Source organism: Gynurincola endophyticus, assembly GCF_003991195.1.
In the GTDB taxonomy this organism is placed as follows: domain Bacteria; phylum Bacteroidota; class Bacteroidia; order Chitinophagales; family Chitinophagaceae; genus Gynurincola; species Gynurincola endophyticus.
This window is the reverse complement of sequence record NZ_RCWL01000001.1, coordinates 173,015-288,357: the sequence shown is the minus strand read 5'-3', so window position 1 is coordinate 288,357 and position 115,343 is coordinate 173,015. Positions and strand designations below refer to the sequence as shown.

Sequence of the window (115,343 nt, the reverse complement as noted above, 5' to 3'; positions counted from 1 at the left end):
AATACTTCTATAGCTTTATCGGTATGTCTTTCGTATTTAAAGCCGTTCAGTTCATTACTCCAGCTCGACAGTTTAAAAAGCGGATAGCTGTGAAAACTCAACACATCAAAATATGCACCGCCTTTGTTAGGGTATTCACTGGTGACAGATCCGTCTACCGGATTATCCGTATTCCTCAGCACAGCATCCAGAAAACTGGGTAACCCTAATCCTCCGGTACAGATATAAGCAGTTGGGTCAATACTTTTAATCACCTCATAGCTGATTCTCAACATGCGGATATAAGTAAAAATAGGTGCTTTCATATTGAGCAATGAGCAAGGTGAAGGATTATTATCCCACCAGTTACCGGGCTGATCACGTTCCAACCATCCAGATGAACTGATATCATAATCAGGTTCATTCATAATTTCCCAAAACTTTGCATATCCTTTATAGCGTGTAACTACATTGTATACATATAAAGCATAGTAATTATTTTCATTGATCGGAGTACCGTTCTCGCCATTATCCCAAATGGGTTCATACATATTGGCAAACATTCTTGACTCATCTCCGCAACCACCATATCTTGTTCGCTCACGTTGTGCTTCTACAGGCCAACCTAAAATAATTGCATTGTCCCTTACACCAATCGATTGATAATGCTGAAACTCTGCAAGTCTTATATCATATCCCCAGTAATCAAGAAAATAACCTGGTAATGGCGGACGAAAAGTTTTTGCACCCACCCCTGCCACATTTTTCGAAGGATTTCCGGCAGCAAGATCAGCCAGCGATTTATCATCCCAGGTATTATCAAAACTTCCTGAATTGATGCCATATAAATAGGGATAAGGATAAGGATGAATACTTCCTTTATCTAAAGCAGTAAAATTTATTTGAGCAGTAGATTGTAAACCACACAAGAGTAGTGTTAGGGCAAAGAGACCTGTTTTCATTGCAATTGATTAATTCATTCAACACTTATCAATTACATTGCCAATTATGATCATCTGATCTAAAAACAAAAAATAAAAGTGAGAAAGCAAAAACACTTTTTTTAGCAACAACTACGCTTTATAAAAAATGCTCTATCCTTATTTTTATTCGGATAGAGCATCATACGAACAACAGACAATATGAATAAACTATTGTTTTACAAAAGAAAACACTTTATACTTCTTGTCAGTAACAATTCTTATAAAATACATTCCCTTTGATAATGCAGCCACATTGATTACTTCTATATTTTTACCTGCTGGCTTCACTACATTACTAATCACTGTATTAAGAATAGAACCATTCTGATGAATGATCTGCAAACTCACCCGCTCATTTTCTTTCAGTGTATATTCAAACTGTAGTTGATCAACAACAGGATTGGGGTAAAGCTTATATCCCCACACCCTGTCATCTTCTATATTATTTTTTGAAGGATAATGTGGCAATAGCCCTCCTGGAGACTTTATAATTACTGGTGTGGCATTCAATGCTATCTGACTGAGGTTTAATAATTTTTCATTCCCCTGCCAGTCAATACTGACCAACGACTGTGTTTGGTCAAAACTTGCCGGAAGTTTATATAAATAGGAGGCATCCTCAGAAAAGTCAGTAGTTGTTTTTGCCCAAAGTACATATTTTATTGTTCCTTCCAGATCTCTAAAAGCCGCACCATCAATGTATTCATTTAATTCAAGTTGAGTAGTAAGAAGTGAATCGTAAAAAAATCCGAGTAATTCCGTAGACATTGTTCTTAATCCTACTCCAGACTCTGTATAGGTTACACGGTATTGCTGGCTATTCGAAAGCGGACCGGTATTTTCTAATTGTTTATACAACCCCATGAAATCAAACGGATCTGAAGAATTTGCCTCTGATTTCGGCTCGCCTAATACAAACAAATAGTGTTGCATGATTTTATTCTTCTGAGAAAGCACCTGCGCTTTTAATACATAATTCAATTGGGCTCTTTCTGAACCAATATAGCTTTCAGACCGGATGCGGGAAATATTACTTTCGGTACAAATCCATATTTTCTCCGGGTAAGAGATTCCATCAAACCCATGTTTTATCAGCACTTCATCGAGATCGTCTTTATCTCTTATAAAAACGGCTGCTGCTTCATCCGAATGCCGTTTATAAACAAATCCGTTAGCGGCATTGCTCCATACCCCAAGTTTGTACATGGGATAACTATGAAAACTCAATACATCAAAATAAGCCCCACCTTTTAACGGAAAGTCTGCCGTAACAGCTCCGGAACCCGGATTGTCGGTATTTCTCAGTACTGCATCCAGAAAACTGGGATAACCGATTCCTCCGATACAAACATAGGCGTCGGGGTCAAGGGTTTTAATAATTTCATATGAAATACGTAGCATTCTGATATAAGAATGAATAGGTGCTTTCATGTTTAGTAGTGCACAGGGAGACGGATTATTCGTCCACCAGTTATTCGGCTGATCATCATTTAACCAGGCCTGAGAAGCTATATCAAAATCCGGCTCGTTCATTACTTCCCAGAATTTGGTATATCCTTTATAGCGCGTAACAATTTCATAAACATAAGCGGCGTAATGATTATCATCATTATAAGGTGTTCCATTTTCGCCGTTATCCCATATGGGCAGATACATGTTTCCGAACATCTTTGAGTTTTCTCCACAACCATAATCGTAAGTTTCCCTCACCCGGTCAGACGGCCATCCTAACATAATAGTATTATGTTCAACGCCCAGTGTTTTAAAATATTCAAACTCTTGCAAACGAACATCATAACCATAAAAGTCAACAAAATAACCTGGCAGAGGTGGTCTAAACGACCGGATGCCTGCACCATCTACGTTTTTTGCCGTATTTCCTGCGGCGATGTCGGCAAGTGCTTTATCATCCCAGCTTTGCCCGTAATACCCGAGGTTTACGCCATATAAAAAACGATGCTGATAAGGTTTGTAAGAAGAAAAATCAAGTGCAGAATAATTAATCTGGGCACACGTAGCTGTACTGATTACAACTGTAATTAGAAGTAATAAAATATTTCTCATAGTTGGACTTTATATCGAATTGGTTCAAGTAACTAAATAAAATTTATTCGTACTGCTTTTTAGGCTGTAGCAGACGAGGAAATGTCATTTCTCATGAAACATCATTTCATGAACTGAAAAGCAAATAATCGTTGATGATAATGGAGAATGGGAATAGCAAGCTGTAACACCTCTGAAAGAGGTATTTCGTAAGAAGATTTGTTTTCATAAAATTTGCAATTGAACTTAAAAAACCACTTATCACTATATATACGTAACAGTTCTATTGCAGCATCAGAGGGAAACGGATTGAATACATGTATATATGCATTTTACATCAAAATCCATTCCCGAATTGCCGGATAAGCCAATTTAAACCAATAAGTATATTTTTCTGGGTATGCTTCAAGTGCTGTATCGATTGCAGAAACTGACATCCATTGAACTCCGGCTACTTCCTCAGGGTTAACGGTGCAGACTCCATTATAGTAACCTGTTAATACATGATCATATTCATGTTCAATTAAACCGTTTTCAAATTCATGACGATATACAAATTCATAAAATGGGGAAACTGTAGCTATTATATTTAACTCCTCCAGTAATCGGCGCTCAGCAGCTTCCTTAATGGTTTCATGGGGTTGTGGATGCGAGCAACAGGTATTTGTCCATAACCCACCACTATGATATTTATCAAAAGCTCTTTGTTGCATTAAAATCTGGTGCTGGTCATTCATCAGAAAAACACTGAAAGCCCGATGAAGCAATCCCTGCTCATGGGCAGCCATTTTTTCAATTTCTCCAATGGCCTGATCGTGTTCGTTTACCAAAACAACTTTCATGAAAGCTTAAAATGAGTGATTAAATAGAATTATTTTTCTAAGGCTGTGCGGTAACGATGGGGAATACTAAGATAAGACTTGTCAGCAGTAAACAAAAATGCCTCCTTTAAGAGGGAGGCATTTTATTAATGGCGTTGTATATGAGCCTTTAGCAACTTTCGTGCAAAGTGTATTCTGCTTTTTATGGTACCCAAAGGCTCACCAAGCATTTCAGCTATCTCATGGTATTTAAAACCATCAAAATAAAGTAGAAACGGATTTCGAAAAATCTCAGGAAGTTTATAAATAGCTTCTTGAATATCTTTCAATCTCAAGTTTGCTTCCGCAGCATTTGCGGTGATTGCTTGATTTTGATTTAACAGAAAATCATTCGGTGTACTGTCAAAAATCGTTTGATGCTTAGACTTTCTGCGATAATTGTTGATGAAAATATTACGCATGATTGTGTACAACCAGGCCTTGATATTTGTACCAACATTGTATTTATCTTTATTCGCTAATGCACGATAAAGAGTTTCCTGATAAAGATCTTTTGCCGCTTCAGAATCTCGTGTTAAAGTGATTGCAAAGGGTTTTAAAAACTCTGCATTATTCACCAACATTTTATTGAATTCTACCGTCGACATTTCACTGTTGTTTTAGTTATACAAAAGTACTAAAATATGGGCAGATTTATTGTTAAAACAACCATATGGAATGTTAAATTTAAGCGTATTTTAAACCTTTCCATAGAGGGTTTCCGGTAAGAATGTTTACTGAAAGATCTTTACAGCGTCTGATATGCTTTTTTTGATGATTATATTCTTCGGTACTCGTCCCTGATAAGTTTCCGTGCTGGTTCCCAATACGATAAGTGGTACATCTGGTATATTCTGGTGAAAGAAATACATAAACTTCTCCAGGCTGAATTTCTTCTGATACGAAAGCATTGTTACAAATGCTGCGATATTCTTCTCTTCTTTTAGCTGCTTCAAAACATTAAAATTTGCCACAACACCTACGCTGTATACTGTCAGCCCCTTCGTGTAAAGGCTATAATAGGCGTAATTTAAGCCTACCTCGTCATTATTTTCTTCCGGTGTAAAAATGACCACTATTTTCCTCAACCGATTGATAACCCTGTGTGCTGTAATTGCACTAAGAAAGAAGTTCTTTACGACATTTTTAATAACAATATCAAACAAACGATGCCCTTCAAAACTATATAATATTTTAGACCGCTCTATAAAAGGAATTACAAGATGGTTAATGGCTTTCTCTATACCGCTTCTTTGAATATATTCCTGTACAAACAACTCAAACAATGGAACATTCAGATCAAGATAAGCGATAATCATATCCAGCACACGTTTATCATTCTTTTGAATATCTGTAGAAAAACTTCTCGCTTTTTTTTCGAGATCTTCTATTGACAATGACTTTAACTTTGAAAGTTTATAGCCGTTTTTTTGCAGGTATGCAATCACTAAGACAATCTTCAGGTGATCTTGATTGTACTTTCTGAAATTATGAGTAGATCGTTCAGGAGATATAAAACCGTAGCGCATTTCCCATATCCGTAGCGTATGTGCTTTAATGCCAGACAGTAGTTCTAAATCTTTGATACTATACTCAACCATACAGATAGCTTTCTTAGTTATAACTAAGAACTACTGTATCTTGACTATTTAATTCAAAACAATTTTAGTGCAATAACAATTCACAAGGTTTAATTCCCGTGTGCTTTTTGAAAGCAGTGCTAAAGTGAGAAATCGAGGAGTAACCCAGCATAATGGAAACTTCGGTTACACTCAGTCCTTTTTCATAAAGAAGATAACGTGCATGCTCCATTCTTTGTGTTTGATAAAAATCAAATACAGTAGAACCGAACAGCTCTTTAAAACCTTTCTTCAGGTAACATTCGTTAATGGCAACCTTTCTGCTAAGCTCTTTAATCGTAATTGGCTCACCGATATGCTGTAATAGTACATCACGTGCTTTATAAATCTTTTCACGATCTACCTCATTCGCAAGAAACTTACAGGTAAAGGTCTCAACTTTAGTGTTGGCGGGCTCCGTTTCAGCAATACACTCAAGGCTATACAACAATAGCATTTGAGATTGAGCATTCACATAGATATTCTCCATCATTCCGTCGTATTCATTTGCCAGAATTGACTCAAGAATAGTACGCGTTTTATGACAAAGTTGTAATACTTTATAAAAAGAAGTGGGATGTTTAAAATTCAAAACAGCATCCGTACGCTCATTTTCACTCAATTTTGACAGTGCAAACTGTTGCAAATGAGTAGGCATAAAGCGGAAACTCAATACATCTACCGAGCTGATACGCGATTCACACTGCTGGTGTAAACCAACTTTACACTGGTTGCACTCAGTCGCCTTCTCAGCGCAATACACATTACCTAATAAACAGAATTTTAACTCTATAAAGTTTAAATCAGGATTACTGGGATGATAGTAATAACAAAACATCCCGGTATCTTCAATATTCCAGTTAGCTTTTTTTCTAAATCTGGAAATATTATATTGAATTGATTGAGGAATTTGCTTGTCTTTCACCAACAAAGGATCCAGCTCATGATACATGATCGGATACTTGTACGCCAATGTTAATATGTCGGGTATGATTTCCATTTCTAAAAGCATTTAACAACTCTATAAAACAAAAGTTCGATTTGTTTTATAATTCTCTCGATGTAACCACATCCATTGCAGTGCAAGTTAGTTACAAACCTACGGCTTTATGTCACTGAATTGTAAATCCCCTAGTCGAAACTTTGATTCGATGAAGCGGCTAATTTCAATAACTGATCGAATTGTTCAGGTGTTAAATCATTGTAGAAGAAATATACCGGATCCAGCGGTCTTCCGTTCTTATGTACTTCGTAGTGACAGTGTGGGCCGGTAGATTTTCCGGTACTTCCTACCCAACCGATAATCTCCCCTCTTTTTACCTTTTGCCCCTTGGATACTTTTATGCGGAACATGTGTCCATATAGTGTTTCATATCCATATCCATGATTGATTATCACATGATTACCATACCCATTGCCCAGGTTTCCGGATACTTTTACAGTTCCGTTTGCCGTTGCATAAATCGGAGTACCCTGCGGTGCGGTAAAGTCTAGCCCCGCGTGGAACTTCACCGTTTTATATACAGGATCGATACGATAACCATATCCGCTGGCAACTCTCTTTAAATCGCTGTTACTCACCGGCTGAATAGCAGGAGTTGCCGCCAGTAACAGTTCTTTATCTCTGATAAAATCAGCAATTTCAGTGTATGATTTCTCCTGGGCAGTAATCCGCACCTTTAAATTATTAATAGTATTCACAATTGACTTTTCTAATTGAAAATTAGCCATTTGTGCCACTATCGCCTGTTCCTTCTTTATTTCCATCTCTTTTAAACGTACAGAATCCGGAATCGGGTCGGCCTCAAAAATAGTACGGTATACCTCATTATCCCGTTTTTCTAATTCATGTAAACGAACCTGGAGATCCTGCGTCTGGTCTTCTAACGAGTAAAACTGCTGTTGAAGTGTCAGATTGTCCTGGATCAACCTTTTCTCATTCATAGACGGAAAGTAACGATAGGCAATCGTTAATATGATAAAAGCAGTTACACCCGCCGCCGATATAAACCCCAATACACGCAGCACTTTTACCCTGAGCGGAGTCTCTAACTTCTCGTAGCGTAACGTATTTGTATTATAGTAGTATTTAATTTTTTTCATGAAACCTGCACAGTCTTCTTCTTTTTTCCAAAAAACAGTCTTTTATTTCGATTACCTTTGCACTGGTTAATATTGACCTTCTTACAAACCTACAGGAAAATGATCATTTTTTGCATAAAAACTAGTGTATAAGGCTGTCGCTTAGCAGTTTTCAACGGGTTTTTTTTCGAAATATTATCAATTTCCACTTAGATATTTTTTATAGAACGTTTTTTATGAGCACAGCTGGTATAATTCGTCAACAATTTTTAGATTTTTTTTCGTCTAAAGGACACCAAATCGTTCCGTCTGCCCCAATTGTAGTGAAAAATGACCCTACACTACTTTTCACCAACGCGGGTATGAACCAGTTCAAAGACTATTTTCTTGGAAATAAAAAAGCTCCTTTTACCCGCGTCGCCGATACCCAAAAATGTTTGCGGGTAAGCGGTAAACACAACGACCTCGAAGAAGTGGGGGTAGATACCTATCACCATACCATGTTCGAAATGCTCGGAAACTGGAGCTTTGGCGATTACTTCAAAACCGAAGCAATTGCCTGGAGCTGGGAATTACTGACAGAAGTTTATAAACTACCCAAAGACAGATTGTACGTTACGGTGTTCGGAGGTGATACAAAAGAAAATCTTCCTGTAGACGAAGAAGCCAAACAGGAATGGTTGAAATGGATTGATGCCGACAGAATTTTACTCGGTAGTAAAAAAGATAATTTCTGGGAAATGGGAGATACAGGGCCATGCGGACCTTGTACAGAAATTCACGTCGACTGCCGCCCCGATAACGAAAGAAAGCTGGTGGATGGAAAAACACTTGTCAACAACGATCACCCACAGGTCATTGAAATCTGGAATAACGTATTTATTCAGTTCAACAGATTAAAAGATGGCAACCTTGAACCTCTTCCTAACAAACATGTGGATACAGGAATGGGATTCGAACGCCTTGTAAGAGTATTACAGGCTAAAACATCTAACTACGATACCGATGTATTTTCTCATACCATTCAGTTGATTGAGAAAATTACCGGAATTCCTTATAAAGCAACCGAAGCAAACCCCGCTGCAAATAAAAGATCTGAACAGGAAAATATTGATGTGGCTATACGTGTATTGTCAGACCATATCAGAGCTATTTGTTTCACAATCGCCGACGGACAATTACCTTCTAACACAGGAGCAGGTTACGTTGTAAGAAGAATATTAAGAAGAGCCGTTCGCTACTATTACTCTACTCTACAATATAAACAACCTTTGCTGTTTCAGTTGGTACCTGAATTAGCTGCACAGTTTGTAACCGTTTTTCCTGAATTAAAACAACAGGAAAGCTTTGTAGAAAAAGTAATTAAAGAAGAGGAAGAAGCCTTTCTGAGAACACTCGATAAAGGCTTGAAAAAGATTGATGACCTGATTCAAAACTCTACCAACACAATCGAAGGTAAAGCGGCTTTTGAATTATACGACACGTTCGGTTTCCCGCTCGATCTCACGAAACTGATTGCTCAGGAAAAAGGACTGTCAGTAGACGAAAAAGGATTTGAAGTAGAAATGCAGGCTCAAAAAGACCGTAGCAGAGCGGCGACTACCCTCGATACGGAAGACTGGGCAATTGTGGGAGAAGAAACACCTGTAAAATTCATCGGTTATACCGATACTTCAGTAAATACACATGTAATAAAATACAGAAAAGTTACTGCTAAAAACAAAACCTCCTATCAACTGGTTCTGGCAACCACTCCTTTTTATGCAGAAAGTGGCGGCCAGGTAGGAGATACCGGTACTTTGAACTTCGATGGAGAACTGATTGAAGTAACGAATACTAAAAAAGAGAATGACCTGATCATTCATTTTACCGATAAACTACCTCAAAATCCGGCAGCAAAAGTATTTGCTGAAATTGATACTCACCGCAGGTTAAAAACTACTTTGCACCACTCTGCCACCCACTTAATGCATGCTGCATTAAGGAAGGTTCTTGGTGAGCATGTAGCCCAGAAAGGGTCATTGGTCAACGACGAATACCTGCGCTTTGACTTCTCCCATTTCTCAAAAGTGAGTGATGAAGAATTATTACAGGTAGAACAAATTGTAAACGAAGCGGTGCGTGCAAACTATCCGGTGGTAATAAAAGAAATGCCGAAAGATGAAGCAATTGCTTTGGGTGCAATGGCATTATTTGGTGAAAAATATGGTGACCTCGTACGCGTAGTAGTAATGAACCCCGCATTTTCTATCGAGCTCTGTGGTGGTACTCACGTAGCATCAACCGGCGAAATCGGTTTGTTTAAAATTAAATCTGAAGGGGCTGTGGCTGCAGGCGTAAGGAGAATCGAAGCATTCACCGGAGTAGCTGCTGAACAATTTGTGCAACAACAACTTGAAGAATTAAAGCAGGTAAAAGCTGCTTTAAAACAACCGAAAGAATTATTAAAAGCCGTTGAACAGATTCAACAGGAACTCTCTGCTGCAAAAAAACAACTGGAAGCAGCCGAGAATAAACTGTTAGACAGTGAAAGAGTAACACTCGCTCAAAAAGCTGTAACAATAAATGGTATTGCATTTATCGGTGAGCAATTATCTGTCAACAACCCCGATGCATTAAAGAAACTGGCACACGACCTGAAACAGGACCATGCTCAGTTAGTAGCTGTATTGGTAGCTAATATCGGTGGAAAAGCTGCCGTAGCAATCAGTATCGATGAAAAAACAGCTGCAGAAAAAGGATTAGATGCAGGCCAATTGATTAAACAGGTTGTAGCTCCGTTGATTAAAGGTGGTGGAGGCGGACAAAAAACGCTGGCAACCGCCGGAGGGCAAAATGCAGATCAATTACAGGACGTAATTAATAATATCAGAGAAAAGATATAAATAGGCAAGAACTGTCTCTTTTCAGAGACAGTTCTTTTTTTAACTAACAACCATACAGTTTATTGACTCCTGGAAATTAAATTCGTCAATGAGATGATCTTCCACTCGGAATCCGCTTCGTCTAACATCTGATATAATTCGTTCACTTCCCGCTCACTCAGGTATAAATTCAACCCTTCGCAAGGCGTAGGAATTGCAATTGATTTAAAAGTTGATAACTGCTCTTTCTTATCAAAATCACTCATATAACTTCTGATTTTCTGATAAAAAACCTGAAAATCTTCCGTTACCAGATTCATAATCACTGTGCCATAACCTATTTGAAAATAGTTACAATGCGTACATCTGATTACATAACCGATACGATTATCATAATAGAGGGATTGATATTGACACATACTTATACTTTTATGAATATTTTTGTTTCAGAACTTTCATAATAAAATTAATTTCAAGCGCTTGATTAGTGTTTGCATTTTAAGAAAAACCATTTTCGCAAAGAGAAACTTGATTTTTTCCTTTAGAACAATTAATATGAAAAGCTTTATCCATACGCTGTTTGCGGGCATTCTGGTACTTTTTACCTTTTGCGTAAATGCCCAAACCACAAATGATCAATTGGCCATCAACTGGTTACAGTACCTTAGTGATGATAGTCAGAAGGGGCGTTTCACCGGCTCACCCGAACATCTGAAACTGGGAGATTCCATTGCTCATTATTTTCAGCAAACCGGATTAAAACCTTATCCGTTGATCAATGGTTACCAACAACCCATTGAAATCAACTACGGGAAAAATAAAATTTTGAGCAATAATATAATAGGCTGGATTCCAGGAACTTCGATGCCTGACGAGTTTATATTGATTACTGCACACTATGATCATTTGGGTACTGCTTCCACAAATCCCAATCTGGCATTTAACCAGGGGCAACAGGTGATCTTAAAAGATACTATCTATAATGGAGCGAATGATAATGCCACCGGAACCGCGGCAGTATTAACCCTTGCTGACTACTTTGTCAAACATCCTCCAAAAAAAAGTCTCCTTTTTGTATGTTTTACCGGAGAAGAGCTGGGCCTGATGGGCTCCTGGCCATTGGTTTATCTGCTTAAAGATGTTTCTGTTCAGGCAGTTGTCAATATAGAGATGATCGGCAGAAGTATCAGCAAAAAAATTAAAGCTCCGGTACTCACCGGTTATGAATACTCCGACCTCGGAGCCATTCTTAATCGTAGCCTTGAAAAACAAAATCCGGCATTATACGGACATAAATATATTGCTCCGGATCCTTATTATACACACAAATTATTCTACCGTTCAGATAATTATTCTTTTGCACGTGTTGGCATTCCGGCTCATACGATATTAACAACACCGCCTAATGATAAGTATTATCACCATGTAAAAGATGATTTCAAATCGATTGATCTCCCCCATTTCACTCAAACAATTGAAACCATAAAAAATAGTTTGCTATACCTGGTCAATGAAGCCATCGTTCCCAAAAAGATTAATACATTATTACTTCCTGAAAAATAACCTGTCGCAAGTACCAGAACCGGTAGTTTAGGCGTTATAATAGAATGAAAGTAAAGTCTGTATCTATTATATTTAACACGTATAAGAAATCGACACTTTCAGCAAATTGATAATGATCAAATCGCTTCCAAAAACAAAAGGAAGCACACATGAAAAGATCATTTAAAATGATTATTGAATTTTTATTAAAAATGCCCAGAAACCATTGATGCTTTTTTAATAAATCTTACTGATTTCATCATTTTTTTAAGGTACTTTTGCACCACAAATGTTTTTATATCGAGTAATATCTTAGCGCATGTCGATAGACTATGGAAAATATGAGTTAGTAATAGGATTGGAAGTTCACGCTCAACTACTTACAAAATCAAAACTGTTCTCGGGAGATGCAACAAGTTTTGGTGCAGATCCTAACACACATATTAGTCCTATCACACTTGCCCATCCGGGAACATTACCAAAATTAAATGAGCAGGCCATCAGTCATGCAATCAAAATGGGCTTAGCCTGTAACTGTGAAATTACCCGCCTGAATTACTTTGCCCGTAAAAATTATTTTTATCCCGATTTACCGAAAGGATACCAATTATCGCAACATACTACTCCTATTTGTGTAGGAGGCTGGGTAAACATTCAGGTACCGGGTGAAAATGCCAGAAATATTCAACTCAACCGCATTCATCTGGAAGAAGATGCAGGAAAGAGTATTCACGATATCGAAGAAGATTATACCTGTATTGACTACAACCGTGCCGGAGTACCATTGATAGAGATCGTAACGGAGCCTGATTTACATTCCGGAGAGGAGGCTTACGCCTACCTGACAGAATTGAGAAAACGTCTCAGATATCTCGACGTATGCGACGGCAATATGGAAGAAGGAAGTATGCGTTGCGATGCGAATGTGAGTGTTCGCTTAAAAGGAGCTACACAACTGGGAACAAAAGTTGAAGTAAAAAACCTGAACTCTATCCGAAATGTAAAAAAGGCGATAGAGTTTGAAGCTAAAAGATTAATAGAAATTATTGAATCGGGCAATACCGTAATACAACAAACCAGAAGCTTTGATGCCAATAACGGAACAACATTCGAGTTACGCACCAAAGAAGACGCCAATGACTACCGTTATTTCGCTGACCCCGATCTCACCCCATTTATAGTAAAAGATGAGTTGCTGGAAGAAATCCGTAAGAATTTACCCGAACTCTCCATGCAACGTTCACTCAGGTACGTGAATCAATTAGGTTTGAATGAGTATGATGCCAACCTGTTAACCGAGGAAAAGGAAATTGCTCATTTCTTTGAACAAAGTATTCAGTTTACCAATCAATACAAAGGCATTGCAAACTGGATTGCCGGACCGATTAAATCCTATTTAAACGAACAAAACAGTTCGATTCAGAATTTTCCAATTGCACCACAAAAAATTGCAGAAATCGTAGAGTGGATTGAAAAAGGAAAGATTAATTTTTCAATCGCATCAACCAAACTGTTTTCTGCTTTGTTGAATGAACCAAATGCAACTGTTGAAAACCTGATATCCAGTTTAAACCTCGAACAAAATTCTGACTCATCCAGCATTGAACAATGGGTTGATCAGGTTTTAACTCAATTGCCGGAAAAAGTGAAAGAGTATCAAAAAGGGAAAAAAGGACTGATTGGTTTGTTTATGGGTGAAGTGAAAAAAATCTCGAAAGGAAAAGCAGATCCTAAAATAACCAATGAAATCCTTCTTAGAAAATTACAATCATAATGTATGAATAAACTTACCGCATTCGTTTGCCTCCTATGGATCACCTTTGCAGGTTGTCAGAACGACCTCTCCAAGCCATTTGAAGTGAACGTAACAATCAATAACCTGGAAGAATTAAGACCTTTTAATAACAGCGATCAGTATAAAGCATTTTTATATAGCATTCCTACGAATGCAAACGCAGAACCTGTACAACTGGATTCCATTTCCTTTAACGAACAAACAAAAACCTTCACGCTCAAAGGAAGTACTACAGAAGAAGGTATTTATGATATCGTGATTGAAAACGGACCGGTTATTCCGTTAATCAACGACGTAGAAAAGCTAAGTATTAATATTGACTTAAAAGCAGACGTATTTTACTCGATAGAAGGGTCACCTTTATCACAACAGCTTTGTAATTTTCTGGTATCTTATTCCCAGCACGATATTGCATTAGAAAATAGTCTGATTACACTTGACAGTCTGAAGCAATTTGGAGCAAGCGATGCAGTACAAATAGCTGCAACTGAAAAGAAAAATCTTCAGTTAGCTTCTTTTTCTCAATTTTTAGAGAAATCAATTAACGAAAGTAATAACCCTATTATCAGCATTTTTATATTAGGAAGAGCTGCACGTCTTTTTGAGCAATCGAAATTTGAAGAAACGCTGGCCAAAATAGATCAGAAGTTTCCGAACAATGCACAAATTGATCAATTAAAAAGATCTTATTTCCAGTTCAAAGAGCAAAATGAAAACATGCAGCAACAACTGAATGCCCAGCAAGGCGCATGGGTAGGAGTAAAAGTGCCCAACCTGACAATGCTCGATCCGAACAACAACAAAATGTCTATCGAACAATTCAGAGGCAAATGGGTATTGATTGATTTCTGGGCCAGCTGGTGTTATCCCTGCAGAATGGAGAATCCCAATATAGTAAAAGCTTATTCCACCTACAGAGATAAAAACTTTACTGTACTCGGTGTTTCACTCGACAAATCAAAAGAAGAATGGATTAAAGCAATTCAGGATGATAAGTTAAACTGGCCTCAAATGAGTGATCTGGCATTCTGGAATAGCGAAGCAGTAAGAGTTTTCAGATTTCAGGCAATTCCTTACAACGTTTTGATTAATCCGGAAGGAACAGTAGTAGCAGAAAACTTAACCGGCGACTTATTACAAAGAAAACTAAAAGAATTATTAAACTAACTCATCCTATAATAAGCAGGATACCCGTAAACCGGTTATTGTAACACTATTATTCTGCTTAATAAAGACACTTATATAAGAAAAGCCCTCCCTGATAGTATCAGGGAGGGCTTTTCTTATGATGAATATATTGTACTATTTTCCTTTTTTTCTAACTAACATCAGTAACAAAGTTGGTAAGAATATCAGATTCGTTAAAGTAGCCAACACTAATGTGAGCGAGGTTAACCATCCTAAAGACTTGATACCACCGAAATCGCTGAAGCAGAAGATAACAAACCCTGCAATTAACACTAAAGAAGTATAAATAATACTTATTCCTGTATTATGAATGGTTGCCACCACAATATCTACCGCTGAAGCATTTTTATTGGATAATTCCTGTTTATAATTGACAAGGAACCGGATTGTTATATCAATGGCTATTCCAAGTGCTACAGAAAAGACAATGACGGTAGACGGTTTTAACGCAACACCAACCCATCCCATCACTCCTGCTGTAATTAATAAAGGAACAACGTTCGGAAGTAAAGAACAAATCAATATTTTAAACGATTTGAACAAATACAGCATACATAAAGTAATCAATAGAAAAGCCCAGAATATAGATTCCTTTAAACCATTGATGATAAAAGTAGATCCTTCCAGAAACGTGACTGTTGAACCCGTATAAGTAATATCATACTTTGCTGTATCGAATAACTGATCACTTTTCGTTTTGATTTCATCAATCAGAATCGGCAAGCGTACACTACCCACATCGGCCGTATTCACACTTATTCTTGCTCTTTGCCTGGTACTATCCATGAAAGTTGCCACAATCTTATTGAAACTGTTATCTCCGGCTCCATCTCCTTTCATATTTAAATACCTCGCCAAAAAGGCTACATCAAAGCTATTCGGAATTGCATAAAAGTTTTCATCTCCTTCGTAATAAGCCTGACGCACAAACTTTAATCCTTCAACAATTGATAAAGGACGGGCAAATTCTGGTTTTGCAGCAATAAAAGCCGACAAAGAATCAATACGCTCAAAAGTTTGCAGCGGGTTTATTCTCAATCCATTTTTCCGTTTGGTATCTACCACGATTTCTAAAGGCATTACACCTTTAAAGTTCGATTCAAAGAATTTCAAGTCCGTATAAATCTTATCCGTTTTAGGTAAATCGTCTACAATAAAACCTTCTGCTTTTAACCTGAACATACCTATAATTGACGCGATCACCACAACTCCTGTAACTGTATAAATCAAAGCCTGTTTATTCAATGCCCAGCGTTCCAAACTATTTAAAAAAGCATTGATCGGTTTATTCTGTAAGTATTTGGTGTGTTTTGGCTTGGGCGCTGCCAATAAACTTAATACAGCCGGGATGAAGATGATAGAGATGAAAAACAATCCCATAATATTAATTCCTGCCACCAATCCGAATTCATTCAGAATTTCACTTTTCGTTAGTGCAAATACAGCAAAACCAATGGCAGCGGCAATATTACAAAATAAGGTTACTACGCCCATTTTGCTGATCATATTATGCAAAGCCAGTTCCTTTCTAGCCTGATCAGGCATATCCGAAGGAGTAGCATTAAAAGCCGTATGATATTTATTTAAAAAATATATACAATTAGGAATACCAATTACAACCACTAAAGGAGGAATCAGTGCCGTCAATAGTGATATCTTGTATCCCATCAATACCAGTGTTCCCAAACTCCATATTACTCCGATAATCACCACTGCCAATGACATTAACATTGCACTGATGCTTCTGAAAGAAAACATCAGCAAAATAGCACTAAGGATGATAGACCCTATCAGAAACCATTTCATTTCCGATTGAATCTTTAAGGCCATACTCGTTCTGATATGTGGCATCCCGCTATAATAAACTTCTAGTCCTGTAGCTTTGCCAAACTTGTCAGCTGTTTGCAAAATCGCAGGAATGATCGTATCTCTTGACTTTGAGTTGAGAACATTCTTATTTACAGTAACACCCATCAGATAGGCATTAGTATTCTGATTATAAAGAAGCCCCTGATAAAAAGGAAGTGTTTTAAAAATTTCAGCCGCACTGTCAATTGCAGCCTGCGTCATTGATTCCTTAGAGAATATCTGCTGTGGCACTATCTGGTCAGAGGCAGAATCCTTTACCAGATTAATTGCCATTCCAACTTGTAACACATCTTCAACACCCTTTATTTCTTTCATCTCACCGGCCAGCTTCAAATATTCATTGAAAACTTTTTCATTGAAGAAGTCTTCTGTTTGAACACCCACCACCATCATGGTTCCGTCTTGTCCGAATTGCTTCAGAAATTCCTGATAGGCGATATATTTAGGATTATCTGTCGGTACAGCTCTGGTATATTCATAACTCAATTCTACCTTTGCCGCATAAAAACCTAACACAGCTGTAACGGCAATAAGAATGGTCACTAAAACCCATCTAAACTTTAAAATAAACCTTGCAACGCTTTCCCACATATTGCTGAATAATTATTGCGAATGATAAAATATTAGCGCAAAGAAACTTAATTTGAAACTATTTTGGTACTTTTTTCAATGGTTTTCCACTGAACTGTCAAATTTTGTAAATTCAATCTATGATAAAATTTCACCATCTATTCTTCGTTTGTGCCCTGTTTTTCTACTCTTTTAGTAGTTGGGCACAATCAATAGCCATAGACCAGTGGATGCAATTATCACACCCCTATGCTGCGGCACAACTCCAAAATTCTGCTAATAATATCTGGTGGAGCAGCCCTTCTTCATTGGTAAATTTCACTCCGGAAACAAAGACATTTAACTACATTAACAAAACAAATTTTTTATCGGATGCCGGAATCCAATACTTTGCACTGCATCCTACACTGAACAAAATCGTAGTTGTTTATAATAGCGGGCGAATTGATATTATTGATGACAATCAAACGAAAACCGTCTATGATTGGGAAGTAAATACTCAATTTGATAACAAAAAGGTAAACCATATTCACTTTTCAGCACAACTCGCTTATATTACCACCGATCAACAACTGATTGTTCTGGATATTCGGAACGGCGTGTTTACTGAAACCATTCCACTTCCCGATGTTTATCAATCAAGCTTCTTCTTCAATAACAAACTATTTGTTTCAACACCTTATCGTCTGATGTCAATACCTCTGTCTACTGCAGAGACTTATATCCACCCATACGAAAAAGCTATCTTTACCAATCAGCGGTTATTCTTATACGACTCAAACAGCATTGCCCTTTTCAATTGGGGATCAATTGACACAATTTACCAGGTTTCCACCGGAAATATCATACAGCCCCATCGGCAATCCGATATTGTTTATTTTTTGGTTAAAGACCACAACGATTACCGGATTCATCAAATCGACCAGTCTGGTCAGGTAACAGAGATAGTTTTTCAGTTTACAACCACTGACGATATAATCGATTTTTTATTTTTCCAACAAACATGGTATTTCTTAAGTAAACAAAGTTTATTAGCCGGTAACCAGCAAGGCATCGAACGTTTTCCATTCAATTACCCTATCGCTTATCCGGCAAAAGACATTGCACTTCAGCAATCTTCTATATTAGTCAACGCGCAGCATGAGCTTTTCCAAACCAATTTCAATAATGAATGGAAAATCTTGTTAACGAACCCATTAAGTCGTTTATTATCTGCTTACAACCAGGCAGTGAGTTTATTTCAGAAAGACTCTTTGCGTATACAAACCGGCAACCAATCAAAAATAGTTGTCTATCCGTTCACGAATGAAATAATAACTGCTGCTATCAGCCCTGATAAGGGCATTCATATCATCACAAAAGGTATTACTAATAATTTATGGACACTGACCGCCAGTCACGAATGGAAATCATATACACTTCCGATAAGTGATATTAATAACATTCAGGCTTTTTATGTAGACCAGTATTTCAATCAATGGATTGCTACAGCCAACAATGGCTTATGGATGTATAATCACCGGAATACTACTGCAACAGAAGACGATGTTATCAAACACTTTACCTCCGGTTCCGGAAGTTATTCCATTTATAATAATAATATTCGCTCGGTTACTGCGGATAATTCAGGAATTATATGGGTAGGCACCGACGATGGTTTAGCTTATCTTCCCTGTAGCCATGAAATACTCAATAGTTCCACCTCCTGTTCGTTTACACCGCCGCTGATCGCATCAAACAGTGCAGGTTACCGCTTGCTGGCCGGAGAAACTGTAAACGATATAGCTATAGATGCAGCTAACAGAAAGTGGGTGGCCACCAACAACGGATTATTTCTAATAGATGCTGCTGTAACCGCTATTGCACAATACTATAATAAAAACAATAGCGGTATTTTAAGTAACCGGATCAACCAGATTAAAATTGACCATTCAAACGGATTACTTATTTGCAATACGGAATATGGACTTTCAATGCTCAGACAAGCTGCTGAAAACCTATCTCCTTCCGGTGTATCTCCTTTGGTTTATCCAAATCCGGTTTCATTCAATACACAACGAAACGTAGCGATCAGAAATATTCCGGAAAATGCCACTGTAAAAATATTATCCGTTAATGGGCAACTGATAAAAACGCTTAAAGCAACCGGCAGTCAGTTAGTATGGTATTTTAACAATGAAAAAATCACCACCGGAGTGTATATTGCAGTAATAATTGATGAAAGAACGGGCAAATCGTACCAAACAAAAATATTTTTTACCCCCTGATGAGTTTGTTTAAAACAAAAGGAATCGTTTTGCGCTCCACCAAATATGGCGAAACCAGTGTAATTACATCTATATACACGGAACTATTCGGTGTGCAATCATATCTCATTAACGGAGTAAGAGTGGAACAAAAAAAAGCAAGTTCAAAGGCAAATCTATTACAACCAGCAGCCATACTTGATCTGGTGGTATATCATCAGGAACAAAAAAACTTACAGAGAGTAAAAGACCTTAAATGGGATCACCTCTACCAGAATATCTATTTTAATATTATCAAAAATGCAGCAGCCTTATTCGCCATTGAGCTTTTGCAAAAAACTTTAAAACAACCCGAAGCCAATCCTGAATTATTCTACTTTATAGAAAACTCATTTATTTCGCTCGATGAAGGTGATGAATGGATCACTGCAAATTTTCCTATTTTTTTTGCATTGCACCTGATGCATCACTATGGCTTCAGTCTTTTACATCAGGAGGGAAATCCTCAACAATATTTTGATCTTGCAGAAGCACAATTCGTAGAAGAGCATCCTATTCACCCACAATTTATTGCACCACCTATTACTCAATATCTTTTACAAATATTAGATACTGACGCGGTGGAGAAGATCGGAGCTGTTAAAATGTCGAAAGAAGTGAGAGGTTATCTGCTTCAATCTATACAGCAGTTTTACCAGATTCATTTTTCTGATTTCGGCACGCTCAAAACATTACCGATTTTAAAAGAAGTACTTTCTTAAATAATTCGTTCCGATCTCATCTGATCAAAATTTACATATACTATTCCGGGTTTTTTACCGGTTTCGAAACTACCGAATTGTTGATCATAGTTCAACGCTTTGGCACCTTGAATCGTAATAGTTTTTAACCACTGCAGGTCAGTGATAGCCGGATATAATTTCTTTAATAAAATTAATTCGTGCATTAAGTTTACATCTTCATTCGATGCCAGGCTATCGGTTCCGATGGTGATTCTGTCGGGGTAGTACCTGAATAAAAGTTCTATATCCGGAAAGCCGTTTCCAATGTATTCATTGGCGCGGATACAAATAGCGAAATACACTTCCAGGTTATTTTCTTTTTCGAGTTCCCGGATATAAATCAGGTCGGCTTCGCTAATAGTTACATTATGAACCAGTAATATCTTTTTATTAGTAAAACGGGATAAAAAACTTCTTACACTGGAAGCATTTTCTGCAACAATATGCTGACTAAGATCTGTTTTAATGAACTGATGTAAGCGATCGAAGTCACTTTCGCGTTTTCTGAAAAAATCCTGCTCAGCTTTACTCTCAGCATGATGAATACTTAAAACGCTGCTATCTATCTGCTGATTGATCAGCTGATAAAGTGTTGGTGAAACGGAGTAAGGAGCATGTGGCACAACTGAACTCGGCGAAAAAGTACTGTACCCGTCGGCAATATTGCGGCAGAAGTTGAAGCGGTTTTCAGCTACTGAAGGATCAAAACCAATCACTTCCACAAAGTGATAGAACCTTAAAGGGCTTTTTCGGGCAATTGTCTGAATAATACCTGTATTACAAATATCTCCCACCACACTGATACCCTGATCAAACATAATTTGAGCGGCATCACCTGCGGCTTTGAGGATATCCGCCTGCTCAGCTACCCGTTGCTGTACAATAGTGAGTAAAAAATTTACCATTCCTGTATTTCGGGGAACCACACCTTTCATATGACTCAACTCAAGATGGCAATGGGTATTCACCATTCCCGGAACGAGTATTCCGGGCCATTTTTCAATATTTTGATCCTCGTTTTTAGCTGGCCGGAGGTCTGAAATTTCACCATTTTCGTTTACAACCAGCACAAAATCACCTGGTAAGAGGTTTTTTCCATCAAAAATAGCTTCACCTTGTAATAGTCGTACGCTCATTTCAATCACTTAAATGAATTAACTTTGCAAACACTTTCTTTCTAAAGGGATAGAAAGGTATAAAAATACATTAAAGTATGTTAGATAAATTAGAAGCGATAAAAGCTCGTTTTGATGATCTTGGGGTGGCGCTGACCAACCCGGAGATTGTTGCGGATAATAAAAAATTTAGTGCCCTTAGTAAAGAATATAGAAGCCTTGAAAAAGTGGTTCAGGCTCAACAGCAATACCTGTCGCTGATAAACGATATTAAAAGCTATAAAGAAGCTTTAAACAGCAACGATGAAGAGCTCAGAGAACTGGCGAAAGAAGAATTACCATCACTCGAAGAAAATAAAGACAAAGTGGAGAATGAAATCAAGCAAATGCTGATTCCTAAAGATCCACAGGATGATAAAAACTGTATTCTGGAGATCCGTGCCGGTACTGGTGGCGATGAAGCCAGTCTTTTCGCCGGTGATTTATTAAGAATGTACTTACGCTACTGTGAAAGAAAAGGCTGGAAAACAGCTGTATTATCTGAAACAGAAGGTTCTGTAGGTGGATTTAAAGAAGTTCAGTTAGAGGTAGTGGGAGATGATGTATATGGGATTTTAAAATTTGAGAGTGGGGTACATCGCGTACAACGCGTTCCTAATACAGAAGCATCCGGAAGAGTACATACCTCCGCTGCAACAGTAGCTGTAATGCCTGAAGCTGAAGATGTAGACGTAGAAGTAAGAGACGCTGATGTGAAGATGGAAACTGCCAGATCGGGTGGTGCTGGTGGACAGAACGTAAATAAGGTAGAAACCAAAGTGATTTTAACCCACCTTCCTACCGGAACTGTAGTAATGTGTCAGACTGAGCGTACACAGTTAGGTAACCGTGAAAAGGCTATGCAGATGTTGAGAACCAAACTATACGAAGAGCAGGTAAGAAAGCAGGAAGATGAAATTGCCCGCCATCGTAAAAGTCTGGTTAGCACAGGCGACAGAAGTGCAAAGATCAGAACGTATAACTATCCTCAAGGACGTGTAACAGACCACCGTATTGGCTTAACAGTGTATAACCTGGATGATGTTATGAATGGTAACATCCAGGAATTCCTTGAAGCCTTACAGTTCGCGGAAAATGCTGAGAAGCTAGCAAATCAAACGAATTAATATCTTTTTAATCATTGATAGAGACTGATCCGACTACCGTGGATCAGTTTTTTTATGTAGACAAAATTATCCACTTATTCTTTACGCTAAATTTAGCTACATTCGGATAGATAAAAACTTATAATATGATCGAGAACTTAATCAATTTAATTAAAGAGCAGGTTAACAGCTCAGTACAACAAAATGCAGAGATTCCTAATGAGAAAGCCGATCAGATTGTACAGGCAACAAGTACATCATTGGTAGGCGGACTCCAATCAGCCATGCAAGGCGGTGGGATACAAGATATTATGGGCCTCTTCTCTGGCAATGGTACAGACAAGGGAAATCCTGTAATTCAGAACATTGTAAACCAGTTAATCAATACATTAACCTCAAAAGTCGGGTTGTCAGAAAATACTGCGAATAATTTTTCAAATAACCTGATTCCATCCATCTTAGGCACGTTATTTTCTAAACTAAAGGATCCGAACGATAATAGTTTTAACATTCAGGACATATTGAGTCAGTTCTCCGGAGGCGGTGGAAACTTGTTAAACGGCTTACTGGATAAGGATAAAGATGGTGATGTTGACCTGAATGATATAACTAAGATGATTGGTGGAAGTTCGAACGGTGGAGATAACCTTTTAGACAAAATGAAAGGTCTTTTTGGCAAATAAAAAAGCGTTTTTTGTTGAGAAAGAACAATCATTATATAAAACTTAACATTAATGTTAAGTTTTATTAAAACTTTCAAAAAGGCTTTTTTCAGGTTTGAAGTTGCCTTACCTTTGTATTACAAAAGCAGTAGAAACCAACTTTAGTAGTAAAAAACGGATTTTGTGTGATTGGTTACAACATCTTAAATACTTTTACGTTTTTAAGATATCTACGGCTAATAAATTTGAACAGTCAATTTTCTCATAAGCAGTTAGTTTTGGTTACAGCCTCTGTTTCTACAGAGGCTATTTTTTTTATCTGTGGGGTGCTCTCCACCAATAGATAATTGCTCCAGCCAGTAATGCACCAAGTGCATCTGCATAAATATCATTTACATCAAAACTGCGGAAAGGAATATAATATTTCTGAACAAACTCAAGTATAATACCTAAGAGGATAGAGAGGATAGTAAAAATCACCACTAAGCGTTTCCATAAAACAGGCATTGATAGCCGAAATCTCTCATAGTGAAAAGCCCACACTACAACAAAACTCCCGAATAACAATAAGTGTACAACCTTATCATATCCGGGAAATTTCCACCATTTAGGAAAACTCGACAAACTGGTACCCGGTATGCATAGCAACCAGATAATAATGGCCGTCCATAAAAGTGGAAACCACAATTGTCTACATATTCTAATAGCTAAATTCGTCATAAGGAAATCAGGGATTAGTCATTACGTTTTCATAATTTTCTTCAACAGTCTCATACCTTTCAATATTTTGGATTTAACAGTTCCCAAAGGCAAATTATATTTATCGGCGATTTCATGGTGTTTAAGGCCATTGAAATAATTTTCGATAATATATATTCTTAAATCAACGGGTAAAAGACTGAGTGCTTTACGGAGATCAATCAGTTCATGGTGTAAAGAAATATAATTATCAGCATATTGATGATCATTTTCTGACAATAATTGAATAGAAAATGTACTTTGTTCGTTTTTATATTTTTTAGAACGTTTATAATCAAAACAGTGATTACGTGCAATTCGAAGAATCCAGGTAGTAAACTTGCCCTTATCCTTATTATAATAGTGAATGTGATGATGAATTTTCAGAATTGTTTCCTGTAAAAGATCTTCTGTATTATGCTCATCTCTGATAATTGACAGAATCAATAATCTCAGCGATGCAGCATACCATTTGTATAGCAGTTCAATCCCTTTTTTAGAATTAGTTTTTAATGCCTCTATAATAATTCGCTCTTGAAGGGCAGTTACTTTTGGTATAAAAAACTTCATAAAAAAAGAGTGACGTTTTAGGGTCACTCTCTTATACATACGTAATTCTAGATATTTTAGATTAGCCTACTAAAGCAGCATAAGCAGCTGCATCCATTAAGGCGTCAACATCAGCAGTATTATTCACTGTCATTTTAACCATCCAACCTTCTCCATAAGGATCGGTATTTACTAACTCAGGGGCTCCTTCTAAAGCAGGATTCACTTCATTGATAGTACCGGCGATTGGTAAGAATAAGTCGGAAACTGTTTTTACAGCTTCAACGGTACCAAATACATCTTCGGCATTTAAAGCGCTACCTACAGTATTAATATCTACATAAACGATATCACCCAGCTCTCTTTGTGCGAAGTCTGTAATACCGATTGTGGCAACATTGCCCTCAATGCGAACCCATTCGTGATCTTTTGTGTAACGTAAAGTTTCCGGAATATTCATAATTCGAAATTTAATGCTGCAATATTATAAAAAAAGAAATACTAAAAATCTGTCAAACGTCATTTCGCGCATATTTTTTTACATTTCCTGCTGCTGGAAGTATAATAAAACATGGTCCTTGATAAAATTTTCCTGTTCAATCAGGGTCATTACGGGTAGCGGCTTCACCTGTTCAAAGTGGGGCCATCCGTCTTTATCTACACCGGCAATTCGGTAATATCCACTGGGGCTCAATACCGTACAAAGCGCTACATGCATTAAATCCTGCTTTTGCTCCTTTGAGTATTTTTTGACATTTCCCCCCATTTCCTGAATGCCGATCAGAAACAAGATAGACTCTAAATCCGGCTTTTTACCGAATTTCTCCACCAAACTGGCTTCAAGCGTCCACCACCGGGTCTGTAAATCGTCATTTATATGCATTTCACAAAGATAGGCATTCTATTCTGTGGTTTTACGTTGTTCGTTTCAAGCGCTTATTTTAAATTTGCTAAAATTATTCACATGTTACAGGTAGCGTTTATTAAACAAAACACAGATTTTGTAAAAGAAAGGCTGGCAGTGAAGCATTTCACTGAGCTGTCTTTGATCGACGAGATTATTGTATTAGATGATCAGCGTAAGCAAACTCAATCGCAGTTTGACAATAACCAGTCGCAAGTGAATAGTTTATCCAAAGAAATTGGTCAATTAATGGCAAAAGGTGAGAAAGCTTTGGCTGAAGAGAAAAAAGGCCAGGTTGCCCAACTAAAAGCCACACTGCAACCTATCAGCCAGCAACTTGGTACAATTGAAGAAACCCTTCAACAATATCTGACCAGAATTCCCAATTTACCGGCGAATATCGTTCCGGCGGGTAAAACGCCTGAAGATAATATAATAGCCAAAGAAGGCGGAAAACAGGTTCAACTGGGTGAAGGAGCAGTTCCACACTGGGAGCTGACTAAAAAATACAAATTGATTGACTTTGAACTGGGTAATAAAATTACCGGTTCCGGCTTTCCTGTATATACCGGCGTAGGCGCCAAATTTCAAAGATCATTGATTCAATATTTTCTCGATTATAATACCGGGGCGGGCTATACCGAAATGACTCCTCCGTTGATGGTAAATGAGGATTCAGCATTCGGAACAGGTCAGCTTCCTGACAAAGAAGGACAGATGTATCACATAACGGAAGATAAGTTTTACCTGATTCCGACGTCTGAAGTTCCTTTAACTAATATTTATCGCGATGAATTAGTAAAAGAAACCGATTTACCGATAAAAATGACCGCCTATACACCATGCTTCAGAAGAGAAGCAGGAAGCTACGGTAAGGATGTAAGAGGTTTAAACAGATTGCATCAATTTGACAAGGTAGAAATCGTTCAGCTCACCCAACCGGCGTTAAGTTATCAAACACTGGATGATATGGTGGCACATGTAGAGAAGCTGATTCAGTCATTAGAATTACCTTATCGCATTTTACGTTTATGCGGTGGTGATATGAGTTTTACTTCTGCATTAACTTACGACTTTGAAGTATATAGTGCAGCGCAGGAAAAATGGCTGGAGGTAAGTTCTGTTTCTAACTTTGAAACTTATCAGGCTAACAGAATGAAGGTTCGTTATAAAGATAGTAATGGTAAAAACCAGCTGGTTCATACATTAAACGGAAGTTCACTGGCATTACCGAGAATTATGGCTTGTTTATTAGAAAACAACCAAACACCGGAAGGAATTAAAATACCTGCGGCGTTACAGAAATATTTCGGGAAAGAAATGATTACGTTATAGTCAAATACATTTGAAGTATATCAATAAAAAAGTGCCTCTTTAAGGAGGCACTTTTTTTATTAGTTGAGTTTCTTAGTTGACTTATTCGAAACCTTTTTTTGCAATACCAGCTTCAATTGCAGCTAAGGCTTTTTGTTCACCTAACAAAGTGGTTAATTTATTACCTTTTCCGTCGTGGCCTTGCGCCATATAAGCACCTTTTGCAGTTTTAGTGATCACCGCATCTTGAATAGGCACTCCTTTTTCTTTTGTCTTCACATTGTATGCAGTGAGTTGAATGTCTGCCATAGTTATAAAATTTTTTGTTAGAAAATTTAACTTAATAGTTAAAAAATTTTAATGATTGTAATTCAAGATATAACTTTTAGTCTTACAAACCCAAATTCCCATCAAAATATGGACCTTTTTTGGTAAGAAGTTAACAGATATTAATGGATATTAACAAAAAAACAATTGAAACCGAATCATTTTGATTTGTAATCAATGTATATGTTCAAATTTGTTAATTTGTTTACAAACAAAATATCAGTAAAAAGGCCACTTTTCAGTGGCCTTTTTATTAAATATCCAGTGATGCATAAGTTGCATTTGCTTCGATAAATTGTCGTCGTGGCGCTACTTCATCACCCATCAGCATAGAGAAAACTTCATCTGCTTCACGGGCATTTTCTAAAGTAACCTGCTTTAAAGTTCTCGATTCAGGATTCATGGTGGTATCCCATAATTGTTGTGAGTTCATCTCTCCCAAGCCTTTGTATCGTTGAACGGTTACACTATCATCTTTACCTCCACCCATTCTTGTTACAAGTGCTTTCCGTTGTTCTTCGTTCCATGCATATTCCTGTTCTTTACCTTTCTTTACCAGATATAAAGGTGGTTGGGCAAGATATACATATCCCTGCAAAATCATCTCGCGCATGTAACGGAAAAGGAAGGTAAGAATTAAAGTAGCGATGTGTGAACCATCCACATCGGCATCGGTCATGATAATCAGTTTATGATAACGTAGCTTTTCAATGTTTAGCGCTTTCGGATCTTCCGGTGTACCCACACGAACTCCTAAAGCAGTATACATATTGCGAATCTCTTCGTTTTCATAAATTTTATGTTCCATCGCTTTTTCAACGTTCAGAATCTTACCTCTCAACGGTAATATCGCCTGGTAACGACGATCACGGCCTTGTTTTGCCGTACCACCTGCCGAATCACCCTCCACCAGGAATAGCTCACATTTTTCTGCATCTCTTTCTGAACAGTCAGCCAGTTTACCTGGTAAACCACCACCGCTCAATACTGTTTTACGTTGAACCAATTCTCTGGCTTTTTTAGCAGCGGCGCGGGCTTGTGCTGCTAAAATTACTTTTTGAATAATATTTTTTGCTTCTTTCGGATTCTCTTCAAGAAAAGCTTCCAATACCTTGGAAACGGTAGAATCAACAACACCCATTACCTCACTGTTACCCAGTTTGGTTTTGGTTTGACCTTCAAATTGAGGTTCAGGTACTTTTACAGAAATAATTGCACTTAAGCCTTCTCTGAAGTCGTCGCCTTCGATAGAAACTTTTGCTTTTTCAAAAAGGCCCTGACGATCACCGTAAGCTTTGAACACACGTGTCAATGAGCGGCGGAAACCGGATACGTGCGTACCCCCTTCGATAGTATTAATGTTGTTCACATAAGAGTAAATATGCTCATTATATGAATCATTGTAAGTCAGCGCTACTTCTACTGCTACCCAGCTTGATTCATCTCTGCCTTCAACATAAATAACAGTTGGAATCAACGGAGTTCTGCCGGCCTGTTTATCTAACATTTCAACAAACTCAACGATACCACCCTCTGAATAATACTCTTTAGAAAAAGTATTGCCTTCTTCGTCTTTTTCACGCAGGTCGTTCAGAATAATACGGATACCTTTATTCAGGTAAGCCAGTTCTCTTAAACGACTTTCTAAAATTTCTTTTTTATAAACAGTAGTGGTAAAAATGCTGTGATCGGGCCAGAAATGAACGTTTGTACCGGTTTCAGTAGCGGTTCCGATTTCTCTAACGGCATACTGCGGAGCTCCGATTGAATACTCCTGTTCAAAAACTTTTCCTTCTCTTCTTACCGTTACTAATAATTTTGAACTTAAAGCGTTCACACAACTCACCCCCACACCGTGTAAACCACCGGAAACTTTATAGGTATTTTTATCGAATTTACCACCGGCATGTAAAACGGTCATTACAACTTCCAACGCACTTCTGTTCTCTTTCTGGTGCATTCCGGTAGGAATACCTCGCCCATCATCCTGAACAGAAATACTGTTATCTTCATGTATATTAACGATAATATTCTTACAATAACCGGCTAAAGCTTCATCGATTGAGTTATCTACCACCTCATATACCAGGTGATGTAACCCCTTCTCACCAATATCACCGATATACATCGCCGGACGTTTACGTACCGCCTCTAAACCTTCTAAAACCTGAATACTATCGGCGCCGTAACCGTTGTTGTTAACTTCCTTAATTTCTGTATCCATAAAATCGAGAGAAAAATGAATCTGGTGTTAAAAAAATATATCATACAAATGTACGAAAATCAAGGCGTTTTACCGCTTTTAAGCGCATTTTTTGGCATCTTTTTAAGGCTTATTTATACACATTTTCACAACTGATTTTCAATTACTTAGATTTTTTAATTAACATTGTACCTGCTATTCTTTCAATAAAGGTTCTTACCTTTATATTGATCGTACAATTTTTGTTGATACAAGTTTATTTTTACAGGAATTATGGAAAATAACTTCAACCTTTTAAGTGAAGACAACGCTTTGCCTAATCAGCAAATTAAAGTTAGAATCAAGGCCCTTAAACAGCCCTTGAACACTAATGAACAATTGTCGTTACCTGTATTGGTTGAAGAAACCGGTACCATTCCGGTAACGGCTGATGAAAAAAAATCTACCAGAGGGAGAAAATCCTTAAAGACTATTGAAACAGAATCAGACCTGATCGATATTCCGCCAGACGAGCTGCTTTTCTCCAAGCAATATTATTCTATTCGGGAAGTATCACAGATGTTCAGGGAGAACACTTCTGTTTTCCGTTACTGGGAAAAAGAATTCGACATTTTACAACCGAAGAAAAACAGGAAAGGAGACCGTTTTTACCGTCCTGCCGACATTAAAAACCTGGAATTGATTTATGACCTTTTAAGAAGGAGAAAGCTAACGATTGATGGTGCTAAATCAGTTTTAAAAGATGGGGATAAAACAAAGAGGAAATTTGAAATAATTCAATCTTTACAGGAAATTAAAAGTTATTTACTCGAAATAAAAGCGAACTTATAAGATCGCTTTTATTTCGAGTAATCTATACAGTCAGAATTAATAAATAGATTTTTTAGCTTGTAGTTATTTTTACAATACAATATCAACAGTTAATCTTACGGTTTTTTTCTTCTCCAGAATTTAATTCTAACCAATAACAAGGCAGGTGCTATATTAAACCTTCATATTTTCACTAACCTTCACCTCAATCATCCCTCTTTTCGCTGCTGAATACCTTGCACTTCGCGCATCAATCGTATATTAATCCGGTTCTTTAAATCATTAAATTCTCCTCCGGGAATTACTTTAGTAAAATACTCCACATGTATTTTTACTTTATATTCAACTATATCCGTTACAAATACATTTGAATTGATCACTATAGATTCTTCATTAACTATATAGTCGCGTATACTCTTTACCAAAGCCTCCAGCTGCTCTGCAGGTAATATATATGGTACATCCAATATCACCAATCCTCTTATTTGATTCCGTACTGTAACATTATCCATAATACTATCAACCATCACTTTATTCGGAACCGTTACCAGTGTTTTCTGATCAGTACGGATACGTGTGCTTCTCAAACCAATACGTTCCACTGCTCCGCTTACATTTTGCACCCGCACATAATCCCCTACTTCAAAAGGATCATCCATGAAAATGATAAAAGAGGCTATGATGTTCTCCAGACTCTCTTTCGCGGCCAATGACAATGCGGCACCTACAATACTGATAGCAGTAACCAGGTTGGAAATCGGATAATTAAATACAAATTTAAACACCAGAAAAATTCCGATAATTATAACAATCGCTTTTACAAAATCTTTAAAAAAAGTAATCAATTGATCATCTTTGGTAGAAGGAGTGAGCTTAGCCCTGCGCATCAATATCTCTGCAACAAACTCAATGATACTTAATATCAATTTTATAAAAGCATACACCAGCACCAGCTGAGAAACCGAGTGCAGCAGTGATTTAAAGTCCGTTCTGTATATCGTAAAATTCAGAACACCCGGAAATTTCAATGAACCGATTGCGATGATACTGGCTACAATAACCAGATAAGTTTTAATCGGGTTTACCAGTAAATTCACGAAAGAATCTCTATCCAGCTTTGAAAAGAGTAATTTCAATAAGCGATATAAAAAAAGTGCAATATATTTTGAGATAAGTTTTTGCAAAAAGAATATCACCAGAATGGTGATACCCACAGAAATATAACTTCCTATCGTATTATCCCAAAATACATCATTCCAGATTTCTATCATAATTCAGCTTTTGAAGGTCTAATATGCAATTGATCATCGAGCAGGATATAAGTTGCCTGAGGGAGAAAATAAATTTTTTTCGCTCTGAGCAAATCCTTTTCTAATGAAATAGCCTGTTGATCATGTGTTTTCAAGTTGTATCGAATCACCTGTTCACCTACTCTACCATACAAAATATCATTCCAAACAAACAGGTCTTTCCATCCGATCAATGTCAACATGCCTTTATATCCACCAAAGTAATCAAACTGATATACCCCTTTCTGCGGATCATACAAATAAACCACCCGCTGCTGATCAAATAATTGAACAGGATTGGGAAGCCCGTCCAGAACATCTGTTAAGCTATAAGAACTGGCTATTTTATTCCCCGCCTCATCCACACGTAACAATTCCGCATTCATCTCATCATATAGCCAGATGTTATTATCATATGAAGTTCCGATAGCAGTTACCTGATATCTTCCAATTTTTCTCAAATCTAATGTGGCATTTACATTAAGCAATCTGTCAAGTATAACTACAGTATTAAAGCTCTTGTAAAACAATAATACTTTCAAAGGGTTACTTACATCAATATGCGATAAGTTTCCATGTTTTTTAACCTGATTAAAAACAGCTACAGAATCGCCGGTGGCTGTTATTTTTTTTAGTTGTCCTGACTTGGAAATGATATATATATACCCTAATTGATCCACAGTAAAATCATCTACCTGCTCATAAACCGTATTGGTTTGAGCAAACATATTGGATGCTTTCAGCAAGATATAGATCAGTAGAATAGATAATCTCATATTGTTTAATTCTGATCTCTGATTATTTTATCAGTGGCTTTGTTCAGATAAGAATGTAACGTTAGATTTTTACCATCAAAAACAGCGTATGTATCATACCTGATCCAGTCACCTAAGTTGATATAAGTTGCATTCTTACCGGTAAACTTAAACTCGATCGGCAGATGGCGATGACCAAACACCAGATAGTCATAGTGTTGCTTCTCCAGTTGTTCTTTACAATAAGTAATCAGCCATTCTCCTTCTTCACCAAAATATTTTTCATCGACCTGTCCGGTTGCGGCGCGACTCCGACGGCTCGACCAATTAGCCAGACCTATTCCGAAATAGGGAGGCAGGATACCGAAAAGCCATTGACAAACAGGGTTTCTAAAAACTTTTTTCAAAAATTTATACCCGTAATCTCCAGGCCCTAATCCATCACCATGCCCTACTAAAAACTTTTTATCATTAAACTGATATTCCTGTGGCTCAAAAAAGACAGGTACGTTCAATTCTTTCTGAAAATAATCCTTCATCCACATATCATGATTACCTACAAAAAAATGAACGGGAATACCTTTATCAGTAAGGTCTGCGATTTTACCTAAAATGCGTGTATAACCTCTCGGTACTACAGTACGGTATTCATACCAGAAGTCGAACATGTCGCCCACAATGAAAATCATTGCGGCCGACGATTCTACTTCATTCAGAAACTTTATAATATGCTTTTCTCTTTTTAAACTATCTCCTGCACCAGGTGTTCCCAGGTGAAAATCCGAGATAAAATATATCTTCTTATCCTGTTCTAATTGCATCATTCCTTTAAAACCTTTCTTATTGCTGTGTAAATGTCAGATAGTCGCCCGACTCAATCAACGGTAAATGTTCGTAAGGTAAATTATACCAATACACCCAGGCTTTAATGGTTGCATATTCGCCGGTCAAAACTTCTAACTTTCTTTGAAACAAGGCTGTTTCTCCTTTTTCAACGGTCAACCCTTCATAATCGTCTAATTGCGCAATGGCCCATTTAAAAGCTGAGGCCGAATGCGCCTGATACAACTCTCCTTTTATAAAACGGTCTTCTTCGCAAGGGATTGCTCCGGGATATTCTCCCACATTATACAATTTTCCTTTCACCGAAGCTTCTCCTATCAGCGAAAAGTTATCGCGGATATATTGATAAGCTTCATGTTGAAACCCTTTTCTTAATGAGCCGTACACAAAAAGGTATAATGACTGGTCTGGCATATACAATCGTTTTACTGGAAACGGTCAACCAAAAATACATATACTTCTTTGGGACCATGTATTCCAACTACTAATGTTTTTTCAATATCTGCAGTTCTGCTGGGGCCGGTAGCTAATGTAACCAGTGAAGGAAAGTGTTGATCATATTTTTTTCTGGTAAGTTCAATCGCATCGCGAATGTCATACACGAGCTGATGCGTATAAGCAATACAAATATGAACAGGCGCATACACACTGGTAGTTCTGCCGCTTTCCTGAGCCGAGCTCATCCAGATAGAACCGGTGCGTGCCACTAAACACTCACAGCCGGTAATAGCCACGTCACAATCGTTCAGCGAAACCTGTTTATCCGACTGTATTCCTGCAGTTGATAATTGCTGATCTATTTGCTGTTCTATACAAAATATTTTACTCCAACCTTTTTCCTGAATCAGGGCATTGAGCTGAGCCGCCAGATCGCTTTGGTTTAAACAGTAAGCAAATTTCCCCATCAGATTAGTGAAGGTTTGCGCAAACTGTACCTCGAGCTCTTCTTTACTTCTTACAAATACATCAGAATTTCCTTCACTGTGTGAAAAAGGAATAGGCGTTGAGTTCGTCAACGCCTTCCTGATTTTTTTTAATATTTTTTCTTTTGGTGTAGTGCTATTCATTACTCTGATTTTGAAGCAGGGTGTACATTGCTGTCAAATGGAGGAACTCCTTCACTGATAGAACCTGTTTCATGATGTTCATCATCAATGATTTTCTTTTCACCGTAAGGACGTTTTCCGATCAATGCTTCCACATCACTTTGAAAAAGAACCTCTTTATCTAACAATTCTTCTGCTAATTTAGCCACCTGTTCTTTCTTCTCTGTCAGTAGATTTTTTGTTCTTTCGTAAGCAGCATCAATCAGTTTGCGAACTTCTTCATCAATCAACTTAGAAGTTTCTTCAGAATAAGGCTTCGTAAATGAACTTTCCTGAGAAGGGTCATAGAAGCTAACATTACCGACTTTATTATTCATACCATAAATCGTTACCATTGAGTAAGCCATTCTGGTAATTTGCTGAAGGTCATTCTGAGCACCGGTTGAAATTTTTCCGAAGAATATTTCCTCACTGGCCCGGCCTCCTAAAGTCATACAAATCTGATCGATGAGCTGATCGGTATCATACAAATATTGCTCTTTCGGCGTGTATTGTGCATATCCTAATGCAGCCACACCGCGCGGAACAATTGTAACTTTTAAAAGCGGATAAGCATGTTCAAGATACCATCCGCAAATAGCGTGTCCGGCCTCGTGATAAGCAATAATTTTCTTTTCTTCCGGAGATATGATTTTATTTTTCTTTTCCAGCCCTCCGATTACTCTGTCTACCGCATCCTGGAAGTCACTCATTTCAACAGAAGACTTTCCTTTTCTTGCAGCAATCAAAGCAGCTTCGTTACAAATATTAGCGATGTCTGCACCGGCAAAACCAGGTGTTTGTTCAGCTAATTTATGAACGTCTACTTTTTCTGAGATTTTAATATTTTTCAAATGCACATTGAAGATGCTTTCTCTTCCCTTTACATCTGGTTTATCAATTGAAATCTGACGATCGAAACGTCCCGGTCTTAATAAAGCCGAATCCAGTACATCCGGGCGGTTAGTAGCAGCAAGAACAATAATACCGCTATCTCCACCAAACCCATCCATTTCCACCAACATCTGGTTCAGCGTACTTTCTCTTTCGTCGTTACTCATCATTGAGTTTTTACCTCTCGCTCTACCGATCGCATCAATTTCGTCAATGAAAATAATACAAGGAGCTTTCTCACGCGCCTGCTTAAACAGGTCTCTTACTCTGCTGGCACCTACTCCTACGAATAATTCAACGAAGTCAGATCCGCTCATGCTAAAGAAAGGAACCTGTGCTTCACCCGCCATTGCTTTTGCCAGTAAAGTTTTACCGGTACCGGGAGGTCCTACTAATAATGCACCTTTAGGAATTTTACCCCCGAGGGCAGTATATTTTTTGGGATTCTTTAAAAAGTCAACAATTTCCATCACTTCGATCTTCGCTTCATCCAGGCCGGCTACATCAGCGAAAGTGATATTTACTTTTGTTCCTTTATCAAATAAGGTTGCTTTTGATTTTCCGATATTGAAGATACCACCAGGGCCATTACCACCGCCGGCACCACCACTCATTTTACGCATCAACAGAACCCATATAAAGACGATAATCACTAAAGGAAGAATAAACTGAAGAATTGACCCGAACCATTCACCTTCCTGAATAGGATCATTAGGAACTGCTGTTACAGTTGGGTGTTCAGTAAAAAATGTTTTTAGCTGCTTATCAAACTCCTCTGACTTAAACACTTTAAATTCAAATTGCGGGGCTCTTCCTCCGGAAGCTTCAACTGATTTTAAATCTATTTTATCAGAATAAGATTGAAGTGCATCTTTCTTAATATATACTCTAACTAAATTCTTGTTGGTTACAGTCACCAGTTTTTCAACATGCCCTTTTTCTAACATTGAGTAGAATTCCAACTCATTGATTGTTTTGGCATCGGCATTAAACGGACTGATAAATCGAATACCCACCAGGATGATGAAAATGATTGCCCAAATCCAATATATATTGAACTTAGGGGACTTCTTATCACTATTCCCATCTACCGGGCGTCTGGGAGCTTGTTGTCTTGATTCGTCTTGTGACATCTTTAGCTTTTTGTCTTATTAATAATTTGAACCTGCTACCGTTTATTATTGAACCTTTCTAATATACAATAAAATATTGATTTAGAAATTAATCCTCAGCATCGCTCCACATTTCTTCTAAGCGGTAGAATTTACGGGTTTCAGGCTGCATGATATGAATTACAATGTTTACATAATCTACAATTATCCATTGAGCTGATTGATGACCTTCATGTCTGTAAGGAACTTCATCTAGTTCTTCTTTTACATGATATTCAATAAAGTCTCCAATAGCTTTCACTTGCGTAGTGCTTGTAGCCTCGCAAACTATAAAAAAATCAGCAACAGCTTCAGGAATTTTGCGTAAGTCTAAACTAACAATTTTCTCCGCTTTTTTTTCATCAAGGGCATGCAGAATTGCCTTGTAAATTTTAGAGCTTTTTGTTAACCTTTTCACACTCGGTCTCTTAGTCGACACAGTTATTTGTTCCAATAACGAAATATTTTAAAACTTGATAATAAAAAACAGGGTTCTATGAATAACATTATTTTCTTCAGTTCGTTCACTCAAACCCTTAATTTAGCTCTTTCAAAAATACTAAATCTTTAACTATTACTTACAATGAAACCAATAGGCCACCTATTGCAAGTTTTACCCACCATCGACAGCACCAACAACTATGCCATGGGTCTGATTCAACAAGGCTTGGCAGCGCATGGAACTGCCATTTTCGCGCTGGAACAATCAGCAGGGAAAGGCCAACGCGGTAAAGAATGGAAATCTACCCCCGGTGAAAACATCATGATCTCCATTATTTATGAAAATATCCCCTTATCTATTGATCAACAGTTCCTTTTTGCAGCTTCAATAGCTTTGGGGACTTATGATTTTTTTAACAGTTTTGCCGGCGAACCCACTTTCATCAAATGGCCTAACGACATCTTATGGCGTGACAGAAAGTCAGTAGGCATTCTCATTGAGAACAAAATTTCTGCTGATACACAGAAATGGAATTGGTCGGTAGTGGGTATCGGTATTAATATCAACCAAACTCAATTTCCCCCCACTTCTACAAAAGCCGTTTCTTTAAAACAAATTACAGGTAAGAACTGGGACGTTATCGAACTGTCCAGAATCCTGTGTCAACATTTACAGAACCGTTGGCAATGGATGCAAAAATCAAGTGCCGAAACAATTATGACAGCCTACAATACCGAATTATTTAAAAGAGGGCAAATGGCAAAGTTTCTGCACCAGGGCAAATTCATTGAATCACTGGTTGTACAAGTGAATGCAGACGGATTACTGGAAACTGAAAATAACGGGCAAATACAGCAATTTCAGGTAGGTGAAATTACATGGCAATACGATTAATCACTCAGCCTGACGGGCCTCTATTTCATATTTATTATTTTGATAGCCGTTTTTAATCGATTCAATCGTATACTTAAACAGGAAAGGGAAAAAACCATGTTGTTCAAACTGTTCAATATGCTTTAATTCATGATTGAACCATCTTTTATCAGCCAGAAATTCTTCCATGCTGGTATTATGCAAATGAATGGTTTTTCCTAAAACCATTGCCATTTGATCGGCGTTTAATACTTTAGCAGCCACCCATGCAATAAATGATTTTTCTTTGATTCTGATCTTTTTCAATGAAACAACTGATTATATCTTAAAAGATACTATTTTTTTCCCATTTTACCAAGTTACGTGCCGCTTATGCACCAACAAAAAACACTTTACTTATTAAGCCCGAAAGCAGTTAGTATTTCATTTCCGTGATCTTTTGTTTTAGGACGGCCGATTACTTTCACTACGATCCCTTTCTCATCAATCAGAAAAGTAGTTCTGATTAAGCCCATATATTCTTTTCCATACAATTTCTTCTCTCCCCAAACGCCAAAAGCATCAATAATATTTTTCTCAGGATCACTTATCAACGAAAATGGCAGCTGATACTTACTTTCAAATTTTTTATGTTTTTCAATCGTATCAGGGCTGATACCGATTACAACAATCCCTGCTTTTAACAAATCCTGATGCAGATCTCTCAAACTACAGGCTTGTGCAGTACAGGCCGGTGTATCGTCTTTCGGATAAAAATAAACAGCTATTTTTTTTCCTTTATAATCTTTTAATCTGATTTTTTCTCCATTCTGATCCGTTCCTGTAAACGCAGGAGCTTTCATTCCTTCTTGTATCATTATCTAACAAATTTTATCGTTGCAGTAGTGGTATTTCCTACCAGATCTGTAGCGATTACTTTTAATTCGTGCTCGCCCGGTAAACAATGCTCATCAAATTTGTACACAAACGCACGGTATTTATCATTCGTAAAACATATCCATTGATTATCGATTGTGGCAACCACTTTAGCATAACCATATTTATCCGACACGTTAAAGCTGATTGATTTACGCCCCGCCTGGCTACTTCCCTCTGCAAAATTAAATTTAACAACAGGAGCAACCGTATCCAATACCAATTGATAATTGCCAAAATCCCTGAATTGCGCCGAAGCCCAGTCCTGATTCCAGTTTACTTTTTCTGCAGCTTTTTTTGTACCACTGGTCCATAACATTAACGTTTTAGACCTTAAACTGTTCTCTACCCCACGGGTTGGTTTTACGCGAACCAGAAATTTTGTTTGGAGCGGGATATATGACTGGCCTATTTTGTGCATCGCTGATACCGCATTTGAATCTGTCGCCTTCAATTCTGCATAGTCGATAGGAGTAGCTTCATATAAACATTTTTCTCCAATGAAAAACTCACAATTCGGTGCTTCAAAACCGTCTAACATATCCGGATAAAACATTTTTCCGGATGCAGTTGCGGCTCTCTTTTCAACCCCGCTGAATTGTAGCCTGGTTTCTATTACCGATTTATTTTTGTAGGCATCACTAATTTCAATTTTTACTGCATGTTCTTTACCATCACTTAAATCAATCGTACCGGTTCCGTTATCTGTACGATAAATTGAATTCGGATAATATCCAGGTAACTGAAAAAGCTGATGAATCCAGTTTGACCGGGTAGTAGCCGTTTTATAATCAATATGTGCGTTCATATAGCGTGTATCCTCATAATGAATACTGTCCATCAAAAATGAAATATCCGGTAATCCATTCAAAAATAACTGCGCTCTGTAAATACCATTTTTATTGTGCGAGTTATTATGTGTATCGTAAGCAGAAAAACCCAGTACGATTTTTTTCGCATTCACTTTCACCACTCCAGGCTGTGTGATATATCTGTTGCTACCTGCATTTTTCACCGCAATAATGACTGGCTGTTGTTCATAAGTAGACAATGATTTGTCGTATATCGCCAACCTTGTTACCATCGGCGCAATTTTGTCTTCAACCGGAAACTGATATAATAAAGGGTTCAGATTAAAACCATCCTTTGTATCTCTGATTTCAAAATGCAGGTGCGGTGCAAGCGAGCCGCCGGTATTACCGCTATAGGCAATAAAGTTGCCTTTCTTTAAGGGAAACATATTTTCATCGGGATACAGGTCAATCGCCCAGGACTGTTGCTGGTATTGCTGTTCTTTAACCCATTTTTCCAAAGAAGGATTAAAATCATTCAAATGCGCATAAAGTGTAGTGGTTCCGTTGGGATGCTGAATGTAAATTGCTCTACCATAGCCACCGGGCTCCACCTTTATTCTCGAAACAAAGCCGTCTGCTGCTGCATAAATCGGCTTATTTTCAACAGCTGCCGTTTTAATATCTAAACCCATGTGATAATGATTGGGGCGCAATTCCCCGAAATTACCACTCAGCAACATCGGCAAATCTGTCGGATTTCTATAATACCCCTGAGCAAATGACTCGGCAACCAGACCAAACAACAGGCAAAAACTGAAGATTCTTCTCACAACGATTCTTTTATGATTAGAGCAAAACTAATTACTAATCAGTAATGAGCGAGTTTCTTTTATAAAAGTTATCTTTTTTGCCCGTTTTCGGTCACAAAGCCACTGATTAGGCTCTTATAAATAATTGTTTTAACTATAAATTAATACCGCCACTAAATTTTAGGCATGTAAATGGAACAAATAAAAAAAAATTGGCGTATCGAACAGCATTTTTAAAATGAAGGTTGTCTTAGTTTGTATAGGCCCTCACCACAAAAATTTTAAGCTATGAAAAAAATGATTCAAAGAATGGCTGGGGTTGGAATTTACTTAACCGGCTTTTTGGTAGGCATGGTTAAAGGTGATGTTGCAAAAGATAAATTCAACTTCAAGATTAAATCGTATTTTACTGAGAAACAACAAGCTAAGTTATATCAGCAGAATGGCGATATAAGATTAGATGATATTGAAATAAACACGTATCATACCTCTTAAATATATTCTAAAGGCTAGCAATTCAGGCTCTGAGTCATTTGTACTCAGGGCTTTTTTTATGTCCGGGTAAAAATTTTATTAAATTTTATGAAAAAATAGGGGTAAAAGTCAGCATACTGAATTACTTTTGCGCAATTTGTCAATCGACAAACGCCAAAGACTCATTTTTAAATAGGTTTAAAAAACAGCTTTTAGGAAGATGCCCAAAGACACCTCTATTCAGTCAGTTTTAATTATCGGTTCCGGACCCATTGTTATTGGACAAGCTTGCGAGTTTGATTACTCTGGCTCTCAGGCCGCAAGAAGCTTAAGGGAAGAAGGAATTAAAGTTACCCTTATTAATAGTAATCCTGCTACCATCATGACAGACCCTATGATGGCAGATAAAGTTTACCTCCTACCACTGACTGTAGAGAGTATCGAACAAATTTTACAGGAAAATGAGATTGATTCTGTTTTACCCACCATGGGTGGTCAAACCGCACTCAACCTTGCTAAAGAAGCGGCTGAATTAGGAATCTGGGAAAAGTACAATGTGCAAATGATCGGTGTGGATGTAGATGCCATTGATACTGCAGAGGATCGTGAGAAATTCAGACAATTAATGGTAAGAGTCGGAGTTCCTGTAGCACCTTCCAGAGTTGCCAACTCCTTATTAGAAGGTAAAGAGTTCGCCCAGGAAATCGGTTTTCCTTTGGTAATTCGCCCTTCTTTCACTTTAGGCGGTTCCGGTGGCGGATTTGTACACGATAAAAGCGAATTGGAAGCTGCCCTTGAAAAAGGTTTAAAAGCATCTCCCATTCACGAAGTATTAGTTGAAAAAGCAGTATTAGGCTGGAAAGAGTACGAATTAGAACTTTTAAGAGATAAAAACGATAACGTTGCGATCATTTGTACGGTAGAAAACGTAGACCCGATGGGGGTTCACACAGGTGATTCTATCACCGTTGCTCCGGCAATGACATTAAGCGATACCGCTTTCCAGGAAATGCGTAACAAAGCTATCTTAATGATGCGTAGCCTCGGAAATTTTGCAGGCGGTTGTAACGTTCAGTTTGCAATGGATCCGGCTACCGAGAAAATCATTTCTGTAGAAATTAACCCGCGCGTAAGCCGGTCTTCTGCATTGGCTTCTAAAGCAACCGGTTATCCTATCGCTAAAATAGCTTCTAAATTAGCGATCGGTTACAACCTGGATGAACTGAAAAACCAAATCACTCAAAGCACTTCAGCCTATTTTGAACCGGCATTAGATTACGTCATCGTAAAAATGCCACGCTGGAACTTCGATAAATTCAAGGGGTCAAACGATACCCTAGGATTACAGATGAAATCGGTAGGAGAAGTAATGTCTATCGGCAGAAGTTTCGCAGAAGCTATCCAAAAAGCTTGTCAAAGTTTAGAAAACAATGCGGTAGGTTTAGGTAACTACACTAAAAATATTATGAAGGCTGATGATATTATCGAATATATCAAAACGCCGAAATGGGATAGAATTTTCCGCATCAAAGATGCTTTAATGCAAGGAGTTTCTATCAATACCATCCACAAAGCCACCGGCATCGACCGTTGGTTTATCAACGAAATTCAAAAAATCGTTGATATGGAAAAAGAGATCGCTAAACACAAACTTGAAAACCTTCCTACAGAATTGCTGAAAGATGCAAAATTCTTAGGATTCAGCGATCAGCAAATCTCGTTGATCATGCAAGATGGCAACGACGAAAAAGTATACGAAAAACGTAAAGCAGCAGGAATTACCAGAGTATTCAAAATGGTAGATACCTGTAGCGCAGAATTCGAAGCAAAAACTCCTTATTTCTATTCAACTTTCGAAAACGGTAACTACAACGAAAGTAAAGTAAGCAATAAAAAGAAAGTAATCGTATTAGGCTCAGGTCCTAACAGAATCGGACAAGGTATCGAGTTCGACTACTGCTGTGTGCACGGCCTGTTAGCACTGAAAGAATGCGGATATGAAGCTATTATGGTAAACTGTAACCCTGAAACAGTTAGTACCGACTTCGATATGGCCGATAAATTATACTTCGAGCCCGTTTTCTGGGAACATTTGTGGGAAATCATTGAACTGGAAAAACCTGAAGGTGTGATTGTACAGTTAGGTGGACAAACAGCTTTAAAACTGGCTGAACGCCTGAATGAAAAAGGAATCAAAATCATCGGAACCAGCTTCGAAAACATGGATATTGCTGAAGATCGTGGTCGTTTCAGCGACATGTTAAAAGAATTAAATATTCCTTACCCTGATTACGGAACCGCTTATAACGTAGATGATGCCATTGAAGTAGCCAACAGAGTAGGATATCCCGTACTCGTTCGCCCTAGTTATGTATTAGGCGGACAAAGAATGAGAATCGTTATCAACGACGAAGAACTTGAAAGTGCAGTAGTAAGTTTATTGAAACATATTCCGGGTAACAAAATCCTGATCGACCATTTCCTTGACCGTTGTCAGGAAGCAGAAGTAGACGCTATCTGCGACGGCGACGATGTTCACATTATGGGAGTAATGGAGCATATTGAACCTGCCGGTATTCACTCTGGCGACAGTAACGCGGTTTTGCCGCAATTTAACCTGTCTCCGATGGTAGTGGAAACAATGGAAGAATATGCCCGCAAAATTGCTTTCGAGTTAAACATCCGCGGCTTAATCAATATTCAGTTTGCGATCAAAGACGGTAAAGTATATGTAATCGAAGCTAATCCGAGAGCTTCAAGAACAACACCGTTTATTGCAAAAGCTTACCAGATCCCTTATTTAAACGTTGCTACTAAAGTAATGCTGGGAGCAAAAAAACTGAAAGAATTTACTTTTTCTAAAAACTTACAGGGATACGCCATTAAAGAACCTGTATTCAGTTTTGAAAAATTCCCCGGGGTGAATAAAGAGTTAGGACCAGAAATGAAATCAACCGGTGAAGCGATCCGTTTCATCAAAGATTTAAAAGATCCTTACTTCCGCCAGTTATACAGAGAAAGATCAATGCACTTATCGAAATAGTAAAATAAAAATCCCCGACATAATTGTCGGGGATTTTTTTATGAAAATATTTAATCTGTCAAACATAGAAGAAATAACCATAGGCAACCTCCATTCTACATTTACAGATCCACCAAATTATTTTTTATTGCATAGAGTACCAATCCGACTCTCGTTTTCACTTTTGTTTTATCGAAAAGTGCATTTCTATAATCCTCAACAGTTCTGGGCGAAACAAACATTTTTGCTGCAATTTCTTTATAAGTCATTTCAGTACAAACCCATTGCAAAAATTCTTTCTCTTTATCATTCAGTACAATCTGCTCATCCAGCTTATCGGCATTGTTATGCAGACCGGAGATAATTTTACCGGAAATAAACTCAGAGAGGTAAAAGTTTTTCTGGATAACGGAATCTAAAGCCAGTTTTAACTCTTCCGGTTCGGCGTTTTTCATAATGTATCCCTTAGCGCCCAGTTTCAGCATCCGAATGATTGTACTTTCTTCATTCGACATGGATAACGCCAGCACTTTGATCTGAGGATAATTTTTATGAATCCAGCTAACGGTTTCATAGCCGTCCATATCAGGCATATTTACATCCAACAAAACAATGTCGGGAATGATATGCTGAGAAATTTTCTCTTTAATTCCTTTACCACTGCTGGCTTCAAAAACAATATTGTAATTGTCTAACGAATTGATCAAGGTCGCTAAAGCACCACGCATCAGCGTGTGATCATCGGCAATAGCTACTTGAAATTTTTCTTTTGTCACACCCATTTGATCAAATTTCAACCATTTTAGTCTAAAGCGGTAACTCTATGGTAACAACCGTGCCTTTCCCTACGGCTGTTTCATAATCAAGTTTCGCTCCTATCAGTTTTGCTCTATTAAATAAATTCTTTAAACCTAATCCGGCACTTGAGTTAGCCGAAGTTTGTTTCTCTTCTAAGTTAAAACCTTTTCCGTTATCAGTCATCACAATTTTAATAACATCATCCACTTTTTTCGCTATTACCGCAAGTTTAGTAGCTTCCGCATGTTTCAAAACGTTATTCAATAACTCCTGGAAAATCCTGAATGCAATCACCGTTTTCTTTTCATCCGGGTAACTTAGTTCTTCTTCTATATCACAATGAACTTCCAAAAGGTTTGATTTTTCTAAATTTATCAGTTCAAATCGCATCGATTCGGTTAAACCGACTCTTGAAATCCGTTCTGAATGCAATCCTTTCGTAAGATTGGCCAGATCTATAATTGCCTGGTTCAGGTTAGTTTTGACAGATTTTATAGGTTCTGCGGCGGGGTGTTCTTTTTCAACCGGTAAAATAGCCAGAGAAAGTTTTACAACTGAAAGCATTTGACCGATATTATCATGCAATTCCTGGGCAAGTGATTTCATCGTTTCTTCCTGTATCTCTAATTGCGATCTTAATAATTCTTCCTGGTATTGTGCGGCTAGTTCTGCTAAAAGTTTATCCTGTTTATGCTTTCTGCGTTGATATAAAAATACAATCGAAACAACGAATACCACCAAAACAAATGCCAGTACAAAACCCACTAGAACAATGGCGTATAACTCTTTTTCTGATGTATTCATTGAAAAGAAAATATTTTATGAATCCAAAGGTATCGGAAAAAAACGGATACCCGGATACATGATTTGATATTAACTTTTAAAAATATATCTACAACTAAATGCCATACATAATAATATATAAAACAAATAATTAATAATCTTCAGTATGATTTTCAGGTTTCTGATTACTTCGATAGAAGCATTCTCGAGCAGATTTGCTGTTGATAATAACATAAAGCCCGAAACATACATAAACAAGAGAGCAGTACAGATCCAGAAAGCAGATTCTTTTAATAAGTTGGGGCTATTGGCAAATCGGAAAATTTCAAATAAATAGTACACGCAGGCCGAAATAATAAATGTAGAGGCAAGCATGTACGAATAAGTATTGAAGAGCGGGTTTTTATTGAGCAAGGTATTTACAAAGAAAACAGCCATCACCAAAATGGCCACTGCCATATATTTCTTTGCTGTTTTACTTTGCACTGCATCACGCAAAATAAACAGATAGAATCCTATCGAAAAATTTGTATAAAGATTATAAATAGTGGTAGTCGATTGAAAGTTACTCCATAAATAGTACGAATAGCTTTCCATCAATAATTGAAGCAACAGAAAAAAGGGAAAATATCTTAAATAACCCACCTGATCTTTTCTGAAACAGAAAAACAATGAAAAAATCAGTGTTACACAAATAATTATTAACGTATGAAGGCCCACCGGATATATTTTCGGAAAGATAAAAAAAAGTCCCAGCTAAGCTGAGACTTTTTTAAAGTATTTAAAATTATACTACTTGTATACCTTTTTCTCCTCTGTCGATTACTGCCAATCCGATTGTCTGACCCATGTTTTCGAAAATACCTGATCCGCCTTCTCCTTCTTTACCTTCTTCTTTTTCTCTGCAGAACGGAGGACAAAGATTTCCGTAGTTGAATGCCAGGATGCTGCTGCCATCATTTGTTTTGAAATAGATGTCTTTATTAACCACTCCGAAGTCTGTATTAGAAGTTTTAGTACCTACGAATACAACGGTTTGACGGTCTCTGTATTCTTCTACCTCAAAATCAGATGGATACGCAGCGTAATAAACCTTGATACCATCTGCGCCGTGTTGTTTAGCCATTGCGATAAACTGCTCCATTTCTTCCAGACCGAACCAGGCACTCAGAGAGTCCTCTTTACCAATTCTGTCTGAATTTTGAACCCAACGCTCTTGTTTATAGGTTCTGATCACTGTATCTACATGCTCTGTATTTACAAGTTTTCCGCGTCTTACTAATTTTTTTTCAATTGTTGTCATAGTTGGGGGTTTTGAAAATGTGAACGTTTGTTTGACAACTCAAAAGTAGGACGGATACAGCTTGCCAGCTCAGCATAAGAGCATGTTTTACAAATAATTATAAATTATAATAATTTGTAAGATGATATAAATCATCAAATTACGTGATTTTACCCCTCAATTTACCGTTGATAAAACGCAAACTTACCGTTTTATTACACATGCTACACACCGTTAAATAACGGTATCTTTTACACCGTCTTCACACGGTTAATTTACCGTTATTAAAATAAGCCGTTTTTCATGGCTATTAGAAAATATTGTAGGACTTTAGATGTGGAGAGTTGCTATCATCCCGTGTTTTAAATCCAATATCACTGTGAAAATTACATTCCTCAAGTTATGTCACACAGCTTGAGGAATTTTTCAAGCCTGATCAGTTTGTTCAAAAGGGTTATCAGTAATCGCCTTTCCAAAATACAGATAACCCTTTTTTCTTTCTTTAATCTAACGGTGTTTCTTATTCGTATAGTATTATAACACCGTCTATATGAACCATAAAGCACCGTACATATTTCTCAAATCGCACCCTTTTTTACGGTTAATTCCACCTTATTTTACCGGTCTTATTATCTCCTTTTTTACAGATTTCAATTTTTGCAGTTATTTCGGCCCACTTTTGATTGTCATTTCCATTCTGTTGATTTACAATTTATTGTATAACACAACTAACTTATACAGCGAAAGCCTTAGATCTTTATACATAATTTTTATTATATTGTCAACAGGTCTGGTAAATTTTTCTACATTAGTACCGCACTTACCCCGCCAACATTTGTCTGAGAAGCGGTTAATAGCACATGTTTCACTAAACAGTATCATAAAAAAAGGACGAACCTCTTATTATACTATCGCCACTGTCGATTCACTTTATATCCAGTCGAAAGCCATTCCTTGCCATTTCAAAATATTTTTACGATTAAACACTGAAAATCAAAACATTATATCTTCAGCTACTTTACGAACAAATTTATACCTGAGGGAAAGCCGCGAGCCGGTTTTACCAGCAGATTTCTCCTTTCACCGGTATCTCAGGCAACAAAATGTCTTTTATACAGCAGCCATTTCTGAAGAAAACATTGTTGATTGCCAAGCATTAAAGGGATGAAAAAAGCAGATTTACAGTATTCAATACTTTATTATTGATGTGATGAACACCTATTTTTTACCGGAAAATGCCGGTTTAGCAGTGGCACTTCTGATAGGAAACACACAACAAGTTGATAATGAGCTGCTGGAAGCATATAGCAATACAGGTATTACTCATATTATTGCCATCTCAGGAATGCATATGCAGCTGATTATAGGCTGCCTGCTTTGGCTATTCGGCTGAAACCGATGGTTGAAGCCTCTTGCTTTTATCGGTATGTGGATTTACAGCCTGGTCGCCGGAGCCGGCCCATCTGTGTTGCGGGCATCTGTAATGACTAATCTTCAACGAAAAAAAATCGCAACAGGCAAATTTAACCTGTTGGCTGGCAGTGCCTTTCTACTACTATTTTTTCAACCTGAATGAATTTTTCACGTGGGATTCCAGTTATCTTATCTGGCCGTTCTGAGCATTCAGTTATTTCAAAACTTTTTTAAACGGCTGCTCTACTCACCTTACAAAATACTGAAGCCCATTGAAGACCTTGTGGCCATTACAATGGCCGCACAGATACTCACTTTGCCGGTTTGTTGTTATTACTTTAAACAACTTCCATTACATCTTCTTTTTTCTAATATGATAGCCATTCCGTTATCAACCCTGCTTATCTATACTTTACTATTACTTTTAATTGTACACCCCATCAGTTTGCTGGGTTCGTTACTGAGGTATGTCAATGAAACACTTTTTATGCTGCTGAACGAATCGATTCTGTGGCTAAACCAATGAGATTTCCTGCTGCTCAGAAACTTCAGTTTCAACATAGAGCACTTATTAGCCGCTTATCTGCTAATCATTTTGTTTAGTGTATCACGTCAATCTGATATGCTAAAGCGCTACCTTTTCAGCGGTGTCATTATTATTACAATACCGGTTGTTCAATGAGCAACTATTCCTCCGCCACACCTGATCGTTTCTTTACATCAAAATCAATGGCAAATTGAAATAATTGCGGATCAACGGTCTTTTTTCTGGGGGGATACAAGTTCCTCCTCATATCATAAAACATTGAATACCAGAAGCTATCTGGGTGTAAAAAGAAGTACTACAACATCTTTAAAACCTCAATCGATCTACTTTAAGAATCATATTCTCGAGATAAAGGATGAACTGCTCATTATCAATCGTCAGAAAATCATTCATCGGAGTAAATCTATACCAGACAGCACTGTTTTAAACCACAACAAAGACTTAATAAGTCCTGTACAATTATATCCTATAAATCAAGGCGGGTCTTTTGTGATGCAGATACATTAGTTTAACTTCGCGCTTTCTTTCAAAATGGTTTGCAAAACATCACAAGTATGACGAAAAAAATCAATTCTGCCCTCATTTCAGTGTTCTATAAAGATGGTCTGGAACCCCTGGTGCAGGAATTACATCAACAAGGTATTACCATATATTCAACCGGCGGAACCCAGGCCTTTATAGAAAAGTTGGGTATTCCAGTTGTTCCGGTAGAAAACCTTACCACCTATCCTTCAATTTTAGGTGGACGTGTAAAAACGCTACATCCGACTGTGTTCGGTGGAATTTTGGGTCGCAGGGATGTTTCGAAGGACCTGGAAGAAATGAAACAATTCGGCATTCCTGAAATCGACCTGGTAATTGTGGATCTTTATCCGTTCGAAGAAACAGTTGCCAGCGTAGCAGCCAATAAAGAGCTGACTTCTGAGGAAGCCGAAAAAATGATTATCGAAAAAATTGATATCGGCGGGCCTTCTATGATCAGAGGTGCAGCCAAAAATCATAAAGACCTGGTAGTATTGGCATCAAAAGATGACTACCCCGGTTTAACTCAATTATTAAAAGATCAAAACGGTACTACTACTATTGAACAACGAAGAGCATATGCTGCCAAAGCATTTGAAATCGTTGCACATTATGATGTAGCCATCTTCCAGTACTTTAACAACGAATTCAATCAATATTTCATTCAATCAGTACCACAGGCTAAAACAATGCGCTATGGTGAAAACCCTCACCAGAATGGTGTGTTTTTCGGTAACCTGAATGAGCTATTCACTCAATTGAACGGAAAAGAACTTTCCTATAACAATCTGGTAGATGTTGACGCTGCCGTACAATTAATTAAAGACTTTCAGCAATTACCTGCAGGTATTAATCAGGATGAAGCAGTGTTTGCTATTATCAAACATACCAACGTTTGTGGCATTGCTGCACGCAGCACTGTAAAAGAAGCATGGGATAGCGGTTTGGCAGGCGACCCGGAAAGTGCATTTGGCGGTGTATTGGTTACTAATAAAAACATTGATATTGCTACGGCCAACGCAATCAACGAAATTTTCTTTGAGGTATTGATTGCACCTGCATTCAATGAAGATGCATTAGAAGTACTGAAATCTAAGAAAAACAGAATTTTACTACAATTATCAGATAAAGCATTACCGACTCAAACTTATAAATCAGTATTGAACGGCGTATTAGTGCAGGGCGCTGATACAGGCAATTATGAAAAATGGGAAGAAGTTGGCGGTAGAAATACCAGTGAAGCGGAGCAATCTGATCTTGCATTTGCCAACATCGTATGCAAACACCTGAAGTCAAATGCAATTGCTTTAGTGAAAAACAAACAGCTGATCGGTAAAGGTTGTGGACAAACATCCAGAATCGACGCACTTCGTCATGCTGTAGAAAAAGCAAAACAATTCAATTTCGATCTAAACGGTGCAGTATTGTCGAGCGATGCATTTTTCCCTTTCAATGACTGTGTGCAGCTTGGGCATCAGGCAGGTATTACAGCCTTTATTCAACCTGGCGGATCTGTTCGTGACAAAGATTCTATCGCTTACTGTCAGGAAAATAATCTGGCAATGGTAATGACCGGCATGAGACACTTTAAACACTAGTGGATAATTGAGAATGGTGAATGGAAAGTGATTGCACGATTTATAAAAATTTAAGTATCGCTTTCCATTTTCGATTCTTCACTCTCAACTTTTATTTATGAAGTTGGCGGCCCCAAAATCAGTGCGTGTAAAAGCACTTATCGCCTTGGCTATGGTATGTTTCTTCTGGGGAACTACCTGGGTAGCATCCCGTCAGGGAGTTCAATATATGCCGGTATTTCAACTGGCAGGTATACGTCAGTCGATTGGCGGACTGCTCTACGTTTTATTTTTCACCATCAAAGGTGCCACTTATCCAAAAGGAAAAGAATGGATTCCCATTATCATACTCAGCCTGCTGAACTTCTTTTTATCTAATGGCCTCTCCACCTGGGGAGTTAAATATATCACTGGCGGACTTGGAGCTATCATTGCTGCTATTTTTCCACTCTGGATTGTTATTATAAACTTACTTTTCAAAAAATCTATCATCAATGCAGTTACTTTTACCGGACTGCTTTTAGGTTTTGCCGGAGTATGTATTATCTTCTATGATCATTTGTTAGATTTTCTCAATCCTCATTTCAGATTCGGAATTATAGTTTCTCTCTTTGCCAGTTTGAGCTGGGCATTTGGTACATTATATACCAAATCACAGGCAGCTAATTTTAATCCTTATTTCAGCCTTGGCTTTCAAATGTTATTCAGCGGTTTAACAACCTCACTCATTGCTTATACAACCAAACAAACCGTTCCCCTGAATGAAATACCATGGCAAGCCTGGACATCGATTGCCTACCTGGTCGTATTCGGTTCTGTATTAGCTTACATGGCGTACTTGTATGCTTTACAAAACCTGAGTACAGAACAAGCATCAATTTATGCTTATATGAACCCGGTGATTGCTATGTTAGTAGGAGCACTGTTGTTTCAGGAAAAACTAACGATTTATATAGGTATCGGTGGTTTGGTAACCCTGGCAGGTGTGCGGCTAATCAATATAGGTAGTAAAAGAGACTCAAAAAAACAACCGGCTTATGAACCGGAATAAGCGTCCCAGTAAACCGTATCTTTCATAAATATTTCATACATATCCCTCCAGCCCGTATACATAGCACCATTACTGAGAATGGTATTATGCCAGGTAGAAATCATCAGGCCGTTTAAGCGCTTGATGGTATCATAATATTTTACTAACTCGTGATAAGCTTGTTGAGGAGTTTGTTTAAGATGATAAAAAGACGCTGCATCCATGAAGCAAAACGGATACACCAGCAGGTCTGTTATCTTCTCTTCCTGTAAGTCATACCAGTTAAAAGATGAACACACGCTGGCCCTGAAACCATTAATGTTACTATACCCCATGGTAAAGTCTTTCTGTAATCCGACTTCTATTAACCGTCGATAGGTTTTTGGAAACTGTAATTGCAAATAATGCTGACGCGTATGAATAGTTTCTTTTTCGGTATACACTTCCAGCCATTCTTTTTCAGCCTTCAGATGAAAGTAACTTCTGCCAGCCTGGATAGAAGGATGAAGTCCTACCCTGTGATGTTTCGAGTAATACTCAATCAGGTATTGAAAATTTCTATTTTTGGTAGAGATATTTCTATCGAGTCCTTTTTTCTTTTTAGCTACCAGAAAGAAAAAATAAGCCGGCATCCTGCAATACAGATGCATAGCATCTAACCACTCATAAACATTGTAAGGGTCGTGCTGCCGGTTAACCGCTACGTTCCATCTTTCCTTTACAAGATTCCATCTGCGATGATAAATATCCTTTAAACCTCCTCCTAAAACCTGCCACCATGGTTTATTCGTATAAGCAAAGGCGATATCTATATCATAAGTGAGTAAACAATTGAACTTTCGTACCCTAAAATGCTGATATCCGTAATGTTCGTGCAGGTAATTTTTAAAATCGTTTAACCACAGGTTTATCAACGGTTCGTGCAGAAAACCACCTTTATAAGCTAAAGAAGCCTCGTGTGGAAAGCGCCCCAATGAGTCTGCCTCAAAAGGAAGATATTCTTCATATCGTGACAACAAATAAAAAATAGCAGAAAAAATATCAAAAGGGTAATCTCCGCCGGTGGCAAAAAAGGCCTTCTTTTTTTGATACTCAAAGAGTTGAATAAATTGTTCTTTGATCTCTTTTTCATGCAAAATACCCGCAGGATGGATGCGAAAAACATCGTCAAATAAGTAAGGAGAGTAGTTTATTTTAAAACCCGCTGCCTTTAAAAACAGCTCCTGGCTGCTTTCAAGATGTATTTTTTCCCCAAACATTTCTGTTTCTAAAAACTGTACAATATACTCAAGCCTGGGAGTAATCACCGTTGCATACAGAGAGATCATGCTACAAAATAAAAAAGTCGACTGAAATCGCCGACTTTCTTAAAATATATTTTTTATTAGGATTTCTTATTCCTTTCTAACCAAAGCTCATTAAAGGTTTTTGGCGGAAAAACGATGTCAGAACGATGGGCACTCCAGCCCTTTACCATTTTATTCACTACCCAGTTTTTGATTTTCTGGTTTCCCATATTCATCATCTTTCTGTTCTGACTGGCTTTTGACCATACTTTCCAGGCAAGTTTTTCGCTCCAGTGTGCTTCTCCCGATTTTACAGCCAATGCCCTGTTTTCAAGTAATAATTCGTGCAGATTTATTTTAACAGCACAAACTTCGGTACAGTTACCACACAAAGACGAAGCATAGCTAAGATGACTCCATTCATGCATACCCTTCAGGTGAGGAGTAATAACAGCGCCTATGGGTCCTGAATAGGTAGTTTCATAGGAGTGTCCTCCGATATTCTTATATACGGGGCAGGCATTTAAACAAGCTCCGCAGCGAATACAGTACAGGCTTTCTCTGGTAACGGGGTTTTCAAGAAGGTTTGTGCGGCCGTTATCCAATAATATCACGTACATTTCTTCAGGGCCATCCACTTCATTTGCCTGACGCGGACCGGCAACTATAGTATTATAGGAAGTAACCTGTTGCCCGGTACCGAAAGTTGATAACAAAGGCCAGAAAAGGCCGAGGTCACTGATAGAAGGAATCAACTTTTCAATGCCGACTACTACAATATGTGTTTTTGGAAAAGCACAGGTGAGGCGTGCATTTCCTTCGTTTTCGGTCAGAGCTATCGCTCCTGCATCGGCAATAATGAAATTAGCACCGGTAATACCAACTTCTGCTTCTACAAATTTTTTTCTTAAAACGTCACGCGCAACCAGTGTAAGTTGTTCGGGTGATAGATTTGGCGCACAACCTAGTTTATTATGAAAAAGTTTTGCAATATCTTCTTTGCTTTTGTGCATGGCAGGAGTAACAATATGATAAGGCGTTTCTCCATCTAGTTGCTGTATATATTCACCCAGATCGGTTTCAACACTTTCCATGCCCTTCTCCTGTAAAAACTCATTCAGCTTAATTTCTTCAGTTGCCATGCTTTTAGACTTAACAACTGTGCGGCATTTTTTTTCAGTACAGATTTTTTCAATGGCATCGTGCACCTGTTGAACATCTTCTGCCCAGATTACTTTGCCGCCTCTTTGAGTGAAATTAGCTTCAAATTGCTCGAGATAAGTATCGAGCTGTTCCATTACTTTCCACTTGATATTTTTCGCTCTTTCCCGCGCTAAATCCAACGCTGCGAACTGGGGTTTACCCTTTTCTACGGCAGCATTATATTTATCTATATTAAAGTTTATTTTTCTTCTATGGTCTAAATTTTCCGACTTAACGGTGCTTTTAGCCATGAAGGACGCTTTACGTTCACTCATAGCGAAAAATTGTGAAGGCGTTATTGATGATCGGGGAAGTATTCTTTTGCCACTGCATCGAGTGCCTGATAAAACTCTTCGCCGTATTTTCTGATAATCGGTTCTTTCAAAAACTGATACACCGGAACTTTTAGCTTTTTACCCAATCCGCATGCCGGTTTACATAATACGGGTCGTGGTTCATAGTTCATCCGGTCGTATCCTCCCGGACTGGCATTTTTTTGAATGATAGGGAAGAAGTGGCAACTGATTGGTTTTTTCCAACCGATCAGACCGTCGTTATAGGCTTGCTCAAAAGCACATTTAATAATGCCTTTTTCGTCGCGTTTTGCATAAACACAAATATCCTGGTCACTCCCAAGCGTGGGGGTAACCCATCCGAACTCTTCGTGAAAGAAATACTTACCTTTCCGGTCAATTTCGGCAATACATTCCTCTGTAAGATAAGGCTTTACAGTATCGTAGACTTCATCTATAATACGCATTTCTTCTTCTTCAAGAGGAGCTCCGGCATCGCCTTCTTCGCAACAACCTCCTTTACACTTAATTAAATCACACACAAAGTGGGCTTTCACCACGTCGTCGCTGATTAAAACATTATCTACCGCTATCAAAACAAAAGTATTTAGGCTACAAAGGTAAGAAATCCCTCAGAAAGGCAATTAATACCATTTCAGCGAATTAATAAGCTGGCGCATATCTTCAAACAAAAATTCATTCACAACAGAAAGAGAGTCCTCATTTGGTGTTGAATCAAAATACAAAGCGCCTCTCAAAAAGTGCTTAACGGAGTCAGTCACAAAGAATTGGTGCGCAGTAGCAGCATTTCCTCCCACTTTAAAATAAACGCCGGTTAAACCGTTCGGAGTTGTCATTAAAGAATCGTTAATGGCCGAAGCTTTGGTAGTATGGCTGTAAGTCATTTTAAAAGCATCATTGACCATTTGTTCAAAATGCTTTTCGTTCTGTATTTGTTTATAACTGACATAAATGCGGCCGTTAAATTGCGGGAAGTCAATATTTGCCCACCATGGGTTTTCAGGACTTTCCTCAAAAAAAGTAGTGTCCTTTACCACTTCGGCATATACAGGATAATCGAAGCTGTAAGGTGCATTCTGTGGGTGGTAGGAGCGATAAGCTCTTTCGGGGAAATCTATTTTATAGTATCCTTTTTTCCTGGGAGTATATTCACTATTACAAGCTAACAATGCCATCACTAAAACAGAGAGAAAGTACTTCATACAACTTAGGGCTTATATTTGGTTGGGTACAATCTTTACTTGTACTTTTTTAATACGGTTTCTTTCCACTTCCAAAATAGTAAATTCAAAATTTCCTAATTGGATAACTTCATTGGCAGAGGGGATTTCGCCGAAATTTTCAAGAATTAATCCGGCAATGGAATCACTTTCGCCTTTTACTTCATCAAAAGTATCAGGTCTGAGTTTCATCAGCTTACAGGCGTCGTACAACATTGTATTCCCTTCCAGTATGAAAGTATCGGCTGATACCTGCTGGTTTACATCTTCATCAAGATCAAACTCGTCGTTGATTTCGCCGATAATCTGTTCGATAATGTCTTCCATTGTAACAATTCCACTGGTACCACCAAACTCGTCGACCACTACAGCAAAGTGAATTCTTTTTTTCTGAAATTCGATAAACAGGTCTTCAATCAACTTATGCTCATGCACAAAATAGGGTGTACGTAACAGATAGTTCCAATTGTAATTATCAGGTTGATTAAGGTGTGCAACCAAATCTTTTGTATGGATAATACCTACGATATGATCCATGCTGTTTTCGTAAACGGGAACCCTCGAGTAACCCCATTCCTGAATTTTAATGAGTACGTTTTTGAACGCCTCCGTTTTATCCAGGCCATTCACATCAAGACGCGTTGTCATTACCTGTTTAACGGTAATATTTCCAAATTTGTAGATGCTGGTGAGGATGTTTTGTTCTTTTTCTTCGAAATCGTTTGAATCTATTGCGTCCTGTAGTTTCTGGTTAATATTCTTTCTTTTTTCTGTACCGAGTACAGAAGCAATTCCATCGGCTATATACAGAATAAAATGAGTAGGTTGTTTAAAAATTCCGTGAATGGCTTCAATCCATGCAGCAGATTCATAAGCGGTACGTAAGCTATGCTGGGCAGCCTTTACTTTGGGTAAAATTTCACAGAAAAGAATTACCAGCAGTGAGATTAAAAAAACTTTAATAAAAAAGCCGCCCCAACCTAAAAGGTTGATTGAATCGTACATTTCAATAATACTTTCAATTAAAGAATTAGCAATGATGATGATCGCTATTTTCAGAAAAGTATTGGCGATAACCAAAGAGGTATGTAGTTCCTGCGGGTTGGAGAGGAGATGTGTAATTCTTCTCCAGGCTGGTGCTTTTGTTTTAAGGTGATTAATATCTTTTGATGTCAGTGAAAAGAATGCTATTTCAGCTCCTGCCACAAAAAAAGACACGATGAGCAGCACCAACAAAATCACACCCAGAATCGTGTTATACTGCACGGAGCTGACTGTTGATAAGAGAACAGAGGATAAAAGAGTAAAGTCCGAATCCAATTCTTTAAAATTTTGTTGATAAAAATGAGCGCCATTCACAATTGCTAAATATACATCAACAATTGACACAAAGATACATTTCGATGATAAACATTATAGTTATCAACGTATAATTTCAAAAAATATTTGGTCGGTGTTTAGAAAGGGATGTCTTGAGATGCTTCCCCCATTGGTGGAATATCCTGATTGGAATAATCAACTCCATCAGACGAAGGAGTAATGGGTCCGCCATCGGTGCGTTTGTCCAACATTATCAGGTTATCCCCTACTACTTCTGTGGCAAATTTCTTCACCCCTTCTTTATCTTCCCAGCTTCTGGTGCGTAATCTTCCTTCGATGTACACCAAACTGCCTTTGTGAAGATACTTTTGTGCCAATTCGGCTAAGCCTCTCCAAAGAACAACCGTATGCCATTCTGTTTGAGATATTAACTTACCAGCACGATCTTTAAATGTTTCTGTAGTAGCTAAAGGAAACTTTGCAACGGCTATATTTCCTTCTAAATGTTGAACATCCGGATCTCTTCCTAAATTGCCAATAAGCATTACCCTATTTACGCCTCTCATAGTAGGTATATTTGATTGTTAGAAATCGTCTACCGGTTAATGACTATTTAAAGATAACTTTTTTAAAGTAGAAAACCTATAAATTTTTCTACCAAAAAAACTGCTTATAAACCATTAACAATCAGGGTTACGAGCTAAAACAATTGTGCCAAAGTTGCTTTTTCCTGAAAAAATTGCTGAATCAGCTTAGGCCATGGATAAACGGTTAACCTGTCTAAAGACACACATTCATAGGCAGATAAGTCTTTCAGCGGTTCGTTTATTTTATACCGGTGAAATTGCCCGTATACTGTTAAATGGGTGAGTGTTTGTTTAAACACTTTACTTGACCATAACGGTTCTGCTACATTGTGTTGAATTAATGCAGCAAATTGATTTTTTACTTGCGTCAGATCATATTCTACGGGAGACTCAAGAAGAATAAATTCATACAAGTTTTCCCAGATATCTTTATCGGTTCTTTTGTGTATATAAACCCCGTCTTCATATTGGAGTATGAAGTAATGAAAAAAGCGTTGTTTTTTCAGCAAAGTTTTTTCTTTAACCGGAAGTGATTTTACAACGTTTAACGCAAGTGCCTGACAGTCGTTTCTAAGAAAACATTCATTGCAAAGAGGAAGTTGCGGTTTACAAACAGTAGCACCGAAGTCCATGATTGCCTGATTGTAAACTGCAGGATTTTCCTGATCAAGCAACACATCTGCCAATTGCTGATACATTTTTTTGCCTTCTGTTGTATCAATAGGTGTATTAATGCCGAAGTATCTGGATATAACGCGTTGAACATTTCCGTCAACTACAGCATGAGGCTCATTAAATGCAAAAGAAGCGATAGCTGCGGCAGTATAAGGGCCGATTCCTTTCAATTGAATGATATCCTTATATTTATCAGGGAAAACGCCTTGCTTTTCATAAGCGATAATACGTGCAGTTGCCAGTAAATTTTTACACCGGGAATAATATCCTAATCCTTCCCATAGTTTAAATACTTTCTCATCATCAGCATTCGCTAAATCAGTGATCGTGGGGAAGTGATGTACAAATTTTTCATAATAGCTTAACCCTTGTTCAACACGGGTTTGCTGCAAAATAATTTCGCTTAACCATATCTTATAGGGGTCTTTTTCACCCTTCCAGGGCATGGATCGGTCATTTTTGAGCTCATTCCAGCGGAGCAGATCGGCTGTAAACGAGAAGAATTCGGCACTATTTATGTTATTATAAACCAATGGGTAAGGTACTTTATAGTGGTCAAACAATAAAAGAATTTAAAAAATCATTTTCAATATTATATCAAATTCTTGCAAAATTGCAAATTTCCCATTAATTTGAGTAATGAATTGATTTTGTGGAATTTGCCTTTGCGGTGATAATTCTGTGAAAATTCATTTTAAAACCTTATTAAAAATTTATCAATGAGAAAAGCAGACCTCGTTAACCAAATATCTGAAAAGACAGGTATTCCAAAGGTTGATGTTTTGGTTACGCTGGAAACCATGTTTAAAGAGGTGAAAGATACTCTTGCACAGGGTGAAAACATCTACATCCGTGGTTTTGGTAGCTTTATCACAAAGAAAAGAGCTGCAAAAATTGGGCGTAACATTAAAAAAAATGTAGCAGTGCACATTCCGGAGCACTTCATTCCAGCTTTTAAACCAGCAAAAGAATTTGTTGCTGAGGTTAAAAAATTACAATCTGTAAAAGAAGATCAACCAAACCCCGATGATGAGGTGTAACTTTGCTGTTCTTAAACTTTGAATAGTGAAAAAACAGCAGTTAATCTTAGTCGGTTCCGGACTTTTATTAGTCGGCGCAATTTATGTTTTTGGCCGAACCGTACCCCACACTGGTGCACCGGCACCGGTTAGCCCTACTTCTGCATCAACGGCAGAAGTTATTGACTTTTCCGTAATCTTAGAAGCGTCAAAGAAAGATTTAACAGCTTCTCAGCATTATTATGTGACTCAGTTAGAGTCTGGAATTGTTCGGGGCGATGTAAAAACCCAGCAGATCCGGTCTTACAAACAGCTGGCTGAGTTCTGGCGAGACAGTGCTCATAAGTTAATTCCTTACACTTATTATACTTCTGAGGCTGCTAAATTGGAAAATTCTCAAAAAAACCTCACCTTTGCAGCCCAGCTTTATTTAGATGGCTTGATGAAACAAAGTAATCAGTCACTGAAGACATGGATGGCTACCGAAGCTAAAGTATTGTTTGAGAAGGCGTTAGAGCTCAATCCGACAAATGATTCTTTAAAAGTAGGCCTTGGCAAAACGCTGCTTTTCGGGGGTATTGGAAAGACTCCAATGGAGGGAATTCTGCTGATCCGCGAAGTTGCCGACAAAAATCCTAAAGATATTTACGCTCAATACACCTTGGGAATGGGTAGTATGATGAGTGGTCAATGGGATAAAGCAATTGAACGTTTTGAAATTATTCACCAACTTGAACCCAATAATTTAGAACCAATCTTTTTATTGGCTGATGTGAATGAGCGAAAGAACGATAAGGAAAAAGCCATCTACTGGTACAAACAGCTTAGAACTTTAATTGACGATCCGGAAATCGTTAAAGAAGTAGACAAGCGCATTACAGACTTGAAAAATTAATCCTTGTTAAAGGAATAATTGCGATACACAATCATTGTTTAACTTAAATTATTGGTGATCATGCCTTGTGGTAAAAAAAGAAAACGTCATAAAATTGCGACACATAAGCGTAAGAAAAGACTAAGAAAGAACCGTCATAAGAAGAAAAACCGCTAGTTCTTGGTAAACTTCTTGCGGCGGGCTGAAATAACGCCTGCCGCTTTCCTTTCCTGCTGATCTAATTATTTATCATTATCAGCCGGTTTTTTTAAGCCATTGTTGATAAGTAATCCGTTTTCAGCAACCACTTTCCTTGTAGTGATGATTGATAAGACGGAAAAAGATTTACGCTTGAATAAGGAACTAATTATTAATGGCACACCTCAGGGAGGTGTGGAAATTGCCCTTTTGGAAGACAAGAGGCTGGTGGAATTGCATTACGAAAAAGTTGATGCAAGTTTTGCGGTAGGGGATATATACTTAGGTAAAGTAAAAAAACTAATTCCTGGTTTGAATGCTGCATTCGTTGATGTAGGGTTCGAAAAGGATGCTTTTTTGCATTATACTGACCTGAGTCCTTATGCTCGTTCGCTACTCAAATATACCCAACAGGCTATTCAACACGGTGGTCCTGAAGACTATGACTTTTCCAGCTTCGTGGTAGAACCTGAAATTATTAAAACAGGAAAAATCAACGAAGTATTAAATGGAAAACCTCCGATTCTTGTTCAGATTCTGAAAGAACCGATTGCAGCAAAAGGCCCAAGGCTTAGCTGCGAAATATCTCTTCCCGGCAGATTTGTGGTAATCACTCCCTTCAATGATATTGTTGCGGTTTCCCGTAAAATTCACTCCGGTGATGAACGGAAACGCCTACAAAAAATCGTAGAAGCTATCAAACCTAAAAATTTTGGAGTAATCGTTCGTACTGCAGCAGAAGGTAAAAATACTGCTGAATTACACGATGACTTAAACGCATTGGTATCCACCTGGAAAACGATTCAAAGCCGTTTACAGGGAGCTACTCCGCCCGCCAAAATTCTGAGTGAGCAAACAAAAACCACCAGTATCCTGCGCGATTTACTGAATGAAGATTTCAATAAAATCATCATTAATGAAAAATCTATTTACGCAGATACTAAAAACTATATTCAGAAAATCGCACCGGAAAAAACGGATATCGTTTCTTTCTTTAGTGGTAATAACTCGATCTTCGATCAGTACGGTATTACCAAACAGGTAAAAGCAGCCTTCGGAAAAACAGTTAACCTTTCCAGCGGCGCTTACCTGATCATTGAACATACGGAAGCACTACACGTGATTGATGTCAATAGCGGCTATAAGAGTGTAGGAAATAACCAGGAGCAAAATGCCCTCGAAACAAACCTGGAAGCTGCTGCAGAAATTGCACGACAGCTTCGATTACGTGACCTGGGAGGTATTATTGTAGTAGACTTTATCGATATGAAATTGCCCGACAATAAAAAGAAATTGTTAGAGGCAATGGAAGAATTTATGCGCGCCGACCGGGCCAAACACGCTGTGTTACCGATCTCAAAATTCGGATTACTCCAGATTACGCGCCAAAGAATGAAACCTGAAGTATCTATTAATACACAGGAAGTTTGTCCGACCTGTGCCGGTACCGGAAAAATTACTTCAACACTCATTCTCGAAGATGAAATCGAAAAGAACCTCGAATACCTGATTACCCATAAGCACAAAAATCTCACGCTGGCTGTTCACCCAATCATGAAAGCCTACTTAACCAAAGGAAGCTTCTTCTCTTCCAAGGTTTGGAAGTGGTACTTTAAGTACCGTCAACGTGTTAAAATTAAAGAAGATACAACCTTCAATTTGACCGAATTCAAATTCTTCGATAAAGACGAAGAAGAAATAAGATTATAAAAAAACTCCTGTACCTCGTACAGGAGTTTTTTTATTCAATTCTTTCATTTTACTGTATACTAAAGCAGTTTATTATTAGCTGCATAAAAAATAGCTTCAGCTATATTAGTTACACCCATCTTACTGAAGATTTTTTTCCGGTGAAATTTTACAGTTTCAGGTGAAAGAAAAATTTCTTTCGCTATTTCACTCATCGTAAAGCCCCTGATAGAAAGCTGCAATATCTCACGCTCCCTTTCTGACAGCACCATAATTTCCTGCTGCTTCCAGCAATTTTCTGCCAAATCAAAGCTGTAAACACGCTGTGTACCATTCAGTGAAATTATTATATTACCCGCTGTTTTTTGAGTAGACAATGTTACTACACAAATAGCTTTCCAGAGCTTTCCAGATTCTGTAAGAAAAACCGGCGTTAATTTATGATGTACAAGAACTTTTTTATTGACTTCACTCTTGAGATGGAAGTCATAAGAAATCGTACACAACCGTTTTTCTGCTACCGGCAGACTTTCAAAAAACTCAAATCCAACCCTATTAATTTTAATCAACAAATCAAGGTCTTCTTCCGGTACATTTTTCATGTAAAAATCGTATCCCATTTCCTTCACTTCCGCTGCAGAATAACCACATAAAAACAAGGGATTCTCCGATACATACTCAAATGTCTGTTTTTCATAATCTATTACATATACGCTTGAGTAAATAGTACGGTCAAGAGCATTTAATATCCACCGATAGTCAGACAACTGCCTGAAATCAGTAGCTGATACATCATCGATCTTATTTTTGGAGAAAAAAAACTTATCCTTCATTTACAAAACCTTTACAATCATCTCTAATATAACAAATTATAGTTTAACATTAATACAACTATGTAAAAATTAATTCCGTATATAATAGCAGTCTGCTGAACAGAAAAAAATACTTATAAAAAACAGCCCCTGTAACATGCCCTTCCATTACATGAAAAGTTCTTACTACATTTTACACCGGTTTACAAACTCAGATACTTTAAATTAGAGACTACAAACACCGAATGAATGAACAAGCTAAGCTTCTCGATAATGCTGACAGGAATAATATTGGGTAATGTGATGACTTCTTTTTCTCAGCAAACATATTTATGGAAAGTCACTTCAAAAAATAATGATAAAGTATCCTACCTCTTCGGCACTTATCATAAAACATCAGAATCATTCTTTCACAAATACCCGGCACTGGAAGAAGCACTCGACCATACCGAAACGGTAGTGACCGAAGTAGAAATTAAGAAAAAGGACCTGCTCGCTCCCATTCACCTACGCACTCCCACAAACGACCTTCAGAATACTGTTGGCGCAAAAGACTATGCACTGATAACAGAAATCTTACACAAATCAGACTTTGATCTGAGAAAATTATATCCCGACGAGATTATAGGACTTCTTCAAAATAAATTTGATGAGTTAAACTGTGATCTTTTTTTTCCAGGCGACAAATACTTTCTGGACGAATATGTTCAGGTTCTGTCCGAATCAAAAAACAAAGAAACCGTTTATCTGGAAACGGTTGATCAGCAAAAAGATTATATCAGCCAAACCAATCAGGCCATTAGTTGGAAAAGCTCTAAAACCTACATTTCACTTATATTGAAGCAGTACAGAAAATATCAGAAATCCGGAAAAAATACCTGCCCGATGGTAACCGAAACTTATCTTGACTTCAAATATAAATATCAACTTGATAAAGACTGCTCGAAATTAAGCAACAACAAAAAACTAATGCTGCAGCAAAGAAATCAGCAATGGATGCAGGTATTACCGGGTTTAATTGAAAGCAAAAACACGTTTATTGCAGCAGGGCTAGGGCATTTATTTTACAACTGTGGCATAATTCAGCAACTCAGCGCACTCGGCTACAATGTAGAGCCGGTCGCAATGCAATAAACCTCCGGCAACTTATCATAAAAAAGGCTGATACGTCATTCGTATCAGCCTTTTTGTTTATTTTTTAACCAGATATATTAGTTTCTGTCTCTTCCACCTAAATAAATCATGATGTACTGTACCAAAGTAGCTACTGAAGCTAAAGCAGCCACCAGATAAGTCATAGCTGCCCATTTTAAGGCATCTTTAGCACCCGGATATTCTTTTGGTGTAGTTACTTCTTCACGTTTTAACCAAGCCAGGGCTCTGTTTGAAGCATCAAACTCAACCGGCAAAGTAATCAGACTGAATAAAGTTGTAATGGCGAATAGTACGATTCCGGCTAAAAGTAATTGCGGAAAGGCATTAATTGCCAGAATACCACCCAGTAACACCCATTGAACGATACCTGAGCTGAATTGCACAAAAGGCACCAGTTTACTACGCATCGTTAACCAGCGGTAAGCAGTGGCGTGTTGTACTGCGTGACCACATTCGTGGGCAGCAACTGCCGCTGCAGCCACAGAACGGCCGCTATAAACGTCCGGACTAAGGTTTACTGTTTTATTCATCGGGTTATAATGGTCGCTCAGAAAGCCATCCACCGAAATAACTTTTACATCATAAATTCCATTATCATGCAACATTTTGGTTGCAATTTCAGCTCCGGACAAACCGTTCACTAATCTTACTTCACTGTATTTCTTGAATTTACTTTTCAAGACCCCCGAAACTAACATACTGATTCCCAAAAAAATGAGGGACACTAACAAAACTGACATCGGCATAGCACAATAATTTTTACAATAATATAGACATCAAACTACTTTCCAAATTTTAATTTGGTTAAAATTGGCATATTTCAACCGTCAGGGTTGCCGTTTTGACACCCGTAAAAAATATCAAAAAAAAATGCTGTCAAATTTACACCCGAGCCTTTTTTCAGGCCTTCTGAAAAGCTGAATATTAATACATAACTAATTGATTATCTATACTAAAAGGACTGTTTTGAGACAATGTTTACACTTGTTAACAGGTCTTAAAATTTATTCACAACCCCAAAAAATAATTTTGTTATCTGCCTCTAATTTGTAATTTAGTGCAAGAATTTAATGGGTTAGTAAGTAAGGGGTCAGCAAATTTGCTGGCCTTTTTACTTTTTAGCAACTACTACAACATTACATCATCCATCCGCTTCATTTCATCGTAAATTAGAGAGTGTTTTTTTAAAGTTCAATTACTTTTACAACTATGAGTAAAGTAAAAACAGCCTTCTTTTGTAAAAATTGTGGATACGAATCAGCTAAGTGGGCTGGTAAATGTCCGTCATGTAATGAATGGAATACTTTTGTTCAGGAAGTAATTCATAAACCCAGTACAACAGCAAAAGAACAAGTGTGGAATTCATTTCATGAAGAAGAAAGAAAAAATAAAACGACTTTAATAAAAGATATTCAAACACTCGATCAAAAAAGATTAATCAGTAATGATCAGGAATTAAACCGGGTGTTGGGCGGAGGCATTGTTGCCGGAAGTATTATCTTAATCGCCGGTGAACCAGGTATCGGAAAGTCCACTTTATTTTTGCAATTGGGATTATCATTACCCAAAACGAAAACGCTTTACATCAGTGGTGAAGAAAGTGATCAGCAAATTAAGATGCGTGCAGATCGATTAAACATTAACAACGATCAATTCTTTTTATTAACAGAAACGAATACTACACAAATCTTCCAGGAGATAAAAAAGTTAAAACCGGAATTAATTATTGTCGATTCCATTCAAACAATGCAATCTCCCTATATCGATTCTTCTCCGGGTAGTATTTCACAAATCAGAGAAACGGCAGGCGAGTTTCAACGCTTCGCAAAAGAAACCAATATACCCGTATTCCTTATCGGGCACATCACCAAAGACGGTAATATTGCAGGACCAAAGATTCTTGAACATATGGTGGATGCAGTACTACAATTTGAAGGTGACCGCCACTATGCTTACAGAATTTTAAGAACGATTAAAAATCGTTTTGGCAGTACTTCCGAATTAGGAATTTATGAGATGACCAGCATTGGCATGAGAGGGGTTGATAATCCCAGTGAAATATTATTGTCACAGAAAGATGAACTGTTAAGTGGTATAGCGATCGGAGCAACAATTGAAGGCATGAGGCCATTACTGATAGAAGTGCAGGCGCTCGTTACACAGTCTGCATATGGTACTCCTCAAAGAACCTCTACCGGTTATGATAACAAACGTTTGCAACTACTATTAGCGGTTTTAGAAAAGAGAGGTGGTTTTCATTTCGGTATGAAGGATGTATTTCTGAACATCGCCGGAGGTCTGAAAATTGAAGACCCTTCCATCGATCTTGCAGTTTTAGTAGCATTGTTAAGTTCGTATGAAGATCTGGCCATTCCTCCATCTATCTGTTTTGCAGGAGAGGTTGGTTTAAGTGGAGAGATCAGAGCTGTTAACAGAATTGAGCAAAGAATTGCCGAAGCAGAAAAGCTGGGATTTGAAAAAATTATTATCTCAAAATATAGCCTGAAAGCAATTGTTCCGCAATCTTATCAGATTAAGGTAATTGCTCTTTCCAAAGTAGAAGAAGTTTATCAATTATTATTTCAATAATATGCATTTATTAACAGATTGCTGAAAATCATTAAAACATCTTTTTTACCCGCAGCTCTGTTTGGGTTGCGGGTATATTACTGAAAAAGATCAGTTCATTTGCGCCGTCTGTGAATCAGATTTGCCATATACTCACTTCACACCTTTCAATAATCAGATCTTACAAAACGTGTTATGAGGAAGAGTCAGGCTTGAACAAATAACAGCATTATGTTACTATCAGAAGAACAGTCTGATACAAACGCTGATTCACCGTTTTAAATATCAGCATGAAAAAGAAATAGGTCAATTTTTATCTGATCAGTTAAGCGATCATCTGGTTACTTTTCATCAATATCAGCCATTTCACGAAGTAGTACCAATTCCCTTACATCCCCGTAAATTAAGGTTGAGGGGATACAACCAGGCCGCAGTGATCAGTGAAGCGATTGCCCGAAAACTTAACATCAGACATAGCCCTAACCTGTTGAAAAAAATCAGCACCTCTTCTACTCAAACCAAAAAGTCACGTACAGACCGGGCCTATTCAACAGCGATACCCTTTTGTTTGAATCAGTACCCCGAACCGGATACACATATATTAATAGTAGACGATATTATTACAACAGGAAATACACTTGAGGCCGCTTGTAATACTTTTCAGGGTCAAAACGTTAAACTGTCAATAGCCACATTGGGCTTCACCTTAAAACATTAAATTTGTTATTGATGAAAATAACAAGCTACCTTATTATTATAGTATTTGTTGCACTGGCGTGCAATAAAACGGATTTAACATCCGGTTTATCCGGAGGTGTAAAATTCTCTGTTGACTCCCTGAAGTTCGATACATTACTGGCAGGCTTACCCAGTAGTGTTCACACAGTAAAAGTATTTAACACAAGTAATGAGGACGTAGTTTTTGATAAAGTGGAATTAGGCGGCGGTACCCTCTCTAACTTTTCTATTAATTTACATGGCCGTTCAGGAAGCAGTTTCAGCAATATCCAGTTACCCGCTAAAGATAGTATCTATCTTTTTGTAACCGTAACTCCGGCTAACACGAGCGCTGATCATTTATTTTTGATACGAGACAGTATTACTTTCTCACATAAAAACCTTACTCAAAAACTACAACTGGAAGCATATGCCGAGCCGGTTACTGTATACAAAAATGTGACGATTCAAAATGACCTTACCCTCGAGGCCGGAAAAAGTTATTTCATACAAGGCATATTTACTGTAGCTGAAAATGTAAAGCTTAACATTTCTGAAGGTGTTAAAATATATGTATACCCCAATTCGCCTATTGAAATAAAAGGAATTCTGAATGTGAATGGAAATGCTGAAAAACCTGTACTTTTTACTACCTACCGTAAAGACTATTTAACCTCAGGAAGCTGGGAAGGAATAAGACTTTCAGCGAACAATCAACTCCATACAATAAAATATACCCGGATAGAATATGCGAAAAATGCTATTATTCTGGAATCAACACAACCAGGCAATACGCAACTGACTATTGAGGGTTCAGCAATACGCTTTTCTTTAAGCGCGGCGTTACGCTTAAAAAATATAAATCTATCACTCAATAACAGTGAAATAACTAATAACAATATCAACATTTCAATGGAAGGAGGGGGTGAATATAATCTTAAACAGGTTACAGCAGCTACTTATTCAACAATGCACACATTGCATCAGGTTGCAGGCATTTCTATTAATGACACAGGCGCTTCCGAAACAAACCCGATGAAAGTGGATATATTAAATAGTATCATCTGGGGTGATTTAAGTGATGAACTACGGTTTTTAAAAGGCAGCAATCATTCGATTGTTAACATTCGCTATTCCATCTACAAAATGACACTTCAAAAAGACGATATAAACATTAGTGAGTCGCAAACAACGGACCCGTTATTTGCGGAAATAGACATATCTAAAAAAATCTTTAACTTTAAACTAAGCAGCGGATCGCCCGCTATCGACAAGGGTCTGTTTGTTTCATCAGACAAAGACATTACAGGCGCTCTGAGAACTGACGGGAAACCCGATCTTGGCTGTTATGAGTTCTTTTATACAGAACAATAAAACACAACTTTTATGTTAAAATATTTATTAAGTATTGCGCTTATGTTCAGTTTTGCAAGTATTTATGATTTCAAAGTAGAATCATTAGAAGGAAAAGAGATCGATTTCTCTAAATTTAAAGGAAAGAAAATTCTGATTGTAAACACTGCTTCAAAATGTGGTTTTACACCTCAATATGCAGAACTGGAAAAACTCAGCCAGCAATATAAAGACAAACTGGTAATCATTGGATTTCCTGCTAACAACTTCAGAGAACAAGAGCCCGGTTCAAACGAAGAAATCAAAGAATTCTGTCAGAGAAACTACGGCGTCACTTTTCTGATGGCCGAAAAAGTTTCTGTAAAAGGAGAAGATATCCATCCTTTATTCAAGTATCTGGTAAAACAAGCGGAAGCAAAGGGCTACGAAGATCCTATTAAATGGAACTTTACCAAGTTTTTGCTGGATGAAAAAGGAAACCTGGTAAAAGTATTTCCCAGCAAAACAGCACCTTTGAGCGCAGAAATAACTTCTTTACTTAAATAATTCATTCCGCAGTAAAGTAAATGGGCTGGAGCAGTAACAGGAAAAAAACACCTGCATGACTGCGTTCGGGATTGTATCTTTGCACAGCATGAAATTTTCAACTGTCATAGGTCAAACAACTGTGAAGGAAAAATTAGTAAGTATGGTTTTACAGAATCGTTTAAGCCATGCCTTACTATTTTTGGGTAAAGAAGGAGCCGGATCACTATCATTAGCAATAGCTTTAGCACAATATCTTCTTTGTGAGAAGATTAAGCGTGGCATGAATCCAGTTGTGGAAGATAGTTTGTTTGGAGCAGCTACTCCGGAAGTAGATCCTGCACAATTGCAGGATGCCTGCGGTGAGTGTGCTGCGTGTATCAAATCGCAACAATTAGCGCATCCTGATATTCACTTTTCTTACCCTGTTGTTCCCCGAAAAGCCGGCGATAAGCCGGTCAGTACCGACTATATTACAGAATGGAGATCATTTGTGCACGAGCAACCATATGGCAATGCCTATGATTGGTTGCAGTTTATCGGAGCGGAAAACAAACAAGGAAATATCACTGCTGCCGAGTGTAATGAAATTATTCGAAAGCTGAACCTGAAAAGTTTTGAATCGGGATTTAAGATTTTAATTCTCTGGATGCCCGAATATCTTGGAAATGAAGGAAATAAGTTATTAAAACTGATCGAAGAACCTCCTGCCGATACGTTATTCATTCTGGTAGCAGAAAATGAATCATTGATTCTGCAAACCATTTTGTCGAGAACACAGCTTGTAAAAATCCCGGCGTTGGTAACAGCCGATATGGCCCCGGCACTGGAAAAAGAAAAGCAGCTTCCGGCAGCCAAAGCACAGCAGATTGCCGCTTTTGCAAACGGAAATTACCGCGAAGCCTTGCATTTATTGCAAGATGGCGAGCAAGACTGGCAGGGAATGCTCAGAGACTGGTTGAACGCGATTCTCAAAAACGGACCTATTGCACAGGTTCAATGGATTGATGAAGTCAACAAACTAGGACGCGAAAAACAAAAACAATTTTTAAGATACTTCACTCACTTACTGGAACAAGCTATTAGAATTCAAGCACTTGGCGCCGATAACGTATATCTGCCGGAACAGGAGAAAGACTTTTCTATACGCTTAAATAAAATTGCAGGGTTCGAACAACAGGAAGCCATCATCAAAGTATTAGACGATGCGGCATATTATATTGAAAGAAATGCTAATACGAAAATGCTCTTTCATGCCGTTACAATAAAAGTCTACCATATTTTGGCGCTTAAGCAAACAACTAGTATATTATAGTCAAGTTTGTGGTCAAAGACCTATATTTGTATCAGAACCTGTAGTATGTTTTTGTGATGGAAGGGTTTACAGGAATGTAAAGTAGATAAACCGGTATTTTCCTCATATATTTTCATTCCGACTTGAACACATACGAAGAATGTATACATTCTTACAGGTAAACTATTATTTAAAATCATTAATTGCAATATAGAATGGGATGTAGTTCTTGTGGAACAGGTGGCAAAGTGGCCGGCTGTAAAAGCAACGGTGGTTGCAGTACAGGTGGTTGCAATAGAATGAATGTACATGATTGGTTAATGAACTTACCGATCAGCGATCATGATAGTTACTGCAAAGTCATTGAAGTAAGCTTCAATAACGGCAGTAGAAAAGATTTTTTCAGAAACGCAACGGTTCAACATCTTGAAAAGGGCGATTTAATTGCCGTGGAAGGTGTGAGCGGGTTTGATATAGGCGAAGTAAGCATTACCGGCGAAATTGTACGCTTACAACTGAAAAAACGCGGGGCAAACGAGTTTGACCCTGATATGAAAAAAGTACTAAGAAGAGCCAGCGATAAAGATATCGAAACCTGGAAGTTCCAAAAATCACGCGAAAAAGAGGCATTAATACATGCCCGTGCAATTGCTAAGCAGCTCAACCTTGAGATGAAAGTAAGTGAGGTTGAAATTCAGGCCGATGGCAGAAAAGCAACTTTCTTTTACATTGCTGACGATCGGGTAGATTTTAGAGAGCTCATTAAGGTATACGCCAAAGAGTTCAAGGTTAAAGTAGAGATGCGTCAGATCGGAGCACGCCAGGAAGCTGCAAAAGTTGGTGGAGTAGGAAGCTGCGGACGTGAACTTTGTTGTTCAACCTGGTTAACAGACTTTAAGTCAGTGAATACTACTGCTGCTCGTTACCAAAACCTCTCCATTAATCAAAGTAAATTGAGCGGACAATGCGGTAGATTAAAGTGCTGCTTAAACTACGAATTAGACACTTATCTGGATGCACTACAGCACTTCCCTGAAAATGCTGATAATATCAGAATACAAAAAGGTGTTGCTACTCTTATCAAAAAAGATATTTTCAAAAATCTGATGTGGTATATGCTTCCTGACAGCAGCAAACAATATCCTTTAACCATTGAAAGAGTAAGAAAAATACTTCATCTCAATCATCAGGGTATTGCTCCTGAGCAATTAGAAGCAGTAGAAATAACCACTTCTAAACCAAAAGAAGTAGAACCGGAATTTGTAGATGTAGTAGGGCAGATAAGTTTAAAAAGCTTAGAACGTGCTGAAAAGAAAAAGAAACAGCATTCACCTAAACAGAATAATGGCCCTAAACAAATTCAGAAACAAGCCGGACCTGCTGATAGAAGACCCAATCAGCAGCCACCTGCAAAAGGCAACAACAATAATAATAACAATAACAACAGTAATAATAACAATAGCGGTAGTCATTTCAAGCGCAACAAGCCACCGCAGCAAAGGAAAAATAATTAATATAAAAAGCCCTCAACAATGTTGAGGGCTTTTTATATTAATTAACCACAAATTATCTGCATATGAAATATCATACAAATGAGTCTAGAATGCCATTTGTTTTTTCTTTTCTCCGCTATAATCGTGCGGATACTTCTTTTCACCTACGAAAATAAAATTGGAGTTCGGATCAGTAGCTGTTCCTTCTTTTTCCAGAATCACGCTACCGTCTTCTAAAACTTTAAAGGTTTCATAGTAAGTAAACTCAAGTTTTGTAGGATCCGTAGCATTATAGAACGTTCTCACAAAGTTTACAGTTTTCTTATCACTCGACAAACTCGCGGTACTTTCAATTTTTCTACCAGCTTTAGAATAACTCACAAACTTTTTTGTTAAGTCGAAAGTATCAATTGCTTTGGTAAATGTATCAGAAGGATTACCCGGATACGTTACATATGAATATCTATAAATCATACTTTTATCAAGTGTCATTGTAAACCCGTTAGGAAACGCACTTTCAAGAGGTTGCCCTGAATGAAAAGTAGTTGCATAAGGGCTCGTCCACGCTCTGTTAAACAACTCTGACTTCACTGCATTTTGTGCCTGTGCTACGGTTGAAAACATCACGCAAAAAATTGCAATAAAAAGTTGACGGGATTTTTGCATAAAGAAAAGTTTAAAATTTAAAGTGTCTAGTGTTTCGATAGTTTATTTCTATTAAAACCAATATTATCTTTAAATGAACTATTTCTCTGAGCGGTATTTTGTTAATTCAACTAAAACCAAATGTTAACTCTGTTTTTCCTTATAAAAAAAAGAGGGCTCATGATCAAGATCACAAACCCTCTGGTATTCTTAAATTACAAATGTTATCAATTACCAACCGTCGCCATCTATTACGTTGCCGAATCTTCCGAGTATAGAACCTTCCTCTTTTCTTCTTCCTGTTCCATACTGAAGTATTCTGCCTGCGAGTCTGCTGATAGGCAATGTTTGAATCCATACTTTACCTGGTCCTCTTAAAGTAGCAAAGAACAATCCTTCTCCACCGAATATAGTATTTTTGATACCTCCTACAAACTGAATATCATAATCGATTGTTTTAGTATAAGCCACTAAACAACCGGTATCGATTTTAATCATTTCTCCGGCTTGCAATTCGCGTTCAAAAACGTGTCCGCCGGCATGTACAAAAGCCAGACCCTCACCTTCTAATTTTTGCATAATAAATCCTTCGCCGCCGAATAAACCTGTTCCCAGTTTTCGTTGAAATTCAATACCGATACTTACTCCCTTTGCAGCACACAGGAAGGCATCTTTTTGTGCTACAATCTTACCTCCCAATTGATTCAGATCGAGTGGAATAATTTTACCGGGATATGGTGAAGCGAAACTAACTTTTCTTTTATCGTGACTGATATTGGTAAAAGCCGTCATGAAGAGGCTCTCTCCGGTTAACATCCGTTTACCGGCAGACATTAACTTTCCTAAAATGCCTTTTTGCTGGTTGGAACCGTCTCCGAAAATTGTTTCCATCTGGATATTCTCATCCATAAGCATAAAAGCACCACTTTCTGCAACAGCCGTTTCCTGAGGATCTAGTTCAATCTCAACGTATTGCATCTCCTCACCATAAATTTTATAATCTATATCATGTACACGGGTCATAGTTTCAATATATTATAGTGTAAAATAGCGTTTTCTTAAATTATAAGACGTAAACAATGAAAAATTATTACACCCTATGTCAGGATTTGGTTGAATATTTGTAGAAATTATCATCAAATTTCACTTTTGAGATGAAGAAAGTTTTTAAGAAGATATTTCAAAGCTTTTTACAAGGGTTAATCATTCTTGCTCCTATAGGTATTACGGTATGGGTAGTAGCAACTTTGTTTACTTTCATTGATGGAATATTAGCACCGGTTCTTTACAATATTTTACCGCAACTCGTAAAAGTAGGCGATAATGGAAATGCACAAATTATTCCCGGTGTAGGTTTTCTGCTGGTAATAGTAATAGTAGTACTGATGGGATACATTTCAAGATTGTTTTTCATTAGCGAACTGGTTGAACTAACAGATAAAGTACTGGAAAAAACTCCCGGCATTAAGCTTATTTATACGACTGTAAAAGACTTTCTGGAAGCATTTGCAGGAAAAAAGAGAAAGTTTGAAAAAGCAGTATTAGTAAATATCGACGAAAAAGATGTGTGGCAGATCGGTTTTTTAACCAGAGAAGATCTTACTGATATAAATATGCATGAATATGTAAGTGTGTACATACCACAATCATTCGCACTCGCTGGCAGGTTATACATTGTAAAGAGAGAAAGAATCCGGCCACTCGAAAATATGACCGCGGCCGAAGCCATGAAATTTGCCATTTCAGGCGGTGTTACTGAAATAGATGACGATCATCAGAAGAATCACTAATCTGTTTCTTTACAGAACTCGTATAATAATTAAAGCCATCTTATGCGAGTTATACTTTTCTTATTCCTGTGGTATACATTGTGCAGCTGGGGATTTATTGGTCATCAATGAATCAACCTGCAAGCAATTTACTGTTTACCAGAACCATTACAATCGTACTTTCTTCAACACAAACGTTCTATTATAAAGTTTGCAGTAAAACCGGATCAACGCAGATATGTTGTGCCGGGTGAAGCTGCCAGACATTTTATAGATCTGGATATGTATCCTGATTCAATGTCACCGTTCAACAGCTCCTACGCACAAATAACCGCCCGCATCAATGAGCACTTTGTTCAACTACATGGAATCGGACCGTGGAATATACAAGACCAGTTTTGGGCATTAGTGAATGCAATGGCCAAACAGGATCATACGCGAATCGTACGAATCGCAGGAGAATTGGGGCATTACATTGCCGATTTGCACGTACCCTTACATACCAGCTCTAACTATGACGGTCAGAAAACCAATCAAAGAGGCATTCATGGCTTCTGAGAAACAGCCTTAGTAAAACATCTTCGCCGTAAAAACTGAAAGCCACTGGCCCCTCCTGCTATCATCATTAAAAACCTGAATCGCTATACCTGAAACTTCGTCAGTGAAAGCCATTCTTTTTTACCGCTTATTTTCAGTATAGACAGCTCACTGAAAATCAAATATCGCCACCATAAAGGATTTAGTAAAGAAGAAGGAAAATGGCATTGGAATTATCGTGATGATTATATGCAGGAGTTCAATTCTTTACAGAACCATCTGGTAGAAAGAAGAATGACGGCGGCCATACATGCTACGGCAAGTATTTGATATACAGCGTGAATAATGGCAGCAGAACCTACTTTAAAGCATTCAGACGGCAATTCCGGCAATAAAAAGAAGCTGTTCAGAATCAATGAATAAAAGTTAACTTTGTTAGCCTTATTTAGTTTCAAATTAAATCGTGTGAAAACAGTACATAATTTCAATGCTGGACCCAGCATTTTACCCCGGGAGGTTTTTCAACAGGCAAGCGCAGCAATTCTTGATTATGAAGGAACAGGATTGTCTATTCTTGAATTAGGACACAGAACACCAACTTTTGAATCGGTACTTGAAGAAGCCAGAAATTTAGTGAAGGAACTGATGGGGCTTGGCGATGAACACGAAGTACTGTTCTTACACGGCGGTGCTTCCACTCAATTTTTACAGGTTCCGATGAATCTTTTGGGTGAGCAGGAAATGGCCACTTATCTTGATACCGGAGTATGGGCATCGAAAGCAATCAAGGAAGCCAAAAACTTTGGAAAAGTAGATGTAATTGCAAGTTCAAAAGAGAAAAACTACAATTATATTCCAAAAGAATTCATTACTGCTAAAACAGCAAAATACTTACATATTACTTCTAACAATACTATCTACGGAACACAGTGGCATGATTATTCTCCCGTGTACGAAGCCGGTATTCCGTTGGTAGCAGATATGAGTAGTGATATACTGAGTAAGTGTCTCGATTTTAGAAAGTTCGATTTAATTTATGCCGGTGCTCAAAAAAATATAGGAGCCGCAGGCGTAACAATGGTAATTATAAAAAAAGAGATCCTGGGCAGTGTAGAAAGAACAATTCCTACTATGCTGGATTATCAACAACATATAGCCAACGGTTCAATGTTAAACACACCACCCGTGTTCGCTATCTATGTTTGTTTATTAACACTACGCTGGCTAAAAAAACAAGGAGGAGTAACCGCTATTGAAAAAATCAATGAAGAAAAAGCCGGCCTATTGTATCAGGCAATTGATAATTCCGGTATTTTTAAAGGAACAGCGGTAAAAGAAGACAGAAGTCTCATGAACGTATCTTTCACCGCTGAAAGCGAAGAACTGGAAAAAGAATTTTTAAAAGTGTGTAAAGAAGAAAACTTTATCGGTGTAAAAGGTCATCGTTCAGTGGGAGGATTCAGAGCTTCAATTTATAACGCAATGCCGTTAGAAAGCGTAAAAATATTCAGTGATTTCATAAAAAACTTTGCTCAAAGAAAAGGCTAAAAAATATAGAAAGATGACGACAATTGTTCCATTTAAGGCATTACGCCCAACTAAAGAGTTGGCTCCGAAAGTTGCATCACGACCTTACGACGTATTAAACAGCGCCGAAGCAAGAGAAGAAGTGGCCAATAACCCATATTCATTTTTGCATATCACTAAATCTGAAGTTGATTTAGATCCGTCTGTTGACATACATACTTCTAAAGTGTATGAAAAAGCTAAAGAAAACATTCAGATTTTCAGAGACAATGGAGTTCTTTCTAAAGAAAACAAACCTTGCTTTTACATTTATCGTTTAATCATGAACGGTAGAAGTCAGACCGGCCTGGTAGCAGGCAGCTCTGTTGATGACTACGAAAACGACATTATAAAAAAACACGAGTTTACAAGACCTCAAAAAGAACAAGACAGAATCAACCACATCAAAATCACCGGAGCTCAGACCGGCAATGTCTTTCTTGCTTATAAAAATGTTGATGAAATAGATACAGTTATCGAAAACTGGAAGGGGCAACATGTGCCTGATTACGATTTCACAGCTGATGATTCTATTCAACATACCATCTGGATTGTAAACGACGATACCGTTATTGCTGTTATTGAGCAACTATTCAAAACAAAAGTACCTTGCACATATATCGCTGACGGCCACCACCGTGCAGCATCTGCAGCAAAGGTTAGAAAAACATTAGGAAGCGAAGCTACCCCTTCAGCAGATTATTTCTTAACTACATTGTTTCCTTCAAACCAATTACATATCTTAGATTACAATCGTGTAGTAAAAGACTTAAACGGTTTAAGCGCAGATGAATTAAAAGCCGCACTTCAGGAAGATTTTGAAGTAGCTGAGGCAAAAGCAGCAGTTTCTCCGGCCAACCTGCACGAGTTTGGAATGTATCTTGATGGTAAATGGTATCAATTAACAACCAAAGCCGGAAAGTACACGAATGATCCTATCGGAATTTTAGACGTAACGATCTTAACAAATCTGATCTTAGATAAAGTTCTGGGAATTAAAGATCAACGCACAGATTCAAGAATTGATTTTGTAGGTGGTATCAGAGGTGTAAAAGAATTGGAAAAGAGAGTAAACAGCGGTGAAATGGCAGTTGCTTTCAGCTTACACCCCGTAAGCATTGAACAATTATTCGACATTGCTGATAGCGGAAACGTAATGCCACCGAAAAGTACCTGGTTTGAACCTAAGCTAAGAGACGGTCTGCTGACCCATCTTATCTACGAATAACTTTAACATTCCCCATAACCCACGTAGAGCTATATTCATTTAACTTTGAAGGGTATGAGAAAAATATTCGTAATTATATCTTTAAGTTTGGGCTTGTTAAGCAATGCCCAAACTTCTATTGACAATCAATACGAGAGCGCACGAGCTTTCATGATGCAAGGTGATTTTTCGAACGCAGTTGCCGGTTTCAATAAAATAATCAAAGATAATCCCGACTTTGCCCCGGCAATTAAAGACCTCTGCTTTACATACATTTTAAGAAACGACTACGTAAATGCCTACCAGACCATTGCACCTTTGATAGATAAAGGTTCAGCTGATGAACACGCCTATCAGCTATTGGGTATGGTATATAAATCGCTGGACGAATTCAAAAAGGCAGAAAAAATGTATAAAACTGCCCTGAAGAAATTTCCTAACAGCGGTGTGCTGTATAACGAGTATGGAGAGATGCTATTTGCCAACAATCAGCCTACCAACGCCATTAAACAATGGGAGGCCGGTATCCAGTCAGACCCTAATTACTCTGGTAATTATTATAATGCAGCAAAGTATTATGTTAATTCAAAAGATAAAGTCTGGTCGATTCTCTATGGTGAAACTTTTTTAAATCTGGAGAGTTATTCCAGAAGAACTGCCGAAATAAAATCAGTACTATTAAGCAGTTATAAGAAATTTTATACACTACCGGATATTTACAAAGACCAGAATACAAAAAACGAATTTGTAAAGACATTCCTCGATGAAATGGCAAACTTTGCCCATACAAACAATAATCAGGCTGTTAATACAACATCGCTCATTGCAATGAGGCAAAAGATTGCAGAAAACTGGCAGGCGCTTTATGCTGAAAAAATGCCTTACCGGTTATTCCAGTATCAGCAACAACTTGTGAAAGAAGGTAATTTTGAAGCTTATAATCAGTGGCTTTTCGGAGAAACCGTATCTGCTGCAGATTTTGAAAGCTGGAAAAAATCTAACACCTCTAAACTTCAGCAATTCGAAGAGTATCAGAGAGGACGGGTATACAAAGTTCCGGCAGACCAATATTATCAAACAAAGATAAAATAACACTTCTGATAGAATTTTTCGAGCTATGATGCGTTTATGCATTCATAGCTTTTTTATTTAGAACTATTTTATTAAATTCATGAGTGAATATTCTCAACCCAGTATTAAAACGATTGTCATGACCGAACCGAAAAGACTTTTTGACTGTATTGAATATCATTTAAATCGCACTCCCATTAACGATATGCTTGCGGGCAAAGAAAACGGGAGCTGGAAGACCTATAGCACACAGATGGTGAACACACTGGTGAACCAGCTGAGCGCAGGGCTATTCAAACTTGGATTAGGTCCTGGTGACATGTCAATTGAAGGACGTGATAAGATTGCTATCATTTGTAAAAACCGTCCTGAATGGGTAATACTCGATCTGGCAGTGCAAAAGCTGGGAGCGATTTTAATTCCGATTTATCCAACGATTAATGTAAATGAATTAGCCTTCATTTTAAATGATTCGAGCGCTAAAGCCATCTTTGTGAACGATAAAGAACTTTTCGATAAGGTTCATTCAATAAAAGACCAAATCAACTCTGTACAGCATATTTACACCTTTGAAAATGTAGAAGGTGCCAACAACTGGGGCGAACTACTGGAATTAGCAGATGAAAATGCAATTAAATCTATCGAAGAAATTGCCGCTACCATCAAATCGGAAGATCTTGCAACAGTACTGTATACTTCAGGCACTACCGGAACACCCAAAGGCGTAATGCTCACCCATAAAAACATTTTAAGTAATGTACTGGCATCATTTAGCTGTTTGCCGCCTTTCGAAAACATGCGTGCATTGAGTTTCTTACCACTCAATCACATTTTTGAGAAAATGATTACTTATTATCACTTATACAAAGGAACGGCCATTTACTATGCAGAAAGCATGGAAACCATCGCCGACAACCTTCGTGAAGTTCAGCCCACTCTATTCTCAACCGTGCCAAGATTACTGGAAAAAGTATATGAAAAGATTATGGCAAAAGGCGCTGATCTGAAAGGTATTAAGAAAAGACTTTTCTTTTGGGCACATGAATTGGCCAGTAACTATGAGATCAATAAAAATCAGGGTTGGTGGTATAATTTTCAGTTGAAAATTGCCAATAAACTAATTTTCAGCAAATGGAGAGAAGCACTGGGAAATAATGTTCTGGCAATCGTATCCGGAGGTGCTGCCTGTCAGGTGCGCTTAATCAGAATTTTTACTGCTGCTAAAATTCCAATTCTCGAAGGTTACGGTTTAACTGAAACATCACCGGTTATCAGTGTAAACAGATACAACGTTGAAGATCGCTATTTCGGTACTGTCGGGCCGGTAATTGACGGCGTTCAGGTGAAGATAGCAGAAGACGGGGAAATCCTCTGTAAAGGCGATAATGTGATGCTGGGGTATTATAAACGTCCTGACCTCACTGCAGAAGCAATTATTGACGGATGGTATCATACGGGCGATATCGGAACAATTGTAGAAGGAAGATTCCTGAAAATTACCGATCGCAAAAAAGAAATGTTCAAAACATCCGGTGGAAAATATGTGGCACCGCTTCCAATTGAAAATAAATTCAAAGAATCTGTATTTATTGAGCAGATAATGGTTATCGGAGCCGGAAAAAAATTCGTAAGTGCCCTGATTGTTCCTGCATTTCCTAATCTGATTGATTGGGCAAAGAGAAACAATGTAGAATATACTACAAATGAAGCCCTTATTAAGGATCCGAGAGTATTAGAACAATACCAGAAGGCAGTTGACAAATACAATGAATTCTTTAATCACGTTGAACAAATCAAGAAATTTAAACTTTGTTCGAAAGAATGGAGTATTGACACAGGCGAATTAACTCCTAAACTTAGCTTAAAAAGAAAAGTGGTAATGGAAAAATTCAATGAGGTGATTGAAAGCATGTACGAATAGAAATTTTATGAAATATATTCTCATTACAGGAATTACCGGAGCTGTGGGAAGCGCAGCTGCTGCTTATTTTTTGAAAGCCAGCTATGGAGTGATCGGTGTGGGAAGAAAAAATCCTGAAAACATTCAGCATATTGAATCACTTTGCACCGATTATTTTCAGGTTCCTGTTTTTGATGACAAAAATTGCGAAGATTTATTTAGAAAAATCTCCCAAAAAAAATATCCCATTAAAGCTGCCGTTTTTTTTAACGGTGGCTTTGATATGAACTCTATACAAAACTTTGACTTTGATACGTTCAATAAGCTTTTAGATCAAAACTACTTGAGCACGGTTTTTATTACCAAATACTGTATTCCATATTTCATACAACAGCAGTCCGGGTGCTTCATTTTCACCAGCGCAGCTGCTACAGATCAACCGAAAAGATTTAGCCATACCTTTTCCTATACCGCCACCAAAACACTGATAAATCACCTCGCATTGACCCTCCGGGCCGATTCAGCGTTAGAAGGCATACGCATTGCATTAATAAAACCCACTACGATTAAAACCGAGGCAAATATAAATGCTATGCCGGATGCCGATCAAAACAGCTGGATAGAACCACAGGTAATATGCGAACGCATTCAGCAATTTATAGATGATAACAACAATAAATTTGAAGAAATCTTTTTTGACAAATAATTTATCTGGTCCACTCGAGTAATAAATCAACATACTGCTGAGCATCATAATGGAGAGGGTCTATTTTCAGAATAGCCTGAAAATGCTTTAAAGCTTCGTCATAATTTTTCAGAAAGTTCGCATAATATGCCCCTACATATCCATGCGATTGAATCACTACATTTTCAAAGCGAGACAATTGTTTTTCTCCCAACTCAATTACCATTTTATAGGCATAGATAGTAGCCGCTTCATACATCTGATCAGGTTCATGTGACAGTGATCTGGCCTTCCATAACCATCCGTATACTTCATTAGGATATCTCTTTGTGTAGAGGGTAAATACACTATCACTTTGATGATACATTTCTTTCTGATAATAAGCCATTCCCCAATGGTATAAATCAATAGCGGCCATATTTCCTCCGGTTAATGCACCGAGCTTTTCGGCATACCCTATGACATCATCATTTTTCTTTTCCTGAATGGCGAGCTGTAACAAAGCGTGGTATGCATTCGCAGAATCAATAAAATCGGCTGCATACAATAATGCTTTTTCATTTGTAGCAGATAGTACCGATCGATCGGTTTCTTTTTGCGACAATAAAAGCTTACTATAGAATTGATAATCCTTTGCTATTAATTCTGGCTCGCTTTGCACATAGAAGTAAGTTTCCATGTTTTTTAAAGCTGCCGTAGAATCTTTAAGTGCCGCAAAAGCATAAGCTTTTAACTTATGTACACGAGGAGCGATCTGTAAATTACGGCGGCTTAAAATCTGTTCTGCCACATCAATTGCATCCTTGTATTGGCGTTGCATAAAATAGAAATCCATCTGCATATACAACTGTGCCAGGCTCAGTTCGCTGAGTGCTACGAATTTTTCTAAATATTCTTTCGCCTTTGAAGGTTGTGAGTAATAAGAAGAGTAAAATAATTCAAAGTAAGCAGGGCCATATAAAGAATCTTGTTCGATTGCTTTTTCGAGCCATTGAATCGCAAGGGCATGATTTGCCTGCGTTTGATAGATGCGGGCTATCGAAGTATAAGCTTTTGCAAAATCGGGTTGCAGTTGAATGGCTTTTTGATAGGCTGTAACAGCATTTCCCCCTTGAATAAGGCGTCGGTATGCATCTCCCTGAATCTGATAATAAAAAGCTGTATTTCGCTTTTTCAACGGAATCCGCTCCAATACATTCAAAGCATATTGTGCCTGATGATTCGGATGCGACACCATCAACGCCGCAATTGATTGGATGAATTCCGGATCCTTAAAATCAGTCGCTTTCAGTACGCTGTCTGATAACTTTTTTGCCTTATCGCCCTGGTTTTGAAAAATATAATAAAAAACAGGTATTACAGAGAGGTATGGATCCCATTTTGGACCGGGAGTAAGATTCGACTGTGCACGGTCAATGTTCAATCTGATCAGAGCGGAATCACCCGTTTCAAGTGCAGCAAAACTTTGCCAGAATAATGATTTACCTATTCCGATTTTTTGCAGCACCTGCTCTGCTGCCAATTGATTGGCTTTTTGGTAGTTTTCGTAATACAAAGCTTGTTGAACAGTGCTCAATGACTGTGCATAACCATTCCTCCCCACCAGACACATCAAACACAAGATGATTATTCGAGTTAACAAGCTATTACCCATAATCACAAATATGCATCATAAATGGCAAAATTCCTTAGAAAATTATCGATTAAAAGCAGCTGTATTCGGTAATTCTACGGTGAATACGGTACCTTCTTCTGTATTGGAAATTACTTTAATATACCCTTTGTGCAGGCGTATGATTCTTTTGGTGAGTGAAAGACCTAATCCGAATCCTTTAATATTCATAGAAGCCTCTCTTCTGTAAAAAGGTTGAAACAGGTTTTCAATATCCGACTCAGGTATTACATCCCCATTATTTTGTATGGATACGGATAAACCGTCTTTATAAGCATTTAACACTACATAAGCCTGATGGTCGTTAGAATATTTACAGGCATTTTCAACAAGGTTTTTGAAAGAGCTGTAAAGAAGTTCCGGGTTTCCGAATACTAAAAAGCCTTGTTCATCTTCGGGCAATTCGCCAAAATCAAGAGTAGCTTCGAATAAGGGGTTTATTTTATGAACATCGGCAATGACTCTGAAAAGCACTTCATCAATTCTGACCTCCACCAGTTCAATAGACCCCTGACTACCTGCTTTCGCCATTTCCAAAAGACTTTTGGTAAGCATGCGCAAGTGTAAAATATCTTCCTGAAGGGAGCGAAGTACCTGTTTATATTCTTCGTCGCTCCTCTCTTTCTGCAAAATAATTTCGAGCTGACTGCTCATGGAGGTTAATGGTGTTGACAACTCATGCGAAGCATTTGATATAAAACGGCGTTGTATATTGAACGATTGCTGGATACTATCTAACAGTTCATTAAACGTTTTTGACAACAAGCCCAGCTCATCCTGCGGTTCTTTTACGGGAATTCGTTTATTCAGATCATTCGTAGAAATATTTCTTACTGTTCTGATAATACTGGCGAGCGGAACCAACAGCTGTCGGGAGAAGATCAGGCCTGCGAAAGCAGCAATAAATACTCCAAATAAGAGGGTGGTGATCAGTACTTTCCGGAGTTGCGCTAAACGGTCATATCCATATTCGTCATAAGCAGCAATTCCCACTACTAATTTATGCGAAGTGTCGGTATGATAATAAGTAAGGGCATCAAGATCACCAATAGCAAAATAGTTCTCACCATATTTTTTGGCCAGCTCTATCTGATTTTTTGAAAATTGGGTAATTGATTCCTGATCGGAGTGAAACTGATAAATAATTTCATCACGTTCGTTGTAAATCACTACAGATTTATCCACCATATGCAACATGGAGGATACATCTATTTTTCTCAGAATCGATTCACTGGAATCTTTAAAGAGAGAATACAACTGTGCATCATTATTTGCCCGGCCTTTAAGCCGGTTATTGAAAAGAGTTTGACGTTCTTCGCTTGACACATAGTAAATGAAAGAGTTTACCAGCAATAAAATTGCGGTAACCAATAAAGTAAAGAGGAGTGTTATTTTATACTTTATTTTCAATTCGAATCTTTCAGAATATAGCCCATGCCTACCTGAGTATGAATGAGTTTGCTATCGAAGTCTTTTTCAAGCTTCTTTCGCAGGAAGTTTACATATACATCAATCACATTGGTTTTAGTATCAAAGTCAATATCCCAAACATTCAATGCAATGTCTGCACGCGAAACTACTTTATTTTTATTCTTTACAAAGTATTCAAGTAATTGAAATTCTTTTGCAGTGAGGTGGATGAGTTTGCCTGCCCTTGTAACTTCTTTACTGTCGAGGTTCATGACCACATCTGAAGCCTTTAAAACGTTTACCGGCAGGTTCGTTTGGTGGAGGCGCTTCAGTAGGGCTTTTAAACGAACCAACAGTTCTTTAAAATCAAACGGCTTTACGATGTAATCATCGGCGCCGGCTTCAAAGCCTTCTATTTTATCATCGGTAGTACTCAATGCCGTCAGCATAATAATTGGCACACGCTCATTCTTCAGACGGATGGCTTTACACAATTCATAACCGTTCATGCCGGGTAAATTAATGTCTAAAATCACCAAGTCGTAATTCTGGCTGTCAAATAGTTTCTTCCCTATTACACCATCATATGCCACGCTAACGTTGTACTGATGCTCAGATAGCCCTTGAGCTAAAGTATCAGCAATTTTCTTTTCATCTTCTACTAAAAGAATGTTTAATCCGTCCATATCTTTTGAGCTTATTGATAAAATTATTATATAGAAACCCACCACGCGGTTAAAATAGAATTAAAAAACCACATGCCAGACCTCTATTGTTGCTATTACAACAGTTTGCTCAATAAAAAGTTTAGAAACTATGGGTATTTGGAGTCAGATTTCTCAAGGTAAATTTAAAGGTAGTACCATGATTCTGATTCGATTCGAACCAGATGTCTCCTCCATGCAGCTCGATGATTTTTTTACAATGCGCAAGGCCAATACCAGACCCTTTATATTCAGCCTGTGTATGTAAGCGTTGAAATAAGCCGAATACTTTCTCGTGCATCTGCGGATTAATACCGATTCCATTGTCTTTGAAAGAGAATACAAACCCTTCACTGGTTGGAATGGCCTGAACCTGAATAATGGGTGAAATGTTAATTCTTCTGAATTTAATAGCATTACTGAGCAGATTCTGAAACAACAACTTTATTTCAGTTCTGTAACCGATAAACATTGGCAAATCATCATATTCAATAACTGCATTTGTTTCGTTGATAGAAGCATGCATATCAGCCTTCAGTTCTTCTACAAGATCTTTAATAACAAAAGGCTCAGGTTGTACATTGGTACCTATTCTGGAATATTGCAAAAGGTCGTTGATAAGGGTCTTCATCCTTAAAATTGCCTCCTGAATGTAATTGATGTATTGTGCAGCTTCTTCATCGATATTTTCACTGTATTTACGTTTAAACAAGCTGAAAAAACCTGCTGTAGTACGAAGCGGTTCCTGCAGGTCATGTGAAGCTACATAGGCAAATTGCTCCAGCTCTTTGTTTTTCCTTTCTAAAACTGCTCTGTACTCTTTATTTTGCCATTCTGCTTTTTTTCTTTCCGTAATATCCCTTACGAATCCACAAAAGAAGTTATGGCCTTCCTGATTTACCGGAACCATTGAAAGCTCCACCGGAAATTCGCGATCGTATTTATCGATTGCTTTAATTTCTACGAGGCGATTAATATCCGGAATTACATAACCCTTTTTAAAATCTTCTAATCCTTGTTTATATAAGTGCCGGTATTTCGACGGAATTAAATAATCGGCAAAATGTTTTCCGAGAATCTCCTCATTTGTATACTTAAACATCTTCTCAGCCTGCTCATTCCATACGGTAATTAAACCGTTATTATCCACACAAATGATCGCATCAAACGAATTTCTGATAATCAGGTTGGTCATTTCAACACTGTCAATCAGATTTTTCTCGGCTTTCTTCCGCTCTGAAATATCCGATATAAATGCAACTGCCATTTTTTTACCATCCAGCGTATAGTAGCCCAATCCGATTTCAACCGGAATAGTAGTACCGTCTTTTTTACGTGCCGACAAATCACGGGCATGTCCGAGAAATTTTACTGTTGGCTTTTCAAAATATTGAGAATGGTGGCCGTGGTGTTTACCGTGAAATCGCTCGGGAATCAGCAAATAAATCGGTTGATCTACCAGTTCATCATTGGTATAGCCTAAAAGTTTTTCAAGCGTAGGATTAATCAGCTTAATATTTCCTCGTTCGTCGGAAACCAAAATTCCTACAGTTGCATACTCAAAGAGGGCTCTGTATCCCTCTTCGTTATCTTTCGCCAGGGTAGCTGTTCTTGAAAAATCCATGGAGTATTCTTTTGAATATTACAATCGGGGTCCAACTAGTAAGATACAATAAATTCCGCATACTCACAAGAGCTGATAACCTATTGTAAACCAGCTCTTTTAGAAATGTATTTTTTCTTGATATGCCCGGGGCTCATCCCATATCGTTTTTTAAATATTTCAATAAAATTGCTCACCTTTTCATATCCCAAACGTTCTGCAATTTCATTGATGGTAATTGGTTCATCTTTCAGTAATTGTTTAGCATGTTCCATTTTCTTCTCCAGGTAATATTCATATACTGATTTACCGAATACATTCTTAAAATGCCGCTTTAATGTAGACTCGCTTAATGCTACCTGATAGGCTATCTGAGACAGATTAGGTAACGACATATTAAGGTGATTCAGCAATACTTCTTTAACACGCATTAATTTATCGAGGTGAACTTCCGACCCGGGAAAAATCGGAGAAGATTCCTGAATGATTCTTCTAATGATACCTTGCGCCAGCACAGTACACAAATCATTATCGATAATAATTTCACGTTCTCTTGCTTTACGCATTTCATCAATGGTAATATTGATATTTTCCCATAGAGAAGAATTACAGTTTTCCCAGAAAACAGCATCCCGCAGTAATTGATAACTGTTCTCAACAAGTGTGGAAGGAAATACTTTTTCCGCTTCTTTTTTCATCCAGTTATTATTCAGGATAATTTCAAGAAACCTTACGTTTTGATTAGGAGCCAATGCAAATTCAACCCGTCTGTCGGTTGAACAAATGAGTAAACTCCGGATATCGATTTTAAGATACTGAATATGACCATTTATAGATCTTAGTTGAGCGTGGTCGGGAGTTAAGCTAATAATAACACGGGTAAAGTGCTCATCTGAGAGTAACGGATCAAATTCATAGTTTAATTCATCCTGCGTATCTATGATATGCTTTTTAGCTAAATTATCATTTCCCAACTGAGCTGATATGATTTGCACTGCGGAAGCAGAATGCACAATCTCCTCATATAACTCCAGGTTCGAAAACTGATTCGCATAGATATGCAGGCATTTCTTAGGGATTGAACTTTTCATATAAACAGTACTTTGAATTAAAATAAATTCAAGTTGCCGATCTCGTGTTAATTAAAATTAACAAATCCCTTTGAATTATCTAAGTAATTGCACTTATTGTTTTATAAAAATTTTCCAAACGTTCATGTATAATTGAAAATTGGTCGTTTTCAGGTATTTACAAGGCGCATGAACACAAAAAAAGCACCGTTTCAACATTGAAACAAGTGCTTGTAATACAATTACTTTATATATAATAAATCACATATTTATAAAAATCCTAATTCTAATTTCGCGACTTCGCTCATGCGGTCCTTTGTCCAGGCGGGACTAAACGTTAACATAACATTTACGTCAGTTACCCCTTCAACCTCCCGAACTTTACGGTCTACTTCCAGTACTATTTCACCGGCAACCGGGCAGGCTGGTGCTGTTAATGTCATGGTGATACTAACATAACCGGCATCATTGATTTCGACGCCGTAAATCAGTCCGAGCTCTACAATATCTACCGGTATTTCCGGATCGTTTACTGTATGTAGTTGCTCATATATTTTTTCTTCTATCAGTGTTTTATCTATACTCATACATTAGGCTTTATGAAAAGCTATCGCATACAGTTTCATTTGTTTTATCATAGAAAGCAGTCCGTTTGATCTTGTTACAGATAAATGATCTTTCAACCCTACTTTATCAATAAAATAAAGTTCTGCATTCATGATATCCTCAGGCGTCTGATTAGAGAGGATTTTCACCATCATACTCACCAGCCCTTTAGTAATAATAGCATCACTATCAGCGGTGAAAATAACTTTTCCGTTTTCATAAGTGGCATGCAGCCATACGCGTGACTGACAGCCTTTTATTAAATACTGCTCTGTTTTATATTGTTCATCAATCACAGGCAATTCTTTACCCAGATCAATAATATATTTATACTTTTCTTCCCATTCTGTAATAAACTCAAAATCGTCTATTAGTTCATCCTGTAGCTCGTTGATAGTCATAAGAATACGTTTTATTGACTTACAATAACATCATAACAGCTTTTTTCAAACCTGCGATCAGCGCATCTACTTCTTCTTTAGTATTATAGATTGCAAATGAAGCGCGTATAGTACCCGGAACTTTAAAGAAGTTCATCACCGGTTCAGTACAATGGTGTCCGGTTCTTACAGCAATACCCATTTTATCTAATAACACGCCTACATCATAAGGATGTGTTCCGTCTATTACGAATGATAACACTCCTGATTTATGAGCAGCTTCACCGATGATACGAACACCTTGTATTTGTTTGATTTGTTCGGTTGCATAGTTTAACAGATATTCTTCATAGGCAGCAATATGATCAATACCGATCGACTCGATAAAGTCTACCGCAGCACCTAAACAGATACCCGCTTCAATATTAGGCGTTCCTGCTTCAAATTTGAAAGGAAGTTCGTTGTATGTAGTTTTCTCAAAAGTGACGGTTTTAATCATATCTCCGCCGCCCTGATAAGGAGGCATTGCATTAAGCAGTTCCTCTTTCCCATATAAAATACCAACACCTGTAGGGCCATACATTTTATGACTGGAGAATACCAGAAAATCCACCTCCAGTTTCTGTACATCTACTGCTATGTGGTGAATAGCCTGTGCAGCATCGAGCATTACCTTAGCTCCTTTCTGGTGGGCGGCATCAATAATTTCTTTTACCGGGTTAACAGTACCTAAACTATTTGAAATATATGTGATGGCCACCATTTTGGTTTTACTGTTCAGAAGCTTGTAAAATTCTTCCATGATCAGCTCACCTTTTTCATTCATAGGTATCACTCTCAATACAGCACCACGGTCTTCACACATAATCTGCCACGGAACAATATTAGAATGGTGTTCCATCGCAGAAATCAGTATTTCGTCGCCGGGCTGGATAGAGGATTTACCAAATGAGTAAGCCAACAGATTAATACCGTCAGTGGTACCTTTGGTGAAAATAATTTCGTGGTCGTGTTTCGCATTAATAAAACGCTGAATTTTTTTACGGGTCACTTCATACGCATCAGTTGCATACTGACTCAGAAAATGTACCCCACGATGAATATTGCTATTATGCCTGGTATAGTATTCGTTAATCGTATCAATCACTCTCTGAGGCTTCTGAGTAGTAGCACCATTGTCGAGATAAACCAATGGTTTACCATTTACTGTGGTAGACAAAATAGGAAACGCTGCTCTGATAGCCGCAATATCCAAACTTCCTGCATAATTAGAAACAACTACACTGCTCATACAAACATATTTAATGCATTCTCAGAAATGCTTCTTTCTAAAATAAAATAATCTGTACTCCTACGAAGGTAGTACAGATTATTCAGTTATATATTTCGCAAGAAGAAACTATTTTAGTCCTTCTTCGATCAATCCGTTTACAAAGTCCTGGATTGACTCATCAGGAATTTTATCTGTAACATCGAAGGCGAATGCCTGTACTAATAAAGTTTTTGCTTTTTCGTCGCCGATACCTCTGGTTTTTAAATAGAACAAAGCCTCGTTATTAAACTGACCGATAGTAGACCCGTGGCTACATTTTACATCATCCGCAAAAATTTCTAACTGTGGTTTTGAGTTTACCGATGCTTTATCTCCTAAAATCAGGTTATTATTTTGTTGGAAGGCATTTGTTTTCTGCGCATCTTCCTGTACAAAAATTTTACCATTGAAAACACCTGTTGAAGCATCCTGCATCACACCTTTATAGTGTTCGTTAGACTGGCAGTTGGGTTTTCTATGATCAACGATCGTATGATTATCTACCAACTGTGCCCCACCGGAAAGGTACAATCCATACATGTGGCTCTCGATATGTTCACCATCTAAAGCAATGTGTAAGTTATTCCGTAGGAAAGAAATACCAGGCATTGAAAACTTATAGTTATTGTATACGCTGGTAGTTTCCTGAAATACTTCAGTATGTTGAATAAAGTGAGCATTTGCATCACCTGTTTGAATATTGTATTGCTGGAAGTTTGCACTTTTACCAACAAAAACTTCTGTTAACTGGTTTACAACTGCTTTTACCTGAGTGGTAGTGATATAAGTTTCTACAACTTTTAACCGGGCGTTTTCTTCTACCACATACAAGTAACGTGGTTGTGTAAAGAAATCGGTTTTTGCAGTAGACACATGAATGATATGGATTGGCTTTTCTACTACCTGCGATTTTGTGAGGTGTACGAAAAGTCCGTCTTTAAACAACGCTGTGTTCACTGCCGTTAAATGATGTTTGGTAACATCGGTATATTTTCCAAAGTGCTGTTGGAAAGCAGGTAATTCCGTAGCCTCCAGAATCGGTAGAAGAGTAAATCCTTTTTCGTTAATCTGATGGCTTAATGTTTTTTGTAATTGGCCGTTTACCAATACCACTATGTAAGCGTCTAATCCGGGAATTAAAGCACTTTCAATAATCTCTTTCGTTAACGCAGTAGAAGTTTCTCCGTAAACGAGTTGCAGATTGTCTTGAATAAACGGTTTTAAGTTGGTGTATTTCCAATCTTCTACTTTAGTAGACGGAAATCCGTTTTTTTGAAAGCTGGTAAAAGCCTGCTTACGAATAGCGGCTAAAGTACCCTCTTTTTGTTCAGTGTTATAAGTTGCAATACACTGATCGTATAATGAACTGGTAATTTGTGTATTCATTGTTTAATCCGACGTTTCTTGCCAGGCAAGTTACTGTGTAATAAATCTGTTTAAAGGTTAATCTTAAGCAAGTTCTGCCTGAGATTCTTTTAACCAATCGTATCCTTTTTCTTCTAATTCCAAAGCCAGTTCTTTCGTACCGGATTTTACGATTTTACCTTTATACAGTACGTGTACATAGTCAGGAACGATATGCTCCAATAAACGTTGGTAGTGTGTGATAACGATGAATGCGTTATTTTCAGAACGTAATTTGTTTACACCCTGAGAAACGATACGTAAAGCGTCGATATCTAAGCCGGAATCGGTTTCGTCAAGAATAGCCAGTTTAGGTTCAAGCATGGCTAACTGAAGAATTTCGTTTCTTTTCTTTTCACCACCGGAAAAACCTTCATTTAAAGAACGGTTTGCCAGAGAAGCGTCGAACTCTAATAATTTCTGACGATCTTTTAAAGTGCTTAAAAACTCTTTTCCTTCTAAAGGTGCTAAGTTTCTGTATGCGCGTACTTCGTTTACTGCTGTTTTCAGGAAGTTTATATTTGAAACACCCGGAATTTCAACAGGGTATTGAAAAGCAAGGAACAAACCTTCTCTTGCTCTGTCTTCAGGGGATAAGTCCAATAAATCTTTTCCGTCAAAGCTTACTTCGCCTTCAGTTATTTCATAATCTTCTCTACCTGCCAATACAGATGCCAAAGTTGATTTACCGGAACCATTAGGACCCATGATAGCGTGAATTTCACCGGCTTTTACTTCTAAGTTCAGGCCTTTTAATATTTCTTTACCTTCAACTGACGCTTTCAGGTTTTTTATACTTAACATAACAATTGAATCTTTATACTTGGATGATTTTTACAAATTAATTACTACAAATGTGATGAGTGATTATCCCACACTACCTTCTAATGAAATGGCCAGCAGTTTTTGTGCTTCTACTGCAAATTCCATTGGTAACTGGTTTAATACTTCCTTACAGTACCCGTTTACAATTAAGGCAACTGCTTTTTCGGTATCAATACCTCTTTGATTGAGATAGAAGATCTGATCTTCACCAATTTTTGAAGTAGTAGCTTCATGCTCTACCATTGCAGTGTTATTTTTTGATTCGATATACGGGAAAGTGTGTGCACCACAACGATCACCGATTAATAAAGAATCACACTGGGTAAAGTTACGTGCATGAGCAGCATTCGGACCCACTTGAACCAGCCCTCTGTAACTGTTTTGACCATTACCGGCAGAAATTCCTTTAGAAATAATTCTGCTGCGGGTGTCTTTACCGATATGGTAAATTTTAGTACCTGTATCGGCAATCTGTTTGTTTTTGGTAACAGCTACTGAGTAGAATTCACCTTCTGAACGATCACCTTTTAAGATCACACTTGGGTATTTCCAAGTAATAGAAGAACCTGTTTCTACCTGTGTCCAGGATATTTTAGAGCGGTCTCCTTTACAGATACCACGTTTGGTAACGAAGTTGTAAATACCACCTTTACCGTCTTTATCACCGGGATACCAGTTCTGAACGGTTGAGTACTTGATTTCTGCATCCTGCATAGCTATTAATTCTACTACTGCCGCGTGCATTTGATTTTCATCACGCATTGGGGCTGTACAACCCTCCAGGTAGCTTACATAACTCGATTCGTCTGCAATAATTAAAGTACGCTCAAACTGTCCGGTATTTTGCGCATTAATACGGAAATAAGTGGATAACTCCATCGGGCAACGAACGCCTTTAGGAATATATACGAAAGAACCGTCTGAGAAAACAGCAGCATTTAAAGCAGCAAAAATATTATCTGTTGAAGGAACTACTGTTCCCAGATATTGTTTTACTAACTCAGGATGCTCCTGAACGGCTTCTCCGAAAGAACAGAAGATAATACCCAGTTCTTTTAAGTTTTCTTTGAAAGTAGTAGCTACTGAAACACTGTCAAATACAGCATCCACGGCAACACCCGCCAGCATTTTCTGCTCGGTTAAAGGAATACCTAATTTTTCGAATGTTGCAAGTAATTCAGGGTCTACTTCATCGAGACTCTTATACTGCGTTTTCTTTTTAGGGGCTGCATAATATGAAATATCCTGGAAGTCGAATTCCGGCATTTCAAAGTTTTGCCAGCTAGGTAATTCCATTTTCTCGAACTGGCGAAAAGCTTTTAGTCTCCATTCCAAAAGCCATTCTGGTTCGTTTTTCTTTGAAGAAATAAAACGGATGGTATCTTCACTAAGACCTTTCGGTAAGATCTCCATGTCGATATCGGTGGTAAAGCCATATTTATATTCTTCGGCTTCTACTTGGTTTAATATTTCTAAATCAGTACTCATAATGCTTTTTTGAATTACCTCGCGGTAATCTATATCTACGATTGCTATCTTATATCTAATTTCTCCCTAATTAGTTACAGTGCAAAACTTTCCCCACAAGCACAGGTTCTAGAGGCATTCGGATTATTAAAATAAAGTCCTTTACCATTTAAACCGCCTGTATAATCCAGTTCCGTACCGTATAAGTACAATAGGCTTTTCATTTCAACAACCAACTTAACTCCCTTATCCTCAAACACTTGGTCATTTTCACCTATAGTAGTATCAAAGTTCATTTCATATTGCAAACCTGAGCAACCACCACCTTTTACGCCAACGCGTACCAGATGGCCTTCGTTAACACCGTCATTCGCCATCATCTGGCGAATGTACTCTTTTGCATTTTCTGATATTGTAATCATTTTTAGCGACTTTTATTATTATAACAAGTCATCGTCCCGAAGGTTGAGCCTTCGCCGATCTTTTCATTTCCAATCTCTTATTTTTTCCTATCTCGCAACTTCAATCCACAAAATTACTAGCAAAAAGTCATGTTTTGAACTAAATTATCATAAACCTTTTCAATATCTGCATTTTAGCCTCTTTATAAGCCCTTTTTCATTGATTTTAAGTTCTTTTACGGAAATGTTTATTTTGTTAATTTTATCTTGCAGCTAGTGTTTGATTGCTTTCGAACAAGTTTTACTGCTAATTTTGTACTTCTCTCGATTGCCCGCCTCCTTTTTAAATATTTTTCCATGAGCAAGGCTTTACGTCTACCCGTTCAACAGTACTACCGCATCGGTGTCGGAATGTTCTTTTTTATCCAGGGATTGGTGTTTTCGTCGTGGACCAGCAGGATACCCGATATCAAAAACACGCTTCAGCTGAGTGATGGAGCGTTGGGAGGAATTTTATTTGCACTTCCGATCGGCCAGTTAACCGCCATGAATATTTCAGGATATCTGGTAGGGCGCTTCGGCAGTAAACGTGTTTTATCCATTGCCGTTTTATTTTATCCGGCTGTACTGGTGCTGTTAGGCCTGGTACAATCAACCTGGCAATTGATCGGCGGATTATTTCTTTTCGGAATAGCCGCCAACCTTTGTAATATTTCTATCAATACACAAGGAGTAGGAGTAGAAAGGATCTACCGTCGCAGTATCATGGCTTCGTTTCACGGCTTATGGAGCCTCGCCGGGTTTACCGGTGGTTTAATCGGGCAAATTTTAGTGGCCAACCACATCCCGCCGTTTCATCATTTTATAATCATGTATGTGATTACCGGTGGAATTATGCTGGTAGCCCGTCAGTATATGTTGCCGCGCGATGCACATCATTCAAATCAGCAACAGCCGGCACCAAAAAGAAGAATATTTGTAAAACCCGATAAATATATTGTTCAGCTCGGAATTATCGCTTTTGCCAGCATGGTTTGTGAAGGAACGATGTTCGACTGGAGTAGTATCTACTTTGAGAAGATCGTGAATGCGCCTACTGAATATACCCGTTTAGGATTTATTGCTTTCATGTGTACGATGGCCGGAGGCAGATTTGCCGCCGATTATCTGGTATCGCGCTTTGGTGTAAGCAATATCATTCAAATCAGCGGCGTCGTTATTTTAACAGGAATGCTGTTAGCTGTATTATTCCCTACTATTTATATGTCAACTCTGGGATTTTTACTGGTAGGATTCGGAACTTCTGCCGTTGTACCGATGGCCTACTCAATGGCCGGAAAATCTAAAACAATGTTACCAAGTGTAGCACTGGCCAGCGTATCCTCTATCGGATTTTTAGGTTTTCTGATCGGCCCGCCGTTAATCGGTATGATTTCAGAATTAACTAACCTGCGTATTTCATTCGCAGTAATTGCCGTATTAGGACTAGGTACTACAGTGATGGCCCGCCGGCTTAGTAAAAGCTAACAACCATAAACTTCTTTATTTACAATAAAAGGTAAAATCTTTCCCTCTAAACCCGCGAATACATTCTCTGCTGCTCTTAAAGACATTGCACTGCGTGCTTCCTGAGTAGCAGAGCCGATGTGTGGTAAAATACATACATTCGGCATATTTAGCAAAGGGTGATCGGCCTGCATCGGTTCAGGATTGGTGACATCCAAACCGGCACCCCAGATCTCCCCATTCTCTAATGCCGCCAGTAAAGCTTTTTCATCGTGCATTCCTCCACGCGCAGTATTTACAAAGATGGCGTTCTTCTTCATCTTCGAAAAAGCAGTTGCATTAAACCTGCCTTTAGTTTCTTCTGTTAAAGCTGCATGCAAACTAATCACATCACTTTCTTTCAATAAAGTATCAAAATCTACATACTTCGCATCCAGCTCTTTTTCAATTTCCTCATTGCGGCTTCTATTATGATAAATAATATTCATATTATAAGCATACTTACATCTTCTTGCCATTTCGAGCCCGATTCTACCCAAACCGAATACGCCTAATGTTTTATCGCGTAAGCTGATACCCAGATTTAAAGTAGGCTGAAAAGTATCCCAATCGCGATTCAAAATTCTTTTATGATGATAAAAAGCTTTCCTTGACACATTTAACATTAACAAAAAAGCAATATCTGCTGTGGCTTCACTTAATACATCAGGAGTATTTCCAATAGGAATACCGAATTTTGTTGCAGCAGCAATATCTATATTATCAAAACCTACTGCATAATTAGAAATCGCTTTCAGATGACTGTTATTCTGCAAAAATTTAGCATCAATTTTATCGCCCGACATAATAATCATCGCATCAACTGAAGCTGCTGCGGTATTCAGTTCTTCCGGTGACATCGGATTTCTGGTAGGCCATACAATAGTTTCGATTCCTTTCGATTTCAAAAACTCAATGCCGGTATCAGGTATTTTTCGGGTAATATATACTTTCATATTGCTTTCAATGATTATGATAAATTTCAGTACAAAGATCTGCAAATCTTATGCTCGTTTTATGCCAAAAAAATTTTTTTTACGTTATTTTTTGGTTGGAGATCATATTTTATTTTGCGTCAAACACAATACCAATAAGGGTTTCACAAAAATAAAAAGACATTTGTGATCCTAAAACAAGTAAATAGTTGGTTTGTGGCACCTAAAATGTCAAAGTATGTTTGCATTATCGAAATAAGCATTACAGCTGTTTGTCACATTCACTCACCGATTGCACCATAGCATTTTAATCATTCAAAAAATTTACAACCATGAAAAAATTATTGAACAATGTTGCGTCAGTGAACTTCATCTTTTTATTAGCTGCTTTAGTTTTAACAAGTGAAGTAAAAGCGAACGACGAAAAAGCTAAATCTTCAACTGTTGAATTAAAGTACATTGGCCAACTCAACAACAATCCTGTAGTTGAAGTTGTATTCAACGGTAAAAAAGAAGAATTATACACGATCGGATTCAGAGATCAAAACGGTGTATTATTCTATTCTGAAAAAGTGAAAATTGCTAACGGTTCTAAAAAGTTTGCCTTAAATGCAGAAGAGTTAAACTTAGTAGAGTTGACGATTGAAGTTAAAAACAGAAAGAATAAAAACGAAGAAGTTTTTGCTATTCAAAATAGTAAAAGCGTGATCGAAGAAACGGTTGTAGTGAAAGTGAAATAGCTGACAGGTTTGTGTGAAACAAACCCTTCTCAAATAAGTTTATGTCTCAGCATAACCCCCACCGAAATACTCCGGTGGGGGTATTTTTTTATATGCCCGGTGTCAACACCAAACATTAATCAATCTATCTGAATTTTACACATTTCCCTTAATTGCTGCATATATTGCAATCCCTTTTCTCTTGCAAATGCAATATTTCTAATGGGTATTCCTTCCGGATCAGGGAATGTTTCCAATGCTTTTTCGAGACTTTCTTCACGCAATAAATGAATCATCGGATACAGTGATCTGTTAGTATAATTTGACGGGTCATCGCTCGTACTGTCTGCAAATTTGTAATTAGGATGAAAACTCGCAATCTGATAAACACCGTCGTATTCCCTGTCTGCCAATAGTTCTTCTGCTACTTCTATCAGATTAAGATAAGAGGGGAAAGTTTGAAATGCTTTCGGAAATATAATCAGTGTCGTTTCCGTTTCTTCATTTGCATCTAAAAAATGTACTTCTTCCATCATCTGCTCCAGTGCAGCTGCCGGCCCCAACGCATCACTCACCACATACCGGATACTATTATTTTTTACTGCCGGTAAAGCAAAAGGACAAAAATGGCATCCTACTACCACTTTCATCACCCATTCATGGGTTTCTTTTATAATCCGTTGATGATCATCCTTTATTTCTTCCATATGCACAAAATTACGGCATTTGGAAATGATGGAAAATTTTCGTATCTTTTAAGAAGGGGCATTTCACTTTTTCAATGCTGCCCGCAATAATTGCGGCTTTACTTTTTTGTAAAATACTGCCAAATAAAAATCCCCGGCATAGCCAGGGACTCTATAAAAACTATCTATTCTAAGAAAGTGAAATGTTTGTATTGACCGGTTCCGGTTTCTTACTCGCCGGTTTCTTCTTTTTCTTCATTTTATTCAGCCAGATCATCGTACCCGTAATGGGTAACGAAGTGGCAACCAGACAAGCAAAGAAGTATAGTATTTTGGTGAACGTTCCGTAAACATTTCCTACGTGAATCGCTTTAATTGAACCTGCAATTCTTTCATTCACCGGTTTGTCAGTAAATTTCTCCACTTTAATAACTTCCGCATTTTTACTACCGATCGTTACCTTATCGCCGGCAGCAGGTGCAAAAAAACCGACTTTGGTTTTTGATACCTGATACGGGTCTTTTGACGATTTTGGAAGAGTCACTGTAATATTCCCATTGTACGGCAATGCCCGGTTAGCAGCGATAGCCACTTCTTCCACAGAAATCAACTGTAGCTCTGCTGCCGGCATCTCTTCTGTTGCTTCTTTTTTCTTCTCTTCTTTTTTGCCTTCCGGTTTCCCCTCCCCTTTACCATTGTTCTGTGCAACCGGTTGTTCTTTATAAGTACCCAACACCTTCTGCAAACCCGTTTTATACCACGTGAATGACCATTGCGGACCGGTTAAGCCCATCAGTAATAAAAGTATCAGCGAGTAAAATCCTAACGTATTATGTAAATCGTGATTGGTACGTTTCCAATTACCTGAAAACTTAATTTTTAATCCCTGTTTCCACGATTTTACTCTTTGCGGTATCCAGATAATCAATCCGGTAATACAGCCGAGTGTAAAAATTATGGTGGCCCAACCCGAAATCATGCTACCAATTTCACGATTGGTATATTTTTCTGAAAGTGGTTTTTCAATTTTATCAATCAACAACCAACGGTGCAAACTAAACATGGTACTCATAAATTCCTTAGCACCATTATATTGTTTAGATGTACCTAAAATATCACCGGTATACTGATTCACAAAAATAGTGGTACCGAAACGGGAATTGTCGCCTTCTTTTCTCACTGTAAACTGATAACTGCGCTTAGGGTCATCCGGAATCTGCACACTGTTTACATTACCTTCTCCCAGCATATGAACTACATTCATTAATTGAGCGGTAGATAATGCTTTTTCTCCGGCACTTTCTAATTTATAGAGCTCCTTCGCCCCCATTTCGGTAATTTCTGTATTAAAAGTATACAGTGTACCTGAAAGACAAACTAATACTACAATAATTCCGCTTGTTAATCCCAGCCAAAGGTGTACATCATTAAAGAGTTTACGCACTTTAGGCCAGATTCCTTGACGCTTCAACATTCAGTTTAATTTTAGAAAGCGTCAAAATTAGCTTTCGAAAAAAGAAAACCATTTACGGTATCGGGAAATTCTGCCGGCAAAGAGGAAAACATACTGCAGACTAATTATTAAACATATGATAACCAACCTCCAATATTGACAATCTATATCCACTACATGGTTTTATCAGAGATTCACAAAAAAAAATCCTCCCGGTTGTTCGAATAAAGGCTCCGAACAACCGGGAGGATGATGAGGGAACTGATCAAAAGATCAGGTCAATTACCTATCCCACCAAACAGCATTGTTCAGGATATCGTCATCTCCTGCCTGTGTCGCATTCGTGTTATTAGTCATGCGTTCAGTTTCAGGATACATTAATCTTAAAGGTCTTGAATTGGCTGTAGGAGCTTCCAATGAGTTGGGAAGAACCGGATAACCCAGTCTTCTATAGTCATTCCATGCTTCAATATTTGAGTTACCATATAAAGCCAGCCATTTTTGTGTAATAATCTGCTCTATCTTATTAGTTGCCTGTTGATAATTTACTGATGGTTGCGTCAGATAGGTTGACAAATCACCTGCTGCAACACCCAGGTATTGGAAAGACCTGGTAATGCCTTCTTCGTATTTCTGGGCAGCGTTTCCATTCATCCAACCTCTTTCAATAGCTTCTGCCTGTAAAAATGAAGCTTCTGCACTACTCATAAAAACCAATCCCTGTTGAAGGCTTTTAAAAATACCAGCAGGGTTTCCGCCATTTTCAGCAGGGCCTTTAAAAGGAGATGTAGCAGATCTGGAATATTCTGGAGCCGTAGTTGGGTTTCCTAATAAAACACCCTGATAAGCACCACTCACCTGTACAAATAAGGTAGCCACACGCGGGTCATTCAGCTGATCGAATTGTTGTAGTAAATACCGGGTTGGACGGATATTTTCTCTGTTATTGGTAGACGCATTTGCCTGATCGCGATAATAAGAAATATAAAAAGGATTTCCGTTAGATGCAGCAAAGCCGGGATTCATGATGGCATTGTCTGTTAAAAAGCCGGTGCCTTCATCAAGAATAATCCCTAACTGTGTTTGAATAAAGGTCTGATTATTTACCTGCGATTGTCTTACTAATCCTCTTAATTTAATCGTATTGGCTAACTGAATCCATTTTGTTTTATCACCCTGGAACAAAACGTCGTGGTTGCCCGGATCGATCGTGGTACTATTCGGTGCACGTTTAATTTCATCAATACCGGCAGTAATTAACTGAATTGCCTGCTCATATACATGCTGGCCTCCTTCATATGCAGGATCAATTTTTATCGTTCCTTTCAACGCATCCGAAAACGGAATATTATTGTAAAAATCTACGAGGCGAAGGAATAACCATCCCTGCATTACTTTAGAAGAGCCGGAAAAAAACAGTTCGTTTGTTTCAACAGCTTCATCAATAATCAGCTGGAAATAGTTCAGGTTCGCATAAGCACTTTCCCAAACTTTTATTCCATCTCTCTGGTGACGGATCGCTAATCCGTTGTATTGTTTTAAATCTGCAAACTGGCCGATCGCTTCATTTGGCGTACCCCAGTATCCACCCCAGAATCCACCGATCTGATTGATCTGTGTAGATTCTTGTATACCGGTGCTTAGCAAAGCTGCTGAAAATTTTGCACGTAATGGAAGTGTTGAGCTCCCGGGTCTGTTCGGATTGTCATTTACATCTAAAAACTTATCACATCCGACACAAAGGAATAGTATAAATAATATATATAGATTACGCATAACTCAGTTTTAGAAATTCACATTTAAATTAACGCCTACTGTGCGGAATGGTGGCACTTGTCTGAAGCTGATATATCCGTCTGTATTATTATACAGGAATTCAGGGTCACCCATTTTATTGTCTTTATGACGAATAATGAACAGGTTCGTTGCAATCAGATTAATGCTGGCCGATTTCACCACCCGTTGATTGCTTAACCATTTTCTCGGAATCTGATAACCGATATTCAGTTCTCTCAGTTTAAAGAAATCAGACGGGGCAGCCGTGTTAATCTGAATTTCTCCTTGTCTGCTCCAGAAAGCTTTACCACCGGAAGACGTTTTGAGGGTAGTATTTTCTTTATACTCACCAGGAGCTACTTCAATGACTGAGTTAGGCCATACAAATGCCTCACGGCCATACTTTGCAGTTTCAGGATGTGTACCGGTTGAATACATGTTCGGAACAATTTCAGAATACAACCAGCCACCTAAACGTGCGTCAAAGTGTAAACCGATATGGAAATCTTTTATTTTCAACATAGAGCTTAAACCCATCTGATAAGGAGGCACCATACTACCCAGTTCTCTGTTCTGAGCTGCTACGCGCGGATCGCCGGTTATACCGTCAACCACTACACGTCCCTGAGGGTCTCTTTCATAATCACTTACCAATAAAAGCGGGAATGCTTTTCCGATCACACCATAAGCCTGACGGAATAAGTTTCTCGATTCTGTTTCTCCAAACAGTTCACGCATTTTGTTATTGATGTGTGTGAAGTTAGCAGTAAGGTTCCACTGAATATTTTTGTTACGCACCACATCTGCACCTAAAGTAATTTCAATGATGTGGTTGGTTAAACGGCCTGCATTCACATTAGTAGCAGAGAAGCCGGTAGCCGTTGAAATATTTGCCGGTAATATCTGACCTTTTGAATCAGAATATACATAAGCAATTTCAGCATTCAATCTGTTGTTAAAGAAAGACCATTGCGTACCTGCTTCATAAGAAGTAACAAATTCTGGTTGAATAGCCGGATTCGGATTCGTTAAAGAAGGAAGGAACCCTACTATATTTCCGAAAGGAAACCCTAACGAAGTAGAATAAGCTAAATTTAAAGAATAAGGAGACAGGGTTACGTTACCGGTTTTATTCCATGAAGCATATAATTTTGCGTAGTCAACGGTGTTGCTGTTTTTCAATCCTTCAATTAAATCACTGGCCACCCATGACACATTCACACCAGGATAAAAGTAAGATCGGTTTTCTTTACTCAATACACTTACCCAATCATTTCTACCGGTAAAATTCACGAACAGATAATCTCTGTATCCTACAGAGGCCTCACCGTAAACACCCGCACTTCTGTATCTGGTTCTTCCTACAGAACCTGCCAGGTTACCGGTTCTGCTATCGATGTTGATAACACCCGGATATAACAACTGTCCGCTACCGCCCGAGTTAGAAACACCAACAGATACTGTTTTTCTTTCGTCCATGCGTGCGTTCTGGCCTAAAGTCAATCTTAAGTCAAAATCTTTGATTTGTTTTTTAGCAGTGAGAATGAAATCACTGTTCAATCTGCGGTAAGCATCGGCACCGTCTGTTACCAGACCCGGAACATTTCTGGTACCGGGTGCTTCAAACTTTCTGGTGAAGTTATAAGTTTCATCAGAGGTACTGTACAAGCCGACTCTGTACAAAGCGTTTAACCACGGAGTAATCTGATAATCGAATTCAACTTTACCATTAATAATTTGTTGAGTAGTATTGTTTCTGATATTATCTATCAGGAAAAATGGATTTCTCAACCATGATCCGTCTGGTATGAAATAGTTCAACGGATTACCCGGCGACAAAGGATTTTCCCAATCTTTGATCATATCAAAATCAAAGTTTGCCGGATAGCGATAAGCACCGATCCACGGACCATCAGGAGTAATACTTTTCTTATTATGGATATAGTTGATATTGTAAGAAGTATTTAATTTTCCGATTTTTCGGGATGCATTAAACCGTAAGTTAATTCTATTGTTTTCGTCTTTCGGAATAATACCGGTCTGATGAACATGTTGTGCTGAAAAATAGTAGGTACTGTTCACATCACCTCCCGAAAAAGAAATGTTATTCTGAACATTCAATCCGGTTTGAAAAAGATCTAATCGGTTATCTTTCGAAGGAGCTTCATATTTCAGGTAAACCTGTTCGCCGTTTGGCAATGGATTTCCGAAAGGTTTGTCAGTTCCGTCAAATCTCGGCCCCCATGATTCATAAATTGTAGGAGAATAAGTACCATCTGCACCCTGACCGTATTCTGTTTGGGCAGGAGGCAATAAGTATACATTTGAAAAAGTAGTAGTATGATCAAAAGCTACTGAACTTCTCCCTGCTTTACCTTGTTTGGTGGTAATCATAATCGCTCCGTTTACCCCTTCACTACCATATAACGCTGCTGCACTAGCGCCTTTTAACACTGTGATATTAGCAATATCATTAGGATTTAAGCGGCCGATACTCGGAACAGGTGTACCGTCAATTACATAAATCGGTTCATTTGCGCCTCTTCCGTCAATACCTGAGCCTCTGCTGATAGAGCGGGCACCACGTAAAGTAATCTGAAATTCAGGATCAACTTTACTGTCGTAGGTATTAATTCGCAAGCCTGCCACTTTACCTGCCAGGCCGGATAAAGTGTTAACTGGTTTTGCCTGTGTGATATTTTCGTTATTCAGAACTGTTGCTGAAGCACCAAACTCTTTGCTGGAACGCTTTAAGCCTAATGCACCTGTTACAACAGCTTCTTCTAATACATTTTCAAGCGGAGATAAAGTAATACTTAAAAAAGGTTGATTTTTTTTCAACTTGATTTCCTTTTCGGTAAACCCTACGAAGGATACTACTATCAATTCATTATTTTCAGCTTGAAAATTAAATTGACCGAACTCATTTGTAGTATAAGTAACTTTTCCGTTTACTTTCATCAAGGTTGCACCAGCCAATGGTTCATTAGTGGCAGCGCTTAATACAACACCCTGATAGTTAATTAATTCTTGTGCACTAATTCTTGTCACTGACAAGAACATAATGCAACATAGCAGCCATTTTATCCTCATACTTATCAATTTGACCGCAAAATTCTTACAATGAAATACTGGATTCTGGAAATAAATTATCGTATCTCGGAAATAGTTCTTTTGATAATTAAAGATATTTGTGTAAATCAATTCTAACGTCATAAATGACTTTTGACATATACTCAAATCATCAGAAGCAAAAAAATCAATATCTGGAACCTGCCAGAGTGATTGATAATGATGCTTTCAAAATTGAGCATTATCATAACAAACATCATTATAAGATTCATATCCGGCATCAGACTCATAAAATTATCTTTATAATGTCATTACATGGTAATATTCAATATGCTTCACCATTGGAAGAATTGGTAGGAGCTATTGAAGACGGGCGTTTTAATCTGTTGTATTACCCTGCTAAAAATTTCGAATTAAAATTAAGTTCTACCGGCGGCGACATCGTATTGATACATTTTGACATTCATCATTGGCTTTCATGGCTTCCTAAAAATGATGACATGCGGGGTCTTATTCAGAATTCTATTCTGGGTAAAGCAGGAAATGCATTATACACAGGCAATCAGAATCTAACGGCAACGATCAGAAGTATTCTGCAGGATATACGACATTGCCAGTTCGACAATGCTTATCTCACTCAATATGTGAATGCTAAGGTATTGGAATTAATGGTGACTATTTTACAACCAATTCCATTACAAAAGCCTAAAGAAAACGATCTGCCTGAAGAAGAGATAGAGAGAATGTATAAAGCCAAAAGCATACTGACACAAAATATATCAGAGTCGTGTTCAATCATCAATTTAGCCCAGCAGGTAGGTACTAATGAATGTTACTTAAAAAGAAATTTCAAGAAAGTTTTCGGAGATACCGTTTATCAGTTTTTACTAAGTGAGCGAATGGAAAAAGCGCGGGAATTAATTATTCACAGTGACAAGAAAATATCTCTGATAGCTAAAATGATCGGTTATAAAAACGCTTCACATTTCAGCGTTGCTTATAGAAAACATTTTGGAAGGCTTCCAAACCAGGAGAGAGGAATTCAGTAGTTCCTCTCTCTGATTTTATAAATACAATACCATTAAATTTCAAGTAATCGGGCAGTTCTTTCTCTGGAGTTTTTCGTTGCCACTACATCGTTAGCAATCGGAACTTTGTAAGAAGTAATCATTTCACTCAGTTTTGTTTGCCATTCTTTAGTTTGCATTTTTTCAGCGAAACATTTTTTCAGCAGGTCGAGCATAATGGATACAGCTGTAGAAGCGCCCGGAGATGCCCCTAATAATGCAGCAACAGAACCATCGGCAGCACTCACCACTTCTGTACCGAATTCTAATACACCACCTGCAGCTTCATCACGTTTAATAACCTGCACACGCTGGCCGGCTACTGCCAGATCCCAATCTTTTAATTGAGCTTCAGGGAAATATTCTTTTAATGCCTCTAACCGGTCATTTGCACTTTGGCGAACCTGTTCAATCAGATATTTTGTTAAAGGTATATTGTGGATACCGGCCATTACCATCGGTTTGATATTACTCAGTTTGATAGAAGCCGGAAGGTCCCAATAAGAACCGTTTTTCAAAAACTTAGTAGAGAAGCCGGCATAAGGACCGAATAGTAATGATTTTTTACCATCAATCACACGCGTATCCAGATGCGGTACACTCATTGGAGGTGCACCTACAGAAGCTTTTCCATATACTTTAGCCTGATGCTTTTCAATAATCTCAGGATTATTACAGATCAACCATTGACCGCTTACCGGAAAACCGCCATAGCCTTTACTTTCAGGAATACCTGATTTTTCAAGAAGCGGAAGTGACCCTCCACCTGCACCGATGAAAACGAATTTTGTTTTCACGGTGAATTTTTCACCGGTAGTAAGGTTTTTTACTTTTATTCTCCAATACGTATCTTCAGATTGTTGTAAGTCTAACACATCATGAGCGAGCCCCAGTTCAACATTGGGCAAATCAAAAAGATAGCGGAATAGTTTACGTGAAAGAGCACCGAAGTTAACATCGGTTCCGATATCCATTTTGGTAGCAGCCACTTTTTCTTTCTCATCTCTTCCTTCCATTACCAGCGGCATCCATTCTTTTAGAGTAGCCGGATCGGTAGAGAAAGTCATTCCGTGGAATAAAGGATATTCTACCAGTCCGTCAAAACGTTTTTTCAGGAAGTCAACGTTTTGTTCACCTTTTACAAAGCTGATATGGGGAACAGTGCGGATAAAATCCTGTGGATTTCTGATAGAACCTTTTTCAATTAAGTAAGACCAGAATTCGCGTGACTGTTCGAATTGTTCAGCAATTTTAATAGCTTTCTTCACTTCTACCGAACCGTCAGCTTTTTCAGGAGTGTAATTTAATTCGCAGAATGCGGAGTGTCCTGTGCCGGCATTATTCCAGGCGTCTGTACTTTCCTGCGCTACGGTGTGTAAGCGTTCCAGTACCAGAATTTTTAAGTCGGGTTGAAGTTCTTTCAACATGACGCCCAATGTAGCGCTCATTATTCCAGCACCTATCAGTACCACATCTGGTTGCTTTTCCTTCTTAGAAGATTTACTCATGATTATGCATTAAGAGATATTCATTGTAGGCAGCAATCTCGGAATGAGCACAGGGTAAAGATCATCCAAATGACCAACTTTCACTCAGCTTCCACTGATCTATCTACATTCACTTCAAAGTTACGAAGGAAATGAATGTATGTTCAGTAAAGAGTCGTTAATTTTTGTAATGAATTTATCATAAAATTCAAAAACTGTATTATCGGATGATCTCTAAGAAAGAAGCGTAACGCTTCTTCTGAATAAAATAAAAAACCCTTTCTGCAATTTTTGCAGAAAGGGTCTTATATGTTAAGACTGTCAGGGATTATCCTAAAGCAACACGTTTGAAGCTAACGATTTTCGCATCAGCATTGATTGACTTTAAGTAATCAGCTACAGTTTTAGAAGCGTCTTTAACGAAAGATTGGTTCACTAAAGTAGACTCTTTAAAGAAAGCATTTAATTTACCATCAGCAATTTTAGAAACCATTTCGTCTGGTTTACCAGCCATTTTAGGGTCAGCTTTAATTTGCTCGGTAATTACAGCTCTTTCACGTTCTACAACAGTAGCATCAACAGAAGACTCATCAACTGCAACCGGATTCATAGCAGCTACCTGCATTGCGATGTCTTTACCACCTTCACCAACATTGCCAGTGAAACCAACAAGAACACCGATACGGTTTGCACCGTGAATGTAAGAAGCTACGTAGTCTGCATCGATTCTTTCTAATTTAGTAATACCGATTTTTTCTCCGATAGAAGCTAATTTATCGTTTACTAAGTCAGCAACTTTAGCACCGTTAACAGTAACGTTATTTAATTCGTCGATAGAGCTAACATTGTTAGCGATTGCAGCATCAGCAATTGATTGAGCAAAAGCAACGAAATCAGCATTTTTAGATACGAAGTCAGTTTCGCAAGAAACACAAACTGCAATACCAACTTTATTGTCGGCAGTTGTTTGAGCGATTACTACACCTTCTTTAGCTTCGCGGTCTCCACGTAAAGCGGCAACTTTTGCACCTTTTTTACGTAACCAGTCGATAGCGGCTTCGAAATCACCGTTATTTTCAGTTAATGCTTTGCGGCAGTCCATCATACCGGCACCAGTCATCTGGCGCAATTTATTGATATCAGCAGCTGTAATAGCAACAGACATAATTGAAGTTTTGAAAAGTTGAACAATAAGCGAAATGAATTTTATCACTTCGCCCTAACACACAATAAAGAGGTTTCGGGAATTATCTTCCACCTCCTGGTCTGCGGTTACCGCCACCACCGCCTTGAGGACGACGTTTAGCAGGACCACCACCACTGTTATTGTTATTATTACCACCACGAGCTTTACCTCTTCCTGATCTTCCGCCTTCAGCTTCAGCTTCAGCTTGTAAACGCGCAGCTTTCTTTTCTTTTTCATCATCCGCAACGTCGTCAACATCTTCTTCTTTCGCAGCCTGACGCTCAGCTAAACCTTCTGCAATAGCAGCAGTGATATACTGAGTAACGATAGCGATAGATTTAGTAGCATCGTCGTTTGAAGGAATAGAGAAATCAACTTTATTAGGATCACAGTTTGTATCCACCATACCGAAGGTAGTAATACCTAAACGTTTAGCTTCAGCTAATGCGATGTGCTCGTGACCGATATCAACAATAAATAAAGCAGCGGGTACACGTCCTAATTGTGCGATACCACCTAATACTTTATCCATTTTATCGCGGTCGCGACCTAATGTTAAACGCTCTTTTTTAGTTAAAGAATCTGCAGCGCCATCAGCCAATAATTTGTCGATGCTTTGCATTTTCTTTACGCTTTTACGAACAGTGTTGAAGTTGGTTAACATACCACCTAACCAACGTTCTGTAGCGTAAGGCATACCTACTTTTTGCGCACATTCAGTAACGATTTCTTTCGCCTGCTTTTTGGTAGCAACGAACATGATCTTTTTACCAGAACGAGCGATTTGTTTCAAAGCAGCTGCTGCTTCTTCCAAAGCCTCAGTTGTTTTGTTTAAATCGATGATGTGAATACCTTTTTTCTCAGCGAAAATGTAAGGTAACATCTTCGGATTCCACTTCTTACGCAAGTGACCAAAGTGTACACCTGCATCCAATAATTGCTGTTGCAATGAAGTGTTATTTTCCATTTTATATGAGTTGAAAATATGTTGTTTGAAATATTGTTCCAAAGTTTAAATAGCCATATAACAGCCGGCAACAATTAACGTTTGCTGAACTGGTAGCTTTTACGAGCTTTCTTATGACCAAATTTCTTACGCTCAACAGAACGTGGATCACGTTTCAATACGCCAGCAGCTTTTAAAGCAGGACGGAACTCAGGGTTGATATCAACCAAAGCACGACCGATACCTAATTTAGCAGCTTCTGCCTGACCTTTAACACCACCACCAGCAGCATTGATCTTCACATCATATTTATCTAAAGACTCAACCGCTTTTAATGGTAATTCAACTTGGTTCTGTAAGTATATTAAAGAAAAATACTCTTTATAATCTTTGTCGTTAACCGTGATTTTACCGTTACCTTTTGATACAAATACCCGGGTAACAGCTTCTTTACGACGGCCAACAGCATTTTTTTGCTTTTCCATGTATTATAACAATTAGAAAGTTAAAGGTTGTGGTTTTTGTGCTGTATGTTCGTGTTGATCACCTGCATACACGAATAATTTTTTGTACACCTTTCTACCTAAACGGTTTTTAGGTAACATCCCTTTTACAGCTCTTTCGATTACTACTTCAGGGCGACGTTTCAATAAATCTTTCGCAATTTCTCCTTTTTGACCACCCGGATAACCAGAGAATGTCAAATACTCTTTCTGATCCATTTTGTTTCCAGTGAAAACAACTTTATCAGCATTGATAACGATCACATAATCTCCGCAATCAACATGTGGCGAATAATATGCTTTGTTCTTACCACGAAGAACTGCAGCAATTTTAGCACACATGCGTCCCACGGTTTGATTGGTACCGTCCACAACGTACCAGTTGCGTTTTACGGTAGCCGCATTCGCATGTTTGGTAGTGAAATGTAGTTTACTCATCTTATTTCAATTTTTTGATTAACCTCCGCCAACCCGGAGGATGGTTTTGAGTTCGCAAAGGTCCTACTTCTCTCGCGATATAACAAAGTTTTTGACAACTATTTTTAAGCACCCTTTACAACTACTTGATTTTCAATAAAATTTTTGACATTTCTTAATTTTTGTACGATTTTACTGATTTTTTAAGTACAAAAGCACTGATTTTATGATCGAAATCGCTCTTCATTTAACAAAAAATGGTTCAAACACAGTTGTTTGAACCATTCAGCAATTAAGGAATTCTGATAATATTATTTTCCGAGCTCATTTTTCAATATTTTTTCCAACTCCTCCTTCTGACTCGGTGCCGGCGCGTCCATTGTCACGATTTTTCCTTCTTTATCAATAATTACAAACCGGGGAATCGTATTTGCCGCATAAGCACCCTGCACCTTTCCGTCAGTAGCATAGAGCTGTAACCATTCCGGTTGATCCTCATCCAGCGCTTTCCGCCACTCTTTTTCACCGTCAGAAACCGCAATACTGATAATCTCTATACGCTTATCCTCTTTATACTTTTTATACAGCTCTTTAAGATGGGGAGTCTCCAACCTGCAGGGCACACACCAGCTCGCCCAAAAATCTATATATACGACCTTTCCTTTGAAATCTGTAAGCGTATATTCTTTCTTATCATCACTCACTACTGTAAAAGCAGGAGCAGGGTTGCCCGACATAGTGGCTATTAACTCTTTTTCTTTTTCGTCAAATGTCTTTTTAATATCCAGCCTGAAGTCTTCATTATTAATCATATCAATGTATGGCTGTACACGTTCTCTCAATTCATCAAGTTTTCCAACAGAAGTTACATATGGTACATTGTTTTTAGACATCTGATGTAAGCGATATTCTTTCATTTCTCCGGTTAATAACCGGCTAACCAGATTAGCCTGGTAGTTTTTTTCCTTTACGAGATTGCTATCCTTCCTTATATCCAGCGCCCTCTGGTAACTAAAATACATAGAGATAACCGTTCTGAACTCATTTGATTCAAGGTTGGCAATGTCAGAGAAATTTGTAAATAAAGTTTTATCTATATATTTATTTACAAACGCCACCGATTCTTCATAACTAAATTTTGCGTCTGTAACCGCCATTAATAAATAATAAAGATTGCGGTAACGATTATCCTGTTTTACCATCTTTCCAAAATATTTAAAATAGGCATCGTTTGCAGGTGCTTTTTTATCAAAGATGGTTGCTGCCAGGGAGTCATCTGTTATTTTTCTTTTTTCAGCGAATGCAGCCAGCTGACCGGCAGGCAATTCCCAATACTTTGTACTATCAGCAAGTGCAAGGTATGTTTGAGACATTAATATTTTATATTGATTGGCGGCAGCTCCGGTACCTGTTATTTTAGTGGTTTTAATACTTGTCGGAAAATCGGTAAAGTCAGCTGTAATCGTTAAATCATATCCGGGAGCAAGATAAAGGTCATTTATCTGCGTACGGTTCTGTTGAATACTGGTACGCTGCGGGCGTTTTATTTTCCAGGTTTTGAGATAGAAGTTTCCATCTGCATCCAGCTTCAGTGTATCTATTTCGTACTCACCACTAAAATCATTCAAAAAAAATACTCTCAGCATTGATTCGGTGGAGTTGGTAATTTGCCCTTGTAATATCAATGGCTTATCGGAAGGTTGAGCAGAAAGATGGGCTGTTACAGCGATACAGAAAATACACGGTAAAACAAATCTGGAAAGGGTTTGAAACATAAATAGACTGTATTTAGAACGTAAAGGCTTATCCTTAAAAGATACGATTTTTTTTGCAAAAAACCAAATAAGAAGGCCCGAATCGGATTGATTCAGGCCTTGTGATAAATATGTTTAATGTTGTTCTTCTTCTTTAAAACGATAGAGTTTCCCCGGGCGGTGCGGCACATCCTGTTCCAGTTCATTCACATCTTCCAGCCATTTCATAAGGAAAATCTTTTTGCGGAAATTTCTTCTATCCACCTTTTGCCCCATGATTGATTCAAATAAACTTTGTAACTCACGAAGTGAGAATTTTTCAGGAAGCAGGTTAAACACCACCGGGTGTTCATAAATTTTTTCTCTCAGCTGAGCTAAACATTTATTCAAAATCTGTAAGTGGTCGAAAGCCAGGCTTTGAATATCTTTTACCGAATGCCAGTGTAATTCATTATTCGACAACTGCAATTCGTGATCTCTGATATTTACCAGAGAAAAATATGCTGTAGTAACCACTCTGCCGGCAGGGTGGCGATTCAACTGGCCGAAAGTATACACTTGTTCAAGATAAACATTTTCAAGACCGGTACGATCTACCAGAACACGGTAAGAAGCTTCATCCAGGTCTTCATCCACGCGCACCAGATCACCTAAAAGAGACCATTGTCCTTCATACTCTTCCAGGTCAGATTTAATGAGTAAGACTTTGAGCTCATTGTCTTCAAAGCCTAATATTACACAGTCTACAGATAACGCTATCTGGAAGAACTCACTGTTTTCAGCTCTGAGCGCACGTATCGTTTTTTGTAAAGCTGTTGCCATATCTATTTTATTACTGCAGATTATTGCTGCACCATAATTTTTTCAGTATAAGTTTTATTCCCCAGTTGCATTCTTACAAAATACAAACCATTTGCAAGTGTGCGGGTTCCCTGAACGTCTTTTAATTGAATGCGGTACTTTCCGGCAGTTCTATAGCCATTTAAAACATCCAGCACTCTTTGTCCGTTCATATTGTATACCGATATATTAATATCAGTATGGAAAGGTAGTTCAAATTCCAATATACCGGAAGAACTAATTGGATTCGGATAAGCTTTTAAGCTGATTTTCTGATCAGGCGTTACCCATTCTTCCACCGGTGTGGTAGGGGCTTCTTTTAGATTTTTATTAGTATAAATTCTGTACTCTCCCGGTGCCAGTGAAAAGCTTTGCGCTCCTCCGGTTGACTGGAAAGTGGTGTTATTCATATAACTATAAAAAGTGCCCTGTGCCGGAAAGGTTACAGCACCAGACTGGTTGGTAACAGCAAAGTTTCCGATAATGACAATTTGCAAAGAATCATTCGTAATTTTCATCCACTTTACAGCACCGTCTAATTTAGATTCGATATTACCTTCTACAAACAGATCACGATAAGAAGCATGCTGGCGCAATGCAAAGAAATGAGCAAACTTACTGTACAGATCCCGTCTTGGTGCAGATCTGGCAAAGTCAGCCCAGGGCATTGGTTTTGGAGCGGTTCTGCAATCATTATTAATGCTGCCGTCTTCACATCTGTTAATATGATGCGCATATCCCTGCTCACCGAATTGCCAGATCATTTTCGGACCCGGAATCATTGAAAAGAACGCAGCTGACAACTCTACACGTTTCAAAGCTGTAGCTGTATCTTTTGTATTGTACGAACCAGCTGCATTTCCGTAATTAACAGTTTCCCACATAATACGGTTTTCATCATGGCTCTCCATATAAGAAACCAGATGCGGTTGCTGGAAACCTCTTTTACTATGTATTGCCCAATCAAAATTTGACTGATCCAGCCAGCCCATGGTTGCTTCTTTAAAATTATGGTACATGTTACCCCAAAGCATCATACCATAGTTGGCCAGTTCCACTTCTTCAGAATTCTCAGATAAATGCTCCAGAATAACATATGAGCCCGGAGTGATTGCCTGTATCTCATCATAGTAATGTTTCCATATCGCAATTCTCGAAGCATCATACAAACTCCAGTCATTCACTTCACCTCCCGTATCACAATTGCCGGTAGTACAGGTATTTCTCTGGGTGAACCCTTTTGACAAATCAAACCTGAATCCGTCAATATTATATTCCTTCAACCAATATTCTACTACTCTTTTAAAGAAGTATTGTGTGGCCGGAGATTCATGATTCATATCAAAACCTACATTGAACGGGTGAGTAGCGGTCTGATTGAACCATGGACTATTTGCAGCAGGTTGATTTAAAGTTGAATTCCAGTACATCTGTACCATTGGGGATAATCCGAAATGGTGATTTAAAACCATATCAATCACCACGGCAATACCGTTACTATGGCACAAGTCAATAAATTCTTTTAACTTTTGTGAAGTACCATAATATTTATCAGCTGCGAAGAAGTAATCAGGATTATAACCCCAACTGATATTGCCTTCAAACTCATTTACCGGCATCAGCTCAATGGTATTAATACCCAGTCGTTTGAAATACTGAATAGAATCCATTAGAATCTGCCAGTTATGTTTTTCATGCCAGTCACGAACCAATAGTTCGTACACCACCAATGACCTTTTATCGGGACGTTGAAAATTCGGCACCTGCCAGTTATAAGCCGGTTGTTTATATTCCAGTACACTAACAATGCCTGAGCGTCCGGCAGGATAAGCTTTCATATTCGGATAAGTAGCTGCCGGAATATACTGATCGTTCCACGGATCTAATATCAATGTTGCATACGGATCAGCAATAGTTTGATTATGATCGATCAGAAACTGGTAAGCATATTTTTGATTGGTTGTTAAACCGCCTATTGTAAGCCAGAAATAATTTCCGTCTGGTGTTTTATGAAACGGATGAGAAAAATCGTTCCATGCATTGAACTCTCCTACCAGGTTAACAGTATTCTTGCCAGGTGCATACAATACAAAAGTAACGGAATCGCCTTTGTAGTTAATTCCGTCTTGTACATTGGCAGGTAACGGGGCAACCACCTGATCACCATTTACAAAAAAGTTGTAAATCAGTTCCTTTTCATTGTTAGTACTATTATTTTTTGCAACAAAGCGAAGTATCTGTTCACCATCTCCCGTAAAAGTAGCTGATACGGATGCAGTAGCGGCAGAAGAAGAACTTAATGTAAGCGGTTGATTGTTTAAGAAGGCAGTAAACGTAGCAGCTGCATTCGTTTCTACTGCAAACTGATAGGTTTCACCGATATCATATCTTCTGCTGACAATCGACGGAGTGAATAAAGGTTCATATCCCGGAACGGTTGACCTGATAATAAAATCAGAAGGATTATACAACTGCACAAACATATCAGAAGCGTCAGCATTTCTCTGTACAATATTTCCATTTCCGCTTCTCAACAGAATAGCAACTTTCAAAATCTGTTCAGCTTCCGGTACATTAAAAAAAGTTCTTACGTTAGGAATAGCGAAAGAATAAATGCCATTACCCTCATGGGTAGCCCTCGCCGCCGCATTGGTGGTGCCCCATGCATATGGAGCATATTTCCATGCACCGGGGCTATTATCAGCACTGGTAATTACACCAATATGAACATACACATCACTGGTATTGGAATAATTGGCCAATCCCTGGTTTCCCAATTTAGTATCTATTGTAATAGTAAGAGCTCCATCCTGAGCAGGGAAAGCGGGTGTCGTTTTAACTAATTGAGCCCATGAGTAAAAGGTAATACTCATTAAAGTGATCAAAAAGGTAAATGTCCTGAACATAAGCCAAAATTTTAGTACTGAAAAAAAC

General features: G+C 38.0%; 102 protein-coding genes and 2 pseudogenes (1 of these 104 cut by a window edge). 38 read left to right on the top strand and 66 right to left on the bottom strand.

The annotated features are described in order from the left end of the window. From D9O48_RS01295 to D9O48_RS01265, 7 genes are all read right to left on the bottom strand, one after another. On the bottom strand, positions 1 to 941 hold the 5' end (the start) of the coding sequence (locus D9O48_RS01295; protein ID WP_126969802.1) for a T9SS type A sorting domain-containing protein. Its footprint begins 961 nt before the window's first position; 941 of the gene's 1,902 nt are visible here — the first part of the coding sequence; it begins with the start codon at positions 939 to 941; its stop codon lies off the left edge, out of view. Between the two features lie 189 nt (positions 942 to 1,130). Beyond that, positions 1,131 to 3,026 (bottom strand): T9SS type A sorting domain-containing protein, encoded by a 1,896-nt coding sequence (locus tag D9O48_RS01290; protein WP_126969800.1) that lies wholly within the window; start codon positions 3,024 to 3,026, stop codon positions 1,131 to 1,133. A 311-nt stretch (positions 3,027 to 3,337) separates the two neighbouring features. Further along, a complete protein-coding gene (idi, locus tag D9O48_RS01285) occupies positions 3,338 to 3,847 on the bottom strand; it encodes an isopentenyl-diphosphate Delta-isomerase (protein ID WP_126969798.1) in 510 nt (169 codons plus the stop codon). Positions 3,848 to 3,972: 125 nt separating this feature from the next. Continuing rightward, positions 3,973 to 4,473: an RNA polymerase sigma factor gene (locus D9O48_RS01280; RefSeq protein ID WP_126969796.1), complete on the bottom strand. Its 501-nt coding sequence runs from the start codon at positions 4,471 to 4,473 to the stop codon at positions 3,973 to 3,975. A 126-nt stretch (positions 4,474 to 4,599) separates the two neighbouring features. Continuing rightward, on the bottom strand, positions 4,600 to 5,466 hold the full coding sequence (locus D9O48_RS01275) for a MerR family transcriptional regulator (RefSeq protein ID WP_126969794.1): 867 nt from the start codon (positions 5,464 to 5,466) through the stop codon (positions 4,600 to 4,602). A gap of 64 nt (positions 5,467 to 5,530) precedes the next feature. Beyond that, positions 5,531 to 6,484 carry a helix-turn-helix domain-containing protein gene (locus tag D9O48_RS01270; RefSeq protein ID WP_126969792.1) on the bottom strand — a complete coding sequence of 318 codons (954 nt, stop codon included), beginning with the start codon at positions 6,482 to 6,484 and terminating at the stop codon, positions 5,531 to 5,533. A 131-nt stretch (positions 6,485 to 6,615) separates the two neighbouring features. Next, on the bottom strand, positions 6,616 to 7,587 hold the full coding sequence (locus tag D9O48_RS01265; protein WP_126969790.1) for a M23 family metallopeptidase: 972 nt from the start codon (positions 7,585 to 7,587) through the stop codon (positions 6,616 to 6,618). A 215-nt stretch (positions 7,588 to 7,802) separates the two neighbouring features. Here D9O48_RS01265 and alaS point away from each other — a divergent pair, with 215 nt between their 5' ends. Beyond that, positions 7,803 to 10,451: an alanine--tRNA ligase gene (gene alaS / locus D9O48_RS01260; RefSeq protein WP_126969788.1), complete on the top strand. Its 2,649-nt coding sequence runs from the start codon at positions 7,803 to 7,805 to the stop codon at positions 10,449 to 10,451. Positions 10,452 to 10,510: 59 nt separating this feature from the next. Here the strand turns inward: alaS and D9O48_RS01255 are convergent, their stop codons facing one another. Then, positions 10,511 to 10,849 carry a DUF6686 family protein gene (locus D9O48_RS01255; RefSeq protein WP_126969786.1) on the bottom strand — a complete coding sequence of 113 codons (339 nt, stop codon included), beginning with the start codon at positions 10,847 to 10,849 and terminating at the stop codon, positions 10,511 to 10,513. Positions 10,850 to 10,985: 136 nt separating this feature from the next. On the opposite strand from D9O48_RS01255, the gene D9O48_RS01250 reads away from it, so the two are divergent. The 3 genes from D9O48_RS01250 (at position 10,986) to D9O48_RS01240 (ending at position 14,934) form a co-directional block, all read left to right on the top strand. Beyond that, positions 10,986 to 11,993 (top strand): M28 family peptidase, encoded by a 1,008-nt coding sequence (locus D9O48_RS01250; protein ID WP_126969784.1) that lies wholly within the window; start codon positions 10,986 to 10,988, stop codon positions 11,991 to 11,993. A 298-nt stretch (positions 11,994 to 12,291) separates the two neighbouring features. Then, positions 12,292 to 13,746: an Asp-tRNA(Asn)/Glu-tRNA(Gln) amidotransferase subunit GatB gene (gatB, locus tag D9O48_RS01245; RefSeq protein WP_126969782.1), complete on the top strand. Its 1,455-nt coding sequence runs from the start codon at positions 12,292 to 12,294 to the stop codon at positions 13,744 to 13,746. A gap of 3 nt (positions 13,747 to 13,749) precedes the next feature. Continuing rightward, complete coding sequence (locus tag D9O48_RS01240) at positions 13,750 to 14,934, top strand: TlpA disulfide reductase family protein (protein ID WP_126969780.1); 1,185 nt, start codon at positions 13,750 to 13,752, stop codon at positions 14,932 to 14,934. Positions 14,935 to 15,069: 135 nt separating this feature from the next. Here the strand turns inward: D9O48_RS01240 and D9O48_RS01235 are convergent, their stop codons facing one another. Continuing rightward, on the bottom strand, positions 15,070 to 17,415 hold the full coding sequence (locus tag D9O48_RS01235) for an efflux RND transporter permease subunit (RefSeq protein WP_126969778.1): 2,346 nt from the start codon (positions 17,413 to 17,415) through the stop codon (positions 15,070 to 15,072). 119 nt (positions 17,416 to 17,534) lie between these two features. Between D9O48_RS01235 and D9O48_RS01230 the strand changes: the two genes are divergently transcribed. Continuing rightward, positions 17,535 to 19,661, top strand: a complete 2,127-nt coding sequence (locus tag D9O48_RS01230) for a PorZ beta-propeller-like domain-containing protein (protein ID WP_126969776.1) — start codon at positions 17,535 to 17,537, stop codon at positions 19,659 to 19,661. Next, positions 19,661 to 20,401: a DNA repair protein RecO gene (gene recO, locus D9O48_RS01225; protein WP_126969774.1), complete on the top strand. Its 741-nt coding sequence runs from the start codon at positions 19,661 to 19,663 to the stop codon at positions 20,399 to 20,401. The genes D9O48_RS01230 and recO overlap by 1 nt, the downstream gene beginning before the upstream one ends. Here the strand turns inward: recO and D9O48_RS01220 are convergent. Then, positions 20,398 to 21,558 (bottom strand): amidohydrolase family protein, encoded by a 1,161-nt coding sequence (locus D9O48_RS01220; RefSeq protein WP_126969772.1) that lies wholly within the window; start codon positions 21,556 to 21,558, stop codon positions 20,398 to 20,400. The two genes, recO and D9O48_RS01220, sit on opposite strands and share 4 nt — an antisense overlap. Before the next feature lie 77 nt (positions 21,559 to 21,635). On the opposite strand from D9O48_RS01220, the gene prfA reads away from it, so the two are divergent. Further along, positions 21,636 to 22,703, top strand: coding sequence for a peptide chain release factor 1 (gene prfA, locus D9O48_RS01215; protein ID WP_126969770.1), 1,068 nt, complete (start codon positions 21,636 to 21,638; stop codon positions 22,701 to 22,703). A gap of 125 nt (positions 22,704 to 22,828) precedes the next feature. Further along, a complete protein-coding gene (locus D9O48_RS01210) occupies positions 22,829 to 23,365 on the top strand; it encodes a DUF937 domain-containing protein (protein WP_126969768.1) in 537 nt (178 codons plus the stop codon). A 294-nt stretch (positions 23,366 to 23,659) separates the two neighbouring features. Here the strand turns inward: D9O48_RS01210 and D9O48_RS01205 are convergent, their stop codons facing one another. The 4 genes from D9O48_RS01205 to D9O48_RS01190 all read right to left on the bottom strand — a co-directional run bounded on the left by D9O48_RS01205 (position 23,660) and on the right by D9O48_RS01190 (position 25,514). Then, positions 23,660 to 24,064, bottom strand: a complete 405-nt coding sequence (locus tag D9O48_RS01205; protein WP_126969766.1) for a VanZ family protein — start codon at positions 24,062 to 24,064, stop codon at positions 23,660 to 23,662. Positions 24,065 to 24,085: 21 nt separating this feature from the next. Further along, a complete protein-coding gene (locus D9O48_RS01200; protein ID WP_158624785.1) occupies positions 24,086 to 24,652 on the bottom strand; it encodes an RNA polymerase sigma factor in 567 nt (188 codons plus the stop codon). 61 nt (positions 24,653 to 24,713) lie between these two features. Continuing rightward, complete coding sequence (gene gcvH, locus D9O48_RS01195; RefSeq protein ID WP_126969762.1) at positions 24,714 to 25,091, bottom strand: glycine cleavage system protein GcvH; 378 nt, start codon at positions 25,089 to 25,091, stop codon at positions 24,714 to 24,716. A 78-nt stretch (positions 25,092 to 25,169) separates the two neighbouring features. Further along, entirely contained in the window at positions 25,170 to 25,514 is a 345-nt protein-coding gene (locus D9O48_RS01190; protein ID WP_126969760.1) for a hypothetical protein, read from the bottom strand. Positions 25,515 to 25,595: 81 nt separating this feature from the next. Between D9O48_RS01190 and serS the strand changes: the two genes are divergently transcribed. Then, complete coding sequence (gene serS, locus D9O48_RS01185; protein ID WP_126970813.1) at positions 25,596 to 26,870, top strand: serine--tRNA ligase; 1,275 nt, start codon at positions 25,596 to 25,598, stop codon at positions 26,868 to 26,870. An 81-nt stretch (positions 26,871 to 26,951) separates the two neighbouring features. Here serS and D9O48_RS01180 read toward each other — a convergent pair whose 3' ends face one another. Both D9O48_RS01180 and gyrB read right to left on the bottom strand, forming a co-directional pair. After that, positions 26,952 to 27,158 (bottom strand): hypothetical protein, encoded by a 207-nt coding sequence (locus tag D9O48_RS01180; RefSeq protein ID WP_126969758.1) that lies wholly within the window; start codon positions 27,156 to 27,158, stop codon positions 26,952 to 26,954. 271 nt (positions 27,159 to 27,429) lie between these two features. Continuing rightward, the gene (gyrB, locus tag D9O48_RS01175; RefSeq protein ID WP_126969756.1) at positions 27,430 to 29,400 is read right to left on the bottom strand and encodes a DNA topoisomerase (ATP-hydrolyzing) subunit B; all 1,971 of its coding nucleotides are present in this window, start codon (positions 29,398 to 29,400) and stop codon (positions 27,430 to 27,432) included. A gap of 252 nt (positions 29,401 to 29,652) precedes the next feature. Between gyrB and D9O48_RS01170 the strand changes: the two genes are divergently transcribed. Beyond that, on the top strand, positions 29,653 to 30,210 hold the full coding sequence (locus D9O48_RS01170; RefSeq protein WP_126969754.1) for a MerR family transcriptional regulator: 558 nt from the start codon (positions 29,653 to 29,655) through the stop codon (positions 30,208 to 30,210). 188 nt (positions 30,211 to 30,398) lie between these two features. On the opposite strand, the gene D9O48_RS01165 is transcribed toward D9O48_RS01170, so the two are convergent. The 7 genes from D9O48_RS01165 to rsfS form a co-directional block, all read right to left on the bottom strand. Next, complete coding sequence (locus tag D9O48_RS01165) at positions 30,399 to 31,460, bottom strand: mechanosensitive ion channel family protein (RefSeq protein ID WP_126969752.1); 1,062 nt, start codon at positions 31,458 to 31,460, stop codon at positions 30,399 to 30,401. After that, on the bottom strand, positions 31,457 to 32,254 hold the full coding sequence (locus D9O48_RS01160) for a hypothetical protein (protein WP_126969750.1): 798 nt from the start codon (positions 32,252 to 32,254) through the stop codon (positions 31,457 to 31,459). Before D9O48_RS01160 ends, D9O48_RS01165 begins: the two co-directional genes overlap by 4 nt. Positions 32,255 to 32,259: 5 nt before the next feature. After that, positions 32,260 to 33,057 (bottom strand): UDP-2,3-diacylglucosamine diphosphatase, encoded by a 798-nt coding sequence (locus D9O48_RS01155; RefSeq protein ID WP_126969748.1) that lies wholly within the window; start codon positions 33,055 to 33,057, stop codon positions 32,260 to 32,262. A 16-nt stretch (positions 33,058 to 33,073) separates the two neighbouring features. Next, positions 33,074 to 33,490, bottom strand: a complete 417-nt coding sequence (locus tag D9O48_RS01150) for a gamma-glutamylcyclotransferase family protein (protein ID WP_126969746.1) — start codon at positions 33,488 to 33,490, stop codon at positions 33,074 to 33,076. A gap of 11 nt (positions 33,491 to 33,501) precedes the next feature. Then, complete coding sequence (locus D9O48_RS01145; protein ID WP_126969744.1) at positions 33,502 to 34,143, bottom strand: LutC/YkgG family protein; 642 nt, start codon at positions 34,141 to 34,143, stop codon at positions 33,502 to 33,504. Then, entirely contained in the window at positions 34,143 to 36,188 is a 2,046-nt protein-coding gene (gene ftsH / locus D9O48_RS01140; protein ID WP_126969742.1) for an ATP-dependent zinc metalloprotease FtsH, read from the bottom strand. Before ftsH ends, D9O48_RS01145 begins: the two co-directional genes overlap by 1 nt. Before the next feature lie 88 nt (positions 36,189 to 36,276). Beyond that, positions 36,277 to 36,624, bottom strand: coding sequence for a ribosome silencing factor (rsfS, locus tag D9O48_RS01135; RefSeq protein WP_233589136.1), 348 nt, complete (start codon positions 36,622 to 36,624; stop codon positions 36,277 to 36,279). A 165-nt stretch (positions 36,625 to 36,789) separates the two neighbouring features. Between rsfS and D9O48_RS01130 the strand changes: the two genes are divergently transcribed. Then, positions 36,790 to 37,542, top strand: a complete 753-nt coding sequence (locus tag D9O48_RS01130; RefSeq protein ID WP_126969738.1) for a biotin--[acetyl-CoA-carboxylase] ligase — start codon at positions 36,790 to 36,792, stop codon at positions 37,540 to 37,542. Here the strand turns inward: D9O48_RS01130 and D9O48_RS01125 are convergent, their stop codons facing one another. From D9O48_RS01125 to D9O48_RS01115, 3 genes are all read right to left on the bottom strand, one after another. Beyond that, positions 37,543 to 37,827 carry a DUF4157 domain-containing protein gene (locus tag D9O48_RS01125; RefSeq protein WP_126969736.1) on the bottom strand — a complete coding sequence of 95 codons (285 nt, stop codon included), beginning with the start codon at positions 37,825 to 37,827 and terminating at the stop codon, positions 37,543 to 37,545. A gap of 86 nt (positions 37,828 to 37,913) precedes the next feature. After that, positions 37,914 to 38,378 (bottom strand): thioredoxin-dependent thiol peroxidase, encoded by a 465-nt coding sequence (gene bcp, locus D9O48_RS01120; RefSeq protein ID WP_199750472.1) that lies wholly within the window; start codon positions 38,376 to 38,378, stop codon positions 37,914 to 37,916. Next, the gene (locus D9O48_RS01115; protein ID WP_126969732.1) at positions 38,378 to 40,060 is read right to left on the bottom strand and encodes a M23 family metallopeptidase; all 1,683 of its coding nucleotides are present in this window, start codon (positions 40,058 to 40,060) and stop codon (positions 38,378 to 38,380) included. Before D9O48_RS01115 ends, bcp begins: the two co-directional genes overlap by 1 nt. A gap of 267 nt (positions 40,061 to 40,327) precedes the next feature. Here D9O48_RS01115 and D9O48_RS01110 point away from each other — a divergent pair, with 267 nt between their 5' ends. Continuing rightward, the gene (locus D9O48_RS01110; protein WP_126969730.1) at positions 40,328 to 40,534 is read left to right on the top strand and encodes a hypothetical protein; all 207 of its coding nucleotides are present in this window, start codon (positions 40,328 to 40,330) and stop codon (positions 40,532 to 40,534) included. A gap of 199 nt (positions 40,535 to 40,733) precedes the next feature. Continuing rightward, entirely contained in the window at positions 40,734 to 43,556 is a 2,823-nt protein-coding gene (carB, locus tag D9O48_RS01105; RefSeq protein WP_126969728.1) for a carbamoyl-phosphate synthase large subunit, read from the top strand. 101 nt (positions 43,557 to 43,657) lie between these two features. Here the strand turns inward: carB and D9O48_RS01100 are convergent, their stop codons facing one another. The 4 genes from D9O48_RS01100 to D9O48_RS01085 all read right to left on the bottom strand — a co-directional run bounded on the left by D9O48_RS01100 (position 43,658) and on the right by D9O48_RS01085 (position 46,419). Beyond that, complete coding sequence (locus D9O48_RS01100) at positions 43,658 to 44,317, bottom strand: response regulator transcription factor (protein WP_126969726.1); 660 nt, start codon at positions 44,315 to 44,317, stop codon at positions 43,658 to 43,660. A 25-nt stretch (positions 44,318 to 44,342) separates the two neighbouring features. Continuing rightward, positions 44,343 to 45,137 (bottom strand): sensor histidine kinase, encoded by a 795-nt coding sequence (locus D9O48_RS01095; protein ID WP_126969724.1) that lies wholly within the window; start codon positions 45,135 to 45,137, stop codon positions 44,343 to 44,345. A 69-nt stretch (positions 45,138 to 45,206) separates the two neighbouring features. Next, positions 45,207 to 45,575 carry a hypothetical protein gene (locus D9O48_RS01090; protein ID WP_148114538.1) on the bottom strand — a complete coding sequence of 123 codons (369 nt, stop codon included), beginning with the start codon at positions 45,573 to 45,575 and terminating at the stop codon, positions 45,207 to 45,209. A 328-nt stretch (positions 45,576 to 45,903) separates the two neighbouring features. Continuing rightward, complete coding sequence (locus D9O48_RS01085) at positions 45,904 to 46,419, bottom strand: hypothetical protein (protein WP_126969720.1); 516 nt, start codon at positions 46,417 to 46,419, stop codon at positions 45,904 to 45,906. 529 nt (positions 46,420 to 46,948) lie between these two features. On the opposite strand from D9O48_RS01085, the gene D9O48_RS19115 reads away from it, so the two are divergent. From D9O48_RS19115 to D9O48_RS01055, 4 genes and pseudogenes are all read left to right on the top strand, one after another. Then, the gene (locus tag D9O48_RS19115) at positions 46,949 to 47,566 is read left to right on the top strand and encodes a DUF4131 domain-containing protein (protein WP_126969718.1); all 618 of its coding nucleotides are present in this window, start codon (positions 46,949 to 46,951) and stop codon (positions 47,564 to 47,566) included. A gap of 42 nt (positions 47,567 to 47,608) precedes the next feature. Continuing rightward, a pseudogene (locus tag D9O48_RS19000) lies at positions 47,609 to 48,337 on the top strand (ComEC/Rec2 family competence protein). Between the two features lie 575 nt (positions 48,338 to 48,912). After that, the gene (gene purH / locus D9O48_RS01060; protein WP_126969710.1) at positions 48,913 to 50,478 is read left to right on the top strand and encodes a bifunctional phosphoribosylaminoimidazolecarboxamide formyltransferase/IMP cyclohydrolase; all 1,566 of its coding nucleotides are present in this window, start codon (positions 48,913 to 48,915) and stop codon (positions 50,476 to 50,478) included. Positions 50,479 to 50,575: 97 nt separating this feature from the next. Beyond that, the gene (locus tag D9O48_RS01055) at positions 50,576 to 51,508 is read left to right on the top strand and encodes a DMT family transporter (RefSeq protein WP_126969708.1); all 933 of its coding nucleotides are present in this window, start codon (positions 50,576 to 50,578) and stop codon (positions 51,506 to 51,508) included. Here the strand turns inward: D9O48_RS01055 and D9O48_RS01050 are convergent. The 7 genes from D9O48_RS01050 to mutY form a co-directional block, all read right to left on the bottom strand. After that, entirely contained in the window at positions 51,493 to 52,815 is a 1,323-nt protein-coding gene (locus D9O48_RS01050; protein WP_126969706.1) for a polysaccharide deacetylase family protein, read from the bottom strand. The two genes, D9O48_RS01055 and D9O48_RS01050, sit on opposite strands and share 16 nt — an antisense overlap. 56 nt (positions 52,816 to 52,871) lie before the next feature. Next, on the bottom strand, positions 52,872 to 54,251 hold the full coding sequence (locus D9O48_RS01045; RefSeq protein WP_126969704.1) for a LutB/LldF family L-lactate oxidation iron-sulfur protein: 1,380 nt from the start codon (positions 54,249 to 54,251) through the stop codon (positions 52,872 to 52,874). A 20-nt stretch (positions 54,252 to 54,271) separates the two neighbouring features. Continuing rightward, positions 54,272 to 54,865, bottom strand: coding sequence for a DUF3109 family protein (locus tag D9O48_RS01040; protein ID WP_126969702.1), 594 nt, complete (start codon positions 54,863 to 54,865; stop codon positions 54,272 to 54,274). Between the two features lie 48 nt (positions 54,866 to 54,913). Then, complete coding sequence (gene gldD, locus D9O48_RS01035) at positions 54,914 to 55,492, bottom strand: gliding motility lipoprotein GldD (RefSeq protein ID WP_233589133.1); 579 nt, start codon at positions 55,490 to 55,492, stop codon at positions 54,914 to 54,916. 12 nt (positions 55,493 to 55,504) lie between these two features. Next, positions 55,505 to 56,899, bottom strand: a complete 1,395-nt coding sequence (gene gldE, locus D9O48_RS01030) for a gliding motility-associated protein GldE (RefSeq protein WP_233589131.1) — start codon at positions 56,897 to 56,899, stop codon at positions 55,505 to 55,507. A gap of 68 nt (positions 56,900 to 56,967) precedes the next feature. Then, positions 56,968 to 57,396, bottom strand: a complete 429-nt coding sequence (locus D9O48_RS01025; RefSeq protein ID WP_126969700.1) for a single-stranded DNA-binding protein — start codon at positions 57,394 to 57,396, stop codon at positions 56,968 to 56,970. Positions 57,397 to 57,530: 134 nt separating this feature from the next. After that, positions 57,531 to 58,655, bottom strand: a complete 1,125-nt coding sequence (gene mutY / locus D9O48_RS01020) for an A/G-specific adenine glycosylase (protein ID WP_233589128.1) — start codon at positions 58,653 to 58,655, stop codon at positions 57,531 to 57,533. Positions 58,656 to 58,811: 156 nt separating this feature from the next. On the opposite strand from mutY, the gene D9O48_RS01015 reads away from it, so the two are divergent. From D9O48_RS01015 to D9O48_RS01005, 3 genes are all read left to right on the top strand, one after another. Next, positions 58,812 to 59,132: an HU family DNA-binding protein gene (locus D9O48_RS01015; RefSeq protein ID WP_126969698.1), complete on the top strand. Its 321-nt coding sequence runs from the start codon at positions 58,812 to 58,814 to the stop codon at positions 59,130 to 59,132. A gap of 25 nt (positions 59,133 to 59,157) precedes the next feature. Then, a complete protein-coding gene (locus tag D9O48_RS01010) occupies positions 59,158 to 60,006 on the top strand; it encodes a tetratricopeptide repeat protein (protein ID WP_126969696.1) in 849 nt (282 codons plus the stop codon). A gap of 330 nt (positions 60,007 to 60,336) precedes the next feature. Beyond that, a complete protein-coding gene (locus D9O48_RS01005) occupies positions 60,337 to 61,893 on the top strand; it encodes an Rne/Rng family ribonuclease (protein WP_126969694.1) in 1,557 nt (518 codons plus the stop codon). Between the two features lie 59 nt (positions 61,894 to 61,952). Here D9O48_RS01005 and D9O48_RS01000 read toward each other — a convergent pair whose 3' ends face one another. Then, entirely contained in the window at positions 61,953 to 62,705 is a 753-nt protein-coding gene (locus tag D9O48_RS01000; RefSeq protein WP_126969692.1) for a response regulator transcription factor, read from the bottom strand. 228 nt (positions 62,706 to 62,933) lie between these two features. Here D9O48_RS01000 and D9O48_RS00995 point away from each other — a divergent pair, with 228 nt between their 5' ends. Beyond that, a complete protein-coding gene (locus tag D9O48_RS00995; RefSeq protein WP_126969690.1) occupies positions 62,934 to 63,818 on the top strand; it encodes a TraB/GumN family protein in 885 nt (294 codons plus the stop codon). Between the two features lie 77 nt (positions 63,819 to 63,895). On the opposite strand, the gene D9O48_RS00990 is transcribed toward D9O48_RS00995, so the two are convergent. Continuing rightward, on the bottom strand, positions 63,896 to 64,579 hold the full coding sequence (locus D9O48_RS00990; RefSeq protein WP_262707370.1) for a zinc metallopeptidase: 684 nt from the start codon (positions 64,577 to 64,579) through the stop codon (positions 63,896 to 63,898). A 469-nt stretch (positions 64,580 to 65,048) separates the two neighbouring features. Between D9O48_RS00990 and radA the strand changes: the two genes are divergently transcribed. From radA to D9O48_RS00960, 7 genes and pseudogenes are all read left to right on the top strand, one after another. Then, a complete protein-coding gene (gene radA / locus D9O48_RS00985) occupies positions 65,049 to 66,428 on the top strand; it encodes a DNA repair protein RadA (protein ID WP_126969686.1) in 1,380 nt (459 codons plus the stop codon). A gap of 49 nt (positions 66,429 to 66,477) precedes the next feature. Next, positions 66,478 to 66,606 (top strand): annotated as a pseudogene (locus D9O48_RS19110) (hypothetical protein); the annotation flags it as partial. A gap of 210 nt (positions 66,607 to 66,816) precedes the next feature. Further along, positions 66,817 to 67,125 carry a ComF family protein gene (locus tag D9O48_RS18705; RefSeq protein WP_158624782.1) on the top strand — a complete coding sequence of 103 codons (309 nt, stop codon included), beginning with the start codon at positions 66,817 to 66,819 and terminating at the stop codon, positions 67,123 to 67,125. Between the two features lie 11 nt (positions 67,126 to 67,136). Next, positions 67,137 to 68,498: a choice-of-anchor Q domain-containing protein gene (locus tag D9O48_RS00975; protein ID WP_126969682.1), complete on the top strand. Its 1,362-nt coding sequence runs from the start codon at positions 67,137 to 67,139 to the stop codon at positions 68,496 to 68,498. A gap of 12 nt (positions 68,499 to 68,510) precedes the next feature. Beyond that, entirely contained in the window at positions 68,511 to 69,023 is a 513-nt protein-coding gene (locus tag D9O48_RS00970; RefSeq protein WP_126969680.1) for a glutathione peroxidase, read from the top strand. Between the two features lie 55 nt (positions 69,024 to 69,078). Beyond that, positions 69,079 to 70,317 (top strand): DNA polymerase III subunit, encoded by a 1,239-nt coding sequence (locus D9O48_RS00965; protein ID WP_317127861.1) that lies wholly within the window; start codon positions 69,079 to 69,081, stop codon positions 70,315 to 70,317. Positions 70,318 to 70,511: 194 nt separating this feature from the next. Next, positions 70,512 to 71,810: a PSP1 domain-containing protein gene (locus D9O48_RS00960; RefSeq protein WP_126969676.1), complete on the top strand. Its 1,299-nt coding sequence runs from the start codon at positions 70,512 to 70,514 to the stop codon at positions 71,808 to 71,810. Positions 71,811 to 71,894: 84 nt separating this feature from the next. On the opposite strand, the gene D9O48_RS00955 is transcribed toward D9O48_RS00960, so the two are convergent. Together D9O48_RS00955 and D9O48_RS00950 are read right to left on the bottom strand one after the other, a co-directional pair. Continuing rightward, on the bottom strand, positions 71,895 to 72,455 hold the full coding sequence (locus D9O48_RS00955) for a hypothetical protein (protein WP_126969674.1): 561 nt from the start codon (positions 72,453 to 72,455) through the stop codon (positions 71,895 to 71,897). A gap of 210 nt (positions 72,456 to 72,665) precedes the next feature. Then, positions 72,666 to 73,457, bottom strand: coding sequence for a TIGR00266 family protein (locus D9O48_RS00950; protein ID WP_126969672.1), 792 nt, complete (start codon positions 73,455 to 73,457; stop codon positions 72,666 to 72,668). A gap of 131 nt (positions 73,458 to 73,588) precedes the next feature. On the opposite strand from D9O48_RS00950, the gene D9O48_RS00945 reads away from it, so the two are divergent. The 7 genes from D9O48_RS00945 to D9O48_RS00915 all read left to right on the top strand — a co-directional run bounded on the left by D9O48_RS00945 (position 73,589) and on the right by D9O48_RS00915 (position 81,190). After that, positions 73,589 to 74,224, top strand: coding sequence for a DUF502 domain-containing protein (locus D9O48_RS00945; protein ID WP_126969670.1), 636 nt, complete (start codon positions 73,589 to 73,591; stop codon positions 74,222 to 74,224). 222 nt (positions 74,225 to 74,446) lie between these two features. Next, positions 74,447 to 74,761, top strand: coding sequence for a phospholipase C/P1 nuclease family protein (locus D9O48_RS00940; RefSeq protein ID WP_126969668.1), 315 nt, complete (start codon positions 74,447 to 74,449; stop codon positions 74,759 to 74,761). Positions 74,762 to 75,205: 444 nt separating this feature from the next. Continuing rightward, positions 75,206 to 76,288 (top strand): 3-phosphoserine/phosphohydroxythreonine transaminase, encoded by a 1,083-nt coding sequence (serC, locus tag D9O48_RS00935; protein ID WP_126969666.1) that lies wholly within the window; start codon positions 75,206 to 75,208, stop codon positions 76,286 to 76,288. A 13-nt stretch (positions 76,289 to 76,301) separates the two neighbouring features. After that, positions 76,302 to 77,534, top strand: coding sequence for a DUF1015 domain-containing protein (locus D9O48_RS00930; protein ID WP_126969665.1), 1,233 nt, complete (start codon positions 76,302 to 76,304; stop codon positions 77,532 to 77,534). Positions 77,535 to 77,588: 54 nt separating this feature from the next. Next, entirely contained in the window at positions 77,589 to 78,605 is a 1,017-nt protein-coding gene (locus D9O48_RS00925; RefSeq protein ID WP_126969663.1) for a tetratricopeptide repeat protein, read from the top strand. Positions 78,606 to 78,723: 118 nt separating this feature from the next. Continuing rightward, positions 78,724 to 80,505: an AMP-dependent synthetase/ligase gene (locus D9O48_RS00920; protein WP_126969661.1), complete on the top strand. Its 1,782-nt coding sequence runs from the start codon at positions 78,724 to 78,726 to the stop codon at positions 80,503 to 80,505. Positions 80,506 to 80,512: 7 nt separating this feature from the next. Next, entirely contained in the window at positions 80,513 to 81,190 is a 678-nt protein-coding gene (locus tag D9O48_RS00915) for an SDR family oxidoreductase (protein WP_126969659.1), read from the top strand. 1 nt (position 81,191) lies between these two features. Here D9O48_RS00915 and D9O48_RS00910 read toward each other — a convergent pair whose 3' ends face one another. The 12 genes from D9O48_RS00910 to D9O48_RS00855 all read right to left on the bottom strand — a co-directional run bounded on the left by D9O48_RS00910 (position 81,192) and on the right by D9O48_RS00855 (position 94,044). After that, a complete protein-coding gene (locus D9O48_RS00910; protein WP_233589175.1) occupies positions 81,192 to 82,781 on the bottom strand; it encodes a tetratricopeptide repeat protein in 1,590 nt (529 codons plus the stop codon). An 84-nt stretch (positions 82,782 to 82,865) separates the two neighbouring features. Further along, positions 82,866 to 84,251 carry a sensor histidine kinase gene (locus D9O48_RS00905; RefSeq protein ID WP_126969655.1) on the bottom strand — a complete coding sequence of 462 codons (1,386 nt, stop codon included), beginning with the start codon at positions 84,249 to 84,251 and terminating at the stop codon, positions 82,866 to 82,868. Then, positions 84,248 to 84,937: a response regulator transcription factor gene (locus tag D9O48_RS00900; RefSeq protein WP_126969653.1), complete on the bottom strand. Its 690-nt coding sequence runs from the start codon at positions 84,935 to 84,937 to the stop codon at positions 84,248 to 84,250. The genes D9O48_RS00905 and D9O48_RS00900 overlap by 4 nt, the downstream gene beginning before the upstream one ends. A 121-nt stretch (positions 84,938 to 85,058) precedes the next feature. Continuing rightward, positions 85,059 to 86,579, bottom strand: coding sequence for a PAS domain S-box protein (locus tag D9O48_RS00895; protein ID WP_126969651.1), 1,521 nt, complete (start codon positions 86,577 to 86,579; stop codon positions 85,059 to 85,061). 80 nt (positions 86,580 to 86,659) lie between these two features. Continuing rightward, positions 86,660 to 87,649, bottom strand: coding sequence for a helix-turn-helix domain-containing protein (locus D9O48_RS00890; protein WP_126969649.1), 990 nt, complete (start codon positions 87,647 to 87,649; stop codon positions 86,660 to 86,662). 248 nt (positions 87,650 to 87,897) lie between these two features. Beyond that, complete coding sequence (locus D9O48_RS00885; RefSeq protein WP_126969647.1) at positions 87,898 to 88,215, bottom strand: iron-sulfur cluster assembly protein; 318 nt, start codon at positions 88,213 to 88,215, stop codon at positions 87,898 to 87,900. Positions 88,216 to 88,218: 3 nt separating this feature from the next. Continuing rightward, entirely contained in the window at positions 88,219 to 88,635 is a 417-nt protein-coding gene (locus D9O48_RS00880; RefSeq protein ID WP_126969645.1) for a SufE family protein, read from the bottom strand. Positions 88,636 to 88,654: 19 nt separating this feature from the next. Further along, a complete protein-coding gene (locus D9O48_RS00875) occupies positions 88,655 to 89,905 on the bottom strand; it encodes a SufS family cysteine desulfurase (RefSeq protein ID WP_126969643.1) in 1,251 nt (416 codons plus the stop codon). Positions 89,906 to 90,013: 108 nt separating this feature from the next. Further along, positions 90,014 to 91,312, bottom strand: a complete 1,299-nt coding sequence (sufD, locus tag D9O48_RS00870) for a Fe-S cluster assembly protein SufD (RefSeq protein ID WP_126969641.1) — start codon at positions 91,310 to 91,312, stop codon at positions 90,014 to 90,016. A gap of 63 nt (positions 91,313 to 91,375) precedes the next feature. Beyond that, positions 91,376 to 92,134, bottom strand: coding sequence for a Fe-S cluster assembly ATPase SufC (sufC, locus tag D9O48_RS00865; RefSeq protein WP_126969639.1), 759 nt, complete (start codon positions 92,132 to 92,134; stop codon positions 91,376 to 91,378). Between the two features lie 63 nt (positions 92,135 to 92,197). Then, entirely contained in the window at positions 92,198 to 93,643 is a 1,446-nt protein-coding gene (sufB, locus tag D9O48_RS00860; RefSeq protein ID WP_126969637.1) for a Fe-S cluster assembly protein SufB, read from the bottom strand. A gap of 74 nt (positions 93,644 to 93,717) precedes the next feature. After that, on the bottom strand, positions 93,718 to 94,044 hold the full coding sequence (locus tag D9O48_RS00855; RefSeq protein ID WP_126969635.1) for a HesB/IscA family protein: 327 nt from the start codon (positions 94,042 to 94,044) through the stop codon (positions 93,718 to 93,720). A 336-nt stretch (positions 94,045 to 94,380) separates the two neighbouring features. On the opposite strand from D9O48_RS00855, the gene D9O48_RS00850 reads away from it, so the two are divergent. Further along, positions 94,381 to 95,550, top strand: a complete 1,170-nt coding sequence (locus D9O48_RS00850) for an MFS transporter (RefSeq protein WP_126969633.1) — start codon at positions 94,381 to 94,383, stop codon at positions 95,548 to 95,550. Here D9O48_RS00850 and D9O48_RS00845 read toward each other — a convergent pair. Continuing rightward, complete coding sequence (locus tag D9O48_RS00845) at positions 95,547 to 96,524, bottom strand: 2-hydroxyacid dehydrogenase (protein ID WP_126969631.1); 978 nt, start codon at positions 96,522 to 96,524, stop codon at positions 95,547 to 95,549. The genes D9O48_RS00850 and D9O48_RS00845 overlap by 4 nt on opposite strands. A 311-nt stretch (positions 96,525 to 96,835) precedes the next feature. On the opposite strand from D9O48_RS00845, the gene D9O48_RS00840 reads away from it, so the two are divergent. Then, complete coding sequence (locus D9O48_RS00840) at positions 96,836 to 97,243, top strand: hypothetical protein (RefSeq protein ID WP_126969629.1); 408 nt, start codon at positions 96,836 to 96,838, stop codon at positions 97,241 to 97,243. Positions 97,244 to 97,362: 119 nt separating this feature from the next. Here D9O48_RS00840 and D9O48_RS00835 read toward each other — a convergent pair whose 3' ends face one another. The 4 genes from D9O48_RS00835 to D9O48_RS00820 all read right to left on the bottom strand — a co-directional run bounded on the left by D9O48_RS00835 (position 97,363) and on the right by D9O48_RS00820 (position 104,188). Beyond that, on the bottom strand, positions 97,363 to 97,929 hold the full coding sequence (locus D9O48_RS00835) for a DUF1415 domain-containing protein (protein ID WP_126969627.1): 567 nt from the start codon (positions 97,927 to 97,929) through the stop codon (positions 97,363 to 97,365). A gap of 169 nt (positions 97,930 to 98,098) precedes the next feature. After that, a complete protein-coding gene (locus D9O48_RS00830; protein ID WP_126969625.1) occupies positions 98,099 to 99,382 on the bottom strand; it encodes a PepSY-associated TM helix domain-containing protein in 1,284 nt (427 codons plus the stop codon). Positions 99,383 to 99,643: 261 nt separating this feature from the next. Next, on the bottom strand, positions 99,644 to 101,137 hold the full coding sequence (locus D9O48_RS00825) for a SusD/RagB family nutrient-binding outer membrane lipoprotein (protein WP_126969623.1): 1,494 nt from the start codon (positions 101,135 to 101,137) through the stop codon (positions 99,644 to 99,646). A 9-nt stretch (positions 101,138 to 101,146) separates the two neighbouring features. After that, complete coding sequence (locus D9O48_RS00820; RefSeq protein ID WP_199750471.1) at positions 101,147 to 104,188, bottom strand: SusC/RagA family TonB-linked outer membrane protein; 3,042 nt, start codon at positions 104,186 to 104,188, stop codon at positions 101,147 to 101,149. Positions 104,189 to 104,355: 167 nt separating this feature from the next. Here D9O48_RS00820 and D9O48_RS00815 point away from each other — a divergent pair, with 167 nt between their 5' ends. Then, positions 104,356 to 105,258, top strand: a complete 903-nt coding sequence (locus tag D9O48_RS00815) for a helix-turn-helix transcriptional regulator (RefSeq protein WP_126969619.1) — start codon at positions 104,356 to 104,358, stop codon at positions 105,256 to 105,258. Between the two features lie 32 nt (positions 105,259 to 105,290). Here D9O48_RS00815 and D9O48_RS00810 read toward each other — a convergent pair whose 3' ends face one another. The 8 genes from D9O48_RS00810 to D9O48_RS00775 form a co-directional block, all read right to left on the bottom strand. Next, positions 105,291 to 106,784, bottom strand: coding sequence for a malate:quinone oxidoreductase (locus D9O48_RS00810; protein WP_126969617.1), 1,494 nt, complete (start codon positions 106,782 to 106,784; stop codon positions 105,291 to 105,293). Positions 106,785 to 107,091: 307 nt separating this feature from the next. Beyond that, positions 107,092 to 107,928 carry a translation elongation factor Ts gene (gene tsf / locus D9O48_RS00805; RefSeq protein ID WP_233589124.1) on the bottom strand — a complete coding sequence of 279 codons (837 nt, stop codon included), beginning with the start codon at positions 107,926 to 107,928 and terminating at the stop codon, positions 107,092 to 107,094. Positions 107,929 to 108,010: 82 nt separating this feature from the next. Continuing rightward, the gene (gene rpsB, locus D9O48_RS00800) at positions 108,011 to 108,916 is read right to left on the bottom strand and encodes a 30S ribosomal protein S2 (protein WP_126969615.1); all 906 of its coding nucleotides are present in this window, start codon (positions 108,914 to 108,916) and stop codon (positions 108,011 to 108,013) included. Between the two features lie 74 nt (positions 108,917 to 108,990). After that, complete coding sequence (gene rpsI / locus D9O48_RS00795) at positions 108,991 to 109,380, bottom strand: 30S ribosomal protein S9 (protein ID WP_126969613.1); 390 nt, start codon at positions 109,378 to 109,380, stop codon at positions 108,991 to 108,993. A 12-nt stretch (positions 109,381 to 109,392) separates the two neighbouring features. Next, complete coding sequence (gene rplM, locus D9O48_RS00790) at positions 109,393 to 109,836, bottom strand: 50S ribosomal protein L13 (RefSeq protein WP_126969611.1); 444 nt, start codon at positions 109,834 to 109,836, stop codon at positions 109,393 to 109,395. Between the two features lie 290 nt (positions 109,837 to 110,126). Then, the gene (locus tag D9O48_RS00785) at positions 110,127 to 111,590 is read right to left on the bottom strand and encodes a TlpA family protein disulfide reductase (protein ID WP_126969609.1); all 1,464 of its coding nucleotides are present in this window, start codon (positions 111,588 to 111,590) and stop codon (positions 110,127 to 110,129) included. A 114-nt stretch (positions 111,591 to 111,704) separates the two neighbouring features. After that, the gene (locus D9O48_RS00780) at positions 111,705 to 112,391 is read right to left on the bottom strand and encodes an NUDIX hydrolase (protein ID WP_126969607.1); all 687 of its coding nucleotides are present in this window, start codon (positions 112,389 to 112,391) and stop codon (positions 111,705 to 111,707) included. Between the two features lie 20 nt (positions 112,392 to 112,411). Next, positions 112,412 to 115,315, bottom strand: a complete 2,904-nt coding sequence (locus tag D9O48_RS00775) for an alpha-amylase family glycosyl hydrolase (protein ID WP_126969605.1) — start codon at positions 115,313 to 115,315, stop codon at positions 112,412 to 112,414. Between the last annotated feature and the right edge of the window lie 28 nt (positions 115,316 to 115,343).

Coding starts and splice junctions, on each gene's coding strand:
- rpsB (WP_126969615.1), bottom strand. CDS start 108,916: ATGGAAAATAACACTTCATTGCAACAGCAATTATTGGATGCAGGTGTA.
- rpsI (WP_126969613.1), bottom strand. CDS start 109,380: ATGGAAAAGCAAAAAAATGCTGTTGGCCGTCGTAAAGAAGCTGTTACC.
- D9O48_RS00910 (WP_233589175.1), bottom strand. CDS start 82,781: ATGTGTCTGGTGGGGAGGAATGGTTATGCACAGTCATTGAGCACTGTT.
- D9O48_RS00900 (WP_126969653.1), bottom strand. CDS start 84,937: ATGGACGGATTAAACATTCTTTTAGTAGAAGATGAAAAGAAAATTGCT.
- D9O48_RS01095 (WP_126969724.1), bottom strand. CDS start 45,137: ATGAATACATCAGAAAAAGAGTTATACGCCATTGTTCTAGTGGGTTTT.
- D9O48_RS00920 (WP_126969661.1), top strand. CDS start 78,724: ATGACCGAACCGAAAAGACTTTTTGACTGTATTGAATATCATTTAAAT.
- D9O48_RS01190 (WP_126969760.1), bottom strand. CDS start 25,514: ATGCATATAAATGACGATTTACAGACCCGGTGGTGGACGCTTGAAGCC.
- D9O48_RS00875 (WP_126969643.1), bottom strand. CDS start 89,905: ATGAGCAGTGTAGTTGTTTCTAATTATGCAGGAAGTTTGGATATTGCG.
- D9O48_RS01240 (WP_126969780.1), top strand. CDS start 13,750: ATGAATAAACTTACCGCATTCGTTTGCCTCCTATGGATCACCTTTGCA.
- D9O48_RS00930 (WP_126969665.1), top strand. CDS start 76,302: ATGACGACAATTGTTCCATTTAAGGCATTACGCCCAACTAAAGAGTTG.
- D9O48_RS00835 (WP_126969627.1), bottom strand. CDS start 97,929: ATGGAAGAAATAAAGGATGATCATCAACGGATTATAAAAGAAACCCAT.
- D9O48_RS01000 (WP_126969692.1), bottom strand. CDS start 62,705: ATGAAGGATAAGTTTTTTTTCTCCAAAAATAAGATCGATGATGTATCA.
- sufB (WP_126969637.1), bottom strand. CDS start 93,643: ATGAGTACTGATTTAGAAATATTAAACCAAGTAGAAGCCGAAGAATAT.
- bcp (WP_199750472.1), bottom strand. CDS start 38,378: ATGATACAAGAAGGAATGAAAGCTCCTGCGTTTACAGGAACGGATCAG.
- D9O48_RS00810 (WP_126969617.1), bottom strand. CDS start 106,784: ATGAGTAAATCTTCTAAGAAGGAAAAGCAACCAGATGTGGTACTGATA.
- radA (WP_126969686.1), top strand. CDS start 65,049: ATGAGTAAAGTAAAAACAGCCTTCTTTTGTAAAAATTGTGGATACGAA.
- D9O48_RS01155 (WP_126969748.1), bottom strand. CDS start 33,057: ATGATGCAATTAGAACAGGATAAGAAGATATATTTTATCTCGGATTTT.
- D9O48_RS00965 (WP_317127861.1), top strand. CDS start 69,079: ATGACTGCGTTCGGGATTGTATCTTTGCACAGCATGAAATTTTCAACT.
- D9O48_RS01170 (WP_126969754.1), top strand. CDS start 29,653: ATGGAAAATAACTTCAACCTTTTAAGTGAAGACAACGCTTTGCCTAAT.
- D9O48_RS00880 (WP_126969645.1), bottom strand. CDS start 88,635: ATGACTATCAACGAGCTACAGGATGAACTAATAGACGATTTTGAGTTT.
- purH (WP_126969710.1), top strand. CDS start 48,913: ATGACGAAAAAAATCAATTCTGCCCTCATTTCAGTGTTCTATAAAGAT.
- D9O48_RS01165 (WP_126969752.1), bottom strand. CDS start 31,460: ATGATAGAAATCTGGAATGATGTATTTTGGGATAATACGATAGGAAGT.
- D9O48_RS01150 (WP_126969746.1), bottom strand. CDS start 33,490: ATGCCAGACCAGTCATTATACCTTTTTGTGTACGGCTCATTAAGAAAA.
- D9O48_RS01180 (WP_126969758.1), bottom strand. CDS start 27,158: ATGGCAGACATTCAACTCACTGCATACAATGTGAAGACAAAAGAAAAA.
- idi (WP_126969798.1), bottom strand. CDS start 3,847: ATGAAAGTTGTTTTGGTAAACGAACACGATCAGGCCATTGGAGAAATT.
- D9O48_RS01255 (WP_126969786.1), bottom strand. CDS start 10,849: ATGTGTCAATATCAATCCCTCTATTATGATAATCGTATCGGTTATGTA.
- prfA (WP_126969770.1), top strand. CDS start 21,636: ATGTTAGATAAATTAGAAGCGATAAAAGCTCGTTTTGATGATCTTGGG.
- gldD (WP_233589133.1), bottom strand. CDS start 55,492: ATGAAGTACTTTCTCTCTGTTTTAGTGATGGCATTGTTAGCTTGTAAT.
- D9O48_RS00995 (WP_126969690.1), top strand. CDS start 62,934: ATGAACAAGCTAAGCTTCTCGATAATGCTGACAGGAATAATATTGGGT.
- sufC (WP_126969639.1), bottom strand. CDS start 92,134: ATGTTAAGTATAAAAAACCTGAAAGCGTCAGTTGAAGGTAAAGAAATA.
- D9O48_RS01230 (WP_126969776.1), top strand. CDS start 17,535: ATGATAAAATTTCACCATCTATTCTTCGTTTGTGCCCTGTTTTTCTAC.
- D9O48_RS01100 (WP_126969726.1), bottom strand. CDS start 44,317: ATGGGTGTGACAAAAGAAAAATTTCAAGTAGCTATTGCCGATGATCAC.
- gyrB (WP_126969756.1), bottom strand. CDS start 29,400: ATGGATACAGAAATTAAGGAAGTTAACAACAACGGTTACGGCGCCGAT.
- D9O48_RS01250 (WP_126969784.1), top strand. CDS start 10,986: ATGAAAAGCTTTATCCATACGCTGTTTGCGGGCATTCTGGTACTTTTT.
- D9O48_RS00925 (WP_126969663.1), top strand. CDS start 77,589: ATGAGAAAAATATTCGTAATTATATCTTTAAGTTTGGGCTTGTTAAGC.
- D9O48_RS01220 (WP_126969772.1), bottom strand. CDS start 21,558: ATGAGCGTACGACTATTACAAGGTGAAGCTATTTTTGATGGAAAAAAC.
- D9O48_RS01200 (WP_158624785.1), bottom strand. CDS start 24,652: ATGAAGTTTTTTATACCAAAAGTAACTGCCCTTCAAGAGCGAATTATT.
- sufD (WP_126969641.1), bottom strand. CDS start 91,312: ATGAATACACAAATTACCAGTTCATTATACGATCAGTGTATTGCAACT.
- D9O48_RS01085 (WP_126969720.1), bottom strand. CDS start 46,419: ATGACAACAATTGAAAAAAAATTAGTAAGACGCGGAAAACTTGTAAAT.
- D9O48_RS01235 (WP_126969778.1), bottom strand. CDS start 17,415: ATGTGGGAAAGCGTTGCAAGGTTTATTTTAAAGTTTAGATGGGTTTTA.
- D9O48_RS19115 (WP_126969718.1), top strand. CDS start 46,949: ATGAACCATAAAGCACCGTACATATTTCTCAAATCGCACCCTTTTTTA.
- D9O48_RS01130 (WP_126969738.1), top strand. CDS start 36,790: ATGAAACCAATAGGCCACCTATTGCAAGTTTTACCCACCATCGACAGC.
- gatB (WP_126969782.1), top strand. CDS start 12,292: ATGTCGATAGACTATGGAAAATATGAGTTAGTAATAGGATTGGAAGTT.
- serS (WP_126970813.1), top strand. CDS start 25,596: ATGTTACAGGTAGCGTTTATTAAACAAAACACAGATTTTGTAAAAGAA.
- D9O48_RS00845 (WP_126969631.1), bottom strand. CDS start 96,524: ATGAAAGTATATATTACCCGAAAAATACCTGATACCGGCATTGAGTTT.
- D9O48_RS01110 (WP_126969730.1), top strand. CDS start 40,328: ATGAAAAAAATGATTCAAAGAATGGCTGGGGTTGGAATTTACTTAACC.
- alaS (WP_126969788.1), top strand. CDS start 7,803: ATGAGCACAGCTGGTATAATTCGTCAACAATTTTTAGATTTTTTTTCG.
- tsf (WP_233589124.1), bottom strand. CDS start 107,928: ATGTCTGTTGCTATTACAGCTGCTGATATCAATAAATTGCGCCAGATG.
- D9O48_RS00945 (WP_126969670.1), top strand. CDS start 73,589: ATGAAGAAAGTTTTTAAGAAGATATTTCAAAGCTTTTTACAAGGGTTA.
- D9O48_RS00850 (WP_126969633.1), top strand. CDS start 94,381: ATGAGCAAGGCTTTACGTCTACCCGTTCAACAGTACTACCGCATCGGT.
- D9O48_RS01205 (WP_126969766.1), bottom strand. CDS start 24,064: ATGACGAATTTAGCTATTAGAATATGTAGACAATTGTGGTTTCCACTT.
- D9O48_RS01160 (WP_126969750.1), bottom strand. CDS start 32,254: ATGAGATTATCTATTCTACTGATCTATATCTTGCTGAAAGCATCCAAT.
- carB (WP_126969728.1), top strand. CDS start 40,734: ATGCCCAAAGACACCTCTATTCAGTCAGTTTTAATTATCGGTTCCGGA.
- D9O48_RS00775 (WP_126969605.1), bottom strand. CDS start 115,315: ATGTTCAGGACATTTACCTTTTTGATCACTTTAATGAGTATTACCTTT.
- D9O48_RS00895 (WP_126969651.1), bottom strand. CDS start 86,579: ATGGATTTTTCAAGAACAGCTACCCTGGCGAAAGATAACGAAGAGGGA.
- D9O48_RS00830 (WP_126969625.1), bottom strand. CDS start 99,382: ATGTTGAAGCGTCAAGGAATCTGGCCTAAAGTGCGTAAACTCTTTAAT.
- D9O48_RS00890 (WP_126969649.1), bottom strand. CDS start 87,649: ATGAAAAGTTCAATCCCTAAGAAATGCCTGCATATCTATGCGAATCAG.
- D9O48_RS01270 (WP_126969792.1), bottom strand. CDS start 6,484: ATGGAAATCATACCCGACATATTAACATTGGCGTACAAGTATCCGATC.
- D9O48_RS00955 (WP_126969674.1), bottom strand. CDS start 72,455: ATGCAAAAATCCCGTCAACTTTTTATTGCAATTTTTTGCGTGATGTTT.
- D9O48_RS00780 (WP_126969607.1), bottom strand. CDS start 112,391: ATGGCAACAGCTTTACAAAAAACGATACGTGCGCTCAGAGCTGAAAAC.
- D9O48_RS00975 (WP_126969682.1), top strand. CDS start 67,137: ATGAAAATAACAAGCTACCTTATTATTATAGTATTTGTTGCACTGGCG.
- D9O48_RS00990 (WP_262707370.1), bottom strand. CDS start 64,579: ATGTCAGTTTTGTTAGTGTCCCTCATTTTTTTGGGAATCAGTATGTTA.
- D9O48_RS01210 (WP_126969768.1), top strand. CDS start 22,829: ATGATCGAGAACTTAATCAATTTAATTAAAGAGCAGGTTAACAGCTCA.
- D9O48_RS01145 (WP_126969744.1), bottom strand. CDS start 34,143: ATGAATAGCACTACACCAAAAGAAAAAATATTAAAAAAAATCAGGAAG.
- D9O48_RS01090 (WP_148114538.1), bottom strand. CDS start 45,575: ATGGCAGTGGCCATTTTGGTGATGGCTGTTTTCTTTGTAAATACCTTG.
- D9O48_RS00885 (WP_126969647.1), bottom strand. CDS start 88,215: ATGAGTATAGATAAAACACTGATAGAAGAAAAAATATATGAGCAACTA.
- D9O48_RS01045 (WP_126969704.1), bottom strand. CDS start 54,251: ATGAGTGAACGTAAAGCGTCCTTCATGGCTAAAAGCACCGTTAAGTCG.
- D9O48_RS00840 (WP_126969629.1), top strand. CDS start 96,836: ATGAAAAAATTATTGAACAATGTTGCGTCAGTGAACTTCATCTTTTTA.
- D9O48_RS01025 (WP_126969700.1), bottom strand. CDS start 57,396: ATGAGAGGCGTAAATAGGGTAATGCTTATTGGCAATTTAGGAAGAGAT.
- D9O48_RS01265 (WP_126969790.1), bottom strand. CDS start 7,587: ATGAAAAAAATTAAATACTACTATAATACAAATACGTTACGCTACGAG.
- D9O48_RS00915 (WP_126969659.1), top strand. CDS start 80,513: ATGAAATATATTCTCATTACAGGAATTACCGGAGCTGTGGGAAGCGCA.
- D9O48_RS01290 (WP_126969800.1), bottom strand. CDS start 3,026: ATGAGAAATATTTTATTACTTCTAATTACAGTTGTAATCAGTACAGCT.
- D9O48_RS00825 (WP_126969623.1), bottom strand. CDS start 101,137: ATGCGTAATCTATATATATTATTTATACTATTCCTTTGTGTCGGATGT.
- D9O48_RS00950 (WP_126969672.1), bottom strand. CDS start 73,457: ATGACCCGTGTACATGATATAGATTATAAAATTTATGGTGAGGAGATG.
- D9O48_RS01280 (WP_126969796.1), bottom strand. CDS start 4,473: ATGTCGACGGTAGAATTCAATAAAATGTTGGTGAATAATGCAGAGTTT.
- rplM (WP_126969611.1), bottom strand. CDS start 109,836: ATGAGTAAACTACATTTCACTACCAAACATGCGAATGCGGCTACCGTA.
- D9O48_RS01050 (WP_126969706.1), bottom strand. CDS start 52,815: ATGATCTCTCTGTATGCAACGGTGATTACTCCCAGGCTTGAGTATATT.
- D9O48_RS00815 (WP_126969619.1), top strand. CDS start 104,356: ATGACTTTTGACATATACTCAAATCATCAGAAGCAAAAAAATCAATAT.
- D9O48_RS00785 (WP_126969609.1), bottom strand. CDS start 111,590: ATGTTTCAAACCCTTTCCAGATTTGTTTTACCGTGTATTTTCTGTATC.
- D9O48_RS01015 (WP_126969698.1), top strand. CDS start 58,812: ATGAGAAAAGCAGACCTCGTTAACCAAATATCTGAAAAGACAGGTATT.
- D9O48_RS01055 (WP_126969708.1), top strand. CDS start 50,576: ATGAAGTTGGCGGCCCCAAAATCAGTGCGTGTAAAAGCACTTATCGCC.
- D9O48_RS00960 (WP_126969676.1), top strand. CDS start 70,512: ATGGGATGTAGTTCTTGTGGAACAGGTGGCAAAGTGGCCGGCTGTAAA.
- D9O48_RS01275 (WP_126969794.1), bottom strand. CDS start 5,466: ATGGTTGAGTATAGTATCAAAGATTTAGAACTACTGTCTGGCATTAAA.
- gcvH (WP_126969762.1), bottom strand. CDS start 25,091: ATGAATATTCCGGAAACTTTACGTTACACAAAAGATCACGAATGGGTT.
- D9O48_RS00970 (WP_126969680.1), top strand. CDS start 68,511: ATGTTAAAATATTTATTAAGTATTGCGCTTATGTTCAGTTTTGCAAGT.
- recO (WP_126969774.1), top strand. CDS start 19,661: ATGAGTTTGTTTAAAACAAAAGGAATCGTTTTGCGCTCCACCAAATAT.
- ftsH (WP_126969742.1), bottom strand. CDS start 36,188: ATGTCACAAGACGAATCAAGACAACAAGCTCCCAGACGCCCGGTAGAT.
- D9O48_RS00855 (WP_126969635.1), bottom strand. CDS start 94,044: ATGATTACAATATCAGAAAATGCAAAAGAGTACATTCGCCAGATGATG.